The 115,343-nt window shown below is 57.2% G+C and carries 104 protein-coding genes, 1 pseudogene and 2 CRISPR repeat arrays (2 of these 107 only partly in view); of the genes and pseudogenes, 60 read left to right on the top strand and 45 right to left on the bottom strand.

The window, feature by feature from the left end:
- The 3 genes in view from BFG58_RS07580 to BFG58_RS07570 are tightly spaced (at most 51 nt apart) and all read left to right on the top strand, a layout consistent with a single transcriptional unit that may run on beyond the window.
- Window positions 1–1,340, top strand: the 3' portion of a protein-coding gene (locus tag BFG58_RS07580) for a glycoside hydrolase family 1 protein (protein ID WP_069719562.1). The gene continues 37 nt to the left of window position 1, outside the view; 1,340 of the gene's 1,377 nt are visible here — the last part of the coding sequence; the start codon falls outside the window, past its left edge; it ends in the stop codon at window positions 1,338–1,340.
- 51 nt (window positions 1,341–1,391) lie between these two features.
- Window positions 1,392–2,714: a PTS sugar transporter subunit IIC gene (locus BFG58_RS07575; protein ID WP_069719561.1), complete on the top strand. Its 1,323-nt coding sequence runs from the start codon at window positions 1,392–1,394 to the stop codon at window positions 2,712–2,714.
- Window positions 2,715–2,729: 15 nt separating this feature from the next.
- Window positions 2,730–3,446, top strand: a complete 717-nt coding sequence (locus BFG58_RS07570; RefSeq protein WP_045909415.1) for a GntR family transcriptional regulator — start codon at window positions 2,730–2,732, stop codon at window positions 3,444–3,446.
- 46 nt (window positions 3,447–3,492) lie between these two features.
- Here BFG58_RS07570 and ldtB read toward each other — a convergent pair whose 3' ends face one another.
- Window positions 3,493–4,413 (bottom strand): L,D-transpeptidase, encoded by a 921-nt coding sequence (gene ldtB, locus BFG58_RS07565; protein WP_032649383.1) that lies wholly within the window; start codon window positions 4,411–4,413, stop codon window positions 3,493–3,495.
- Window positions 4,414–4,635: 222 nt separating this feature from the next.
- On the opposite strand from ldtB, the gene BFG58_RS07560 reads away from it, so the two are divergent.
- Window positions 4,636–6,231, top strand: coding sequence for an ABC-F family ATPase (locus BFG58_RS07560; protein ID WP_032656351.1), 1,596 nt, complete (start codon window positions 4,636–4,638; stop codon window positions 6,229–6,231).
- Window positions 6,232–6,314: 83 nt separating this feature from the next.
- Here the strand turns inward: BFG58_RS07560 and BFG58_RS07555 are convergent, their stop codons facing one another.
- Both BFG58_RS07555 and BFG58_RS07550 read right to left on the bottom strand, forming a co-directional pair.
- The gene (locus BFG58_RS07555) at window positions 6,315–8,678 is read right to left on the bottom strand and encodes a TIM-barrel domain-containing protein (protein WP_069719560.1); all 2,364 of its coding nucleotides are present in this window, start codon (window positions 8,676–8,678) and stop codon (window positions 6,315–6,317) included.
- Between the two features lie 17 nt (window positions 8,679–8,695).
- On the bottom strand, window positions 8,696–9,997 hold the full coding sequence (locus tag BFG58_RS07550) for an MFS transporter (RefSeq protein ID WP_045909413.1): 1,302 nt from the start codon (window positions 9,995–9,997) through the stop codon (window positions 8,696–8,698).
- Between the two features lie 288 nt (window positions 9,998–10,285).
- On the opposite strand from BFG58_RS07550, the gene BFG58_RS07545 reads away from it, so the two are divergent.
- Entirely contained in the window at window positions 10,286–11,359 is a 1,074-nt protein-coding gene (locus tag BFG58_RS07545; protein ID WP_045909412.1) for a LacI family DNA-binding transcriptional regulator, read from the top strand.
- Here BFG58_RS07545 and BFG58_RS07540 read toward each other — a convergent pair.
- From BFG58_RS07540 to BFG58_RS07525, 4 genes are all read right to left on the bottom strand, one after another.
- The gene (locus tag BFG58_RS07540) at window positions 11,356–12,612 is read right to left on the bottom strand and encodes a DUF1479 domain-containing protein (RefSeq protein ID WP_045909411.1); all 1,257 of its coding nucleotides are present in this window, start codon (window positions 12,610–12,612) and stop codon (window positions 11,356–11,358) included. The genes BFG58_RS07545 and BFG58_RS07540 overlap by 4 nt on opposite strands.
- A gap of 149 nt (window positions 12,613–12,761) precedes the next feature.
- Window positions 12,762–13,577: a Cof-type HAD-IIB family hydrolase gene (locus BFG58_RS07535; protein WP_069719559.1), complete on the bottom strand. Its 816-nt coding sequence runs from the start codon at window positions 13,575–13,577 to the stop codon at window positions 12,762–12,764.
- A gap of 166 nt (window positions 13,578–13,743) precedes the next feature.
- Entirely contained in the window at window positions 13,744–16,176 is a 2,433-nt protein-coding gene (locus BFG58_RS07530) for a formate C-acetyltransferase/glycerol dehydratase family glycyl radical enzyme (protein ID WP_069719558.1), read from the bottom strand.
- A gap of 4 nt (window positions 16,177–16,180) precedes the next feature.
- Window positions 16,181–17,080 (bottom strand): glycyl-radical enzyme activating protein, encoded by a 900-nt coding sequence (locus tag BFG58_RS07525; protein ID WP_069719557.1) that lies wholly within the window; start codon window positions 17,078–17,080, stop codon window positions 16,181–16,183.
- A 128-nt stretch (window positions 17,081–17,208) separates the two neighbouring features.
- Between BFG58_RS07525 and fsa the strand changes: the two genes are divergently transcribed.
- Window positions 17,209–17,871, top strand: a complete 663-nt coding sequence (fsa, locus tag BFG58_RS07520) for a fructose-6-phosphate aldolase (protein WP_069719556.1) — start codon at window positions 17,209–17,211, stop codon at window positions 17,869–17,871.
- An 86-nt stretch (window positions 17,872–17,957) separates the two neighbouring features.
- On the opposite strand, the gene moeB is transcribed toward fsa, so the two are convergent.
- A complete protein-coding gene (gene moeB, locus BFG58_RS07515; protein WP_069719555.1) occupies window positions 17,958–18,710 on the bottom strand; it encodes a molybdopterin-synthase adenylyltransferase MoeB in 753 nt (250 codons plus the stop codon).
- 1 nt (window position 18,711) lies between these two features.
- Entirely contained in the window at window positions 18,712–19,944 is a 1,233-nt protein-coding gene (moeA, locus tag BFG58_RS07510) for a molybdopterin molybdotransferase MoeA (RefSeq protein ID WP_069719554.1), read from the bottom strand.
- A gap of 187 nt (window positions 19,945–20,131) precedes the next feature.
- Here moeA and iaaA point away from each other — a divergent pair, with 187 nt between their 5' ends.
- From iaaA to gsiD, 5 genes are read left to right on the top strand one after another with little or no spacing between them, the layout of a single operon-like run.
- Window positions 20,132–21,070, top strand: a complete 939-nt coding sequence (iaaA, locus tag BFG58_RS07505) for a beta-aspartyl-peptidase (RefSeq protein WP_048027619.1) — start codon at window positions 20,132–20,134, stop codon at window positions 21,068–21,070.
- A gap of 11 nt (window positions 21,071–21,081) precedes the next feature.
- Complete coding sequence (gene gsiA / locus BFG58_RS07500) at window positions 21,082–22,953, top strand: glutathione ABC transporter ATP-binding protein GsiA (protein WP_069719553.1); 1,872 nt, start codon at window positions 21,082–21,084, stop codon at window positions 22,951–22,953.
- 23 nt (window positions 22,954–22,976) lie between these two features.
- Window positions 22,977–24,515 carry a glutathione ABC transporter substrate-binding protein GsiB gene (gene gsiB / locus BFG58_RS07495; protein WP_023292928.1) on the top strand — a complete coding sequence of 513 codons (1,539 nt, stop codon included), beginning with the start codon at window positions 22,977–22,979 and terminating at the stop codon, window positions 24,513–24,515.
- A 5-nt stretch (window positions 24,516–24,520) separates the two neighbouring features.
- Window positions 24,521–25,441, top strand: coding sequence for a glutathione ABC transporter permease GsiC (gene gsiC / locus BFG58_RS07490; RefSeq protein WP_008501201.1), 921 nt, complete (start codon window positions 24,521–24,523; stop codon window positions 25,439–25,441).
- 1 nt (window position 25,442) lies between these two features.
- Complete coding sequence (gsiD, locus tag BFG58_RS07485; protein WP_021240948.1) at window positions 25,443–26,354, top strand: glutathione ABC transporter permease GsiD; 912 nt, start codon at window positions 25,443–25,445, stop codon at window positions 26,352–26,354.
- A gap of 63 nt (window positions 26,355–26,417) precedes the next feature.
- Here the strand turns inward: gsiD and rimO are convergent, their stop codons facing one another.
- A complete protein-coding gene (gene rimO, locus BFG58_RS07480; RefSeq protein WP_008501203.1) occupies window positions 26,418–27,743 on the bottom strand; it encodes a 30S ribosomal protein S12 methylthiotransferase RimO in 1,326 nt (441 codons plus the stop codon).
- A gap of 216 nt (window positions 27,744–27,959) precedes the next feature.
- Here rimO and bssR point away from each other — a divergent pair, with 216 nt between their 5' ends.
- On the top strand, window positions 27,960–28,343 hold the full coding sequence (bssR, locus tag BFG58_RS07475; RefSeq protein ID WP_024908680.1) for a biofilm formation regulator BssR: 384 nt from the start codon (window positions 27,960–27,962) through the stop codon (window positions 28,341–28,343).
- Between the two features lie 106 nt (window positions 28,344–28,449).
- Window positions 28,450–29,568, top strand: a complete 1,119-nt coding sequence (locus BFG58_RS07470; protein ID WP_069719552.1) for a PQQ-dependent sugar dehydrogenase — start codon at window positions 28,450–28,452, stop codon at window positions 29,566–29,568.
- On the opposite strand, the gene BFG58_RS07465 is transcribed toward BFG58_RS07470, so the two are convergent.
- Window positions 29,569–30,195, bottom strand: a complete 627-nt coding sequence (locus BFG58_RS07465) for a glutathione S-transferase family protein (RefSeq protein ID WP_023326978.1) — start codon at window positions 30,193–30,195, stop codon at window positions 29,569–29,571.
- A gap of 241 nt (window positions 30,196–30,436) precedes the next feature.
- Between BFG58_RS07465 and dacC the strand changes: the two genes are divergently transcribed.
- Window positions 30,437–31,642, top strand: coding sequence for a serine-type D-Ala-D-Ala carboxypeptidase (dacC, locus tag BFG58_RS07460; RefSeq protein ID WP_008501207.1), 1,206 nt, complete (start codon window positions 30,437–30,439; stop codon window positions 31,640–31,642).
- A 97-nt stretch (window positions 31,643–31,739) separates the two neighbouring features.
- On the opposite strand, the gene deoR is transcribed toward dacC, so the two are convergent.
- From deoR to BFG58_RS07445, 3 genes are all read right to left on the bottom strand, one after another.
- Window positions 31,740–32,498 (bottom strand): DNA-binding transcriptional repressor DeoR, encoded by a 759-nt coding sequence (gene deoR, locus BFG58_RS07455; RefSeq protein ID WP_023292922.1) that lies wholly within the window; start codon window positions 32,496–32,498, stop codon window positions 31,740–31,742.
- 67 nt (window positions 32,499–32,565) lie between these two features.
- Complete coding sequence (gene ybjG / locus BFG58_RS07450) at window positions 32,566–33,174, bottom strand: undecaprenyl-diphosphate phosphatase (RefSeq protein ID WP_069719551.1); 609 nt, start codon at window positions 33,172–33,174, stop codon at window positions 32,566–32,568.
- Between the two features lie 7 nt (window positions 33,175–33,181).
- Complete coding sequence (locus BFG58_RS07445; protein WP_069719550.1) at window positions 33,182–33,910, bottom strand: phosphatase PAP2 family protein; 729 nt, start codon at window positions 33,908–33,910, stop codon at window positions 33,182–33,184.
- 168 nt (window positions 33,911–34,078) lie between these two features.
- Between BFG58_RS07445 and BFG58_RS07440 the strand changes: the two genes are divergently transcribed.
- On the top strand, window positions 34,079–35,311 hold the full coding sequence (locus BFG58_RS07440) for an MFS transporter (protein ID WP_069719549.1): 1,233 nt from the start codon (window positions 34,079–34,081) through the stop codon (window positions 35,309–35,311).
- A 59-nt stretch (window positions 35,312–35,370) separates the two neighbouring features.
- Here BFG58_RS07440 and BFG58_RS07435 read toward each other — a convergent pair whose 3' ends face one another.
- Both BFG58_RS07435 and BFG58_RS07430 read right to left on the bottom strand, forming a co-directional pair.
- On the bottom strand, window positions 35,371–36,183 hold the full coding sequence (locus tag BFG58_RS07435) for a Cof-type HAD-IIB family hydrolase (protein ID WP_069719548.1): 813 nt from the start codon (window positions 36,181–36,183) through the stop codon (window positions 35,371–35,373).
- Window positions 36,173–37,387 (bottom strand): MFS transporter, encoded by a 1,215-nt coding sequence (locus BFG58_RS07430; protein WP_048222198.1) that lies wholly within the window; start codon window positions 37,385–37,387, stop codon window positions 36,173–36,175. The genes BFG58_RS07435 and BFG58_RS07430 overlap by 11 nt, the downstream gene beginning before the upstream one ends.
- Window positions 37,388–37,468: 81 nt before the next feature.
- Between BFG58_RS07430 and BFG58_RS07425 the strand changes: the two genes are divergently transcribed.
- Window positions 37,469–38,014: a TetR/AcrR family transcriptional regulator gene (locus tag BFG58_RS07425; protein ID WP_045908446.1), complete on the top strand. Its 546-nt coding sequence runs from the start codon at window positions 37,469–37,471 to the stop codon at window positions 38,012–38,014.
- On the opposite strand, the gene BFG58_RS07420 is transcribed toward BFG58_RS07425, so the two are convergent.
- The 7 genes and pseudogenes from BFG58_RS07420 to BFG58_RS07390 all read right to left on the bottom strand — a co-directional run bounded on the left by BFG58_RS07420 (window position 38,011) and on the right by BFG58_RS07390 (window position 44,573).
- Window positions 38,011–38,781: an SDR family NAD(P)-dependent oxidoreductase gene (locus tag BFG58_RS07420; RefSeq protein WP_069719547.1), complete on the bottom strand. Its 771-nt coding sequence runs from the start codon at window positions 38,779–38,781 to the stop codon at window positions 38,011–38,013. The genes BFG58_RS07425 and BFG58_RS07420 overlap by 4 nt on opposite strands.
- 118 nt (window positions 38,782–38,899) lie before the next feature.
- Entirely contained in the window at window positions 38,900–39,331 is a 432-nt protein-coding gene (gene arsC / locus BFG58_RS07415) for a glutaredoxin-dependent arsenate reductase (protein WP_069719546.1), read from the bottom strand.
- A 12-nt stretch (window positions 39,332–39,343) separates the two neighbouring features.
- The gene (locus BFG58_RS07410; protein ID WP_069719545.1) at window positions 39,344–40,633 is read right to left on the bottom strand and encodes an arsenic transporter; all 1,290 of its coding nucleotides are present in this window, start codon (window positions 40,631–40,633) and stop codon (window positions 39,344–39,346) included.
- Between the two features lie 40 nt (window positions 40,634–40,673).
- Window positions 40,674–40,994: a metalloregulator ArsR/SmtB family transcription factor gene (locus tag BFG58_RS07405; protein ID WP_048222207.1), complete on the bottom strand. Its 321-nt coding sequence runs from the start codon at window positions 40,992–40,994 to the stop codon at window positions 40,674–40,676.
- A 223-nt stretch (window positions 40,995–41,217) separates the two neighbouring features.
- A pseudogene (locus BFG58_RS23755) lies at window positions 41,218–41,295 on the bottom strand (type VI secretion system tube protein Hcp); the annotation flags it as partial.
- A 278-nt stretch (window positions 41,296–41,573) separates the two neighbouring features.
- Entirely contained in the window at window positions 41,574–42,281 is a 708-nt protein-coding gene (locus BFG58_RS07395) for a hypothetical protein (RefSeq protein WP_069719544.1), read from the bottom strand.
- A gap of 606 nt (window positions 42,282–42,887) precedes the next feature.
- Window positions 42,888–44,573, bottom strand: a complete 1,686-nt coding sequence (locus BFG58_RS07390; RefSeq protein ID WP_069719543.1) for an aspartate:alanine antiporter — start codon at window positions 44,571–44,573, stop codon at window positions 42,888–42,890.
- 273 nt (window positions 44,574–44,846) lie between these two features.
- On the opposite strand from BFG58_RS07390, the gene BFG58_RS07385 reads away from it, so the two are divergent.
- Entirely contained in the window at window positions 44,847–45,221 is a 375-nt protein-coding gene (locus BFG58_RS07385; RefSeq protein WP_024907859.1) for an inner membrane protein YbjM, read from the top strand.
- Window positions 45,222–45,251: 30 nt separating this feature from the next.
- On the opposite strand, the gene BFG58_RS07380 is transcribed toward BFG58_RS07385, so the two are convergent.
- Entirely contained in the window at window positions 45,252–45,521 is a 270-nt protein-coding gene (locus tag BFG58_RS07380) for a GrxA family glutaredoxin (protein WP_006809455.1), read from the bottom strand.
- Window positions 45,522–45,705: 184 nt separating this feature from the next.
- Between BFG58_RS07380 and nfsA the strand changes: the two genes are divergently transcribed.
- The 9 genes from nfsA (at window position 45,706) to rlmC (ending at window position 54,322) form a co-directional block, all read left to right on the top strand.
- The gene (nfsA, locus tag BFG58_RS07375; RefSeq protein ID WP_063621274.1) at window positions 45,706–46,428 is read left to right on the top strand and encodes a nitroreductase NfsA; all 723 of its coding nucleotides are present in this window, start codon (window positions 45,706–45,708) and stop codon (window positions 46,426–46,428) included.
- 69 nt (window positions 46,429–46,497) lie between these two features.
- Window positions 46,498–47,400 (top strand): 30S ribosomal protein S6--L-glutamate ligase, encoded by a 903-nt coding sequence (gene rimK, locus BFG58_RS07370; protein WP_045908436.1) that lies wholly within the window; start codon window positions 46,498–46,500, stop codon window positions 47,398–47,400.
- Between the two features lie 63 nt (window positions 47,401–47,463).
- Window positions 47,464–47,940: a YbjN domain-containing protein gene (locus BFG58_RS07365; protein ID WP_003858385.1), complete on the top strand. Its 477-nt coding sequence runs from the start codon at window positions 47,464–47,466 to the stop codon at window positions 47,938–47,940.
- Window positions 47,941–48,291: 351 nt separating this feature from the next.
- A complete protein-coding gene (gene potF, locus BFG58_RS07360) occupies window positions 48,292–49,404 on the top strand; it encodes a spermidine/putrescine ABC transporter substrate-binding protein PotF (protein ID WP_045908435.1) in 1,113 nt (370 codons plus the stop codon).
- Between the two features lie 143 nt (window positions 49,405–49,547).
- Window positions 49,548–50,681, top strand: coding sequence for a putrescine ABC transporter ATP-binding subunit PotG (gene potG / locus BFG58_RS07355; protein ID WP_021240929.1), 1,134 nt, complete (start codon window positions 49,548–49,550; stop codon window positions 50,679–50,681).
- A 10-nt stretch (window positions 50,682–50,691) separates the two neighbouring features.
- On the top strand, window positions 50,692–51,645 hold the full coding sequence (potH, locus tag BFG58_RS07350) for a putrescine ABC transporter permease PotH (RefSeq protein ID WP_024907854.1): 954 nt from the start codon (window positions 50,692–50,694) through the stop codon (window positions 51,643–51,645).
- The gene (gene potI / locus BFG58_RS07345) at window positions 51,642–52,487 is read left to right on the top strand and encodes a putrescine ABC transporter permease PotI (RefSeq protein WP_008503447.1); all 846 of its coding nucleotides are present in this window, start codon (window positions 51,642–51,644) and stop codon (window positions 52,485–52,487) included. Before potH ends, potI begins: the two co-directional genes overlap by 4 nt.
- A gap of 65 nt (window positions 52,488–52,552) precedes the next feature.
- Window positions 52,553–53,026 (top strand): YbjO family protein, encoded by a 474-nt coding sequence (locus BFG58_RS07340; protein ID WP_045908434.1) that lies wholly within the window; start codon window positions 52,553–52,555, stop codon window positions 53,024–53,026.
- A 165-nt stretch (window positions 53,027–53,191) separates the two neighbouring features.
- On the top strand, window positions 53,192–54,322 hold the full coding sequence (gene rlmC / locus BFG58_RS07335; RefSeq protein ID WP_069719542.1) for a 23S rRNA (uracil(747)-C(5))-methyltransferase RlmC: 1,131 nt from the start codon (window positions 53,192–53,194) through the stop codon (window positions 54,320–54,322).
- Window positions 54,323–54,412: 90 nt separating this feature from the next.
- Here rlmC and BFG58_RS07330 read toward each other — a convergent pair whose 3' ends face one another.
- Window positions 54,413–54,862, bottom strand: a complete 450-nt coding sequence (locus BFG58_RS07330; protein WP_069719541.1) for a hypothetical protein — start codon at window positions 54,860–54,862, stop codon at window positions 54,413–54,415.
- 116 nt (window positions 54,863–54,978) lie between these two features.
- Between BFG58_RS07330 and BFG58_RS07325 the strand changes: the two genes are divergently transcribed.
- Together BFG58_RS07325 and BFG58_RS07320 are read left to right on the top strand one after the other, a co-directional pair.
- Window positions 54,979–55,686: a response regulator transcription factor gene (locus BFG58_RS07325; protein ID WP_025912904.1), complete on the top strand. Its 708-nt coding sequence runs from the start codon at window positions 54,979–54,981 to the stop codon at window positions 55,684–55,686.
- On the top strand, window positions 55,670–57,139 hold the full coding sequence (locus BFG58_RS07320; protein WP_045908431.1) for an ATP-binding protein: 1,470 nt from the start codon (window positions 55,670–55,672) through the stop codon (window positions 57,137–57,139). Before BFG58_RS07325 ends, BFG58_RS07320 begins: the two co-directional genes overlap by 17 nt.
- A gap of 86 nt (window positions 57,140–57,225) precedes the next feature.
- Here the strand turns inward: BFG58_RS07320 and artJ are convergent, their stop codons facing one another.
- From artJ to BFG58_RS07290, 6 genes are all read right to left on the bottom strand, one after another.
- Window positions 57,226–57,957 carry an arginine ABC transporter substrate-binding protein ArtJ gene (gene artJ / locus BFG58_RS07315; RefSeq protein WP_069719540.1) on the bottom strand — a complete coding sequence of 244 codons (732 nt, stop codon included), beginning with the start codon at window positions 57,955–57,957 and terminating at the stop codon, window positions 57,226–57,228.
- A 173-nt stretch (window positions 57,958–58,130) separates the two neighbouring features.
- Window positions 58,131–58,799 (bottom strand): arginine ABC transporter permease ArtM, encoded by a 669-nt coding sequence (gene artM / locus BFG58_RS07310; RefSeq protein ID WP_048222241.1) that lies wholly within the window; start codon window positions 58,797–58,799, stop codon window positions 58,131–58,133.
- Window positions 58,799–59,515 (bottom strand): arginine ABC transporter permease ArtQ, encoded by a 717-nt coding sequence (gene artQ / locus BFG58_RS07305; protein ID WP_023310941.1) that lies wholly within the window; start codon window positions 59,513–59,515, stop codon window positions 58,799–58,801. The genes artM and artQ overlap by 1 nt, the downstream gene beginning before the upstream one ends.
- 6 nt (window positions 59,516–59,521) lie before the next feature.
- Complete coding sequence (gene artI, locus BFG58_RS07300) at window positions 59,522–60,253, bottom strand: arginine ABC transporter substrate-binding protein ArtI (protein ID WP_008500032.1); 732 nt, start codon at window positions 60,251–60,253, stop codon at window positions 59,522–59,524.
- 19 nt (window positions 60,254–60,272) lie between these two features.
- A complete protein-coding gene (gene artP, locus BFG58_RS07295) occupies window positions 60,273–61,001 on the bottom strand; it encodes an arginine ABC transporter ATP-binding protein ArtP (RefSeq protein WP_008500030.1) in 729 nt (242 codons plus the stop codon).
- 226 nt (window positions 61,002–61,227) lie between these two features.
- Window positions 61,228–61,746, bottom strand: coding sequence for a lipoprotein (locus BFG58_RS07290; protein WP_023335076.1), 519 nt, complete (start codon window positions 61,744–61,746; stop codon window positions 61,228–61,230).
- Between the two features lie 97 nt (window positions 61,747–61,843).
- On the opposite strand from BFG58_RS07290, the gene BFG58_RS07285 reads away from it, so the two are divergent.
- From BFG58_RS07285 to BFG58_RS07275, 3 genes are all read left to right on the top strand, one after another.
- Window positions 61,844–62,167 (top strand): heavy metal-binding domain-containing protein, encoded by a 324-nt coding sequence (locus BFG58_RS07285; protein ID WP_023310944.1) that lies wholly within the window; start codon window positions 61,844–61,846, stop codon window positions 62,165–62,167.
- On the top strand, window positions 62,164–62,994 hold the full coding sequence (locus BFG58_RS07280; RefSeq protein ID WP_069719539.1) for an N-acetylmuramoyl-L-alanine amidase: 831 nt from the start codon (window positions 62,164–62,166) through the stop codon (window positions 62,992–62,994). Before BFG58_RS07285 ends, BFG58_RS07280 begins: the two co-directional genes overlap by 4 nt.
- A gap of 273 nt (window positions 62,995–63,267) precedes the next feature.
- Window positions 63,268–63,891 carry a helix-turn-helix domain-containing protein gene (locus tag BFG58_RS07275; protein WP_045908427.1) on the top strand — a complete coding sequence of 208 codons (624 nt, stop codon included), beginning with the start codon at window positions 63,268–63,270 and terminating at the stop codon, window positions 63,889–63,891.
- Here BFG58_RS07275 and BFG58_RS07270 read toward each other — a convergent pair whose 3' ends face one another.
- Both BFG58_RS07270 and BFG58_RS07265 read right to left on the bottom strand, forming a co-directional pair.
- Window positions 63,892–64,524, bottom strand: coding sequence for a hypothetical protein (locus tag BFG58_RS07270; protein ID WP_069719538.1), 633 nt, complete (start codon window positions 64,522–64,524; stop codon window positions 63,892–63,894).
- Entirely contained in the window at window positions 64,524–66,089 is a 1,566-nt protein-coding gene (locus BFG58_RS07265) for an ExeA family protein (RefSeq protein ID WP_069719537.1), read from the bottom strand. The genes BFG58_RS07270 and BFG58_RS07265 overlap by 1 nt, the downstream gene beginning before the upstream one ends.
- Window positions 66,090–66,110: 21 nt before the next feature.
- Here BFG58_RS07265 and BFG58_RS23750 point away from each other — a divergent pair, with 21 nt between their 5' ends.
- From BFG58_RS23750 to BFG58_RS07190, 16 genes are all read left to right on the top strand, one after another.
- Window positions 66,111–66,440, top strand: coding sequence for a hypothetical protein (locus BFG58_RS23750; RefSeq protein WP_126534830.1), 330 nt, complete (start codon window positions 66,111–66,113; stop codon window positions 66,438–66,440).
- Window positions 66,391–67,122 (top strand): type II secretion system protein GspC, encoded by a 732-nt coding sequence (gene gspC / locus BFG58_RS07260; RefSeq protein WP_069719536.1) that lies wholly within the window; start codon window positions 66,391–66,393, stop codon window positions 67,120–67,122. The genes BFG58_RS23750 and gspC overlap by 50 nt, the downstream gene beginning before the upstream one ends.
- Window positions 67,123–67,135: 13 nt before the next feature.
- On the top strand, window positions 67,136–69,040 hold the full coding sequence (gene gspD, locus BFG58_RS07255; protein ID WP_069719535.1) for a type II secretion system secretin GspD: 1,905 nt from the start codon (window positions 67,136–67,138) through the stop codon (window positions 69,038–69,040).
- Window positions 69,041–69,055: 15 nt separating this feature from the next.
- Window positions 69,056–70,534, top strand: coding sequence for a type II secretion system ATPase GspE (gene gspE, locus BFG58_RS07250; protein ID WP_048222252.1), 1,479 nt, complete (start codon window positions 69,056–69,058; stop codon window positions 70,532–70,534).
- Window positions 70,534–71,739, top strand: coding sequence for a type II secretion system inner membrane protein GspF (gspF, locus tag BFG58_RS07245; RefSeq protein WP_069719534.1), 1,206 nt, complete (start codon window positions 70,534–70,536; stop codon window positions 71,737–71,739). The genes gspE and gspF overlap by 1 nt, the downstream gene beginning before the upstream one ends.
- 3 nt (window positions 71,740–71,742) lie before the next feature.
- A complete protein-coding gene (gene gspG, locus BFG58_RS07240; protein ID WP_069719533.1) occupies window positions 71,743–72,192 on the top strand; it encodes a type II secretion system major pseudopilin GspG in 450 nt (149 codons plus the stop codon).
- Window positions 72,192–72,677 (top strand): type II secretion system minor pseudopilin GspH, encoded by a 486-nt coding sequence (gene gspH, locus BFG58_RS07235; protein WP_069719532.1) that lies wholly within the window; start codon window positions 72,192–72,194, stop codon window positions 72,675–72,677. The genes gspG and gspH overlap by 1 nt, the downstream gene beginning before the upstream one ends.
- Window positions 72,670–73,053, top strand: coding sequence for a type II secretion system minor pseudopilin GspI (gspI, locus tag BFG58_RS07230; RefSeq protein ID WP_069719531.1), 384 nt, complete (start codon window positions 72,670–72,672; stop codon window positions 73,051–73,053). The genes gspH and gspI overlap by 8 nt, the downstream gene beginning before the upstream one ends.
- The gene (gene gspJ, locus BFG58_RS07225; RefSeq protein ID WP_069719530.1) at window positions 73,050–73,679 is read left to right on the top strand and encodes a type II secretion system minor pseudopilin GspJ; all 630 of its coding nucleotides are present in this window, start codon (window positions 73,050–73,052) and stop codon (window positions 73,677–73,679) included. Before gspI ends, gspJ begins: the two co-directional genes overlap by 4 nt.
- The gene (gspK, locus tag BFG58_RS07220; RefSeq protein ID WP_069719529.1) at window positions 73,676–74,686 is read left to right on the top strand and encodes a type II secretion system minor pseudopilin GspK; all 1,011 of its coding nucleotides are present in this window, start codon (window positions 73,676–73,678) and stop codon (window positions 74,684–74,686) included. Before gspJ ends, gspK begins: the two co-directional genes overlap by 4 nt.
- Window positions 74,687–74,701: 15 nt before the next feature.
- Complete coding sequence (gene gspL, locus BFG58_RS07215) at window positions 74,702–75,844, top strand: type II secretion system protein GspL (protein WP_069719528.1); 1,143 nt, start codon at window positions 74,702–74,704, stop codon at window positions 75,842–75,844.
- Window positions 75,841–76,326, top strand: a complete 486-nt coding sequence (gspM, locus tag BFG58_RS07210; protein ID WP_045908415.1) for a type II secretion system protein GspM — start codon at window positions 75,841–75,843, stop codon at window positions 76,324–76,326. Before gspL ends, gspM begins: the two co-directional genes overlap by 4 nt.
- Entirely contained in the window at window positions 76,323–77,120 is a 798-nt protein-coding gene (locus tag BFG58_RS07205; protein WP_069719527.1) for an A24 family peptidase, read from the top strand. Before gspM ends, BFG58_RS07205 begins: the two co-directional genes overlap by 4 nt.
- Window positions 77,121–77,378: 258 nt before the next feature.
- Window positions 77,379–80,093, top strand: a complete 2,715-nt coding sequence (locus tag BFG58_RS07200; protein WP_069719526.1) for a glycosyl hydrolase family 18 protein — start codon at window positions 77,379–77,381, stop codon at window positions 80,091–80,093.
- A gap of 135 nt (window positions 80,094–80,228) precedes the next feature.
- Complete coding sequence (iagB, locus tag BFG58_RS07195) at window positions 80,229–80,663, top strand: type III secretion system invasion protein IagB (protein ID WP_048027141.1); 435 nt, start codon at window positions 80,229–80,231, stop codon at window positions 80,661–80,663.
- Window positions 80,664–80,813: 150 nt separating this feature from the next.
- Window positions 80,814–82,625, top strand: coding sequence for a chitinase (locus tag BFG58_RS07190; protein WP_045908411.1), 1,812 nt, complete (start codon window positions 80,814–80,816; stop codon window positions 82,623–82,625).
- Window positions 82,626–82,738: 113 nt separating this feature from the next.
- Here BFG58_RS07190 and BFG58_RS07185 read toward each other — a convergent pair whose 3' ends face one another.
- The 4 genes from BFG58_RS07185 to poxB form a co-directional block, all read right to left on the bottom strand.
- The gene (locus tag BFG58_RS07185; RefSeq protein ID WP_032649241.1) at window positions 82,739–83,752 is read right to left on the bottom strand and encodes an NAD(P)-dependent oxidoreductase; all 1,014 of its coding nucleotides are present in this window, start codon (window positions 83,750–83,752) and stop codon (window positions 82,739–82,741) included.
- A 92-nt stretch (window positions 83,753–83,844) separates the two neighbouring features.
- A complete protein-coding gene (locus BFG58_RS07180) occupies window positions 83,845–85,281 on the bottom strand; it encodes an SDR family oxidoreductase (protein WP_048027145.1) in 1,437 nt (478 codons plus the stop codon).
- 10 nt (window positions 85,282–85,291) lie between these two features.
- A complete protein-coding gene (ltaE, locus tag BFG58_RS07175) occupies window positions 85,292–86,293 on the bottom strand; it encodes a low-specificity L-threonine aldolase (protein ID WP_045908408.1) in 1,002 nt (333 codons plus the stop codon).
- Window positions 86,294–86,331: 38 nt separating this feature from the next.
- A complete protein-coding gene (gene poxB / locus BFG58_RS07170) occupies window positions 86,332–88,050 on the bottom strand; it encodes a ubiquinone-dependent pyruvate dehydrogenase (RefSeq protein WP_069719525.1) in 1,719 nt (572 codons plus the stop codon).
- Between the two features lie 151 nt (window positions 88,051–88,201).
- Here poxB and BFG58_RS07165 point away from each other — a divergent pair, with 151 nt between their 5' ends.
- Complete coding sequence (locus tag BFG58_RS07165) at window positions 88,202–88,636, top strand: DoxX family protein (RefSeq protein WP_045908406.1); 435 nt, start codon at window positions 88,202–88,204, stop codon at window positions 88,634–88,636.
- 91 nt (window positions 88,637–88,727) lie between these two features.
- Here BFG58_RS07165 and hcr read toward each other — a convergent pair whose 3' ends face one another.
- From hcr to aqpZ, 4 genes are all read right to left on the bottom strand, one after another.
- Window positions 88,728–89,696 carry an NADH oxidoreductase gene (hcr, locus tag BFG58_RS07160; protein WP_063621298.1) on the bottom strand — a complete coding sequence of 323 codons (969 nt, stop codon included), beginning with the start codon at window positions 89,694–89,696 and terminating at the stop codon, window positions 88,728–88,730.
- Window positions 89,697–89,706: 10 nt separating this feature from the next.
- Window positions 89,707–91,359 carry a hydroxylamine reductase gene (hcp, locus tag BFG58_RS07155; protein WP_069719524.1) on the bottom strand — a complete coding sequence of 551 codons (1,653 nt, stop codon included), beginning with the start codon at window positions 91,357–91,359 and terminating at the stop codon, window positions 89,707–89,709.
- 144 nt (window positions 91,360–91,503) lie between these two features.
- Window positions 91,504–92,403, bottom strand: a complete 900-nt coding sequence (locus tag BFG58_RS07150) for a lysine exporter LysO family protein (RefSeq protein WP_069719523.1) — start codon at window positions 92,401–92,403, stop codon at window positions 91,504–91,506.
- 169 nt (window positions 92,404–92,572) lie between these two features.
- Window positions 92,573–93,268, bottom strand: coding sequence for an aquaporin Z (gene aqpZ, locus BFG58_RS07145; RefSeq protein WP_008499998.1), 696 nt, complete (start codon window positions 93,266–93,268; stop codon window positions 92,573–92,575).
- Between the two features lie 290 nt (window positions 93,269–93,558).
- Between aqpZ and BFG58_RS07140 the strand changes: the two genes are divergently transcribed.
- Entirely contained in the window at window positions 93,559–95,217 is a 1,659-nt protein-coding gene (locus tag BFG58_RS07140; RefSeq protein ID WP_048027155.1) for an ATP-dependent endonuclease, read from the top strand.
- Here BFG58_RS07140 and BFG58_RS07135 read toward each other — a convergent pair.
- A complete protein-coding gene (locus BFG58_RS07135; protein WP_048027158.1) occupies window positions 95,214–96,170 on the bottom strand; it encodes a VirK/YbjX family protein in 957 nt (318 codons plus the stop codon). The two genes, BFG58_RS07140 and BFG58_RS07135, sit on opposite strands and share 4 nt — an antisense overlap.
- A 159-nt stretch (window positions 96,171–96,329) precedes the next feature.
- On the opposite strand from BFG58_RS07135, the gene macA reads away from it, so the two are divergent.
- Complete coding sequence (gene macA / locus BFG58_RS07130) at window positions 96,330–97,445, top strand: macrolide transporter subunit MacA (RefSeq protein ID WP_069719522.1); 1,116 nt, start codon at window positions 96,330–96,332, stop codon at window positions 97,443–97,445.
- Window positions 97,442–99,382: a macrolide ABC transporter ATP-binding protein/permease MacB gene (macB, locus tag BFG58_RS07125; RefSeq protein ID WP_045908399.1), complete on the top strand. Its 1,941-nt coding sequence runs from the start codon at window positions 97,442–97,444 to the stop codon at window positions 99,380–99,382. Before macA ends, macB begins: the two co-directional genes overlap by 4 nt.
- 70 nt (window positions 99,383–99,452) lie before the next feature.
- Here macB and cspD read toward each other — a convergent pair whose 3' ends face one another.
- Window positions 99,453–99,674, bottom strand: coding sequence for a cold shock-like protein CspD (cspD, locus tag BFG58_RS07120; RefSeq protein ID WP_008499993.1), 222 nt, complete (start codon window positions 99,672–99,674; stop codon window positions 99,453–99,455).
- A 267-nt stretch (window positions 99,675–99,941) separates the two neighbouring features.
- Here cspD and clpS point away from each other — a divergent pair, with 267 nt between their 5' ends.
- From clpS to cas6f, 9 genes are all read left to right on the top strand, one after another.
- The gene (gene clpS / locus BFG58_RS07115) at window positions 99,942–100,262 is read left to right on the top strand and encodes an ATP-dependent Clp protease adapter ClpS (RefSeq protein ID WP_006174393.1); all 321 of its coding nucleotides are present in this window, start codon (window positions 99,942–99,944) and stop codon (window positions 100,260–100,262) included.
- Between the two features lie 27 nt (window positions 100,263–100,289).
- Window positions 100,290–102,569: an ATP-dependent Clp protease ATP-binding subunit ClpA gene (gene clpA, locus BFG58_RS07110; protein WP_014831269.1), complete on the top strand. Its 2,280-nt coding sequence runs from the start codon at window positions 100,290–100,292 to the stop codon at window positions 102,567–102,569.
- A gap of 443 nt (window positions 102,570–103,012) precedes the next feature.
- The gene (locus BFG58_RS07105; protein WP_069719521.1) at window positions 103,013–103,450 is read left to right on the top strand and encodes a hypothetical protein; all 438 of its coding nucleotides are present in this window, start codon (window positions 103,013–103,015) and stop codon (window positions 103,448–103,450) included.
- Between the two features lie 174 nt (window positions 103,451–103,624).
- Window positions 103,625–104,737: a CRISPR direct-repeat array (repeat unit 28 nt; unit sequence GTTCACTGCCGTACAGGCAGCTTAGAAA).
- A gap of 273 nt (window positions 104,738–105,010) precedes the next feature.
- Window positions 105,011–105,994 (top strand): type I-F CRISPR-associated endonuclease Cas1f, encoded by a 984-nt coding sequence (gene cas1f, locus BFG58_RS07100; RefSeq protein ID WP_069719520.1) that lies wholly within the window; start codon window positions 105,011–105,013, stop codon window positions 105,992–105,994.
- Window positions 105,991–109,224, top strand: a complete 3,234-nt coding sequence (cas3f, locus tag BFG58_RS07095; protein WP_069719519.1) for a type I-F CRISPR-associated helicase Cas3f — start codon at window positions 105,991–105,993, stop codon at window positions 109,222–109,224. The genes cas1f and cas3f overlap by 4 nt, the downstream gene beginning before the upstream one ends.
- Before the next feature lie 16 nt (window positions 109,225–109,240).
- Window positions 109,241–110,551, top strand: a complete 1,311-nt coding sequence (gene csy1 / locus BFG58_RS07090) for a type I-F CRISPR-associated protein Csy1 (RefSeq protein ID WP_069719518.1) — start codon at window positions 109,241–109,243, stop codon at window positions 110,549–110,551.
- Window positions 110,548–111,483: a type I-F CRISPR-associated protein Csy2 gene (csy2, locus tag BFG58_RS07085; RefSeq protein ID WP_069719517.1), complete on the top strand. Its 936-nt coding sequence runs from the start codon at window positions 110,548–110,550 to the stop codon at window positions 111,481–111,483. Before csy1 ends, csy2 begins: the two co-directional genes overlap by 4 nt.
- Before the next feature lie 13 nt (window positions 111,484–111,496).
- Window positions 111,497–112,495 (top strand): type I-F CRISPR-associated protein Csy3, encoded by a 999-nt coding sequence (gene csy3, locus BFG58_RS07080; RefSeq protein WP_069719516.1) that lies wholly within the window; start codon window positions 111,497–111,499, stop codon window positions 112,493–112,495.
- Between the two features lie 9 nt (window positions 112,496–112,504).
- Window positions 112,505–113,059: a type I-F CRISPR-associated endoribonuclease Cas6/Csy4 gene (cas6f, locus tag BFG58_RS07075; RefSeq protein WP_069719515.1), complete on the top strand. Its 555-nt coding sequence runs from the start codon at window positions 112,505–112,507 to the stop codon at window positions 113,057–113,059.
- Window positions 113,060–113,080: 21 nt separating this feature from the next.
- On the opposite strand, the gene BFG58_RS07070 is transcribed toward cas6f, so the two are convergent.
- Both BFG58_RS07070 and BFG58_RS07065 read right to left on the bottom strand, forming a co-directional pair.
- On the bottom strand, window positions 113,081–113,554 hold the full coding sequence (locus BFG58_RS07070) for an RES family NAD+ phosphorylase (RefSeq protein WP_069719514.1): 474 nt from the start codon (window positions 113,552–113,554) through the stop codon (window positions 113,081–113,083).
- On the bottom strand, window positions 113,551–113,994 hold the full coding sequence (locus BFG58_RS07065; RefSeq protein WP_023327017.1) for an antitoxin Xre/MbcA/ParS toxin-binding domain-containing protein: 444 nt from the start codon (window positions 113,992–113,994) through the stop codon (window positions 113,551–113,553). Before BFG58_RS07065 ends, BFG58_RS07070 begins: the two co-directional genes overlap by 4 nt.
- Before the next feature lie 239 nt (window positions 113,995–114,233).
- A CRISPR array of direct repeats spans window positions 114,234–115,343; the repeat unit is 28 nt; unit sequence GTGCACTGCCGTACAGGCAGCTTAGAAA (it continues 238 nt past the right edge of the window).

The following is a 115,343-nucleotide window of genomic DNA, read 5'->3' as shown; positions in this document are numbered from 1 at the left end:
ACTCGGTCTCCAGCATGCAGACGGAAGGGGCCTGGAACGAGGGCGGGAAGGGGATGTCGGTATATGACATTCGTGAAGCCGGGGAGAACGTCTCCGACTGGAAAGTGGCGACCGACTCCTACCACCGCTACCGGGAAGATTTCGACCTGATGCAGGATTTGGGCATGAACTGCTACCGCTTCCAGATCTCCTGGAGCCGCGTCTGCCCGCAGGGCGACGGCCCATTCAACGACGAAGGCATCGCATTTTACGACCGCTTTATTGACGATCTGATCGCCCGCGGCATCGAGCCGATGATCTGCCTGTACCATTTCGACATGCCGCTCGCGCTGGCGCAGGAGTACAACGGCTTTATCGATCGCCGCGTGATGGACGCCTTTGTCCGCTACGGCAAAAAGATGATCGACTGCTTTGGCGACCGCGTGAAGTACTGGCTGACCTTCAACGAGCAGAATATTTTCCATATGCCGGAAGCCTTCCGCATTTCCGGCTATATGAAAGGCGAGAAAACCCTGCGCGAGCTGTATCTGCTCCAGCACCATACGATGGTGGCGCACATGGCGCTGACCGAATACCTGCACCAGACGAAACCGGGCCAGCTGATGGGCGGCATGCTGGCGCACCAGCTGATCTACCCGGCTACCTGCAAACCGCGCGATATCTTCTGCGCCCAGCAGTATGACGAATTCCTCAACCAGAACCTGCTGCGCGTCTTTGCCGGGCAGGGCTACAGCCCGGCGGTGATGGCGGTGGTGGAGCAGGAGGGCTTTGGCGATATCTACCGTGCAGACGATCTCGCGCTGCTGGCGCGCACCCAAAACGACTTTATGGCCTTCAGCTACTACGCCAGCAAAACGCTGGACAGCGATGCGATCCCGGAAGGCACGCCGGTGAACTATTACCTGCTTCACGGCGAGAAAAATAACCCCTACCTGAAAGCCACTGAGTGGAACTGGCAGATCGATCCGCTGGGCTTCCGCACCATCATCACCCGCTACGCCAACGACTGGCGCCTGCCGGTGTTCCCGATTGAAAACGGCATCGGCGTGATTGAGTCCTGGGACGGGGTGAACCCGATTGAGGACACCTACCGCATCGACTACCACCGGGCGCACATCGAGGCGATGAAAGCGGCGATGTTCGAGGACGGGGCAGAGGTCATTGGCTACCTCGGCTGGGGGTTAATCGACATTCTCAGCTCCCAGGGCGACATGCGTAAGCGCTACGGCGTGGTCTATGTCAACCGGGAAAACCACGACCTGAAAGACCTGAAGCGCGTGCCGAAGAAGAGCTACGCGTGGTTAAAACAGGTTATCCATACCAACGGACGCGAGATGTAAGCCGTACGCTGCCGGGCCGTTTTTGTGACTGATTGATGGGAACACGCCGCTATGTCTGAAACAAAAATCACACCGCACATGCAGTCCTTTGTCGATAAGTTTGTCGAGTTCTCGGCGCGCCTGGCAAACCAGGTGCACCTGCGCTCCCTGCGCGACGCCTTCGCCACGGTAATGCCCATTTTCATCCTCGCCGGTCTGGCGGTGCTGGTGAACAACGTGGTGTTTCCGTGGATTTTTCACGGCGATACGCTGGCACACTTCAAAGTGTGGGGCGAGGCGATTATCAACGGCACGCTGAACATCGCCGCGCTGCTGCTGGCCCCGATGATTGCCTGGTCGCTGGCACGCAACAAAGATTTCGACAATCCGGTCTCGGCAGTGGTTATCGCCGTCAGCAGTTTTATCATTATGATGCCGATGCGCTTACAGATTACGCCCGTCGGCAGCGACGCTGCGGTCAGCGTGACGCAGGTGCTGACCTTCGCCAATATCGGCTCCACCGGGATTTTCGCCGGGGTGCTGATTGGGCTGCTCTCAACGGAAGTGTTTATCGCTATTTCGCGGCTGAAGGCGCTGCACATTTCCCTCGGGGAAAACGTTCCCCCGGCGGTGAGCAAATCCTTTACCGCGCTGATCCCAACCATTCTCACGCTTTCGCTGTTTGCGGTGCTCGCGGCGGTGCTGGCAAACGTGCTGCACACGGACCTGATCCATCTCATTACGACCTTTATCCAGCAGCCGCTGCGGCTGATCAACACCAGCCTGCCGGGGACGATTTTCATCTACAGCTTCGGCAACTTCCTGTTCACGCTCGGCATTCATCAGTCAGTGGTCAACAGCGTGGTACTGGAGCCGTTCCTGCTGATCAATACCAACGAGAACATGCTGGCCTTCGCCAACGGCCAGCCCATTCCGCACATCATCAACAACATCTTCGTGCCGACCTTTGGCATGGTGGGTGGGACGGGCAGCACCATCTCGCTGCTGATCGCCATCTTTATCTTCTCCCGACAACAGTCGGCGAAGCAGGTGGCGCGTCTCTCGCTGGCGCCGGGCCTGTTTAATATCAACGAGCCGGTGATTTTTGGCCTGCCGATCGTGTTTAACCTGCCGCTGATGATCCCATTCGTGCTGCTGCCCGCGATAGGCATTTACTTTGCCTGGCTCTGTACCACGCTGGGATTCATGTCGCGCTGCGTGGTGATGATCCCGTGGACCACGCCGCCGATTCTCAGCGCCTGGCTGGCCACGGCGGGAGACTGGCGGGCGGTGGTGGTGCAGTTGGCAATCATCGTATTTGGTGTATTCTTCTACCTGCCTTTCCTCAAAATTGCCGAGCGAGTGGCCTTGAAAAACAGCGGGATAGAAAACTAACAGAAAGGAAGGACGATGGCGGCGAAGTACATCACCATAGCGCGGGAAATCAAGAAACGCATTATCAGCCAGCAGTACGCCGCCCATGAACCGCTGCCGGACCAGTTTGCGCTGGCGGCGGAGTTCAGTACCAGCCGGATGACCATCCAGCAGGCGATGCGCCAGCTGATCGTCGAAGGGCTGGTCTATACCCGCCAGGGGCAGGGGACGTTCATCCGCAAAAATTTCCTCCAGCTTTCGCAGTGGGATCTCTCCGGCAGCGACTACTTTGGCGCGACCAAAACCTGGGCGCATCTGGGGACGGTTACGAGCCAGGTGGTGCATTTCGAGCTGCGCTTCCCGAACGAAAAAGAGCAGGCGTCGTTGATGATTAACGCCGATGCGCCGATCTACGACTTCATTCGCCTGCGTTTGCTGAACGGCGAACCGATGTCGCTGGATTCCACGGTGATGCCGATGAATCTGGTGCCGGGCCTGACGAAAAACCATCTTGAAGGTTCGGTGTTTCAGTACGTTCAGGAGACCCTGGGGCTGAAAATTATGGGCTCGTATCGGGTGGTGCGGGCGCTTAAGCCCAGCGCGCTGGACAGAGAGCATCTGGTCTGCGAGGAAACCGATCCGGTGCTGGAGGTGGAGCAGGTCATTTATCTGGAAGATGGCACGCCGCTGGAGTATGCCCACTGTCACTATCGGTACGACCACGGCGGGATTGTGATCGTGAATAACGGGTAAAAAAAAGCGGGCCTCGAAGCCCACTTTTTTAATGCGCGTGACGTGATTAGTTCAGACGTACCGGCATACCGGAACGGTTCTGAACGGCCTGGTCAACAATCGCTGTTTCAACGTCTGGCTGAGACGTTACCGCCTGTACCGCGCTGTTCAGCGTAACAGGAACGACTTCGTTGTTGTTGATCTGGTCTTCGCTGGTGGATAGCGGGTTGTGCACTTCGATGTAGCGGCTGCCGTCTGGCTCAGACGTCGCTTTCACCGGTTCGTTGATGAACTGCACGCGCGTACCGACCGGCACGTTTTCGAACAGGAACTTGATGTCGTCGTTACGCAGGCGCACGCAGCCGTGGCTCACGCGCAGGCCGATACCGAAGTTGGCGTTGGTGCCGTGAATCGCATACAGACGACCAATGTACAGGGCATACAGACCCATCGGGTTATCCGGGCCGGCTGGCACAACGGCTGGCAGCGGTTCGCCCGCAGCGATGTATTCCGCGTGCATTTTAGCCGTCGGCGTCCAGGTTGGGCCCGCTTTCTTACGTTCAACTTTGGTGGTCCAGTTCAGCGGGGTGTCTTTACCCAACTGGCCGATACCGATTGGCAGCACGATGACGGTATTGGTGCCTTTCGGGTAGTAATACAGACGCATTTCGGCGCTGTTAATTACGATACCTTCATGAACGGTATCCGGCAGGATCAGCTGCTGAGGGATATTCAGCACGGTACCTGCTTTCGGCAGGTACGGGTCAACGCCCGGGTTCGCTTCCAGCATGTTAGACAGACCCAACTGGTACTGCGCCGCGAAATACTCCAGCGGCTGAGAGTTACCTTCAGGAACCGTCACCACCTGGTTTTGACCCACCAGACGGCTTCCGTCGGTCGGCAGGGGATACGTCACCGCAGACGCGGTCTTACAAAAACCTACTACGGCTAACGCCGCCGCAAAAAGCGCTGTTAATTTCATGTTCATGTTGTGCGAGGTATCTAAGCCATTCTGGCGATGAGTTGATAAGTCTGAATCTGTGATGGGAGCGCATTATATGTGCATTCCCGCTCACTGGGAATTCAGATGTGTACGAAATCACATTTTTTTCGATTTTGTTAAAGTTTAGTGGATGGTTGCAACGCGGGATCTCAATTCGGAATTGTGGCATAATGCCGTGTTTATCACACTTTTCGCAGGAATCTCCCCGTGTTAGTTACCAGCAACGTCACTATGCAGTTTGGCAGTAAGCCGCTGTTCGAAAACATTTCCGTCAAATTTGGCGGCGGCAACCGTTACGGCCTGATTGGTGCCAACGGTAGCGGTAAATCCACCTTTATGAAGATCCTCGGCGGCGATCTGGAGCCGACCCTCGGCAACGTGTCGCTCGATCCGAACGAGCGCATCGGTAAGCTGCGTCAGGATCAGTTCGCCTTCGAAGAGTTCACCGTGCTCGACACCGTGATCATGGGGCACGCGGAGCTGTGGGAAGTGAAGCAGGAGCGCGATCGCATCTATGCGCTGGCCGAGATGAGCGAAGAAGACGGCTATAAAGTGGCCGAGCTGGAAACGCAGTACGGCGAGATGGACGGTTACTCTGCGGAAGCGCGCGCGGGCGAGCTGCTGTTGGGCGTCGGCATTCCGGTTGAACAGCATTACGGCCCGATGAGCGAAGTCGCGCCAGGCTGGAAGCTGCGTGTGCTGCTGGCTCAGGCGCTGTTCTCTAACCCGGACATCCTGCTGCTCGACGAACCGACGAACAACCTGGACATCGACACCATCCGCTGGCTGGAGCAGACGCTTAACGATCGCGACAGCACCATGATCATCATTTCGCACGACCGTCACTTCCTGAACATGGTCTGTACGCACATGGCGGATCTGGACTACGGCGAGCTGCGCGTCTATCCGGGCAACTATGACGAGTACATGACGGCAGCCACCCAGGCGCGCGAGCGTCTGCTGGCGGACAACGCCAAGAAAAAAGCGCAGATTGCCGACCTGCAGTCCTTCGTCAGCCGCTTCAGCGCTAACGCCTCTAAATCGCGTCAGGCAACCTCGCGTGCGCGTCAGATTGATAAAATCAAGCTGGAAGAGGTTAAAGCCTCCAGCCGTCAGAACCCGTTCATCCGCTTCGAGCAGGACAAGAAGCTGTTCCGTAACGCGCTGGAAGTGGAAGCCCTTACCAAAGGCTTCGATGAAGGCCCGCTGTTTAAAAACTTCAACCTGCTGCTGGAGGTGGGCGAGAAGATTGCCATTCTGGGCGCCAACGGCGTGGGTAAATCTACCATGCTGAAAACCCTGGTCGGCGAACTGCAGCCGGACAACGGCACCGTGAAATGGTCCGAAAACGCGCAAATTGGTTACTACGCGCAGGACCATGAGTACGAGTTCGAAAATGACCTGACCGTCTTTGACTGGATGAGCCAGTGGAAGCAGGAAGGCGACGACGAGCAGGCGGTGCGCAGCATCCTGGGTCGTCTGCTGTTCAGCCAGGACGACATCAAAAAGCCAGCTAAAGTGCTCTCCGGTGGTGAGAAAGGCCGCATGCTGTTCGGCAAACTGATGATGGAAAAACCAAATATCCTGGTGATGGACGAACCGACTAACCACCTGGACATGGAATCGATCGAATCCCTGAACATGGCGCTGGAGATGTATCAGGGCACCCTGATCTTCGTCTCTCATGACCGTGAGTTCGTCAGCTCGCTGGCGACCCGCGTGATCGAAATTACGCCAGAGCGCGTGGTGGACTTCACCGGTAACTACGAAGATTACCTGCGCAGCAAAGGTATCGACGGCTAATAAAAAGCCCGGTGGCGCTTCGCTTACCGGGCCTACGGGTGTCTTTGTAGGCCGGGTAAGGCGAAGCCGCCACCCGGCAATGTTCAGAGCACCCACTCACTCCTTTCAACCCCGTTCACCCGCAGCGTACGTTTTTCCCCCGCCGGTAATGACACCTTCAGCGCTTTCCACGCCGGACGATAATCTCCCCGCGCGTTCACCTTCAGGTTGATGGTTGCGCCGTCGCACACCATTTCCCATTCCACCCACAGCGCATTGCCGTTCTGATAGCCCCAGCTTTCACCGTCGTCTTCAAACAGCAGCCCGGAGGTCGTGCCTACGCCTTTCACCGGGAACAGCTTCAGCTCGCGGGCCGTATCTTTTTCGGCACTCACATGCGTGATGCGTTCGCTCAGCGGCAGACCGGCTCCGGCGCGCACCAGCAGCGGCAGTTTTTCCAGCGGCGCATCGAGGACGATGGATTGCCCGCCTGCATACCACGCGTGGGTGTAAAAATCATACCAGCCCGTTTCGTTATCCGGCAGCCAGACCCGGCGCTCGCGCTGCCCGGCTTCGACGACGCTGGCGACCAGCAGGTCGCGGCCCAGCAGGAAGTCGTCGCACTCTTCGAAGGTCTTTGCATCGTGCTCGTGGTCGAGGAAGGTCGGGCGCAGCATCGGCTCGTCGTCGGCGTGCGCCTGCCAGAGCAGAGTATAGAGATACGGCAGCAGGCGGTAGCGCAGCTCAATTGCGCCGCGAATGGCAGGCGTGACGCCCGGATACATCCACGGCTCGTTCACCGTGTGGTCATCGTTCCACGAGTGAATGGTAAAGCGCGGGTGCATCACGCCGTTCTGCACCCAGCGCACGAACAGCTCGGCGTCCGGCTTGTCGCCGGAGAAACCGCCCACGTCATGGCCGACGTTGAACAGCCCGGACAGGCTCATGCCCAGCCCCATGCGGATGTTATAGCGCAGCGTGTCCCAGTTGGTGCGGTTGTCACCGCTCCAGGTCTGAACGTAGCGCTGCATCCCGGCGCAGCCGGAGCGGGAGATGAGATACGGGCGTTTTTCCGGCGCAAAGCGCTGCTGCGCTTCCAGCGAGGCGCGCATCATCAGCAGCGGCATCACCGGGCGAATATGCTTGATGGCGATCTCCTTGCCGAAGCCAAAGCAGCGGGCTTCCCCGTCCCACACTTCATACTCGTTGTTGTCGTTCCAGGTGGAATCGATGCCCATCTCCAGCAGCTGCGTGGTGACGCCGTTCTGCCACCACTGCACCGTCTGCGGGTTGGTAAAGTCGAGGTGCGAGCCTTCGTCATCCCAGAAGCTGGAGCGTTCGGGTGCATCGGTTTCTGAATCGCGAATGAACAGGCCGCTCTCCGCCACTTCGCTGTAGCGCGGATGATCCTGCAGCAGGCACGGCTTGATGTTTGCGGCCAACTTCAACCCCGCGTCGTGGAACGCCTGGCTCATCACCTTCGGCTGCGGCACCTTGTCATAGTTCCAGTTGAAGACGTAGCGCTTGCCGTTGATGGAGGTATAGCCGGACGAGAGCTGGAACGAATCGCACGGAATGGCGTGCTCTTCGCACAGGCGGATGAAGTTCATCAGCTGATTCTGCGCGTCCGGCGCGTCGGTGTAGTGCATGGTCGAGCCGCTGTAGCCCAGGCTCCATTTCGGTCCGAACAGCGTTTTCCCGGTCAGGCGCACAAAGGCTTTGGTGACGTCCAGCACGCGCCTGCCGGTAAAAATGTAGTAGTCGATATCGCCCGCTTCCGCCTGCCAGCGGCGATAGGCGGTGTGGTAGTTGTCGATTTCGTTACCCAGATCCAGCCAGCAGCTGCTCAGGTTGTCGTAGAACAGGCCGTAGCTCACGTCGTCGCGGCGGGTAAGGGTGAACGGAATGTGCTTGTACAGCGGGTCGGTGCTGGCGGCGTTGTAGCCCATGGCGTCGAGGTTGCGCATCTCGTAGCGTTTACCGTTGCGCTGCAGATCGCCCGCTTTCTCACCCAAGCCGTAGAAACGCTCGTCCTTGCGGCGGCTCAGGTAGTGCGCCACGCCGTCGCCATGGGCGTTCAGCAGGTAGGCGCTGGTGGGGCGGTCGTTGACCAGCGGCTGCCACTCGCCCGCCTCATTGCGGTAGTGCCACTCCAGCCACAGCGGCTGGTGCACGGTGACGCGCAGCTGTTCGGTTTCCACGGTTAACGTGTCGTCCTGCTGCGTCAGCGTCCAGGCCGGGCAGGTGAAGCCGCTGACATCGTCACGACGGCGACCTTCCCACGGCACGTCTTGTTCCGGGGCGATGCTCCAGGTGCGGTCCAGCGCCAGCTCGCCTTTGCGTTTGATCAGCACGCGGAACAGGTTCTCTTCCAGCACATACAGGCACAGACGGTGCTGGTTATCGACCAGCAGTTCCAGATGGTTTGCCGACTGCGTATCAACGGTCCAGTTTTTCAGGGTTTTCATATGCAATACATCCACTATCAGGCGCGCTTGGCGCGACGTTCAGCAATAAATGCTACCAGGAAGAGAGCGCCAATCAGGTCAAAGAAGCCCATGGCGATAAAGAGCGGGTTAAAGCCGATTTTGTCGGCGGTCACACCGATTAACAGCGAGAACAGGAAGCTGGCGATCCACGCCGCTGAGCCGCGCATGCCGTTGACGGTCGCCATCTGGCCTTTGTCGAACGACTCCACGACCAGGGCGCTGAGCATGCAGGAGATGATCTGGTGCCCGAAGCCGCCGATGGAGATCAGCACGATGGTGATGTACGGGTCGCGAGTAATGGCCACGATGGCCAGCGAGATCATCAGGAACGCGCCCGTCACGGAGCTGGCGACGACAGAGTTCACGCGGGAGCAGCCGAACAGACGGGTGTACAGACGCGTCAGGTAACCGCTCGCCACGCTGCCGAGGTCAGCGGCGAGGAACGGCAGCCAGGCAAACATCGCAATCTGCTTCAGGTCCATGCCGTGCTCTTTGGCAAGGTACAGCGGCACCCAGAAGCTCAGCACCGCCCAGGCCGGTTCCGCCATAAAGGCCGGGATGGCGATACCGTAGAAGCGTTTGTTCTTCGAGACGGTTTTCAGCGCGGTCAGGAAGGGCAGTTTGACGGCAGGCGGTTCGTTATCCTGCTTGATAAACGCCAGCTCGTCCTTGCTCAGGTTCGGGTGCTGCTCCGGGTTATGGTAGAACGCCCACCACAGGATCACCCACAGCAGCGCCAGCACGCCGGTAAACATGAACGCCCCCTGCCAGCCGAACGACGCGTGAGCAAAGTAAATGATAGGCGGAGCCAGCATCGCGCCGATAGAAAAGCCCACGCCCGCCCAGCCGGCAGCAACGGGACGCTCTGATTTCGGGAACCATTCACCGATGGTTTTGGCGTTCGCCGGGGTAGCGGCGGCTTCGGAAGCTCCCATAAAGAAGCGCAGAATCGCCAGGTGCAGCCAGCTTCCGGCGCCCGCATGGAAAATACACATCAGCGCCCAGATCCCGGCGCAGACCATAAAACCAATCTTCAGGCCGATCACGTCAATCAGCCAGCCGCACAGGGGCTGGAAAATGGTGTAGGCAATCTGGAACGCACCGACGATCCAGGAGTATTGCTCGGTGGTGATCCCAAGGCTCTCTTTCAGTTCCGGGGCGAGGATCCCGAGCGAGTTTCGGGTGATGTAGTTAACGGTGACGCCAAGTAAGAACAGCACCAGCACGTACCAGCGCAGGTTCTTGATGACGCGACGGGTTTTGCTTGTCGCAACGGTGTTATTGATGTCCTGACTCATTTTACTCTCCACAAGACGGACGGTAAGGGGACGGAGGTTCAGGTGTCACACAGATTTTTATGCCTTTGATTTCTATCCGTTTAAACTGCTTAAGTTGGTATACAACTAGTATGGAAGTTGTGTGACAGGTTCACCTTAAGGGAGAAAATGAGCGGGCAATAGTCTATTTTGTGCAAAATTTCTCATAACTGACGTAAACACTCTGGCAGGATGGTATTGATGTCAGTTATTGCCTGACAAACACGCTATGAAAATTTTTTCATTTCGCAAATGGAGCCAGATCACAAAATGGACAAAAGGCTAAAAATTACCGAAATCGCTGCCCGCACGCAGCTCTCGATCAGCACCGTGTCACGCGTGCTGGCGGGGAAAGCGAATACCAGTGAAAAAGCGCGCGCAAAGGTGCTGGCGTGCGCGCGGGAGCTGGGCGTGATGGAGGGCATGGCGGCGGGACGGTTGCTGCTCAATAGCCTGGTGGTTTTTGCTCCTCAGCGCGCCTTCGACGAGCGGTCCGACATCTTTTACTACCGCGTGATCCAGAGCGTGAGTAAAGGCCTGGCATCCCACGATGTGCGCCTGCGCTACTGCGCGCTGGAAGAGAACGACAGCGACGCCCAGCTGTTTCTGGCGCGGATGAACGAGTCGGACACGCAGGCCGCCATTCTTCTCGGTATCGACGACCCGCATATCCACGATCTGGCGGTGGACGTGGGTAAGCCCTGCATGTTGATTAACTGCCGCGACCGGCACATGCGTCTGCCTGCCGTTGCGCCGGATCACCGCGCCATTGGCGAGCGGGCGGCGGAATACCTGTTCGAGATGGGGCACCGTGAGGTGATGAACGTGCTGTGCCTGCGTCGCTACACCATGGAGCTGCGTCTGTCAGGGATCCGTGACGCGTGGCAGTCTCACAACCTGGCGTTCAACGACAGGCGCGATCTGCTGGTGGTGCCCAGCTTCAGCGCGCGCGAAACGGAACAGGTGGTCAGCGCCTGGCTCAGCGAAATGCAGGGCAAGGATTTGCCAACCGCGTTTCTGGTCGGCGGCGACTTTATGGCGGCGGGCACCATTAGCGCATTACAAAACCACGGATTGCGCGTGCCGCAGGACGTCTCGGTGATGAGCATTGACGGGTTTAACCTGGCGGCGATCCAGGATGTGCCGCTGACGGCCGTGCATGTTCCCCGCGACGAGCTGGGGACGGAAGCGGTACACATGCTCCAGCAGCGGCTGATGCGCCCGGACGCGCCGGTGGGGACGTTACTGCTTAACGGCACGCTGACCGTGCGAGAATCGGTACGGCGGATACGTCAGGGAAAACGACGCACCGCCGTTGAGCGGGAAGGGCTGTATGACAGTTAGACCATGCCCAGCGCGCGCTTGCCGTGGATGTTGAGATCGTTCACGGTAAAGCGGTCCTGCCAGCTCTTTTCATAATCTTCGCGTGGGAAATCCCCCGGCGATGCGCCGGTCTCCAGCGCTTCCTTGACCTTCTTCGCATAGGCGAGGTTTTTCTCGCACATCGGTGCGGCGGGGATATACATCACGTTGCCCCAGCCCTGCTGATTGTCCACCGGCGCGACGGAGTGGATCACATCGCAGTGCCACCACACCGAATCGCCCGCGTCCAGCGCCGGAATGCTGGTCAGCGCCTCGATGAGCAGCGGGTGCCACTTCTCGGAAACCGGCAGCACGCGGCCCGGCGCCACGCCGCACAGCTCGTCTTCCGGCACGTCGTCCAGCAGCGGACGCAGCAGAATGTACGCCATCGCTTCCGGGATCGGCACCACGTGCAGCAGCCCCTGGCCAGGGATCATGTCCGACAGCGCGGTCCAGCCCTGGAAGGTGCGGAACACCGAGCATTTGGTGGTATTATCGACGGTATACTCTTCCACTTCGGTACGGTGCGCGGCGTTCCACGGATCGTATTTCTCGACATTGCCGTCAAACACGCGGGCAAAGACCTGCTGGTAAGCCGGCAGCAGCCAGCGCTCCAGCGCGCCGGAGTCGGTATGCGCGCCCAGCCCTTTCGAGGTGGTTCCCGGCGGACGGCGGCGGATACGATCCGGGTAAATCACGCTCACGTCCGGGTCGAACCACTGCTTGCCGTTGCTCTCGAACGTCCATAAACGGTTCAGGAACGACTGCACCTGCGCCATCTCTTCGCTCTGGCGCGCCTGCATTTGCGCCTGCGACCAGTAGATCGGGTAAATCTCCGGACGGGAAGCGGTCAGGGTGCCAAAGAAGTTATCGCCTGGCCCTTTGTACACCTCGTCAAACTTGTTCAGATCGAGGTAGTCGAGCATCGACTGATCCCACGCCAGTGCCTGCTCGCGCGGGAAGTGACCTTTAATCACCGCACAGCCGCGGCGTTTAACGGCGTCGCGCTGCGCGTCGGTAATCGTGCCGTTTTTTACATCGGTAAACGGGATCACCGGCCAGACGGATTCACCTTTATTTTTAAGCGCGTTAATTTCCGCCACGCGGGTGGCAATTTTGTCGCTGAGCTTGTTAAACACCGCCTGCACGTCGCCGATCTGCGCGCGTAACTCACGTTTCAACTGACGGATTGCCGCTTTGTGATCCGCCGGCAAGGTTTCACTGGTAAAGGTCATAACTGCCTCGCATCTTTCATTCGAAAGTAAAAATGTCTACAAGTGATACTTTAAGTTAAAAATAAGTTAATGCAAGTTTAAAAACTTGACGTGCGCCACAGGACGGAAAAAGAGTGAGAGGCCGGAGCCAGGCTCCGGCGAAGAAAGGATCAGGCGTCGAACGGGGAATGGTTGTCGAGCACGGCCTGAATGACGTTCAGCGCGCCCTGATGGTTGTTGTCATCGGTGCTGTAGCGGCTGATTTCTTTGATGCTTTCCGCCGCGTTGCCCATCGCAAAAGAATATTTCACCAGCTTCAGCATCTCGGCATCGTTGCCGCTGTCGCCGATGGCCACGCACGCCTGCGGGGAGATTTTCCAGCGCTTCAGCAGACGGCTGATGCCGTTAGCTTTGTGCAGGCCGGGGATAATTAAATCCACAAAGCCAAAGCCGCTGGTGACCGGCTTCATGATGCCGTCCAGCGAGACGTGCAGCTTATCCACCAGATTGGGGATATCGCTGTCCGGCAGGTTCAGGGAGAACTTAAACAGCACGTCGTCAATTTCACGGTAATCGCTAATGCGCTTTAAGCGGTGGTAGTGCTTTGACATCAGCGCCACGAACGCGTCCGGGGCTTTATCGCTGACGTACGCGCTCTCCAGCCCGCAGGCCACGAAGTTCAGCCCTTTATCTTTCAGCAGTTCGCCAATCACGATCTGCGATTCATGGCGGGTCAGCTCGCCGTGAAAAATCTGCTCCCCGCGATCGAACACCAGCGCGCCGTTTTCCGCCACGAAGGAGATCCGATCTTTGAGCTCCGGAAAGAAGGAGATGAGCTGGTAATACTGGTTGCCGCTGGCGACAACGAATTCAATGTCGCGGGCTTTAAGCTGTTCAAACTGTGCCTGGAAGCGGTCACGATCGTACTGCTTGGCATCATCAAGAAAAGTTCCGTCCATATCGGTGACGATAACTTTAACGGTCATACTGTGCTCCTGGGTCACTGCGTTTTGAAACATTCTAATAACAAGGTGACGGGGAGCACAAATTTAATTTCGAATGAAAGTCAGAAAGCCGGGTGGCGGCTTCGCCTTACCCGGCCTACGAGGAGACTCTGTAGGCCCGGTAAGCGCAGCGCCACCGGGCGTTTTTTTACAGCGTATGTTCAGTACGGGCGATAATATCGTCCTGCGCATCCGGCGACAGGGCGGTGAAGAACGCCGAGTAACCCGCCACGCGTACCACCAGGTCACGATACTGGTCAGGGTGTTTCTTCGCCTCCAGCAGCGTGTCGCGGGAGACAATGTTGTACTGAATATGCCAGCCCTTATGCACCTCGAAGAAGGTGCGCAGCAGCACCATCAGCTTCTGGCGATCGCTGTCGTTTTCCAGCGTTGACGGGTTCAGCTTCTGGTTCAGCAGCACGCCGCCGAGAATCGCCTCGGTAGGCAGTTTACCCACGGAACCGATGACCGCCGTTGGACCCAGGTGGTCGGTACCGGAAGCCGGGCTTGCCCCTTCCGCCAGCGGCGTGTGCGCCTTACGTCCGTCCGGTGTCGCCATCGTCGCCGCGCCAAACGGCACGTTCGCGGAAATCGAGGAGGTGCCCGCGTAGTAGTTACCGCCAATCGGGCCGCGGCCGTGGCGTGGGTTGTGGTACTGCTTCAGCTCTTCAATATAGGTCTGATAGGCGCGGGTCAGCAGCATGTCCACGCTGTCGTCGTCGTTGCCGTACTTCGGTGCGCCGTTGATCAGGCGCTGACGCAGCTGCTCGTGGGTCAGCCCGTCGAAGTCATCCGCCAGCGCCGCCGCCAGCTGCTGCTGGCCAATGACGCCCTGTTCGAACACCAGCTTCTTCACCGCCGCCAGGCTGTTGCCGAGGTTGGCGATCCCCACCTGCAGGCCGGAGACCCAGTCATACTTCGCGCCGCCCTGCTTGATGCTTTTCGCGCGCTCGATGCAGTCGTCCACCAGCGCCGAGCAGAGAATATCGTGAACGTTCTCTTCCAGCATGGTGTCCACCACATACTCAATTTCGATGGATTTGCGGGTGTAGTAGCGGATCTGGCTATCCCACGCCGCCATCACCTCGTCGAAGTTGTCGAAGTTACCGGCAGAGAGGGCTTTCTCCTGCGGCAGGAACACCTTGCCGCTGGTGGCATCGCGGCCACCTTCCAGCGCGGCCAGCATCACGCGGGCAAAGTTGATAAAGCTCATGCCGGTGCAGCGATAGCCCCACTTGCCGCCCACCGCGGTTTCGATACAGCCAATCGCCGCGTAGTCGTAGGCGTCGTCGCGTTCAACGCCGAGCTTGATGAATTCCGGGATCACGATTTCATCGTTGTTAAAGGCAGGCATCCCGAAGCCGCAGCGGATCACCTGCACGCAGGCGTCGAGGAAGTCGTTGCTCATGCCCGCGTGGTAACGCACGCTCAGGTTCGGCTGGGTGGAGCGCAGACGGCCGCAGGATTCCAGAATCGCGTAGGAGAGCGGGTTCACCGCGTCCATCGGCTCACCGTTGACCATCTTCTGGCCGCCGATGGTGACGTTCTGGTACAGCGGGCTGCCGGCGGAGGCTTTGGAGTGCGAGCCGGAGCGGATCTTATTCACTTCAAGCAATTTCAGCCAGCAGCTGTGCAGCAGCTCGATGGCGTGTTCGCGATCCAGGCTCTGGTTCAGCTCCACGTCGCGGCGGTAGTACGGATAGAGATACTGGTCCATACGCGCGAAGGAGACGGAGTGGCCGTTGGACTCAATCTGCAGGATCAACTGAATGAAGTAGCACAGCTGCAGCGCCTGCCAGAAGGTTTTTGGCGGCTCGTGAGCAATCACGTCGCAGTTTTCTGCCATCGCCAGCAGCTCGTGTCGGCGGCTTTCGCGGGTTTCGGTGGAGGCCATCTCGCGCGCCAGATCGGCGAAGCGTTTGATGTGCAGGCTCACCGCTTCCAGCACGATATCAATTGCCTTCAGGAACTGATCGCCGTGCAGGTCTTCCAGCACCGTCAGGTTGATGCGCGAGCGGCGCTCGGCCACTTTGGCGCGCAGGCCGTCGAGACCTTTCTCCAGCACCAGGGGGAAGTTCACCGCCAGGTGCGCGTCGCCGGAGGTCATGTTACCTTCGGCTTTGATGATGCCGGTTTCCAGCAGGCCTTTCTGCTCGTCGGTGAACATGCCGTAGCAGCGGTCCTGCACCGTCTGGCCGCGCCACCACGGGCAGATCTCATGCAGCACGCGCTTGTTCTCTTCGCTCACCGCAAAGCCCGCGCCCGGGCGGTCCGCCAGGTCGTCAATCTCTTTCTCAATCCAGGAAACGGTGTATTCCGGGAAGATCGGCGCGGCGCGCACTTCGCTGGCCTGGTTACCGATAATCAGCTCGTCGTGTTTGATCCAGATGGTACGCTCGGCCAGGTGATGCGCCAGCGCCAGGGCGCGACGGACCGGGATCGGCTTGTCCATGTGCTGCTGATACATTTCGGTGTAATGCTGGGCGCGCTCGGTACAGACCGGCGGCTTAACGATATGCACCAGCGCCGTTTTGTGGGCCTTAATGCGCTCGCTGAGGGTATTGAGATTCAGGGTTGTCATAAGTTTATCCTCGTAAGGTCGCGGTTAACCCTTTCTGGCAGGCGTACTGCTGCGCGAAGTCCAGCAGGGCAGGGTTATCCAGCGGTTTGTCAGGGGCAGAGTAGGGTTGGCCGAGCAGGGTGTATTTGTTCATGCCCAGCGTGTGATACGGCAGAAAATGAATATCGTCGACGCCGAGCTCATCGGCAGCGAAGTTGGTGATGGCGGTGATGGAGGCTTCATCCGCGTTAAAGCCCTGGATCAGCGGCACGCGGATGGTGATCGTTTTCCCGGCGGCGGCCAGGCGTTTCAGGTTGTCCAGGATGCGCTTAGCCGAACCGTCCGTCCACTGCTTGAACAGGTCACCGTCGACGTGCTTCAGGTCGGCGAGGAACAAATCGACGTACGGTAATGACGGCTCGATATAGTGCCACGGCACGTGAAGGCAGGTTTCGACGGCGGTGTGGATCCCCTGGTCATGGCTGGCTTTAAACAGGGCCTGCGCCAGCTCGGGGTTCATAAACGGTTCGCCGCCGGAGAGGGTGATCCCGCCGCCGCTGCGGTCGTAGAAGGGTTTGTCGCGCAGTACGGTCGCCATGATCTCCTCGACCTGCCATTCTTCACCGCAGATGGTCAGCGCCTGCGTCGGGCAGCAGTCGGTGAGGGCATTAAGCGTCTCTTCACTTAATTTCTCACGATGAATGACCATCTCGTTCAGCGCACGTTCGATACAGCCCGGTGCCGCCTGCTGACACAGGTCGCAGCCGTCCAGGCACAGACGCGCATCAAACAGCACGTCCCGCGTGCGGGAGCGGCTTTCCGGGTTCTGGCACCAGCGACAGCCCAGCGAGCAGCCTTTCAGGAACACCACGGTACGGATACCGGGGCCATCGTGGGTAGAGTAACGCTGAATATTGAAGATCATGTTTTCGCCTCTCATCTTGCATACGAAGATTAAATTACTTTCGAATGAAAGTTATCTTGATGCAGGTCAACTCTTGAGCAGGTTTTGTCGTGATAGGGTAAGTGCAGGCTAATTTTGAGGGTGACATCATGGAACTTTATCTCGACACATCTGACGTTGCGGCAGTCAAAAAGCTGGCGCGTATCTTCCCGCTGGCGGGCGTGACCACCAACCCAAGCATCGTTGCGGCCGGTAAAACGCCGCTCGACGAACTGCTGCCCGCGCTGCACGACGCGCTGGGCGGTAAAGGCCGTCTGTTTGCGCAGGTGATGGCGACCACCGCCGAAGGGATGGTGGAAGACGCGCGTAAGCTGCGCGCCATCATTAACGATCTGGTGGTGAAAGTGCCGGTGACCGCAGAAGGGCTGGCGGCGATCAAGATGCTCAAAGCGGAAGGGATCCCTACGCTGGGTACGGCGGTATACGGTGCCGCGCAGGGGATGCTGTCCGCGCTGGCGGGGGCGGAGTATGTGGCGCCTTACGTTAACCGCGTGGACGCGCAGGGCGGGGACGGGATCCAGACCGTGGTGGAATTACAGCAGCTGCTGACGCTGCATGCCCCGCAGTCAAAAGTGCTGGCCGCGAGCTTTAAAACCCCGCGTCAGGCGCTGGACTGCCTGCTGGCAGGGTGCGAGTCCATCACGCTGCCGCTGGACGTGGCGCAGCAGTTTATTACCTCTCCGGCTGTGGATGCGGCGATCGTAAAGTTTGAGCAGGACTGGTTGGGGGCGTTTGGACGGACGTCTATCTGACGCGGTTGCCGGGTGGCGCTAACGCTTACCCGGCCTACGTTCGCGCCGTTGTAGGTCGGGTAAGGCGAAGCCGCCACCCGACTTTTTTACTGGCTACACACCTCACACCCCGGGTTACGCATCAGCTTCATCTCGCGGAACTGGCAGGTCATCGCGTCGTACATCACGATTTTACCCGCTGCGGGCGTGCCGTAATTCGCCAGCACTTTGATCGCTTCCATTGCCTGCAATGAACCAATCACGCCGACGAGTGGCGCCATCACGCCCGCCTCAACGCAGGTCAGCGCATTCTCGCCAAACAGACGGCTCAGGCAGCGGTAGCAGGGTTCACCCTCGGCGTACGTGAAGACGCTGATTTGCCCCTCCATGCGGATCGCCGCGCCGGAGACCAGCGGGGTTTTGTGAGCAAAACAGCCCGCGTTGAGCTGGTTGCGGATGGCGACGTTATCGGTGCAGTCCAGCACCAGGTCGTGCCGGGCAATCTGTGCGAACAGCGCGTCGTCATCCAGCATTGCGTCAATCAGCGTGAACTGAACGTGGGGGTTGATGCGCGCCAGCGCAGCCCTGGCGGATTCCACTTTCGGCTGGCCCACCGTCGCGTTGCTGTGCAGCGTCTGGCGCTGCAGGTTGGAGACCGACACGGTATCGAAATCCAGCAGCGTCATGCTTCCCACGCCCGCCGCGGCAAGGTACTGCGCGGCGGCGCAGCCCAGCCCGCCCAGCCCGACGACCAGCACGCTGGCCGCCTTGAGCGCTTCCTGACCCTCGAAGTCAAACCCGCGCAGCACGATCTGGCGGTTGTAGCGCATCATCTCCTGGTCGCTCAGCTCCACCGTCATGTCAGCCTCCAAACAGGTGGTTAAAGCGCTCGACCTCAACCCATTCGCCGGCTTCCACGTTGCCGCGCTCGCGCTCCAGCACGATGAAGCAGTTGCCCAGACTGAAGGAGCTGAAAATGTGCGAGCCCTGATGTCCGGTGGTGCTCACTTCGAGCTCGCCGTCCGCACCGCGGGTCAGAATGCCGCGCTGGAAATCGAGACGGCCCGGTGATTTTTTCAACCGCGTGGCGGCACGCACGCGCACGCGTTCCGGCAGCGGGCTGGCCTTGTTGCCGGAAAGCTTCGCCAGCAGCGGGATCGCCAGCTGGTAGAAGGTGAGTGCCGCCGAGACCGGGTTACCCGGCAGGCCGCAGAACCAGCTGTGTGAAAGCTTGCCAAACGCGAACGGCTTGCCCGGCTTGATCGCCAGCTTCCAGAAGGCGATTTCACCCAGCTCTTCAAGAAGGGTTTTGGTGTAATCCGCTTCGCCCACGGAGACGCCGCCGGAGCTGATGACCACGTCGGCGGATTTATCCGCCTCGATAAACGCCGCGCGCAGTTTTTCCGGATCGTCAGGAATGATGCCGAGGTTAATCACCTCGCAGCCCAGCTGCTCCAGCATCAGGTGTACCGCCAGGCGGTTGGTGTCGTAAATCTGGCCGTCCTGCAGCGGCTGGCCCGGAAGCTGCAGCTCGTCGCCGGTGGAGAAAACGGCGACGCGCACTTTACGGATCACGTCGATATCCGCGATGCCGAGCGAGGCCAGCACCGGCAGCTCCGCCACCGTCAGCTTTTGCCCGGCGGCAAAGACCGTCGCGCCGAGGGTAATGTCTTCGCCCGTGCGACGGATGTTCTGGCCCGCTTTGACGCTCGCGGTAAAACGCACGCCGTCGTCGGTCTGTTCGGTCTCTTCCTGCATCACCACGGCGTCGCAGCCTGGCGGAACCGGTGCGCCGGTCATGATGCGCACGCAGGTGCCTGCAGGCCATTCGCCGCTAAACGGCTGACCCGCAAAGGCTTTACCCGCCACCGGCAGGGCGTTACCCGTCTGGAGATCCGCCAGGCGTACCGCGTAACCGTCCATCGCGGAGTTATCAAACCCCGGCACGTTAAGCGGAGAGACGATATCGCGTGCGGCAATACGGCCAAAACAGCGCACGAGGGGCAGCGTCTCAACGTCATGCAGCGGGGAAACTCGGTCAAGCATCTGCGTGAGTGCCGTCTCAAGCGGCATCAGTCCGGCGGTAAAATCCATGGTGGGCTCCTGCGGAGTAACAACGAAAGCGTCCATTATGGCAGAAAAGTGCGGCTAACTGTATGACCGGAGGGTGCACGCTTTACATCACTGTTACGTCTTTCTATATTCAAAATTCATCTGAAGTTTCGTCGACGATAATGATATTTATAGAAAAAGCCGCAAAACAGGCTAACGGGTGATGCGAATGGTTAAGGCGGTAATCGCAATTCATGGCGGGGCCGGGGCAATCACCCGTGCACAGCTCACTTCTGAGCAGGAAAAACGCTACATCGACGCGTTGTACGCCATTGTCGAAACGGGCCAGAAAATGCTGGAAGCGGGCGAGAGTGCGCTGGATGTAGTCACCGAGGCGGTGCGTCTGCTGGAAGAGTGCCCGTTATTTAATGCGGGGATCGGTTCGGTCTTTACCCGGGATGAAACGCACGAGCTGGATGCCTGCGTCATGGACGGTATCACCCTGAAAGCGGGGGCCGTGGCAGGCGTCAGCCACCTGCGTAACCCGGTGCTGGCCGCGCGTCTGGTGATGGAAGAGAGCCCGCACGTGCTGCTGACGGGCGCGGGGGCGGAGAGGTTTGCCTTCGAACACGGAATGGAGCCGGTATCGCCCGACCTGTTTTCCACGGAAGCCCGCTATCAGCAGCTGCTGGACGCCCGTTCGGCGGGCATGACGCAGCTTGACCATACTGCGCCGCTGGATGAGCGCAGCAAAATGGGCACGGTGGGCGCGGTGGCGCTGGATAAAGCCGGCAACCTCGCGGCGGCAACCTCCACGGGCGGGATGACCAACAAGCTGCCCGGACGCGTGGGTGATAGCCCGCTGCCTGGCGCGGGTTGCTATGCCAATAACGCGACGGCGGCGGTGTCGTGTACCGGCACCGGAGAAGTGTTTATCCGCGCTCTCGCGGCCTATGACATTACCGCGCTGATGGATTACGGCGGCTTAAGCCTGAGCGAGGCCTGCGAGCGTGTGGTGATGGAAAAATTACCTGCCCTGGGCGGCATCGGCGGACTCATTGCGGTGGATCGTGAGGGCAACGTGGCCCTGCCGTTCAACAGTGAAGGCATGTACCGCGCCTGGGGCTATGCCGGCGATGAGCCGAGCACGGGGATCTATCGTGAATAAGGGGGCAGCGCGTGCCGCACAGTGAAGAGCTGGACAACCGCGAAGTGCTGGCTGTCCATCAGCTGAATATTGCGTTTCAGGAAGAGCGGCAGTTCATCCCCGCAGTACAGAATTTATCGTTCACGCTCAGGCGCGGCGAGACGCTGGCGATTGTTGGCGAGTCCGGTTCCGGGAAATCGGTCACCGCGCTGGCGCTGATGCGCCTGCTGGAACAGACGGGCGGTCAAATCACCAGCGAGAAAATGCTGCTGCGCCGCCGTAACCGCCAGGTCATTGATTTAAACGAGCTGAGCGGCGCGCAGATGCAGGGCGTGCGCGGGGCAGATATTGCGATGATCTTCCAGGAGCCGATGACCTCCCTGAACCCGGTGTTCCCGGTCGGGGAACAAATTGCCGAGTCCATTCGCCTGCATCAGGGGCTGAGCGGCGATGAGGCGCTCAGGGAAGCCAGACGCATGCTGGAGCTGGTACGCATTCCGGAGGCTCAGGCCATTCTCGGCCGCTACCCGCATCAGCTTTCCGGCGGCATGCGCCAGCGGGTGATGATCGCCATGGCGCTCTCGTGCCGTCCGGCGGTGCTGATTGCCGATGAGCCGACGACGGCGCTGGACGTGACGATTCAGGCGCAGATCCTGCAGCTCATCAACGTGCTGCAGCAGGAGATGGAGATGGGGGTGATCTTTATCACCCACGATATGGGCGTGGTCGCCGATATCGCCGATCGGGTACTGGTGATGCACAAGGGCAGCGCGGTCGAAACCGGCACGGTTGAGCAGATTTTTCACGCGCCCGCGCATCCCTACACCAAAGCGCTGCTGGCGGCGGTTCCGCGCCTGGGAGCGATGAACGGCAGCGATCTGCCGCGTCGTTTTCCGCTGATTTCCCTGGCGGCGTCTGAGCCGCAGGAGGAGGAACGCGAGCAGGACACCGTGGTGCCGGGCAAGCCCATTCTGGAAGTGCGCAATCTGGTCACCCGGTTTCCGCTGCGCAGCGGTGTACTGAACCGGGTGAAGCGCGAAGTGCACGCGGTGGAAAACGTCAGCTTCGATCTCTGGCCGGGCGAAACGCTGGCGCTGGTGGGGGAGTCCGGCTGCGGTAAATCCACGACCGGGCGCGCGTTGCTCCGTCTGGTGGCCTCTCAGGAGGGCAGCATTACCTTTAACGGCGAGCGCATTGATACCCTTCCGGACAGCAGGCTGCAGGCGGTGCGGCGGGATATTCAGTTTATTTTCCAGGATCCGTATGCCTCCCTCGATCCGCGCCATACGGTGGGGTATTCGATCATGGAGCCGCTGCGGGTGCATAACCTGCTCGACGGCGAGGCGGCGCAGCGTCGCGTCGCCTGGCTGCTGGAGCGCGTTGGCCTGAAGCCGGAACACGCCTGGCGTTATCCGCACGAGTTTTCCGGCGGGCAGCGGCAGCGTATCTGCATCGCCCGTGCGCTGGCGCTGAACCCGAAAGTGGTGATTGCGGATGAGTCCGTCTCGGCGCTGGATGTCTCTATCCGGGCGCAAATCATCAATCTGCTGCTGGATTTACAGCGGGATATGGGGATCGCCTTCTTGTTTATCTCGCACGACATGGCGGTGGTTGAGCGCATCAGCCATCGCGTGGCGGTGATGTTTATGGGGCAAATTGTGGAAATCGGTCCGCGAAGAGCGGTATTCGAGAACCCACAGCACTCGTATACCCGCAAGCTCATCGCGGCGGTCCCGGTCGCCGACCCGGCGCATCGTCACGGCCAGCGCGTGCTGCTGCAGGATGAAATGCCGAGCAATATTCGTAAACGCGGCGAGGCCGTAGAGCGCGTGGCGTTGCGTGAGGTCGGGCCGGGTCATTTCGTGGCTCCCCCGCGTCAGGACAATGCTTTTTCGCGGTTATAACTTTCAACAGGCAGGAGAACATAATGGTTACATTTGTAGCGCGTAGATGGTTGTTAGCCGCGAGCGTGACGGCAGCCCTGGCCGCTGCCCCCGCGTTCGCTGCCAAAGATGTGGTGGTCGCTGTCGGCTCTAACTTCACGACGTTGGATCCGTATGACGCTAACGACACGCTCTCCCAGGCGGTGGCGAAATCGTTCTACCAGGGCCTGTTTGGCCTGGATAAAGAGATGAAGCTCAAAAACGTGCTGGCGGAGGGGTACACCGTTTCGGATGACGGGCTGGTGTACACCATTAAGCTCAAAACCGGGGTGAAGTTCCAGGACGGCACCGACTTTAATGCCGACGCGGTGAAGGTAAACCTCGATCGCGCCAGCAATCCTGAAAACAGCCTTAAGCGTTATAACCTCTATAAAAACATCGCCAAAACCGAGGTGGTCGACCCGGCGACGGTAAAAATCACCCTGAAAGAGCCGTTCTCAGCGTTTATCAATATTCTGGCGCATCCGGCGACGGCGATGATTTCCCCTGCAGCGCTGAAGAAATACGGCAAGGAGATCGGCTTCCACCCGGTCGGTACCGGCCCGTATGAGCTGGTCACCTGGAATCAGACCGATTTTGTGAAGGTGAAAAAATACGCGGGATACTGGCAAAAAGGGCTGCCGAAGCTGGACACCATCACCTGGCGCCCGGTGGTGGACAACAACACCCGTGCGGCGATGCTGCAAACCGGCGAGGCGCAGTTTGCCTTCCCTGTGCCGTATGAGCAGGCCGCCATTCTGGAGAAAAACAGCAAGCTGGAGCTGGTCGCCAGCCCGTCGATCATGCAGCGCTACATCAGCATGAACGTTACGCAAAAGCCGTTCGATAACCCGAAGGTGCGCGAAGCCATTAACTATGCCATTAACCGTCAGGCGCTGGTGAAGGTCGCTTTTGCGGGCTATGCCACCCCGGCCACCGGCGTGCTGCCGCCGGCTATCGCGTATGCGCAAAGCTATCAGCCGTGGCCGTACGATCCGGCTAAAGCGCGCGAGCTGCTGAAAGAGGCGGGCTATCCGAACGGGTTCAGCACCACGCTGTGGTCGTCGCATAATCACAGTACCGCCCAGAAGGTGCTGCAGTTCACCCAGCAGCAGCTGGCGCAGGTGGGTATCAAAGCTCAGGTGACCGCCATGGATGCCGGGCAGCGTGCGGCCGAGGTTGAGGGGAAAGGGCAGAAAGAGAGCGGCGTGCGGATGTTCTACACCGGCTGGTCGGCCTCGACCGGTGAAGCCGACTGGGCGCTGTCGCCACTGTTTGCCTCACAGAACTGGCCGCCAACCCTGTTCAATACCGCGTTCTACAGCAACCCGCAGGTGGACAAAGACCTTGCCGATGCGCTGAAAACCACCAAACCGGAGGAGAAAGCACGCCTCTACAAGGACGCGCAGGACATCATCTGGAAAGAGTCGCCGTGGGTGCCGCTGGTGGTGGAGAAACTGGTGTCAGCCCATAACAAAGCGTTGACCGGGTTCTACATCATGCCGGATACGGGCTTTAGCTTTGACGATGCGGATTTAAAATAACGCCCATGCTGAACTATGTTTGTAAACGCCTGCTGGGGCTTATCCCGACGCTGTTGATTGTGGCAGTGCTGGTGTTTTTGTTTGTCCATATGCTGCCGGGGGATCCGGCGCGTCTGGTTGCCGGGCCCGAAGCGGATGCCACGGTCATTGAGCTGGTGCGTAAACAGCTGGGTCTTGACCAGCCGCTTTATATGCAGTTTCTGCACTATATTGGCAACGTTCTGCAGGGTGACTTTGGTATCTCGATGGTCTCGCGTCGTCCGGTGTCGGAGGAGATCGCCACCCGCTTTATGCCCACGTTCTGGTTAACGATAGCCAGCATGAGCTGGGCCGTGGTGTTCGGACTTGGCGCCGGGATTGTGGCGTCCGTCTGGCGTAACCGCTGGCCGGACAAGCTCGGCATGGCGCTGGCAGTGACCGGCATCTCCTTCCCGGCGTTCGCGCTGGGGATGCTGCTGATGCAAATCTTCTCCGTCGAGCTGGGCTGGCTGCCCACCGTCGGGGCCGATACCTGGAAGCATTACATCCTGCCCTCAATGACGCTGGGGGCTGCCGTGTCGGCGGTGATGGCCCGCTTTACCCGCGCCTCGTTCGTTGACGTGCTGAGCGAAGATTATATTCGCACCGCGCGGGCGAAAGGGGTCAGCGAGAAGTGGGTCATCCTCAAGCACGGGTTCCGCAATGCGATGATCCCGGTGGTGACGATGATGGGGCTTCAGTTTGGCTTCCTGCTGGGCGGCTCTATCGTGGTGGAAAAGGTCTTCAACTGGCCGGGGCTGGGACGTCTGCTGGTCGATTCCGTCGAGATGCGCGACTACCCGGTGATCCAGGCGGAAGTGCTGCTTTTCTCGCTGGAGTTTATTCTTATCAACTTAGTGGTGGACGTGCTCTACGCCGCCATTAACCCGGCCATCAGGTATAAGTAAGATGCGATTGTTGAACTGGCGACGTCAGGCCGTTTTAAACGCCATGCCGGGGCTAAAACCGGACCACATCCGCACCCCGTGGTCTGAATTCTGGCGGCGTTTCCGCCGTCAGCCGGTCGCGATGACGGCGGGGCTGTTCGTGCTGCTGCTGATTGTGGTGGCGATCGTGGCGCCGTGGGTGGCGCCGTTTGATGCGGAAAATTATTTTGACTACGACCGCCTGAACGACGGGCCCTCGATGCTCCACTGGTTCGGCGTGGATTCCCTCGGGCGGGATATCTTTAGCCGGGTACTGGTAGGGGCGCAGATCTCGCTCGCCGCCGGGGTGTTCGCGGTGCTGATCGGCGCGGCCATCGGGATCGTGCTGGGGTTGGTTGCCGGGTATTACGAAGGCTGGTGGGACCGCATCATCATGCGCATCTGCGACGTGCTGTTTGCCTTCCCCGGCATTCTACTGGCGATTGCCGTGGTGGCGATCATGGGCAGCGGCATGGCCAACGTCATCATCGCGGTCGCGGTGTTTTCGATTCCGGCCTTTGCCCGCCTGGTGCGCGGCAACACGCTGGTGTTAAAACAGCAGACCTTTATCGAGTCGGCCCGCAGTATGGGGGCCAGCGATGCGACCATCCTCTTCAGCCATATTCTGCCGGGGACGGTGTCGTCCATCGTGGTCTATTTCACCATGCGTATCGGCGTGTCGATTATCTCGGCGGCCAGCCTGTCGTTTCTGGGGTTAGGGGCACAGCCTCCGACGCCGGAGTGGGGCGCGATGCTGAACGAGGCGAGGGCCGATATGGTGATTGCGCCGCACGTGGCGATTTTCCCGAGCCTGGCGATTTTCCTGACCGTGCTGGCGTTTAACCTGTTAGGTGATGGGCTGCGCGACGCGCTGGATCCGAGGATAAAGGGGTAGTGCAGTGAAATGTGCCGGGGGGCGGCTACGCCTTACCCGGCCTACAAAAGCGGAGTGGGGCGATTAAACCCGGCTACCCCACAGGTCATACTCGTCGGCGTTTTCAACCTTCACGCGAATAATATCACCCGGCTTAACGTTGGTTTCGCCATTCAGGTACACCGCACCGTCGATTTCAGGGGCGTCCGCCATGCTGCGGCCAATCGCACCTTCTTCGTCAACCTCGTCGATGATAACCATGATCTCGCGGCCCACTTTCTCCTGCAGACGCTCGGCAGAGATCTGCTGCTGCAGCTGCATGAAGCGGTTCCAGCGCTCTTCCTTAACCTCTTCCGGCACCTGATCCGCCAGCTCGTTGGCGGTTGCGCCTTCCACCGGGCTGTATTTGAAGCAGCCGACACGGTCCAGACGCGCTTCTTTCAGGAAGTCGAGCAGCATCTGGAAGTCTTCTTCGGTTTCACCCGGGAAGCCGACGATAAAGGTGGAGCGCAGGGTCAGGTCCGGGCAGATCTCACGCCACTGCTTGATGCGCGCCAGCTGGCGGTCAACGGAGCCAGGGCGCTTCATCAGCTTCAGGATACGCGGGCTCGCGTGCTGCAGTGGGATGTCCAGGTACGGCAGAATCTTGCCTTCCGCCATCAGCGGGATGACGTCGTCAACGTGCGGGTACGGGTAGACGTAGTGCAGACGCGTCCAGATACCGAGTTTGGACAGTTGCTCGCACAGGCCGACCATGCTGGTTTTCACCGGCTCGCCGTTGTGGAAACCGGAGCGGTGCTTCACGTCCACGCCGTAGGCAGAGGTATCCTGGGAGATGACCAGCAGCTCCTTCACGCCCGCGTCGGCCAAGCGCTTAGCTTCTGCCAGCACTTCGCCGATTGGACGGCTCACCAGATCGCCACGCATGGACGGGATGATGCAGAAGGTGCAGCGATGGTTACAGCCTTCGGAAATCTTCAGGTACGCGTAGTGGCGCGGCGTCAGCTTCACGCCCTGCTCTGGCACCAGGCTCAGGAACGGGTTGTGTTTTGGTTTTGGCACGTAGTGATGAACATGTTGCAGCACCTGCTCGTAGCTATGCGGGCCGGTGATCTCCAGCACCTTAGGGTGCACTTCGCGGATCTGGTCTTCTTTCGCGCCCAGACAGCCGGTCACGATCACTTTGCCGTTTTCGGTCAGCGCTTCACCGATGGCTTCCAGTGACTCCTGGACCGCGCTGTCGATAAACCCGCAGGTGTTAACAATCACCATATCGGCGTTGTCGTAGCTTGGCACCACGTCATAGCCCTCGGTGCGCAGTTCGGTCAGGATGCGTTCTGAATCCACCAGGTTTTTCGGGCAGCCCAGGGAGACGAAGCCGATTTTCGGCTGGTGCGTAACATTGCTCATAGGTTAAAAATTCATCAATTATGGAGTTATCAGGGCGGGATTTTACAGCGTATCGCGGGGGATTTATACACTCTTTGCAAGGCGGATGCGTCGGGCCGAGGTTGTAACATTGTAAATAATGTTAATCAGTTAATAAAAATTGATCCCAGGCATTAAACTGTACAAAAAATGTACTTATCCTGACTATGCACCATGGCTGACAGAGGAGGAAAGAGCATGACCGTTGACAGACTAAAACGCGATCTGCTGAACAAGCTGATCAACGCCCGAATCGACCTGGCCGCGTACCTGCAGTTGAGGAAGGCAAAAGGGTATATGTCAGTCAGCGAAAGCGAACATCTGCGTGATAACCTGTTTGAACTGTGTAATTTCATGCGTGAAAAAGCACCGACCCTGAAGGCGAACGGCGGCGAAAGTGAAGAGATCGCGCTGCGCCGTGCCGCCGAGGTGCTCTCCATTGCAGGGGTGTGTCTGATGAACGGACGCCACGACTGCCCGAACTTTATCGCCGTAAACGCGGAGAAGCTTGAAAACTGCCTGACAACGCTCTCTCTATGCATCATGTGTCTGAACGAGCACAAACAGCTCGAACAACACTGATCCCGGGGGAGGCAACTCCCCCTTCAGCTTAAGCTTTTGTAAAAGTGATAACGCGCCCGGACGCAGTGGCTAATCTTTATGCCATATGCCGATAAAGGAGCGCGTTATGCCTCGATCCTCGCTGATTTCCCTGCCTGCGTTATTTATTTCGTTTTCACTTCTTGCTGCGCCAGAGGCAGTGAAGGTCGAGGTGCTGCAAAACAGACTCGATCACCCCTGGTCCCTGGCGTTCCTGCCGGATAATGACGGGTTGCTGGTGACCCTGAAGGGCGGTCAGCTCAAACGCTGGCAGGCCGGAAAAGGGCTCTCCGATCCGATTGTCGGCGTACCGAAGGTCTGGGCAAACGGTCAGGGAGGATTGCTGGATGTGGTATTGGCGCCGGATTTTGAGAAGTCGCGCCGCGTCTGGCTGAGCTACGCCGAGGCCGGGCATGACGGCAAAGCCGGAACGGCGGTGGGCTATGGCCGCCTGAGCGACGACTATTCCCGCATCGAGGGATTCCAGGTGGCGTTCCGCCAGATGCCGAAACTCTCAACCGGTAACCATTTTGGCGGGCGGCTGGTGTTCGACGGCAAAGGCTCTCTCTTTATTGGACTCGGCGAAAACAATCAGCGTCCGACGGCGCAGGATCTGGATAAATTGCAGGGCAAAGTGGTGCGCCTCACCGAAGACGGGAAAGTCCCGTCGGATAACCCCTTTGTGAATACCCCCGGTGCGCGACCCGAAATCTGGTCTTACGGCATTCGCAACCCGCAGGGGATGGCGATGAACCCCTGGAGCGACACGCTGTGGCTGAACGAGCACGGCCCGCGCGGCGGGGATGAGATCAACATTCCGGAGAAAGGAAAGAACTACGGCTGGCCGCTGGCGACGCACGGCATTAACTACAGCGGCCTGAAAATCCCGGAAGCCAAAGGCGAGCACGTTGAGGGCACCGAGAAGCCGCTGTTCGTCTGGAAAGTCTCACCCGCGGTGAGCGGCATGGCGTTCTACAACAGCGACGTTTTCCCGCAGTGGAAAAACAAGCTGTTTATCGGCGCGCTGAAGGAGAAGGACGTGATCGTGCTGAGCGTGGAGGGAAACAAGGTGACGGAGGACGGGCGCATTCTGGGCGACCGGGACCAGCGTATTCGCGACGTGCGGGTGGGGCCGGATGGGTATCTGTATGTCCTGACCGACGAGACGGACGGGCAACTGTTGAAAGTCCGCCCGTCCGGCGCGTAATCAGGTGACCGGGATCATCACGACGTTACGATACGCAGGGCGATCGCTCAGCTGTTTAAGCCAGCGCTCAAGGTGAGGGCGTGGCGTCCACTTCAGACCCATATTGGTCAGGTTCCAGACGAAGGGTGCCACGGCGATATCGCCTGTGCCGAACGCCTCGCCGGAGAACCAGGCGTGCTTCGCCAGCTCGTCATCCATCATCGCAAACAGATTTTCGCAGGCATCCTGCGCGGCGTGAATCGCGGGATAGTCGCGTTCAGCTTCCGGCGTGCGGATAAGCCCCATCAGGATCACGCGGTGGGTCGGGGACAGCGTCTGGTTTGCCCAGTCCATCCACTTTTCGCCCTGGGCGCGCCGGGCCGGGTTTTCAACCCACAGGCGGCCCTGACCGTACTGGGCGGCGAGGTAACGGACAATGGTGTTGGACTCCCAAAGCGTCGCGTCTGTTTCATCATCGCGCAGCAGCGGCACCAGGCCGTTCGGGTTCATGGCCAGATAGTCGGCCTCTTTGTTCACGCCGAACGCCATGCCAGCCATGATTTGATTGAACGGTAAATCCAGCTCTTCCAGCGTCCAGAGCACTTTCTTAACGTTGGTCGAATTATTCCTGCCCCACAGCGTAATCATATTTACTCCCGATGAGATGTGAATCCGAGTCAGCCTTTCGCCATGGTGAGATAAACCTAACAATTACGCAACAGAAGACAAAAAAATCGTCTTAATCAAAGCGTATCTGAATGTTATTGCATAAACTTTAATAACTTTACCCTCGTTGGGTTTCTTTAACGGTTTTAGTGCGCTATTACTCATCGCTTCTTGCGACACGGTGATGTGACGTAATTTTTGAATGGACACTCGGGTGGCATTTATGACGCGTAAAATGACTTCTCTGCGCAGCCTGGCGGCAGGCTCTGCGCTTCTTTTCCTGTTTGCACCAACGCTCTACGCAGCTGAACAGGCTGCGCCCGAAGCGCCGCCAGTGGATGCGCGCGCCTGGATCCTGATGGACTACGCCAGCGGTAAAGTGCTGGCGGAAGGGAATGCGGATGAGAAACTCGATCCGGCAAGCCTGACCAAAATCATGACCAGCTATGTGGTGGGCCAGGCGCTGAAAGCGGGCAAGATCAAGCTGGACGATATGGTGACCATCGGGAAGGACGCGTGGGCGACCGGCAACCCGGCGCTGCGGGGTTCTTCCGTGATGTTCCTGAAGCCAGGCGATCAGGTTTCCGTTTCCGATCTGAATAAAGGGGTGATTATTCAGTCGGGAAATGATGCGTGCATCGCGCTGGCCGATTACGTTGCCGGCAGCCAGGATTCTTTCATTGGTTTGATGAATGGCTACGCGCAAAAGCTGGGCCTGACCAATACAACCTTTAAAACCGTTCACGGTCTGGATGCGCCGGGCCAGTTCAGCACCGCACGCGACATGGCGCTGCTGGGGAAAGCGCTGATCCACGACGTGCCGGATGAATACGCCATCCACAAAGAGAAAGAGTTTACCTTCAACAAAATCCGCCAGCCGAACCGCAACCGCCTGCTGTGGAGCAGCAACGTCAATGTGGACGGGATGAAAACCGGCACCACGGCGGGGGCAGGCTACAATCTGGTGGCCTCCGCGACGCAGGGCGACATGCGCCTGATTTCGGTGGTGCTGGGCACCAAAACCGACCGCATTCGCTTTAACGAATCCGAAAAACTGCTGACCTGGGGCTTCCGCTTCTATGAAACCGTGACGCCGATTAAACCCGATGCCACGTTCGTCAGCCAGCGCGTCTGGTTTGGTGACAAGAGCGAAGTGAACCTGGGCGCAGGTGAGGCGGGTTCGGTGACAATTCCGCGCGGCCAGCTGAAAAACCTGAAGGCTAGCTACACCCTGACTGACCCGCAGCTTACGGCTCCGCTGAAAAAGGGCCAGGTGGTCGGGACGATTGATTTCCAGCTTAACGGTAAGTCGATTGAACAGCGTCCGCTGATTGTGATGGAAGCGGTGGAAGAGGGCGGCTTCTTCAGCCGGATGTGGGATTTCGTGATGATGAAATTCCACGGGTGGTTTGGCAGCTGGTTTAGCTAAGTTTTTTGCCGGGTGGCGCTGCGCTTACCCGGCCTACGTTTTTTCTCCCTCTCCATGTGGGAGAGGGCCGGGGTGAGGGCATCAGACCGCACCCCGTTTAATACATCAACTTCACCTGCTGCGCCTTCGCGTGGGCCACAATCTCGTCGTCCGGGCGGCAATCGCTGACGATGGCATCGAACTGCGCCAGCTCGCCCATTCTTGCCGGACGCACCTTACCAAACTTACTGTGATCGACTACCAGCACATGATACTGCGCGGCGCTTAACGCCCAGTGTTTTACTGGCAGCTCTTCCAGATTAAAGCAGGTCGCGCCCTGGCGCACATTAACGCCGGCGGCGGAATAAAACGCGATATCCGGGCAGAGATTGCTGAGCGTGTCCTGCAGGTTGAGCGGCTTAAAGATCGCGTTGCTGGCGTGAAACTCACCGCCGCAGAGGATCACCCGGCACTCGGGTTTCTCCTGAAGCGCCAGAAAGGTGTTCAGGGAGTAGCACACGGCAGTGAAAGGGATGCTGCTGTCGATGGCTTCGATAATCCACGGCGTGGTGGTACCGCAGTCAAAAAACAGCGTCTGGTGCGGCTGTACCAGTGAGGCCGCAAGCCGCGCGGCTTTGCGTTTCTCCTCCACCAGGCGTGTCTTCTGGTCGCTGATCAGATAATGGCTGGCGCTGCGTGGCTCAAGCACAATATATCCGCCCAGCAGCACGACGGGCGCGCTCTCGCTGTTCAGATCCCGACGAATGGTCATCTCTGAGACGCCGAGGAGGTTGGCGGCTTCCTTAAGATGCAGCTTATCGCTGCGCTTCAGCGCCTGAAGCAGCTGAGCAATGCGGTCATCGCGACGTGTTTCCATAGTTCCTCGGGATAAAAAAGTGAACCCCCGCAGGGCGGGGGTTCAAGTGTAACCTGTCAGGTCGGGGTTAGTCACGTATCCAGCCTTTGCGGATCGGGATAGCAAAAATGGCGCGATAGAGGGTAGAGAGCCCGCTATAGAGCGCCTCACCAATGAGGCTCCACAGGATAGCCGCGCTCACGCAGCCAATCAGCCCCACCAGGAATCCACCCACCATATCCAGCGGCCAGTGGACGCCCAGATAAACGCGAGACCAGGCGATGGCCACCGCGACCACCATCAGCACCGCACCTGACCACAGGCGATGCCAGAACAGGAAGGCCAGCGCAAAGGTGAAGATCACCGTCCCGTGATCGCTCGGGAAAGAGTCATCCGGCGCATGGTGCAGGAAGGTATAGCCCACGTGGGCAACAAAAGGGCGGGCGTGCGGGAACACATGACCCAGTACGAAGCTCACCAGAACGCTCACGCCCAGCGCCATCGCCACTTTGATCACCAGTTGGCGCTGCGCTTTCACCTGGCTACGAGGTCCCCACAGCCAGAGGATGGCGGCCAGCGCGGGCACGATGCTGATCAGATCTTTTGCCAGAAAGGTGGCAAAGTCGATCATCCACTCGGGCGAGGCCGGGGTGGCATTGATCAGATAGAACAGCTGATAATTCAGATTCTCTAGCATAGCGTTATCACTCTTTAGCAAACCGGGTGGAAACAAGGCCGTAGACCACCACCTGAGAAAACCAGACCCACCACCCAGCCCACAGGTTGTGAGAGAAAAAATGTGCCCCGCGCATGATCTGGCCATAACCCATCACCAGACCTAACACCACGCCCAGCGCAACGAAGCTCCAGGCGAGACGCGGACGCTCGCGCCAGAAGGCAAAAAACAGCCCCATCACCATAAAGCCGCTGGAGGCATGACCGCCGGGGAAACAGCGCCCCGGACCGCTGTCTGCAGGGACGGCGCTGAACAGGGGATAAGAGACAGCCTTACCGCCATATTCCACCAGGTCCCACGGGCAGCTGTGATGGCTCATGCTTTTCAGCAGGCCCACCACCAGTGCGCCAACGCCCATCAGCAGCGCCGCCGTCACCAGCCTTGCGTTACGCTTGTAAGCGCCGTAAAACAGCGCCACGGCGCCTAAGGCGATGGCGATGTACTTCGCCAGACGATGGTTGAGCAGATCCAGCAGGTGGTCTTTCTGCAGCGGGAAGCTCTGCGTCGCCGCGTTATACCAGAAGCCGGTTACCCATCTGTCGAGCGCTTCATTGCGCGATAGCCACGTAAACACCACGGCAAGGGCTATCAGTATGAAAAGCTGATAACCATAAAAGCGTGCCGGTAAGCGGTAAAGACGTTTTGTCTTATTTGTCTGTAACTTAGACAATTCTGAACGGCTGGAGGTGAGTGCCATAATTTGGGGTCGTTGACGAGTAATGGGGCTATCATAAATCTGTCAAATTAAGGAAACCTTAAACGAAGACGATATGTGCTTTATTTCTGTTTATCCTCGATAAATCACTATCTCGGGCTGCGGCATTTCATTACACTCGTCGCGATTTTGTCATTATAAAGAGATTGCATGTTAAACCGTTCTTCTTCAGGTTCACGTCTGGGTCGTCAGGCGTTGCTTTTCCCTCTGTGTCTGGTGCTCTACGAATTTTCTACCTATATCGGTAACGATATGATCCAGCCCGGGATGCTGGCCGTGGTGGCGCAGTACAACGCCGGAATCGAGTGGGTACCGACCTCCATGACCGCCTATCTGGCCGGCGGCATGTTTTTGCAGTGGCTGTTAGGCCCGCTGTCGGATCGTATTGGCCGTCGTCCGGTGATGCTGACGGGCGTGGTGTGGTTTATCGTCACCTGCCTTGCCACGCTGCTGGCGCAAAACATTGAACAATTTACCCTGCTGCGTTTCCTGCAGGGGGTGAGCCTGTGCTTTATCGGCGCCGTGGGGTATGCCGCCATTCAGGAGTCGTTTGAAGAGGCGGTGTGTATCAAAATTACCGCGCTGATGGCGAACGTGGCGCTGATCGCTCCCTTGCTCGGGCCGCTGGTAGGCGCCGCATGGGTGCATATGGCGCCGTGGGAAGGGATGTTTGTGCTCTTTGCGGTTCTCGCCGCCATCGCGTTCTTTGGTCTGCACCGGGCAATGCCGGAAACCGCCACCCGCATCGGCGAGAAACTCTCGCTGAAAGAGCTGGGGCGGGATTACAAAGAAGTGCTGAAGAATGGCCGCTTTGTGGCGGGCGCGCTGGCGACCGGGTTCGTTAGCCTGCCGCTGCTGGCGTGGATTGCTCAGTCACCGGTCATTATCATCAGCGGTGAAAAGCTGAGCAGCTACGAGTACGGCCTGTTGCAGGTGCCGATCTTTGGCGCGCTGATTATCGGTAACCTGGTGCTGGCGCGTCTGACGTCACGCCGCACCGTGCGTTCACTGATTATCATGGGCGGCTGGCCGATTGCGGCCGGGCTGATTCTGGCGGCGGTGGCGACCGTTGCGTTATCACACGCTTATCTGTGGATGACGGCAGGACTCAGCATTTACGCCTTCGGGATTGGAGTGGCGAACGCCGGGCTGGTGCGCCTGACGCTGTTTGCCAGCGAGATGAGTAAAGGCACGGTCTCCGCGGCGATGGGGATGCTGCAGATGCTGATTTTTACCGTCGGTATCGAGGTGAGCAAGCATGCCTACGCGATGGGCGGTAACGGGCTGTTCAGTCTGTTTAACCTCGCCAACGGTGTGTTATGGGTTGGCCTGATGGTGGTGTTCCTGAAAGACAAGCGCGTCGGAAACGCCCTGCAACCTTAACTGTTTATTCCCTCTCCCTGTGGGAGAGGGTCAGGGTGAGGGCACCAGACCGCACGCGATCAATTAAACGGATCTTCCCCATCCAGCACCTTCTCAATCACATCCAGCACGCCTTCCTCGTTATTATGCGGCGCTTCAAAACGCGCCGCCGCTTTGATATGCGGTCTGGCATTCGCCATCGCAAAGCTGAACCCGGACTGGCGCAGCATCTCCACGTCGTTGCCGCTGTCGCCGAAGGCCACCACGTCGCTGTTCTCTATCCCCCAGCGCTGTTGCAGGATCCGCAGGCCGTTGGCTTTATGCACGCCGGGGATAATCAGGTCGATACTGCCGTGACCAGTGGTGACGGGCACCATGATGTCGCTGAGTTTTTCATGCAGCAGCGCCTGAATACGCGGAATTTCATCATCAGACACGTTAAGCCCGAACTTGAAGAAAATATCGTTCAGGTTGTCGAAATCGCTGACCATTTCCAGACGGTGATAGTACTTTGCCGCGATGGCCTTAAAGCCCTCGTCATAGCACTTGAGCGTGTAGGCGCTGCTCTTCCCGCAGGCGATAATCTCAATGCCCGGCACGTCGTTTAACACGTTCGCGACGGTCTCGAAATGGGCTTTCGACAGTTCACCGTTGAAGACGTCTTCACCCTCACTCACGACCCAGCCGCCGTTTTCGGCGACGAATGAAATTTCATGCGCAATCTCCGGGAAAAAGGAGATCAGCTGGTAGTACTGGTTGCCGCTGGCGACCACGAAGCGAATGCCTTGCGCCTTCATGCGCGCGTACTGCGCCAGAAAGCGCGGGCGATTGTAGGTCTTGGCATCATTCAGGAATGTGCCATCCATGTCGACGGCGATCAGTTTAACGCTCATATCCCTTCTCCAGTGTCGTGTGTTTCGTTTCCGGCTTTGCCACCGCGCGCGCCACCAGCGCCGCGACGATCACCAACCCTAATACCACCAGCATGGCGCTGCGCAGCCCGTAGTGCTCACCGAGGAAGCCGAGCAGCGGCGGCCCGACCAGGAAAGCGAGATAGCCGGTTGTCGCCACCACGCTGACGCGCGTCGGGGCATCCGGGCCGGTGTCGCTGGCGGCGGAGATGGTCAGCGGGAAACCGAGGGACGCGCCCAGCCCCCAGAGGATCACCGAGACGCCGGCAATCCAGTCCACATCCACAAAGATAATCATCGCGATACCCAGCCCGCCGAGCAGGGCGCTGGCGCGCACCACCGCCACGCGGCTGTAGCGGTCGATAAACCAGCCGCCGGTGAAGCGCCCGACGGTCATCCCCAGCGTAAACCCGGCGTAGATCAGCGAGCCGGAGGTGGGGCTAAAGCCGTGACCGTCCACCATCAGTAGCGGCAGCCAGTCGTTGGCGGACCCTTCCGCGAACGCCATCGCCAGCACCACCACGCCAATCAGCATCAGCTGATAATCGCGGTAGAAGGGCAGTCCTTTTTCAGCCGAATGCTGTTCATCTGAGGCGTTCTTGCCGGTGCCGTCCGGGATCGCCCGGATGCCGGTCAGAATCGGAATAATGCACACCAGCGCCGCCAGCAGGATATGCAGATTCGCGGTCATGCCGAAGGCCGTCAGCGCCATCCCCACGCCCGCACCGGCTAGCGTGCCGAGGCTGTAAAAGCCGTGCATCATCGGCAGCACGGTTTTGTTCATCTCGCGCTCGACCGCCGCCCCTTCAACGTTTATCGCCACTTCCGCCGAGCCGAAGCTGCCGCCAAACACCGTCAACCCCAGCGCAAACAGCACCGGTGAGGCAAACCACAGCGCCACGCTCAGCACCATCATCCCGAACACCGCGAAGCACATGGTGGTGCGGATCACCGCCCGCGTACCGAAGCGCTTCACCAGCCAGGCGGAGCAGAGGATGCCGCTCATGGAGCCTATCGACAGGCCGAACAGCACGATGCCCATTTCCGCGGTAGAAACGGACAAAATGTCGCGAATGGCGGGGGTGCGCGTGGCCCAGGAGGCCATCAGCAGACCGGGAATAAAGAAGAACATAAACAGCGCCCACATGCGGAGCTGCAGGGCTTTACGGGGAGAGGTCAGCGTCATTGGGGTAGCACCAGAAGTACAACAATAGCGACAACACTAGCAAGTTTGTGTACATTTGTACACAAACCAGGTGAGGAATTGATGAGCAGACCACCCAACGATCCGCATCGCCGGGAGAAAATCCTGCAGGCGACGCTCGACACCATTGCTGAACACGGTATTCACGCCGTCACACACCGTAAAATCGCCACCTGCGCGGGCGTGCCGCTGGGGTCGATGACTTACTATTTCGACGGTATGGAACCGCTGCTGGAGGAGGCCTTCACGTGGTTTACCCGCCAGATGTCGCAGCAGTACCGGGATTTCTTTGCGGGCGTCACCGGGCCGGAAATGGCGTGCGAATCCATCACTACCCTGATCCACAGCTCGCAGGTGACCACGCCGCACAACATGGCGCTGATGTATCAGCTTTACGCCTTTATGCACCGTAGCGCGGCGCTCAAAACGGTGATGCAGGACTGGATGAAGATGAGCCAGACCACGCTGGAGCAGTGGTTCGACCCGGTTACCACCCGCGCGCTGGATGCGTTTATCGAAGGGATGACGCTGCACTATGTCACTGACCGGACGCCCTTAACCCGCGAAGAGATCCGGGCCATGGTGGGCAGGATTGCGGGCGAGAGCTAGGTTGCGCCGGCGGTCATATTGACTGTGGTTCCCGTCATTGCGCTTGCCGCATCTGAAGCCAGAAACGCAATCGTGTCTGCTACCTGCGCCAGCGTCGGCAGGCGATGCGTCAGGGTGCTTTGCGCGGCGCCGCCGAGAAACTGCCCGACCGTAATACCCATCGCCTGCGCCTTGGCGGCGAAAATGGCGCCCACATACGAACCCGCCTGCACCGCGTCGGCTATTGCGTGCGAGCGCAGACACAGCACACGAATATTTTGAGTCCCCAGCTCAGCCGCAAGCGCCCGGGTAAAGGCTTCCGTTCCCGCGCAGCCGACGATATGTCCGAGGTGGCCCGCCATCGCCATGTTTGCGGCGGGGGCGACGACGGTAATTATGGTCCCGCCATGCTCGCCGCCCATGCGGGATGACACGGCTTTCGCAATGTTAAAGTACGCGGCCAGGAAAGGGTCGAAGCCCTGACGGAATTCGCCGAGCGTTAATGCCTCAAGACGTTTGCCCTGATCGTGCATAAAGCCCGTGGCGTTGACGACGATATCAATGCGGGCAAGGTCGGGGAGCAGCGAGGACTCCTCGAGCGCATCGAAAACAAACGTGCTGGCAGAACCGCCCGCGGCGCGAATGCTGCTGGCGGCCTGCTCCAGCCTGGCGTGGGTGCGTGCGGCGAGATACACATCTGCCCCTTCACGCGCCAGAGCGCGCGCAGTTGCGCTGCCGATAGCGCCGCTGCCGCCGAAGATGACGGCGGTTTTGTTTTTAAGACCCATGCCTGCTTACCCTCACCAGAGTTAACCCTCAAAAGTATGTGCCGGGTTTCGGCGGATGCAACTCAGCCGTTGGGCGGGGTATGCGGTTGGCAGATCTTACCGTGCCATTATCAATGGGTTACTTTGGCGAGATTTTTTTCCCGCTGGCGTCTACGACGGCTTCGCCATCCTCTTTTGTAAATGCCCCTTTCTGTGCATCCGGCAGAATGTCGAGGACGACTTCAGACGGGCGGCACAGGCGGGTGCCCAGCGGCGTGACCACGATCGGACGGTTAATCAGAATCGGGTATTGCAGCATAAACTCGATTAGCTGGTTGTCGGTGAAGCTATCGTCGGCAAGGCCGAGCTGTTCATAGGGATCCACGTTTTTACGCAGCAGATCCCGCACCGAAATGCCCATATCGGCAATCAGGGTGGTCAGCATATCGCGCGACGGCGGGGTTTCCAGATAGAGGATAATCTCTGGCTCCGTGCCGCTGTTGCGGATCATCTCCAGCGTGTTGCGCGAGGTGCCGCAGGCGGGGTTGTGGTAAATGGTGATGTGGGTCATATCAGTGACTCATTACAGTGTGAAGGAGAGACGTAGCGCCAGCGCGGCGAGCGTCACAAACAGGACCGGCAGCGTCATGATGATGCCCGTCCGGAAATAGTAACCCCAGGTGATCGTCATGTTTTTCTGCGCCAGCACGTGGAGCCAGAGCAGGGTGGCGAGGCTGCCGATAGGCGTGATTTTCGGGCCCAGATCGCAGCCAATCACGTTGGCGTAAATCATCGCCTCCTTAATCAACCCCGTTGCCGTGCTGCCCTCAATGGAGAGCGCGCCAATCAGCACCGTGGGCATATTGTTCATTATGGATGACAGGAACGCGGTGATGAACCCGGTACCCAGCGTGGTGGCCCACAATCCGTTCCCGGCCAGGCTATTTAACACGCCTGAGAGATACTCAGTCAGCCCGGCATTGCGCAGGCCATACACCACCAGATACATCCCCAACGAGAAGATGACGATCTGCCACGGTGCGCCGCGCAGCACTTTTCCGGTATTTATCGCATGTCCGCGTTTTGCAACGGCAAACAAAACCAGCGCGCCCGCAGTCGCAATGGCGCTGACCGGAATACCCAGCGGCTCCAGCACAAAGAAACCGAGGAGAAGAAGGAGCAGCACGATCCAGCCGGTTCTGAACGTCGGAAGATCGTTTATCGCGCGTGCAGGCTCACGCAGTTTCGCCAGGTCATATTCCGGCGGAATTTCCTTGCGGAAGAACAGATGGAGCATGACCAGCGTTGCGGCAATTGCAGCGGCATCAACGGGAATCATCACCGAAGCATATTCACTGAACCCCAGCGTGAAGAAGTCTGCCGAGACGATGTTGACCAGGTTCGACACAATCAGCGGCAGGCTGGCGGTATCGGCGATAAAACCTGCCGCCATCACAAATGCCAGCGTAGCCTGCTTGCTGAACCCCAGCGCCAGCAGCATGGCGATAACGATAGGCGTCAGGATCAGCGCTGCGCCGTCATTGGCAAACAGCGCCGCGACGGCTGCGCCCAGAAGGATAATCCAGGTAAACAGCAATCGCCCGCCACCGTTCCCCCAGCGGGCGACGTGCAGCGCCGCCCACTCGAAAAAGCCGGACTCATCCAGCAGCAGGCTGATGATGATGACGGCGATGAATGTTGCCGTAGCGTTCCAGACGATATTCCAGACTACCGGTATATCGTTAATGTGAATCACGCCGCTGACCAGCGCCAGCACCGCGCCGATGGTCGCGCTCCAGCCAATACTCAGTCCTTTGGGCTGCCAGATGACCAGCACCAGCGTAAACAGAAAAATTGCCCCTGCCAGAAACATCGCTTACTCCGTTATATCTGTTTTTGTGAATGTGTCTTGATTAGCACGAACCAGGAAGTCGGTTTTTCAGCTTCAGACGCGTCTCTTCCCGCAGGCAGTTCCAGCTGGTGTCGATGACGGCTGCCGCCCATGCAGGCATGTTGGGAGAGAGACGGTAATGGACCCACTTACCCTCGCGACGGTCGATCACCAGCCCGGACTCGCGCAGCAGGGCCATGTGGCGTGAGACCTTCGGCTGAGATTCGGCGGTCGCGGAGCAGAGATCGCAGACGCATAGTTCGCCCGCTTCGCGGAGCAGCATGACGATGGCGAGCCGCGTTTCGTCGGAGAGGGTTTTGAAGAGGTGGAGTGGGTGGAGCATTCGGTCATCCTGAATGTCTTTTATCATATGCATTAAATCATATATGTTTGTGGCTGGCGAGAGAAGAGGAAAAAGTAGCAAGGATAGAAAAACTCAGGAAGGGCTTGTAGAAGGTCAAAATAGTCTTTATGGCTTGCCCGGAGCAATCCTGACAGTCATGGGAAAGAAACCGTCCCCTGGAACGGTTTCTTTTTATCTGCTCACTTTCAACACTCTTCTGCGCTCAGGCGCAACAGCGATCGTTCCAGATGTCACGGTAAATGATATTCCCCTCCGTGTACTTCCATGAGATGGCTTCATAATGCAATTCGGGCGAGCCGTTCTCGTCCTCAATCCAGAGATGTGCGGGTGTAGACATGTCATTTCCTTATTAGCAAACGTGAAGCTTTTATGGTCCTCAATGCCATATCCAGTAAGCCAGCCCCAGTGTGACCAGGTAAAACAGGAGGATGAATCCCTGGCTAACCTCAGGGAAGTAAACGTCAAGGACATAGCCAAAAATGAACGCGAGGATGATGGGTATATAAGTCCAGAAGAAAAACTGGGCCTGAGATTTGAGCCAGCGTCTTAGAAAGCCCATTAGTGCCTGCCCATGAGCTTCAGGATAGTGTCAGCAGCATCATAAGGGCTTTGACTGTCAGTCCATTGCTGCGTTAGCACGCCCGCGCGCATAAAAGCAGGTTCCACCAGGAAATACATCATTTCCAGTTCTCGCAGGTACAACGCTTGATAGTAGGCAGGATGCATCACTTGCAAGCGATGAGCGCTGTCAGCGGCCTGTTGCACAATCCCATATATCCCCAGCCCGCCAATAGCCGCGCCCGTTAATCCTGAAACGACCTTTAACCCTGAAGATGGAAGGGTTACATAAAGGCAAACAGTCGATGTGACACCTGCAGAGAATGAATATGAGGTTAGCGTGCTGGTGGATATATAAACGTTAGCGCGCATTAGAGCATGCTGTATCGCTGATAATTCTGCCGGGGAATAATTCTTAACCAGCTCCTCAACGTATGTGTTGATTAGGTCAAAGACGATGTTCCAGCGAGAAACGAGATGGAATATGCCCTTTCGGAAGCGAGCGTCCTCCAGGTTTTGTCGGGTGCATACATCGTAATATTCATCAGTAAAGCAGGAGGTGTAGTACAGCAGGCGTTGGGCACCGGCACCTATATTACTCAACTGGCTCTTTACTTCTTCACCTACCGCGCGTACCGCCTGGTCCAGCTTCATGGCCAGTATCTTTTGGCTCTGAAGCTGGCGGATGATCTCTTCAGAATGGTACATGCTTACTGACCTCGCACTTCAGTTCAATTGTGCGATCTTTTGCTGCATTCCCTAAGACCGGTATTGCTATTACTGAACTTGAAAACTGCATTCCTGTCCCCTCCATAGTGTTTCTATCCGCTCCAGCGTATGCCTGTAACTAATATGGAAGTTCAAAGCAGATCATGTTTATGAAAAGCACGGGATTTTTAGGATAATGACCTGATTTTTTTTAATCAAAATACGATTTATCGGGAGCTTTAAGTGCGAATCGATGAGTTCAATACTGAGTGGCGCGTTCCAAAATCCGGAAGAATTGCAGGAACAATTAGCTGACTGATACAGACCCGCCGCTGGCTGGTTTTTTATTATCTGTTACAGCTATATAAAAGTTCTGCCGCGACGATGTCGCTATGCAGGGGAACCTGGAGGCATAAAGCATTAATTTACAGAGTGGTAGTTTTCAGACAACAAAAAACCCATCAACCTTGAACCAAAACGGCGGGGTTGATGGGCTCCACAAATTGGGGACATCAAAGAAAAGCAGTGGCACTAGTTATGACTGCCCCCTGATAAAAAAGTTCTGCGCGTAACAAAAATATTTTCCGCCACGCGCATTCTTAGGAGTTATCCGAGTCCTGGCCAGATGATGATGATCAGCGTACCCGCCAGCGTCAGCAGCACGTTAGCGATAGCGTACGTGCCCGCATAGCCCAGCGCCGGAATGTTGCTGCGCGCGGTGTCGCTGATGATTTCCATAGCAGGTGCACAGGTACGCGCCCCCATCATCGCCCCGAAGAGCAGGGCGCGGTTCATGCGCAGCACGTAGGCACCGAACAGGAAGCAGATCACCACCGGCACCAGGCTGACGATAAGTCCGGAAACCAACATCTGCCAGCCGACGGCGCCGAGGCTGTGACCAATCCCGCTGCCCGCGCTTAAGCCCACGCCCGCCATAAAGACCATCAGACCGAACTCTTTCACCATGTTCAGCGCGCCCTGCGGAATGTAGCCGAAGGTCGGGTGGTTCGCTCGCAGGAAGCCCAGCATGATCCCGGCGAACAGCAGACCGGCGGCATTACCGATGCCAAAGCTGAAGTTGCTGAACTGGAAGGTGATCATCCCGATCATCAGGCCAACGATAAAGAAGGCGCAGAAGGCCAGCAGGTCGGTGACCTGGCTGTGAATGGAGATAAAGCCGATGCGGTCGGCTACGGTTTTCACACGGCGGGCGTCGCCGCTGACCTGCAACACGTCGCCTTTGTTGAGCACGACGTTGTCGTCGATAGGCATCTCAATCTGGCTGCGGATCACGCGGTTGAGGAAGCAGCCGTGGTCGGTCAGCTTCAGCTGCGCCAGGCGGCGGCCCACGGCGTTATGGTTTTTCACCACGATCTCTTCGGTGACGATGCGCATGTCGAGCAGGTCGCGGTCGAACACCTCTTTGCCGTTACGGAAGCTCGGGTCGAGACGGGCGTGGGCGTCCGGGTAACCTACCAGCGCGATGTCATCGCCCATCTGCAGCACCGCGTCGCCGTCCGGGTTCGCCAGAATGCCGTTGCGTCGGATACGTTCGATGTAGCAACCCGTCTGGCGGTAAATCCCCAGCTCACGCAGATTTTTGCCGTCAGCCCAGGCAACCAGCTCTGGCCCGACGCGATAGGCGCGGATCACCGGGAGATAGACTTTACGTTTGGAGTCGGTATCGAGACCGCGCTCGCGGGCGATTTGCTGGGCGCTGGTCTGTAAATCCTGGTGCTGCAGTTTTGGCAGGTAGCGTGCGCCGACAATCAGGCTCACCAGACCAATCAGATAGGTCAGGGCATAGCCCAGGCTCAGGTGGTCGAGTGCGGTAGAAAGCTGCGCGCCGGCCATGCTGGAATGGCGCAGGGTATCGCCAGCGCCCACGAGCACAGGGGTGGACGTCATGGAGCCTGCCAGCATACCGGCCGTTAACCCGATATCCCAGCCAAACAATTTACCCAGCCCTAAGGCGATCAGCAGCGCGCTGCCGACCATTACCAGCGCCAGCATCAGATAATTTTTGCCGTCGCGGAAGAAAATTGAAAAAAAGTTCGGTCCTGCTTCCACGCCAACACAAAAAATAAACAGCATAAAACCTAAGTTGAGCGCGTCCGTGTTAATGCTGAAGTGCTGCTGGCCTAATAATAAGGAGACGACTAAAACGCCAATGGAATTACCAAGTTGAACTGAACCCAGGCGCAATTTACCCAGGCAAAGGCCCAGCGCCAGTACCACAAATAATAACAGGATGTAATTCCCATTTAACAAGTCTGCGACGTTTATATTCACGGAGGCTAACTTCTTGTTTACCAGTAAGTTGTTGAATGAAAGGACTTTTTGGGCTACTGTTTTCTGGGTCAGGGAAAGGCGTTAACGCTCCCTGTTTCCTGCTTTATTCCCTAAAACATTAGCTGGCGTGTAGTTTAATCGTATTAGCTACTGACAGCTACTGATTATCGCATCACCCTGTGCGTACTTTGGCAAGGATTGCCGCATTGCTTTATCTGACTGGGCGTCTACCCGACGAAAGTGTATTTGATAGAGATAAGTCAGGAGGATAGTTTGAACATTAAACGAAACTGGGCGGGGGTGATCAGCTGCTTTTTGCTGTTCACGGTCGTATGCATGTCGCTTGCTTTTAACGTGAAAGGGGCATTCAGGGCATCGGGTCATCCGGAGCTGGGGCTGCTCTTTTTTACGCTGCCGGGGGCTGCTGCCAGTTTTCTCTCCCGTAAAGGGGAGGTGGTGAAGCCGCTGCTGGGCGCCATGCTGGCCGCGCCGCTCTGTTTGCTGCTGATGCGCTTGCTCTATATCTCAACGCGGAGTTTCTGGCAGGAGCTGGCATGGTTGATGAGCGCTGTATTCTGGTGCGCCCTTGGCGCGCTCTGCTACTTATTTGTGCGCAGTCTGCTTCGGCACCGACGGCACCACAAATAAAAACGCCCTCTCGGTGAGGGCGTCTTCACATTACTGGGCAGCAAACAGGCCCAGATGCTCTTTGGCGTAAGCTTCAAAGTCAGTACAGCCGCCGATGTGTTTCTGATCGAGGAAGATCTGCGGTACGGTTTCAACCGGCTTACCGACGGTTTTCTCGAGATCCGCTTTCGTGATACCTTCCGCGTGGATATCCACGTAGCGGAAGTTGAAGTCATCGCGCTCTTCGGTCAGTTTCTCAGCCAGCTCTTTCGCGCGTACACAGTATGGGCACCCTGGACGACCAAAAATTACTGCAAACATTTCTCTCTCCTCAAAAAACAAGCCTGACGGCGAATAAGACATATAGTGCCCGATAACCTGCCGCCATTAAAGAAGGTTTCGCCTGTCGCTTTGATACAGTCAGGCTATGTTTCGCCAATTACATCGCGCAAATCATTGCCTATACTGGCTGCAATACGTATTAAGCAAGACAAAGAGAGACAAGATGACACCCACGATTGACCTGCTCCGTTCCCACCGTTCCATTCGCCACTTCACCGATGAGCCGATTACCGAGGCGCAGCGTGCCGCGATTATTGACAGCGCAAGGGCGACCTCCAGCTCCAGCTTCCTGCAGTGCAGCTCCATTATCCGCATCACCGACCCGGCCATGCGCGAGCAGCTGGTGACGCTGACCGGCGGGCAGAAGCATGTGGCTCAGGCGGCCGAGTTCTGGGTGTTCTGCGCCGACTTCAACCGTCATCTGCAGATCTGCCCTGAGGCCGAGCTCGGGCTGGCCGAACAGTTGCTGCTGGGCGTGGTGGATACCGCGCTGATGGCGCAAAACGCCTTCACGGCGGCGGAGTCGCTGGGGTTAGGCGGTGTCTACATCGGCGGCCTGCGTAACAACATCGAAAGCGTGACCGAGCTGCTGAATCTGCCAAAACACGTGCTGCCGCTGTTTGGCCTGTGCCTCGGCTGGCCTGCGGATAACCCGGATCTGAAGCCGCGCATTCCTGCGGCGATGCTGGTGCATGAAAACCACTACCAGCCGGTCGATCAGGACGTCCTGAATCAATACGATGAAGAGCTGGCAAACTACTACCTGACGCGCGGTAGCAATAACCGTCGCGATACCTGGACTGACCATATTCGTCGCACCATCATTAAAGAAAATCGCCCGTTTATTCTTGATTATCTGCACAAACAGGGCTGGGCGACGCGATAGTCCATTTATCCTGCGCCTGCCTGCGTATATGATACGCAGGCTTTTTCCATGTCTTCAGAGAGGTGCAGGGTGAAAATTGCCATATTGTCCCGGGATGGAACGCTCTATTCATGTAAGCGCCTGAGAGAAGCGGCGGCGAAACGCGGGCATCAGGTTGAGATCCTCGACCCGATGTCCTGCTATATGAACATCGACCCGGCCGCCTCGTCGATTCACTACAAAGGTCGCAAGCTGCCGCATTTTGATGCGGTCATCCCCCGCATCGGCTCCCAGATTACCTACTACGGCACCGCCGCGCTGCGCCAGTTCGAGATGCTGGGCAGCTATCCGCTCAACGAATCCGTCGCCATTTCCCGCGCCCGCGACAAGCTGCGCTCGCTGCAGCTCCTTGCCCGTCAGGGGATCGATCTCCCCGTCACGGGGATTGCCCATTCACCGGACGACACCAGCGATCTGATCGACATGGTGGGCGGCGCCCCTTTGGTGATCAAGCTGGTGGAAGGCACCCAGGGCATTGGCGTGGTCCTGGCGGAGACGCGTCAGGCGGCGGAGAGCGTGATTGATGCCTTCCGCGGGCTGAATGCCCACATTCTGGTGCAGGAGTATATCGAAGAGGCCAAAGGGCGCGACATCCGCTGCTTCGTCGTGGGAAACGAGGTGGTAGCGGCCATTGAGCGCCAGGCCAAAGAGGGTGATTTCCGCTCTAACCTTCACCGCGGCGGCGTCGCGCGTGTAGCCGATATCAGCGACCGGGAGCGGGAAATTGCCGTGAAAGCGGCGCAAACCCTGGGGCTGGACGTGGCGGGTGTAGATCTTCTGCGCGCGACGCGCGGGCCGCTGGTCATGGAGGTGAACGCCTCGCCGGGGCTGGAAGGCGTGGAAAAAACCACAGGGGTCGATATTGCAGGTAAAATGATCTTATGGATCGAGCGTCATGCGACGCCGGGCTACTGTCTGAAAACGGGTGGTTAAATGGATTACCGCGCGCTTTTTGAGTACCCTATGCGAAGTTTTTATTAAAGAGGCTGCATCGCGATGGATTTACAGGTCGTACCTACACTGGATACGTTACGTCAATGGCTTGATGATGCCGGAATTACGTTCTTCGAATGCGATTCCTGCCAGGCGCTGCATCTGCCTCATATGCAGAATTTCGACGGCATTTTCGATGCCAAAATCGATCTGATTAACGACGTGATCCTTTTCTCCGCGCTGGCCGAAGTGAAGCCGTCCGCGCTGCTGGCGCTGGCCTCCGACCTGTCGGCCATCAATGCCAGTTCTTTGACGGTGAAGGCATTTCTCGACATACAGGATGATAATCTGCCAAAACTGGTCGTTTGCCAGTCTTTATTCTCCGGGGCAGGGCTATCGTTCAAGCAGTTCGCCTGGTTTATGCGCCTGAGCGAAGAGCAAATTTCGATGGTCATGATGGAAGCCAATGCACATCATCTGCTGTATAGCGCGGAAGATGATGCAGAGAATAATGATGCATCTCCCAATTTTCTTCACTAAGCCTGTCTGACTTTTGCGCAGTCGCTGCCACGGCGGCTGCAGAAGGCCATTTTTTCTGCTGCTTTTAACCTTCCTTTAAAGAATTATTCACCTCCCTGAAGGCCGTTTCGGCTTATCACGTAGACTTAACTTGCATAAAAAATTGATAAAAGGCGTTTTTTCGTCTGGGCTATAGCCGGAGACACGGGCTACAGTTATTCTTGCGATGCTTCAAAAAGCGAGCGGAAGCTGCCGGGTAAAGAGGTTTCTTTTTATTTTGAGCAGAGCGACAAACTATGCATGATTTTTGCATATATCCAGATTGCACAGTTTTAGTTCGTTTGTTAACGAGCTTTCAGAAGGAATAACACTATGATCGCCTTGAATAAAAAATGGTTATCGGGTCTGGTTGCGGGTGCTCTGATGGCCGTCTCTGCCGGCACGCTCGCTGCGGAACAAAAAACGCTGCACGTTTATAACTGGTCTGACTATATTGCGCCGGACACGGTCGCAAATTTTGAAAAAGAGACCGGCATTAAAGTGGTCTACGACGTGTTCGATTCCAACGAAGTGCTGGAAGGAAAACTGATGGCGGGCAGCACCGGGTTTGACCTTGTGGTGCCTTCCGCAAGCTTCCTCGAGCGCCAGCTGACGGCAGGCGTCTTCCAGCCGCTGGATAAGAGCAAATTACCCAACTGGAAAAATCTCGATCCGGAAGTGCTGAAGCTGGTGGCCAAGCATGACCCGGACAACAAATACGCGATGCCGTATCTCTGGGCGACCACCGGTATCGGCTTTAACGTCGATAAAGTGAAGGCGGCGCTGGGCCCGGACGTGAAGCTGGACAGCTGGGACGTGGTGCTGAAGCCGGAAAACCTTGAGAAGCTGAAAAGCTGCGGCGTCTCCTTCCTCGATGCGCCGGAAGAGATTTTCGCGACCGTGCTGAACTACCTGGGTAAAGACCCGAACAGCAATAAGGCGGATGATTACACCGGCCCGGCGACCGATCTGCTGCTGAAGCTGCGTCCAAACATTCGTTACTTCCACTCGTCTCAGTACATTAACGACCTGGCAAACGGCGACATCTGCGTCGCGATTGGCTGGGCAGGGGACGTATGGCAGGCGGCTAACCGCGCGAAAGAGGCGAAAAACGGCGTGAACGTCTCTTACTTCATTCCGAAGGAGGGGGCGCTGGCCTTCTTTGACGTCTTCGCGATGCCGGCTGACGCGAAAAACAAAGACGAAGCGTATCAGTTCCTCAACTACCTGATGCGTCCTGAGGTTATCGCCCACATCAGCGACCACGTTTACTATGCGAACGGTAACAAGGCCTCCGTGCCGCTGGTGAGCGAAGAAATCCGTAATAACCCGGCTATCTATCCGCCAGCGGATGTGTTCGCCAAGCTCTTCACCCTGAAAGTTCAGGATCCAAAAATTGACCGCGTGCGTACCCGCGCGTGGACCAAAGTGAAAAGCGGTAAATAACGGCGTTTGGTATTGCTGCCCGGTGGCGCTATCGCTTACCGGGCCTCTACAACCCGTAGGCCGGGCAAGCGTTAGCGCCGCCCGGCGATGCGCACCCTGACGGTGCGTTTGCACCAGTTTTGATCTCTACCGGAGAACACCCCGTGAATGACGCGATCCCCCGCCCGCAGGCGAAAGTCCGTAAAGCGCTGACCCCGCTGCTTGAAATTCGTAACCTCACTAAATCTTTCGATGGCCAGCATGCCGTGGACGACGTCAGCCTGACGATCTATAAAGGCGAAATTTTTGCCCTTCTGGGGGCCTCTGGCTGCGGTAAATCGACCCTGCTGCGCATGCTGGCCGGTTTTGAACAGCCCACCGCCGGGCAGATCGTGCTCGACGGCGTGGATCTCTCCAGCGTGCCGCCGTATCAGCGCCCGATCAACATGATGTTCCAGTCCTACGCGCTGTTTCCGCATATGACGGTGGAGCAGAACATCGCCTTCGGCCTGAAGCAGGACAAGCTGCCGAAAGCCGAAATTACCGCGCGCGTGGCCGAGATGCTGAGCCTCGTGCACATGCAGGAGTTCGCGAAGCGTAAGCCGCACCAGCTCTCCGGCGGCCAGCGTCAGCGCGTGGCCCTGGCCCGCAGCCTGGCAAAACGCCCGAAACTGCTGCTGCTCGACGAACCAATGGGCGCGCTGGATAAAAAGCTGCGCGACCGTATGCAGCTCGAAGTGGTCGATATCCTTGAGCGCGTGGGGGTGACCTGCGTGATGGTGACCCACGACCAGGAAGAGGCCATGACTATGGCCGGACGTATTGCGATCATGAACCGCGGCAAGTTCGTGCAGATTGGCGAGCCGGAAGAGATTTATGAGCATCCGACCACCCGCTACAGCGCGGAGTTTATCGGCTCGGTTAACGTCTTCGAAGGGCTGCTGAAAGATCGTCAGGAAGACGGTCTGGTCATCGAATCGCCGGGGTTGCAGCATCCGCTTAAGGTCGATCCGGATAACTCGGTAGTGGATAACGTACCGGTCTACGTCGCGCTACGTCCGGAAAAGATCATGCTCTGTGAAGACCCGCCTGCTGATGGCTATAACTTTGCCGTCGGGGAAGTGGTGCACATTGCTTATCTGGGCGATCTCTCTATCTATCACGTGCGCCTGAAAAGCGGGCAGATGCTCAGCGCGCAGTTACAGAACGAACATCGCTATCGCAAGGGACAGCCGACCTGGGGCGACGAAGTGCGCCTGTGTTGGGATGCAGACAGTTGCGTTGTGCTGACGGTATAAGGAGCGGCCAATGAGTACACTTGAACCTCCAGCCCGCGTCGAAAAGCCGGGCGGCTTTGCCCACTGGCTGACGCGCATGCAGATGAAGCACGGCCGCAAGCTGGTGATCGCCATGCCGTACGTGTGGCTGATCCTGCTGTTCCTGCTACCGTTCCTGATTGTTTTCAAGATAAGCCTGGCGGAAATGGCGCGGGCGATCCCGCCTTACACCAACCTGCTGGACTGGGCCGACGGGCAGCTGACGCTGACCTTAAACCTGGGTAACTTCCTGCAGCTCACCGACGACCCGCTCTATTTCGAAGCCTATCTGCAGTCGCTGCAGGTGGCGGCGATCTCGACGCTCTGCTGTCTGGTGATGGGCTACCCGCTGGCGTGGGCGGTGGCGCACAGCAAGCCGTCGACGCGAAATATCCTGCTGCTGCTGGTGATCCTGCCGTCGTGGACCTCGTTCCTGATCCGCGTTTACGCGTGGATGGGGATCCTGAAAAACAACGGCGTGCTGAATAACTTCCTGATGTGGCTGGGAGTGATCGATCAGCCGCTGACGATCCTGCACACCAACCTCGCGGTCTATATCGGCATTGTGTACGCCTATCTGCCGTTTATGGTGCTGCCGATCTACACGGCGCTGACGCGTATCGACTACTCGTTGGTAGAAGCGTCGCTCGATCTCGGTGCCCGTCCGTTAAAAACATTCTTCAGCGTCATTGTCCCACTGACCAAAGGCGGCATTATCGCCGGGTCGATGCTGGTCTTTATCCCGGCGGTGGGGGAGTTTGTTATTCCGGAACTGCTCGGCGGGCCTGACAGCATCATGATTGGCCGCGTGCTGTGGCAGGAGTTCTTCAATAACCGCGACTGGCCGGTGGCGTCGGCGGTGGCGATCGTGATGTTACTGCTGCTGATCGTGCCGATCATGTGGTTCCACAAGCATCAGCAGAAACAGATGGGAGATCACGGATGAACAACTTACCGGTAGTGCGCTCCCCGTGGCGAATTGCGATCCTGGTCATCGGCTTTACCTTCCTGTATGCGCCGATGCTGATGCTGGTGATCTACTCGTTTAACAGCTCCAAGCTGGTGACGGTATGGGCAGGCTGGTCGACGCGCTGGTACAGCGAGCTGTTCCACGATGATGCGATGATGAGCGCGGTGGGGCTGAGCCTGACCATTGCGGCGCTGGCGGCGACCATGGCGTCCGTGCTGGGCACGATCGCCGCGCTGGTGATGGTGCGCTTCGGGCGTTTTCGCGGTTCAAACGGCTTCGCCTTTATGATCACCGCTCCGCTGGTTATGCCAGACGTGATCACCGGTCTCGCGTTGTTGCTGCTGTTCGTAGCCCTGGCGCACGCCATCGGCTGGCCGGCGGACCGCGGGATGCTCACCATCTGGCTGGCGCACGTCACCTTCTGTACCGCCTATGTCGCGGTGGTGATCGCCTCGCGCCTGCGCGAGCTGGATCGCTCCATTGAAGAGGCGGCGATGGATCTCGGCGCGACGCCGCTGAAGGTCTTTTTCATCATCACCCTGCCGATGATTATGCCGGCGGTGATCTCCGGCTGGCTGCTGGCGTTTACCCTGTCGCTCGACGATCTGGTTATCGCCAGCTTTGTCTCCGGCCCGGGGGCGACGACGCTGCCGATGCTGGTCTTCTCAAGCGTGCGCATGGGGGTCAACCCGGAGATCAACGCCCTGGCCTCTATCATCCTCGGTGTGGTCGGAATTGTCGGATTTATCGCCTGGTATTTGATGGCGCGCGCGGAAAAACAGCGCGTGCGCGATATCCAGCGTGCAAGACGCGGCTGAAGGATTTAAAATTTCCAGTGATGTGCCGCGCATGACGCGGCACTGTTTTTCAGGGAAGTAAAACATTGGGATTATTAAAAAAATCACGTATTACGCACGCACGTCCTAACGTACCTGCACTGGTTCAGGTGGCGGCGCTCGCCATTATTATGATCCGCTGCCTGGACGTGCTGATGATTCTGAATACCCTGGGCGTGCGCGGCATCGGTGAATTCATTCACCGCAGCGTGCAGACGTGGAATCTGACGCTGGTCTTTTTGAGCAGTCTGGTGCTGGTGTTTATCGAGATCTACTGCGCGTTTTCGCTGGTTAAAGGGCGCAACTGGGCGCGCTGGGTCTATATGCTGACGCAGATTACCGCGGCGAGCTATCTGTGGGCCGCCTCGCTGGGGTATGGCTACCCGGAGCTGTTCAGTATTGCCGGTGAGTCCAAACGCGAGATCCTGCGCGCGCTGTTTATGCAAAAACTCCCGGACATGCTGGTGCTCTTTCTTCTCTTCGTTCCGGCCTCCAGTCGGAGATTCTTCCGCCTGCAATAATGTGTATACACGTCATCCTTCAAGCCGTCTCTGCGTTGGCCGCGTCTGTTCACCCCAGTCACTTACTTGAGTAAGCTCCTGGGGATTCTCAGACTTGCCGCCTTGATACAACTTGAATGATTTTGTGTATATAATCGCAGCCCTCGTGATTTTTAAGGTTTTCATATGCAGTGCGCACTCTATGACGCCGGACGCTGCCGCTCCTGTCAGTGGATAGAACAGCCGGTCTCTCAACAACTCACCGCCAAAATGGCCGACCTGCAACAGCTGCTGGCAGAACACGCGGTGGGCGAGTGGTGCGCAGCCGTCAGCGGCCCTGAGCAGGGCTTTCGCAATAAAGCCAAAATGGTGGTCAGCGGCAGCGTAGAAAAACCGCTGCTGGGGATGCTGCACCGCGACGGCACGCCGGAAGACTTAACCGACTGCCCGCTCTATCCCGCTTCCTTTGCGCCGGTCTTTGCCGCACTCAAGCCGTTTATTGCCCGGGCGGGGTTAACGCCCTATAACGTGGCCCGTAAGCGTGGCGAGCTGAAATACCTTCTGCTGACCGAAAGCCAGAAAGACGGCGGCATGATGCTGCGCTTCGTGCTGCGCTCTGAAACCAAGCTGGCGCAGCTGCGCGCGGCGCTGCCGTGGCTGCAGGCGCAGCTTCCGCAGCTTAAGGTCATTACGGCGAACATTCAGCCGGTGCATATGGCGATCATGGAAGGGGAGAAAGAGGTTTTCTTCACCGACCAGCACGCGCTGGCGGAGAGCTTTAACGGCGTGCCGCTGTGGATCCGCCCGCAAAGCTTCTTCCAGACCAACCCGACCGTGGCAAGCAGCCTGTACGCTACCGCCCGCGACTGGGTGCGTGCGTTGAACGTTCACCACATGTGGGATCTGTTCTGCGGCGTGGGCGGGTTTGGTCTGCACTGCGCCACGCCGGAGATGCAGCTCACCGGGATTGAGATCTCTGCCGAAGCGATTGCCTGCGCGAAGCAGTCCGCCGCCGAACTGGGGTTAACGAATCTGCACTTCCAGGCGCTCGACTCCACGCAGTTCGCGACCGGCCAGGGCAACGTGCCGGAGCTGGTGCTGGTCAACCCGCCGCGGCGCGGCATCGGCAATGTGCTGTGCGACTACCTGAGCCAGATGGCGCCGGAATACATCATCTATTCCAGCTGCAACGCGCAGACCATGGCGAAAGACATTGCGCAACTACCGGGCTATCGCGTTGAACGCATTCAGCTTTTTGATATGTTCCCGCATACCGCGCATTATGAAGTGCTGACGTTGCTGGTGAAAACGCACTAATCCTCAACATCGCCCGGTGGCGCTGCGCTTACCGGGCCTACGATCCGGAGTAGGCCGGGTAAGGCGCAGCCGCCACCCGGCTTTGTTTGCTCAACCCAGGAATGCGACTCCCGCCTCTGTTTTAAGCCAGCGTGGCGCTTTCAACTGGTCGGCAAAATAGCCTGTCAGCTCAAAGAGCAGATCACCCATCACGCGGGCTGACTCCGGCGCAAGTACCCCCCCTATTAAGAGTTGCGTAATCTCCTCACAATAACGGCACAGTTGATCAGGCTCCGCGTTGAATGCAGGTTCTCTTTCTGGGAAAACGTCCACCGTTAATCGTTCATACAAATGCTGCGGCACAGGTTCCAGCAGCATCGGGCGGAGCAAGGCAAGACAGGTGGCGAGGCGGCCACAGAGCGCGATTTTTCTGGCAGGATCGGTTTCTTCAACCAGCGCTTCGCAGTAGCGCTGGCAGTTGTCGGCCAGATCGGTGAAATCGGTATTGTGATTAACAGGAAGTGTGAGAAGTGTGTCTGAAAAAGACGAGACGATCGACATATAAACATCCTCAGTATGTTGGTTTGTTACCTTCCAAATCTTCAACAAAATGTGAACTCTTCATCCCGGCGAAATCAGGTAAGCTTACGTCATAAGAAATGAATGAAGGCTTACCCATGAAGCAGATCCTGCTGGTGGAAGACGACCACGATATCGCGGCGCTTCTGCGACTCAATTTAGAAGACGAAGGCTACGCCATCACCCACGAGCCCGACGGGGGCAACGCCCTGCAGCGTCTTGAAGCCCAGACGTGGGATGCGGTGATCCTCGACCTGATGCTGCCCAACGTGGACGGTCTGGAGATTTGCCGCCGCATCCGTCAGATGACGCGCTACCTGCCGGTGATCATCATCAGCGCCCGCAGCAGCGAAACCGACCGCATCACCGGGCTGGAAACCGGCGCCGACGACTATCTGGCAAAACCGTTCTCCGTGCAGGAGCTGATTGCGCGTATCAAAGCACTGTTTCGTCGCCAGCAGGCGATGGGGCAGGCGCAAACCGACGGACACATTCAGGCGCACGGACTGACCATCGATCCGCTGGCGCGCAGCGTGCTGCTTCACGGCCAGGTGGTGGACCTCACCCCGCGCGAGTTCGAGCTGCTCTACTTCTTTGCCCGTCATCCCGGCGAGGTGTTCTCCCGTCTGGCGCTGCTGGAGCAGGTCTGGGGCTACCAGCACGAAGGCTACGAGCACACCGTCAACACCCATATCAACCGCCTGCGCATCAAGATAGAGAAGGACGCCGCCGAGCCGGAGATCATTCGCACCGTCTGGGGCAAGGGCTACAAATTTGCGGAGCCGCAGCATGATGCGTCGCTTTAGCCTGAGCCAGCGTCTGACGCTGCTCTTCATCCTGCTGATGATGCTCTGCGCCGCCGTCGCCTGCGCGGTACAGCTCTACAGCAGCATGCAGTACGGTAATGCAATGGTGCAGCGTTTGTCGGGTGGGCTGGCGCAGCAGATCGTCCAGCGCGAACCGATTCTTGACGCGCAGGGCCGGGTCGACCGCAGCGCGCTGAAACCGCTGTTTGGCCGGCTGATGACCTTCAATCCGAGCGTTGAGCTGTACGTCATCTCTCCTGACGGCGATATCCTCGCCGACGCCGCACCGCCGGGCCATATTCAGCGGCAAAAAATCGACCTGGCGCCGGTGCAGAGCTTCCTGAGCGGCACCGCCATGCCGGTACTGGGCGACGATCCGCGCAGTCAAAATCAAAAAGTCTTCAGCGCCACGCCGCTGCGGCAGGACGGCGAGCTAAAAGGCTATCTGTACATCATCTTGCAGGGCGAGGAGTCAAACGCTCTGGCGGAAATGGCCTGGCACAAGGCGCTGTGGAGTACCGTCCTGTGGTCACTGCTGTGGGTCGCGCTGTTTGGGCTGCTGGCAGGGCTGCTGGTCTGGTACTGGGTCACGCGTCCGGTCAAACAGCTGACGGTGGAGGTCGCCGGGCTGGAGCAGGACAGCATGAGCGCAATCAGGCTGCTGGCGGCACAGACGCCGGACGCGGCGGCAAAAGATGAAGTGGCGATCCTGCGCAACAGCTTTATCGAGCTGGCGCGCAAAATCACCCAACAGTGGGATCGGCTGGCCGACAGCGATCGCCAGCGTCGGGAGTTTATCGCTAATATTTCGCACGATCTCCGCACGCCGCTGACATCACTGCTGGGCTATCTCGAAACTCTGTCGCTCAAATCCGCCACCCTGACGCCGCAGGAACACCAGCAGTATCTCGCCACCGCGCTGCGTCAGGGGCAAAAAGTCCGGCATCTTTCGCAGCAGCTGTTTGAGCTGGCGCGCCTGGAGCACGGCGGCATTAAACCCCAGCGCGAGCGGTTCGCGATGGCGGAGCTGATTTCCGACGTGGCGCAGAAGTTTGAGCTCACGGCCCGCACGCGAGAGGTCAATCTCCATATTGACGTACCGGGGCCGCTGCCGATGGTAAACGCCGATGTGTCGATGATTGAACGCGTGGTGACCAACCTGCTGGATAACGCGATGCGCCATACGCCGGGCGGCGGAGAAATTCGCCTGGCGGTGTGGCAGGAAAATGAACAGCTGCAGGTCGAAGTGTCCGACAGCGGAACGGGCGTGGATGCCTCGCTGCGCGACGATCTGTTCCAGCGGCCGTCGGCGCTCAATACCCAGGCCTCGCGGGAGAATCGCGGCGGGTTGGGGCTATTAATCGTGAAACGGATGCTGGAGCTGCACGGGGGCGGGATCAGGCTAATGGAGTCGGTGAGCGGGGCACGGTTCAGGTTCTTTGTGCCGTTATGAGAGAGTGCCGGGCGGCGCTGCGCTTACCCGGCCTACAAATCCCCCCGTAGGCCGGGTAAGGCGAAGCCGTCACCCGGCAAAAGACATTACTGCGGGAACCACTGATCGCTGATTTTCTGGTACGTACCGTCCGCTTTAATCGCTTTCAGCGCACCGTTCAGTTTTTCCAGCAGGGCTTTGTTATCCGGACGTACCGCGATGCCGAGGCCCGTGCCGAAGTACTGCGGATCGGTCACTTTTTCCGTTGCGGTGCCCAACTGCGGGTTGGTATTGAGCCACTCGTTCACCACGGCGGTGTCGCCGAAGACGCCGTCGATACGGCCATTTTTCAGGTCGATAATCGCGTTCTGGTAGCTGTCATAGGCCACGGTCTTCACTTCAGGATGTTTGTCCTGCAGGTATTTCTGGTGCGTGGTGCCGTTTTCCATCCCGATGCGTTTGCCTTTCAGCTGATCGAAAGAGGTATACGCGCCTTTCTTCGCAATCACCACCGCCGAGTTGGCGTAGTACGGGTCGGTGAACGCCACCTGCTTGCTGCGCTCAGGCGTGATGTCCATCCCGGAGATCACCGCGTCGTATTTTTTGAACTTCAGCGACGGGATCAGGCTGTCAAAAGCATGGTTAGTAAAGGTGCAGTCGGCCTGCATCTGTTTGCACAGCGCTTTCGCCAGATCGATATCGAAACCGACGATCTGGTTGCTGGCATCCAGCGACTCAAACGGCGGATAGGTGGCGGACACGCCGAAATTGATTTTATCCGCAGCGGATGCGCCAGCGGCGAAGGTGGCGAGTAATGCGGCCAGAACTAACTTTTTCATTGTAATGCTCCCGTCTGTCTTATTGATGCGCCGTGTCTGCGGCCTGGATGTACAATGCCAGTTAATGAATTTATATGCAATAAAAATGATTAAGTATTATTTTAATCACAAAAAAAAGCGGATAACCCATCAGGTTACCCGCTCTATGAATACCGTTTTATGCATTCGCGTGGTTAATTTCTGCGCTCAAACGCCAGCGCTTTACGCTCAATCAGGCGCATCATCAGCGTCAGCAGACCGTTCACCACCAGATACACCACGCCCGCCGCGCCGAACACCATCACGTCATAGGTGCGTCCATACAGCAGCTGTCCGTGTCCCATCACTTCCATCAGGGTGATGGTGTAGGCCAGCGAGGTGCTTTTGAACACCAGCACCACTTCGTTGGAATAGGAGGAGAGCGCGCGCTTAAAGGCGTACGGCAGCAGGATTGCCAGCGTGTCTTTCTTGCTCATGCCCAGCGCCCCGCAGGACTGCCACTGGCCTTCCGGGATGGCGCGGATCGCCCCGTAGAACAGCTGGGTGGTATAGGCCGCGCTGTTCAGCGAAAGGGCAATCAGGGCACACAGCCACGGCTCAGAAAGCAGATGCCAGATAACCGGATACGCCTGCAGCGACGGGAACTGGCCCGGGCCGTAGTAAATCAGGAAGATCTGCACCAGCAGCGGCGTACCGGTAAACAGGGTGATGTACCCGCGCACAATCCACACCAGCACCGGCGTTTTCAGCGTCAGGATGATGGTGAAGATGAGCGCCAGGAGCAGCGCCACGATAATGGACGCCACGGTCAGCGTCAGGCTGGTGTGCAGCCCTTTCATCAACTCGGGAAAGTATTCAAGCATCAGCCTGGTCTCCGTTCAAAGCGCGTCGCTCGCAGGTCAATACGCTTGAGGATGTACTGACTGAGCAACGTGATCACCAGGTAGATCGCCGCCGCCACAATGTACCAGGTAAACGGCTCCTGGGTACGGGTGGCGATGCTTTTGGTTTGCAGCATTAAATCGTTAACGCTAATCAGGCTCACCAGCGCGGTATCTTTCAGCAGCACCAGCCACTGGTTGCCGAGCCCCGGCAGGGCATGACGCCACATCTGCGGCATCACCAGACGGAAAAAGATGGCGGATTTCGACAACCCTAACGCCTGACCCGACTCCCATTGTCCCTGCGGCACGGCTTTCAGCGCACCGCGCAGGGTTTGCGACGCGTACGCGGAGTAGAGCAGGGAGAGGGCAATCACGCCGCACAGGAACGGGCTGACGTCGAAGTTTTCAATCTGCATCTGCACAGGGATCTGCGCAAAGCCAAGATTGATCGTGAAGCCGTCAGACAGCGTCAGCAGCAGCTGTGAGGAGCCGAAATAGATAAACAGGACCACCAGAATTTCCGGTAGCCCACGCAGCACGGTGACCAGCGCGGAGCCTGTCCAGGCGACGGGGAACCATTTCGCGGATTCCCACACCGCAAAGAACATCGCCAGCACGAGGCCGATAATCAGTGCGCAAACGGCAAGGCCGACGGTCATCCCGGCGGCGCTTGCTAAAGGAAAAATTTCATTCATCAGGAATTACTTCTGGAACCATTTTTTGTAGATGGTTTCGTAGGTGCCGTCTTTCTTCACTTTTTCCAGCGCAGCGTTGAATTTCTGCTGCAGCTCAGTGTTGCCCTGACGAACGGCAATCCCCAGACCGGTACCGAAGTAATCCTTATCGGTCACTTTGTCGCCCACTGGCGCCAGCTTGTCGTTGGCTTTCAGCCACTCGGTCACCACCGCGGTATCACCAAATACGCCGTCGATACGGCCATTTTGCAGATCCAGCTTCGCGTTCTGGTAGCTGTCATACGGAACGGTGGTGATTTCCGGATGCTTATCCATGATGAATTTCTGGTGCGTGGTGCCGTTCTGCACGCCCACTTTCTTGCCTTTCAGCTGATCGACAGAGGTGAATTTACCTTTCTGACCAATGAACAGGGCGGAGTTGTCGTAGTAAGGGGTGGTGAACAGCACCTGCTTTTCACGCTCGGGGGTGATGTCCATACCGGCCATCACGGCGTCGATACGGCGGAACTTCAGGCTTGGGATCAGGCTGTCGAACGCCTGGTTGCTGAAGGTACAGGTTGCATCGATCTCTTTACACAGGGCGTTAGCCAGGTCCACGTCGAAGCCCACAATTTTGTTGTTCGCATCAATGGACTCAAACGGAGGGTAAGAGGCTTCCGTCGCGAAACGAATGGTCTGGGCTGCGGTAGCGGAAAGGGTAACGCCAGCAAGCAGCACGGCAAGTAATACTTTTTTCATTATATTTCCCCTGACACAATCAATGAGATAAATAGTTTTTGAAGGCATCGGTTTGCGGGTTAGCGAAGCAGCTCGCATCACCTTGCTCAACGATATACCCATTTTCCATGTAGACCACACGGCTGGCGGTTTTGCGCGCCACTTCCACTTCGTGGGTGACGATAACCTGCGTAATATTGGTTTCCGCCAGCTCGCGAATGATGCTCACGATCTGGGCGGTGATTTCCGGATCCAGCGCCGCCGTCGGTTCATCAAACAGCAGCACCGCAGGCTCCATCATCAGCGCACGGGCAATGGCCACGCGCTGTTGCTGACCACCGGACAGGTGCAGCGGGTAGCGGTCGCTGTAGGGCTTAAGGCGCAGACGCTCCAGCAGCTTTTCGGCACGCGCAATCGCCTGATCCTTGCTTAACCCCAGCACGCGGCACGGGGCTTCAATCAGGTTCTGCAGCACGGTCAGGTGCGGCCAGAGATTGTATTGCTGGAAGACCATGCCGACGTTTTGACGCAGTTCGCGAATCGCCTTATCAGACGGCGTCTTAGCGAAATCAAAATGGTTACCGGCAATCGCGAGCGTACCTGAACGGGGCATCTCAAGCAGATTAAGAACACGCAGAAGGGAGCTTTTACCTGCACCGCTTGGGCCAAGCAAAACCAGCGTTTCGCCTTCCGGGCAGTTTAGCGTGATGTCAAACAGCGCCTGGTGTGCGCCGTAGAAGCAGTTAATGCCGTTTAGTTTAATACTCATCGGGGCAGTCTTTACTCATCCAGGCAATCTATAGCAATTGAGGCCGCAGATAGTACCGTTGACAGAATAGTTATGCAATATTTCTGCGTTAAAAGTTAAATATAACCCGTATTTCCTCTTAAACATAGCACAAAATAGCGAACGGCAAGGTCGGCGAGTATAAATGTCGGCATTCCGCAAGAAATGCCGGACATTTTACGGGGGTAACATTTTTATCATTGATGAATCAGCGGTTCTCAATCGACTGGCGAAGCGTGCCTGCCGGGGCATGAACGCTGCCGCCCACGTAGCGTACGTCGTCCACCGCCCAACACTGTCCTTCACGGATCATCAGCACTTCGTCCTGCCAGGTTTGGGTGCCCTGCGTCAGCTTCACGCGCAGTGGAATATTACGGGCATCCGTGTTCGGGATGGTTGACGCGCTGGCCACTTCTGCGCTGTCCGGTAGCGTGGTGCGGCTGGAGAACGGATCGGATTTCAGCAGCGCGTTGTGCTGCGGATCGCGGGTGGCATCGTTAAGCAGTTTTGCCAGGCCATCGCTCAGATACGGGCGCAGGCCGGTAAGATCGTTGCTGCGGTGCTGGATGCGATAATCATAGAACTGCTGCGCCACGGTGTCCGGGCCGCCCTCAATGCAGGGGCCGCTGCGGGTACCAATATCCTTAAAGGCAGGCGTGACCGTGGTGGTACAGGCGCTGAGCACCAGCGCGCAGGGCACCAAAAGTGTTAAAGCTGAATAGCGCATGTTGATTTCCTTATTTATTAACTATCCTTTCAATCATAGCGTAACGAACCGATAATGCTGTGCCTAAGGCATTGAACGCTAAAGAAGGAGAGAAACCATGCAGTTTTCAACAACGCCAACCCTGGAAGGGCAGACAATTACCGAGTACTGCGGCGTGGTCACCGGCGAAGCGATTCTCGGTGCCAATATCTTCCGTGACTTTTTTGCCGGTATCCGCGATATCGTGGGTGGCCGCTCGGGTGCATACGAAAAAGAGCTGCGCAAAGCCCGCGAAATCGCCTTCAAAGAGCTCGGCGAGCAGGCGGAAGCCCTCGGCGCGGATGCGGTCGTGGGGATTGATATCGACTACGAAACGGTCGGTAAAGATGCCAGCATGCTGATGGTGAGCGTGAGCGGTACGGCGGTGAAAACCCTGCGATGACGCGTTTGTTTGCCACCTTCCTGCTGGCGCTGCTGCTGGCAGGATGCGTCACGGAAAAGGGGATCGTTGATAAAGGCGCCTACGAGCTGGATACGCGTCATCAGGCGCAGGCGGCTTACCCGCGCATCAAGGTGCTGGTGATCCACTACACCGCGGATGATTTTGACAGCTCGCTGGCCACGCTGACGGATAAAAACGTCAGCTCTCACTATTTGATCCCTGCCAGCCCCCCGGCGGCGGACGGCAAGCCGCGCATCTGGCAGCTGGTTCCCGAGAGCGAGCTGGCCTGGCATGCGGGCATCAGCTTCTGGCGCGGTACAAACCGCATCAACGATACCTCTGTCGGCATTGAGCTCGAGAACCGCGGCTGGCAAATGCGCGACGGCGTGAAAACGTTTACTCCGTTTGCCCCTGCGCAGATTGCGGCGCTGGTGCCGCTCGCCAAAGACATTATTACCCGCTACAACATAAGACCTGAAAATGTGGTGGCCCATTCGGATATCGCCCCGCAGCGTAAAGACGATCCCGGTCCGCTGTTTCCGTGGCAGCAGCTGGCTCAGCAGGGGATAGGTGCCTGGCCCGATCCTGCCCGCGTGGCGTTCTATATCAATGGACGGCCGCGCTATCAGGAGGTCGAACGAGAGGCGCTGCTCGATGTGCTGAAGCGCTATGGCTATGAGGTGCCGGACAACGCCACGGAACAGCAGCAGAAGAGGGTGATCTGCGCGTTTCAGATGCACTTCCGCCCCGCGCTGTGGAACGGTGTGGCTGACGTAGAAACCCTGGCCATCGCCGAGGCGCTTTTAGAGAAATACGGGCAGGGGTAGTCCTTCAGGACTGCCCCCTGACCAGGTCATATTACCTTATTTTCTATGAGATTAATCTTAAGTACATTCTCAATTCATTTTTAGTTAATTGACTTAAAAATACCCTCATTTAAGATAGACGTATAGCTTGCTAAGTAATAACAAAAAATAACACCTGCTTATTGCTCTTATTTCACTTCTTCCAGAAGTTTTTATCAGGATTATACGAATAGTTTGGTGGTTCCACCGTGGCCCCTTTTTATCTAAAATTAACATCTTAATTCGGGTATAACAATGTTAAGCATTTACGGCAGAAAATTGCGTCCGCATCATGAAATGGAAAACATTATTTCCGCAACAGAAGGATATGAAGAAAAAACGTTAAAGAAATGGCAAAAAATTACCACCGTCGACAATGAATTTATTCATGTTATCGTCAGCGGTGAAGTGGAATTTCGCCGCGAATCCGACGAGCTCTGCATGTTCACCCTGCAGGGGCAGTGCGTCTTTGGACTCTCTTCCATTTTTTATCATTCATCCCATATGTATGGCCTGGTCCGCTCGAATACCGTGGTGCGTTCGATTCCTAAAGACGCCTTTTCTCAGCTTATGACGGAGAAAGGCTTATGGCCTGAGCTTACCAAAGTGCTGGCCTGGTATATCTGCATGCTGAGCAAGCGTGATGACGTGCTGGTCGCCCGCAGCGCCTATTCTGTTGTGCGCGAGTTTTTGCTGGAGATTAATGAACTGATTGTCCATCATCAACGCGATATCAACGTTTATGATTATATTCAGGAATACACCAACCTGGCACGCAGCACCATTATCAAAATTCTCTCCGACCTGAAAAAAGGTCAATATATTGTGGTGGAAAAGGGTCGACTCCTTAACATCACCAACCTGCCTGAAAAATATTAACTATTCCAGCCGGTCTCCTTTTTCACTTAACGGAGACCGGGCATTTTCTTTATGTAATGTGCTGGCCTGAGCATTATCCTGCGTTTCGTCAACCGGCGGCGCGGGTATTTTTCCTTGCGAATAATCCTGCTCCTGTTCTTTTAACGCCTGCTTAAACAGCTCGGTTAATGAACCGTCATCACCGTCCGTGCGGGCGGGGGCTGCATCGTCGTGCGCTTGCGTGCCGGGGAGGGTATCCCGCGAGGTATCATGCGGCACCGTGCCGTCCGGCGCCTGCTGCCAGTCGGCGTCGTCGCTGTTAATCGGCAGATCCTGCATGGCAGGGACGTCGGCCTGCACCGGCGCGGGTTTCGGGTGCGGATGCGGGAACGGCTTACTCACATACACGTAGTGCATGTCGGAAAGCTGCGTTTCAGGCTTCGCCACGTGCACTTTTTTTACCGGCTCCGGCGCAGGGTGGCGCAGTTGCCAGTAAACGTGGGCGTACAGCCCCGCCATTAGCATGACGCAGAGGCTTACTATTCCTAACAAGGCGTTAGAAACGATCTTTCTCAGGCTGGGCATGCGGTACGAAAACCAGACCGCTTCCCCGGAAACGTAGCTGCGCTGAGCCGCAAGACAGATGGTAGACATTAGGAATGCTTCTCCTGCGTTTTCGCGTCCGGCGCGGCGTGGGTGGTCTGAAGCAGCACGCTCGGCGTGGTGTTGGTGTCACGCATTAACTGCATCAGCGTATCTTCCCCGGGAATGCCGTCGACGCGCAGATGCATTTTTTGCTGGAACTCGCGGGTGCGTTTCATCATCTCTGCCGTCCAGGTTTGCGCGTGGGTTACCGGTTCGGCAAGGGCCTGGCTCAGTTGCTGGTCAAGCCAGGCCAGCTCTTTACCGTCGCTGGCGGCGCTGATGGCGTCTTTGCCTTCCGGCGTCAGGCGGTGGAGCTGGGTATAGTTGCCGGTGGCATGCTGGTTAAACCAGTGACGGCTTACCTGCCAGGTGCGGTTGTTCATCAGCAGGTCAAGCGAGTTATCCCCGACGCGGGCGACCACGGCATAGTTAAGGTGGTTGCCGGTTTTCAGTTCACTCACCCACGGATACCCTTCCTGTGCCAGCGCATCCGGGGAAGCATTCCCCTGCTTACACATCAGGTTCACCTTCGCGGCGTTCTGGCACAGGGCATCCTCCGCCGAGGCGTCATACCCCCACATCAGATAGAGCTGATGCATCGCATCCGGCTGATTAACCACCTCGTTGTCGATAACCGGCACCACCGGCGCCTGGACTTTTGGCGTCTTCTGTTTCCAGCTGGCAGGCACCGGCAGTTGAATCGGAAGTCTTGCACCGATCGAAGAGGTCAAATACCAGCCGCAGGCGGCGAACAGCACGGAGGCGAATAGGCTCACGGTAGCCAGGCGCTTACCGTGTTTTTTCGCAGGCAGGATTTCACCTGCCGCCAGGCGCAAATGACGCGGGCTGACCTGGGCTGCACGTTCGGTCCAGGCGGCAAGCATCGACAGGTGCACCAGCTCGTTCAGCTTGCTGATATTCCCTTTAGTCAGGGCATGCATTTTACGCACCCGCGCCGGGGTTAACGGCGCGTGCTCACACCCGAGCGCTTCACACTGCGCCTGAACGTAGCTGAGAAACTCCCGGCAGGTAAGGGGACGCAGGGTGTGACAGGTATGCGCATATTCACGCAGTTCAGGCTGCTGCATCAGCGCGGTATCCCGATCCGCTGGCCCCATCAGCACGACGGACAGGCGAAACTCCAGCTCCTGCGCACGCGTCAGCAGCAGAGCCAGCACCTCCCGACAGGTTTCTTTCATGGCATCGGTATGGCTAATCACCAGCACTTTCGTCCTGCTTTTCCCTCCCTGCCACTGATGCAGGATGGTATCCACCGCCTGAAGGCGGTTTTTGCTCTCTTTCGTTCCCGGGTTGAGTTTATACAGCAGGCTACTGGCACTCAGTTTTGGAAACGCATTGATAGCAATAACGCCAGGGGAAGTGGATTTCAGGGCGTCGCTGAACTGGCCCAGCAGCGGGGCATCGTCAGCAAAGAGCCCAATAATCCCCGCCTGTTGGGTTTTCTCTTTCAGCAGGTTGAAAATATCCTGATGATACGGCACGAAGAAATCGCCCGAGGCGCGGGTGATTTTTCGAAAAGGCGGGTGATTAAATTTAAAATGACTCTGATACATAGCGACTTACCGTCTCTGGACATGAATAGCAATGGTCCGGAAAAGTACGGCAAGGCTGCATCATGGTCAATTTACGGACAGGGTAAAAATAACCTGTTAGCTACCTCTAACACCGCTCTTTTTGACGGTCAATCTTTTTCTTTATCAAAGTTAACGGCGAAGCAGGTGGTCGATTATCTGGCCGCTAATTACTATTTATGCCACATATTGGCGCAGCATGATGCTGCTTATTTTCGCTTTGCTAAAGGCCAGATGAATAATGAGGTTCTCACTTCTTTCACGGTGGATAACGCCCTGTATTATGTTTGTATTGCTGATTTTTTGCGGTCAGCAAGGCTACGTCATTTTTAAAGATTATAAAAAAGTGACGAATAAGCTGGCGAACGCAGCGGCGAAACCGCAAAAAAGACGTCAGGAAGAAAAGGATTTTTCACTTTTCACCGCCGCCGTGCGTCAGGATAGCCTGCCTGCGGCCGCGAAAGCCCCGCTCGCCGCCGAAATTGAGGGGATCGTCCGCAGCGACGATGCCTGGCTCTCCTTCGCCGTGATCAAAACGCCGGGGGGACAGAAGAGCTATCGCGAAGGCGAGGCGCTGACCGGTTTTAACGATGCCTTTATTCAGGAAATTAACAAAGACAATGTGGTGGTTAATTACGAAGGTGCTACGCAGGTACTGGCGTTAAATAAACCTGATTATTTTAAGGGCGGCGTAGACAGCGGTCCGGTAACCAAATCGACGAAAGATGCAGGTGCGGAAAGCGTGCATCTGGATGATTATCTGGTGTTAAAACCACTTATCGAAAAGGGCCAACTGGAAGGCTACAACATTAATCCAAGGAATGCCTCTGCCTTCTACAGCCATTCCGGGCTGGAAAAAGGCGATGTGGCGGTAAAAGTCAATTCTGTCGATATGACCGATGCAGCAAAGGCAAAAAATATTATTGCCAACTGGTCGAAAATGAAAGAAGCGGAGGTCGTCGTCAGACGTCACGCTCACCTTGAAAATATTCGGGTCAATGTTCTAAACAATTAACAAGTGTACAGACATGAAGAAATTTCCTTGGGCGTGCGTGGCGCTGACCGCATTGTCGTTATATTCCAGTTCGCTGCTTGCAGCTAACTTTAGCGCCAGCTTTAAAAATACCGATATCCGCGAGTTTATTGATACGGTAGGCCGCAATCTGAACAAAACCATTCTGGTCGATCCGTCCGTTCAGGGCACGGTGTCGGTCAGAACCTATAACGTGCTGACGGAAGATGAGTATTACCAGTTCTTTCTGAGCGTGCTGGACCTGTACGGCCTGTCGGTGATCCCGATGGATAACGGCATGGTCAAGGTGGTGCGCTCAAGCATTGCCCGCACCGCCGGTGCGCCGCTGGCCGACGGTAAAAATCCGGGCAAAGGCGACGAAATCATCACCCGCGTCGTGCGCATGGAAAACGTGCCGGTGCGCGAGCTGGCCCCGCTGCTGCGCCAGCTCAACGATGCCACTGGCATCGGGAACGTGGTGCACTTCGAGCCGTCCAACGTGCTGCTGTTGACCGGTAAAGCCTCGGTGGTCAATCGCCTGGTGGATCTGGTTCAGCGCGTGGACAAAGACGGTATTCAGCGCCGCGAGATTGTGCCGCTGCGCTTTGCGTCCGCTAAAGAGCTCTCCGACATGTTGAATAACCTCAACAATGAAGAGCAGAAGGGGCAGAACGCGCCGCAGCTGGCCACCAAAGTGGTGGCAGATGACGAAACCAACAGCCTGGTGATCAGCGGCTCGGAAGACGCGCGCATGCGTACCCGCTCCCTGATCCATCAGCTGGATCGCGAGCAAAATAACGAGGGGAATACCCGCGTCTTCTATCTCAAGTATGCCAGCGCCACCAAGGTGGTTCCGGTCCTGACCGGCATTGGCGAGCAGCTGAAGGATAAGGCGGGCGCGCCGAAGTCGAAAGCCGCGCCTGCGTCCAGCGATCTGAACATTACCGCCGACGAGGCAACCAACTCGCTGGTGATTACCGCCCAGCCTAACGTGATGAACTCTCTGGAGAAGGTGATCGACAAGCTCGACATCCGTCGTCCACAGGTGCTGGTGGAAGCCATCATCGCGGAAGTGCAGGACGGTAACGGCCTGGATCTCGGCGTGCAGTGGACCAGCAAGCACGGCGGCGTACAGTTCGGCTCAACCGGCCTGCCTATCAGCCAGATTAAAAACGGCACCATGAAGGGGGCGAGCTTCACTGGCCTGGCGACCGGCTTCTTTAACGGCGATTTCGGTGCCCTGATGACCGCGCTCTCCACCGACGGCAAGAACGACATTCTCTCCACCCCAAGCGTGGTCACGCTGGATAACAAAGAAGCGTCGTTCAACGTCGGGCAGGATGTGCCGGTGCTCTCCGGCTCGCAGACCACCAGCGGCGACAACGTCTTTAACTCCGTTGAGCGTAAGACGGTCGGTACCAAGCTGAAAATTGTGCCGCAGATCAACGATGGCGACATGATCCACCTGAAGATTGAGCAGGAAGTTTCCAGCGTCGACAACAGCGCGACGGAGGACGCCAGCCTCGGCCCAACCTTCAACACCCGCACCATCAACAACGAAGTGATGGTACACAGCGGCCAGACGGTGGTGCTTGGCGGCCTGATGGAAAACGTCACCAAGCAGTCGGTTTCCAAAGTGCCGCTGCTCGGCCAGCTGTTCCGCTACACCTCGCAGGATACCTCGAAGCGCAATCTGATGGTGTTTATCCATACCACCGTCCTGCGCGACGACGATAACTTCAGCGCGGCGTCGAAAGAGAAATATGACCAGATCCGCGCCCGCCAGCAGCAGCGCGTGGAGGAGAAGAAGCTCGGTATTATTGAACCGTCCGACAGCGCGGTGCTGCCAGCCTTCCCGTCGGCCAGCGCCGCGCCGGCCACAACCCGCGCCAGCACGTCGCGCAATCCGTTTAAAAACTAAGGCGGAGGGCGCAACGTGGATGAACTGAGTAAAACGCTCTGCAGCAGCAGTTACGCAAAGGATAACGGCGTCCTGTTTTACAACAACGACGTCTACATTCGCGAGGATGCTCCCGCGTTTGCCCTGCTGGAGATGCGCCGGGTACTGGGACGCCCCTTCGAGCCGACGATCCTCGCCCCTGAGGCCTTTGAGGAGATGCTGGCCAAAATCTGGCAGCAGAGCAGCGGCGTCTCCCAGCAACTGGTGGACGATATGGACGCGGATATCGACCTGATGGCGTTAACCGAGGAGATCCCGGATAACGAAGATCTGCTCGATAACGACGAAAACTCGCCGGTGATCCGCCTGATCAACGCCATTCTCGGCGAGGCGGTGAAGGACGGCGCGTCGGATATTCACATTGAAACGTTCGAACGCACGCTGAGCATTCGCTTCCGCGTTGACGGCGTGCTGCGCCCGGTTCTCCAGCCCGCGCGCAAGCTCGCGCCGCTGTTGGTATCGCGCATCAAAGTCATGTCAAAACTCGACATCGCCGAAAAACGTCTGCCGCAGGATGGCCGTATCTCCCTGCGCATTGGCCGCAAGGCGATCGACGTGCGCGTCTCGACCATTCCGTCCCAGTACGGCGAGCGCGTGGTGATGCGCCTGCTCGATAAAAGTAACCTCAAGCCCGACATCAACAAGCTGGGCCTGATTGATGAAGAGCTGGAGAAGTTAAAAGGGCTGATTGACCGCCCGCACGGCATCATCCTGGTCACCGGGCCCACGGGCTCCGGGAAAAGTACCACCCTGTACGCCATTCTCTCGGCGCTGAACGGCCATGAACGCAACATTCTGACCGTCGAAGACCCAATTGAATACGAGCTGGAAGGGGTGGGGCAGACCCAGGTGAACCCGCGCGTGGACATGACCTTTGCCCGCGGGCTGCGCGCCATCCTGCGTCAGGACCCGGACGTGGTGATGATCGGGGAGATTCGCGACGGCGAAACCGCGCAAATTGCGGTGCAGGCCTCGCTCACCGGTCACCTGGTCATGTCTACGCTGCACACCAACAGCGCCGCCGGGGCTATCACCCGTCTGCGGGATATGGGGCTGGAGTCGTTTTTAATCGGTTCATCGTTGCTCGGTGTCATTGCCCAGCGTCTGGTGCGTCGGCTGTGTACGCACTGCCGCACCACCAGTCCGCTGGACGCCAATGAAAAAGCGCTGTTCAGCTTCATGGCGACGCCGCCGAAAGCGATCTATCGCGCGGTGGGCTGCGAGCATTGCCGCCAGAGCGGCTATCAGGGGCGTGCGGGCATTCATGAATTCCTGGTGGTGGACACCGCCATGCGTCGCGCCATCCATGAAGATAAAGATGAGATGTCCATCGAAACGCAGCTCTTTAAGCAGGCCTACAGCCTGCGCGAAAACGGGCTGCTGAAGGTGATTAGCGGCGTCACCTCTCTGGAAGAGGTGATGCGCGTCACCGCCGAGCGTGGAGGGGATGAGTAATGGCCCTCTACGCATGGACGGCAACGGATGCGGCGGGCAAAACCCGACGCGGCACGCTGCAGGCCGAAGGGCAAAAGCAGGTTCGCCAGACGTTACGTGAGCAAAAGCTGATGCCCGTCAGCATCTCCGAAACGAGCGAGGCGGCGTCCGGGAAAGCGAAAACCGGGGCGAAGCTCTCCACGCCGGTGCTGTCGATGTTTACCCGTCAGCTCTCCACGCTGGTCAACGCCGCTCTGCCGCTGGAGAGCGCGCTGAAGGCGATCTCGAAGCAGACGGAGGACAAAAAGCTGGCGGCGATGGTGGTGGAGATCCGCGAGAAGGTGGTGGAAGGGCATACGCTGTTCGACGCCTTCAGCCAGTTCCCGCGCACCTTCGACAAGCTGTACTGCACGCTGGTGATGGCCGGTGAAAAAACCGGCCACCTCGGCGACGTGCTGGAGAAGCTGGCGGAGTACAACGAGCAGCGCCAGAAGATGAAGAGCAAGCTGACGCAGGCGATGGTCTACCCGATCACCCTGACGGTGGTGGCCATCGCGGTCATTAGCATTCTGCTGGTGGCGGTGGTGCCGCAGGTGATCGAGCAGTTCACCCACATGAAGCAGCAGCTGCCGATCACCACCCGCACGCTGATTGCGGTGAGCGATTTCCTGCAGGCGTACGGCATCTATATTGTCGGGATCCTGGCCGGTGGGGTTATCGGCTTTAAGACCTGGCTCAGAAACGCTAAAAACCGCTTTCGCTGGCACAGCTGGCTGGTGAACGGCTCGCCGATTAAAAAGCTGGTGTGCGCCATCAACAGCGCCCGCTATATCCGCACGCTCAGCATCCTGCAGGCGAGCAGCGTGCCGCTGCTCGAAGGGATGTATATCGCGATGGACGGTATCGAAAACCTCTACGCCCGGCAGGTGCTGGAGCAGGCGGCGGATACCGTGCGCCAGGGGGCATCGCTCTATGCCGCGCTGGAGCAGGCGAAATTATTCCCGCCCACCATGCTGTACATGATTGCCTCCGGTGAAGAGAGCGGCGAATTAGGCAACTTAATGGACCGCGCGGCGGAAAACCAGGAGTCGGCGCTACAGCATCGTATTACGTTAACGCTGTCGGTATTTGAACCGGCGCTGGTGGTCTCCATGGCGACGATTGTTTTATTCATCGTGCTGTCAATATTACAGCCGCTTCTGCAACTTAATAATATGGTAGGTTAAATCATGGCTATAAAAACAAAACATCTGGCTCGCCAGGCGGGGTTCACCTTGCTCGAATTAATGGTGGTGATCGTTATTCTCGGCGTTTTAGCGAGTATGGTGGTGCCAAATTTAATGGGTAATAAAGAAAAAGCGGACGCGCAAAAGGCGACCAGCGATATTGTTGCGCTCGAAGGCTCGCTGGATATGTATAAGCTCGATAACCACCGCTACCCGACCACCGAGCAGGGCCTTCAGGCGCTGGTGACCAAACCTGAGATCGCGCCCATTCCCAACGGCTACCGCGCCGACGGCTATATTCGCCGCCTGCCGCAGGACCCGTGGGGTAACGATTATCTGCTCGTCAGCCCGGGTGAACACGGCGCCGTAGACGTCTTCTCTGCCGGTCCTGATGGCGAAGCCAATACCGCAGACGATATTACGAACTGGTCTCTGGATAAGAAAGAGAAATAATGAAAAGTCAACGCGGCTTTACGTTGCTGGAAATTATTCTGGCGCTGGTGATATTTGCCAGTTGCGCCATGATGGTTGTATCAACAATACCCTCACGCAGCGGTGCGGATATATTTGGTCAGCAATTAAAAGCCCTCGTTGATTATGGTTCAGACCGCGCGGTAATGGACGGAAATATTGTCGGGCTGGTCATCACTACCGATAACTATCAGCTGGTCACGCTCGACGATAAAAACGGCGAACGTCGCTGGGTGCCATTATCCGCAGGCCGTATTACCACGAAGGGCGATTTCCCGGAAGAGATGCACGTATCGCTTTCGCCTCAGCGTCTGGCGGCGACCGTCGAGGCCGACCCCCAGATCCTCTTTCTGCCGGACGGCGAGATTGGCCGTTTTACGCTGACGCTGCAAAGTTACGACAAACAGCATCACTTCCGCGTGGTGTCGCAGGGCGCTGCCCCGGTATCGGTAGAAAACGATGACTAAAGGCAAGGTTAAGCAAAAGGGGATGACGCTCCTGGAGGTGATGGTGGCGCTGGTCATTTTCTCCACCGCCGCGCTGGCGCTGATGAATTCCGTCTCCCTGAACGTGCGCTTCACCCACGGGCTGGCCGACACGCTGCAGGCCAGCTGGGTTGCGGAAAATCAGCTGGCAGAAGCCCAGCTTGGTAAAGCCGATTTTCCCGATGCCGAGGAGCAGGGGACGGAAATTATGGGGGGACGCAGCTGGTACTGGCACAAGCAGCGGGTGAAAACCGCCAATAGCGGCTGGGCCAATGCCATCCGCGTTTACGCCGAAGGCGATGAAAGCCAGCCGGTCATTTCGCTTCAGATTATCGGGCCGGGAGAAGAGAGCAAGTGAAGACGATCCGACGCCAGCGCGGTTTTACCCTGCTGGAGATCATGATTGCGCTGACCATCTTCGCGGTCATCAGCACCCTGGCCTGGCAAATTCTGGACGGCGCGATGCGCACCAGTTCAGCCACGGATGCCAGTGCGGCAAAGCTCAACCAGCTTCAGCGTGCCTGGAGCCTGATGGAGCGCGATTTTTTCCAGCTGCAGGCGCGGGCGCCGCGCAACGAGCCGGATCTGTTTTTGCAGGATGGCGATGCGGTTGAATTCACCACGCTGAACGGCGTGAGCGGCACGGTCCAGCTGGAGCGCGTGCGCTGGCGGCTGGAAGAGGGGCGCCTGTATCGCGACGTCTGGCCGGTGATTGACAGCCCGGCAGACGTCAAACCCGATGAAGTGCCGATTGTCAGCGAGGTGAAATCGATGCAGTGGCGGTTTTATCGCCAGGGCTGGCAAAAAAGCTGGGGTGAGTCCGCCCATCTGCCAGACGGCGTGGAGCTCACGCTGACCATGGAAAATGGTGAGACCTGGCGCTGGGTGTTTACCACGCCGGGAGACATGCCGGAAGCGGCGGCACCAGCGGCTGAAAATGCACCCGCCCCGCAACCTGCGCCTGCGCCGGACGTGAAGCCATGAGCCGGATACATCAACAACGCGGCGTTGCCCTGCTGGTTGTGCTGATCCTGTTGGTCATGATGTCGGCCCTGGCGGCCAAAATCAGCCAGCAGTTCTGCCGTAATTTGCAGAAAACCCACTATCAGATGAGCCAGCAGCAGCTGCGCTGGGCAATGCAGGCGCAGGAAAAGGTGGTGAAAGATCGCCTGCAGAGCGACGCCAGCGGCGAGAGCAAACCGCTCGACCCGGAGGGCGACTGGCACCAGCCGCTGGAGACTCAGGGTGAAGACTATACGGTGGTCAGTCAGGTCGAGGACGCGCAGGACTGCTTCAACGTCAATAACCTGCTGGCCGCAGACAAAGTGGCTCAGGATCAAACTGCGTCAGCCGTGCCGGAAAAGCCGCGAAAAGAGAAGATTGTCGAGCAGATCCTGACGGACGGCGGCGTCAGCCAGACGACGGCGGAAGAGGTCTATCAGCAACTGATGGATTATCTCGACGGCGACACCACAACGGTGAAAGAGGGCGCGGAGACGGACGCCTGGGCTGGCGTGGTGCCGGCGCGTCAGCCAGCGAATCAGATGATGCGCACCCTTGCCGAGATAAAGCTGCTGCCGGCGTTTCCTGCTGCGGCGTACCCGAAGGTGAGCAAGCTGTTATGCGCGCTGCCGGACTCCGCCAGCAAGGTGGATGTCAATACCCTGACGCCGGAGCAGGCTCCCTTACTGGCAGCCCTGTTCCCGGGAAAACTGACCGCGGACGATGCCGTTCGCCTGATTGCGTCGCGGCCGGAGACCGGCTGGGAAAGTATGGAAGTCTTCAGCAAAGCGCTGGAACAGGCCTTCCCGCAGCTGAAGGACGATCTCCCGCAGGTGGCTGAGGTTCTCTCCATCAACAGCCGGTATTTCCGCGTCAACTATACCGGCAATACCGATGAGTTAACGCTTCGCGTGGTGAGCCAGCTTCAGGTGAATAACGAAGCCGGTGAAATTGTGACGTGGCAACGTCGTTACCGAATGATTGAATAAGAAAAGTAGAACGTTATGAAACAGGTCCTTTTTGTTCGTCCCGACAGCCGTGAGGACGGGAAAATCATGTGGTGTGAGTCGGGAAGCGAACAGGTTACAACCCTGGACACCCCGCAGGCGCTGCATACCCTTGCCGATCATCCGCTGGCCGCGCGCGTCTGTCTGCTGCTGCCCGCCAGCGAGATGATCTTCCGCCACTTTACGCTGCCGAAGAAAGTCGCGTCGCAGGCGACCGCCTTCTCGTGGATGGCGGAGGAGACCCTGATCGGCGAGGTGGACGATCTCCACTGGACGGTGCTGAACAAAAAAGGCGCCGAGGTGGACGCGGTGGCGATAGATACCGCCCGCCTGCAGCAGTGGCTGACCCGCTTTCACGAGGCGGGTCTGAAGGTGATTCAGGCCCTGCCGGACGCCTGGCTGCTGCCGGTGACGGCGGGCGGAAGCACGCTGGTCGCGCAGGAGGAGAACTACTGGCTGCGCTTATCCCCGCATACCGCCTGTAACGTTGAGGCGGGTCTCTTGCCGCTGCTGATGCAAAAAGCCGGAGACGGCGAGGTGCGTTGCTACGGGGAGATCCCGCCAGGCGTTGAGGTTGACGACCAGCTGGCGGGCGAACATCCGCTGGTGCTGATCCAGCCCCAGTGGCAGGCGTGCCGCGTCAACCTGCTGCACGGTGCGTTCAGCGCGAAGGCGACCAGCGCGAGGGCGGCGAAAGGGATGAAGGCCGCCGTCGCGGCGATGGGGCTTCTCTCTCTGGGCCTGCTGCTCGGCCCCCGCATCGCCCTGGCGTGGATGCTGGTCGATCAGGAAAATCAGGTCCAGCAGGAGATGGTCCAGCTCTATCAGCACCATTTTCCTAGCATGCGCCAGCAGACCAACATCAAGTACCACTTCGGGCAGAACATCAAGAAGCAGCCTAAGGGCATTTTTTTGCAGATGGACGAGCTGGAAAAAATCCGTCAGTCCGTTCCGTCAATGGAAATTACGCTGCTTGAATATGACGACACGCAGGGGGGCCTGACGTTAAGCGTGAGTGCGCAAAACGAGCAGGCGTTACAGGACTTCATTCATCAGGCCAGCGCGAATTTTGATTTTACGTTACAGCCTATTTCAAAGGACGCGCCGTATACGGCCATGATTACAGGGAAATATAAATGAAAGGGCGAATTGCACAGCTTAAATCTCGTTATCAACAATACAGCGTCAGAGAACAACGCATTTTAAAAATAGCGGCGGGAGCCTTATTCGGCGCCGTCATCTATTACGCGGGGGTAATACCTCTGGATAACATGATAAAAAATAGCCAGGCGACGCTGGCGCGACAAACTGAAACGGTAAACTGGATGAAAACAGAAATTGATAAAAACCATCTGCCGGTGCTACAGGTGAAAACTGATAATCCACGCAGCGTGGTGGAGAATAGTGCGCATGAAATTAACCTGACATTGACCGATATTCGCCAGGACGGTCAGACCCTGGCCTTTGTGGTGAACCGGGTCAACGTCTATGAATTAAAAAACTGGCTGCGTGAGATGAACCTCGCCTCCGGCGTCAGGCTGGAGAAAATAAACCTCACGCCGGTGGATCACCTGAGCGACGTGAAGGCCGAAATCCAGCTGACCTGGAAAAAAGTGGCATGAACGGGCTGATGCTCATCAGGGAGAGTTATCCCGTCGGGTTTGCCGCGATGAGCGGCGTGCTCGGCGCGATCCTGGGGAGCTTTCTCGGCGTCGTGGTGGACCGCGTGCCAGGGATGGTGATGGAGGAGGCGTGCCGCAGCAACCTGCTTTTCCCGGCATCGCACTGTCCCGTCTGCCAGCATGCGCTGCGCGCCTGGGAGAATATCCCGCTGCTGAGCTGGCTGGCGCTGCGGGGACGCTGCCGCTGCTGTCAGTCGGCGATTCCGCTGCGGTTATTTTTACTCGAACTGGTGATGGCGCTGTTCTTTGGCGTCACCGCCTGGTGGATACCGGGCTTAGCATCCCTTTTCTCTCTGTGGGTGCTGGCGGCCTTTCTGCTGCCGCTGGCGATGATTGATAGACAGCACCAGCTGCTGCCCGACTGCCTGACGCAGCCGCTGCTGTGGGCCGGGCTGCTGTTCCACGCCTTCAGCCACGGACTGCCCCTGCGCGATGCGCTGCTGGGCGCGGTGGCGGGCTATCTTTCGCTCTGGCTAGTGTACTGGGCGTTTCGTCTGCTCACCCGCCGGGAAGGGCTGGGCTACGGCGATTTTAAGCTGCTGGCGGCGCTGGGCGCCTGGTGCGGCTGGCAGGCGCTGCCTGAGATTGAATTAATTGCCGCATTAAGCGGCATCGTGGGTTATTTGCTTTTAAATAAATTAAATAAAAATAACCTCACCATCGCTTTCGGACCTTATCTGGCTTTTGCTGGAATAGCGATCTATACCAGCCAGTTATTTGCGCTCACATATTAAATAACCGGGTCAAGTTTTTTTATCAATTTTTTCGACGGGGAAAGAGAAGGACGACCTTTTATCCTCAGTGTATCGTAAAAGGCATAAGCTACACGGAGTTTTAGCTTGTATCTTTTAATGGAGGAATACAACGCGTCTTTAAGGTTTGGGTAACGGCTGTCTGCGTATTTAAAAAACGCACTATGTGAATAATATTCCATGTTTTAAAGGAAGACATGGGTCAATTACGTTTACGAATAAATTTATCAGGAAATAAAAATGAAATTTATTAAGCCTAAATATCTGGCGCTCTTTATTGCAGCGGCAACCGGTTCTGCATTCGCAGCTGCGCCAGGTGCACCGACCATCGGCTACGGCAATGACAAATTTGCGCTGGTGGAAGTGGATCAGGCCGCGCAGGATTACAACAGCCTCGTCAAGGTGCATAACGACGGCGTGGATGTGAAAGTCGAGTGGAACGTGTGGAGCGGCGACGCGCCAACCTCTGCAAAAGTGCTGCTCGATGGTCAAACCGTGTGGACCGGTGCAGCCGGTGCAAGCGGCTCAGCCACTTTTAAGGTGAAAAAAGGCGGACGTTATCAGGAACAGGTGGAAGCCTGTAACGCCAGCGGCTGTACCAAAAGCGCCAGCAAGCTGATCATCGTGGCGGATACCGACGGCAGCCATCTGCTGCCGCTGAACGCACCGCTGCAGGAGAACAACAAAACGTTCGCCAAACATCCTGATAAAGTGGTTGCGGCGTACTTCCCTGAATGGGGCGTTTACGATCGTAACTTCCCGGTTGATAAAATCCCGGCAGCAAACCTTAACCACATCCTCTATGGCTTCATTCCAATCTGTGGCGGCGACGGCATTAACGACGGCCTGAAAACCGTTGAGGGCGGCAACAGCTTCTCCGTGCTGCAGCGCGACTGCGCCGGACGTCCGGACTTTACCGTGGCCATCCATGACCCGTGGGCTGCTCTGCAAAAACCGCAGGCGGGCGTCGCCGACTGGGACGACCCGTACAAAGGGAACTTTGGCCAGCTGATGGCGCTGAAAAAAGCGCATCCTGACCTGAAAGTGCTGCCATCCATCGGCGGCTGGACCCTGTCCGACCCGTTCTACCACATGGGCGACCCGGCAATCCGCTCTCGCTTCGTGGCCTCCGTGAAGGAGTTCCTGCAGACCTGGAAATTCTTTGACGGCGTGGACATCGACTGGGAATTCCCGGGTGGCGGCGGCGTGACTGAAACCAAAGGCAACCCGCAGCAGGATAAAGCTACCTACACGGCGCTGATTCACGATCTGCGTACCATGCTGAACGAGCTCTCCGCACAGACGGGTCGTACCTATGAGCTGACCAGCGCCGTGGGTGCAGGCCGCGACAAGATCGAAGACGTGGATTACACCACCGCTCAGCGCGATCTCGACCATATCTTCCTGATGAGCTACGACTTCTACGGCGGCTGGAGCAACACCGAGCTGGGCCACCAGGCCGCGCTGCGCGCGCCGTCATGGCGTCCGGACACGAACTACACCACCGAGAACGGCGTGGACGCGCTGCTTGCTCAGGGCGTACAGCCAGGCAAGATCGTGGTGGGTGCGGGCATGTATGGCCGCGGTTGGACTGGCGTGCATGGCTACACCGGCGACAATCCGTTCACCGGTACTGCAACCGGCATGGTGAAAGGCACCTGGGAACCGGGCGTAGTGGACTATCGTCAGATTATGAACGAGTACAAAGGCAAGCCAGGCTGGGAATCCGGCTACGATGCGACTGCCGAAGCGCCGTACGTCTTCAATAAGGCAACGGGGGATCTGATCTCCTATGAAGATGCACGCTCTACCACGGCAAAAGGGAAGTACGTGCTGTCGAAAAACCTGGGCGGCCTCTTCGCCTGGTCTATCGACTCCGATACCGGCGACATCCTGAACGCGATGAACGAAAGCCTGATGGGCGGCTCTGCGCCAGTTGATCCGGTCGTGACCAACCATGCGCCGGTTGCCACCGCGGTTGACCAGACGGTAACCGGTCCGGCTACCGTGACCCTGGACGGTTCGGCTTCAACCGATCCAGACGGTGATGCCATTACCTACAAATGGACCCAGATCTCTGGCCCATCGGTGACCCTCACCAACAGCACCAAAGCGAAGGCTTCCTTCAACGTGGCGGCCGTCACCAGCAACCAGACGCTGGCGTTCCGACTGACCGTGACCGACGCGAAGGGGCTGAGCAACTCCGCTGATGTTCAGGTCGTTAACAAAGCGCCAAAAGCGAACCAGGCGCCGGTGATTAACCCAATGCAGAACGTCACCCTGCAGGCAGGCGAAACTTATGCCCTGCACGCGCAGGCGGCGGATCCAGACGGTGATGCGCTGACCTACGCCTGGAGCGTACCGGCTGATATGCACGCGACCGGTACCGATAGCGCGAACGTGAACATCACCGCGCCTGAGGTGAGCTCTGAGTCGTCCTATACCCTGAGCGTGGTGGTGAGCGATGGCAAGACCAGCGTTCAGTCCAACGTCCAGGTCGTGGTCACGCCAAAACCGGCTGACGAAGTGACGCCTCCGGCAGAAGACGTCACCCCGCCTGCGGATGAAGTGACGCCACCGTCAGACGAGGTGACCCCGCCGTCTGATGAAGGTACGGCGACCGGCAGCTGCGATAAGCCTGTTGACGCCAACGCCAGCAAATATCCGGCGTGGGAATCCAGCAAAATCTACAACACGGGCGATACCGTCAGCTTCGACCATCTGGTGTGGAAAGCGAAATACTGGACGCAGGGCAACCAGCCTGACTTCGGCGTGGACGCATGGGAAATGGTAAGCAACGTGAAGATGAACTGGCGCTCTGACCTGGCATACAACGGCGGCGAAACCACGACCTACCAGGGTAACGTTTACCGCGCGAAATGGTGGACGCAGGGTGATAACCCGGCCAACAGCGACGTATGGGTGAAAGAAGGCGCATCAACCGATTGCAAATAACCTTCTGAACCGTGAATTGCGGGAATGATATCAACCCGCAATGGTTGGTCACACCCCACTTCGGGTGTGACCAACACTTCAGAATGATCGCTAATTATGAGCAGGAAGAGGTTCAGTATTTAAGAGCAGGTGCTCATGAAACGCGTGATTTTATTTTTACTGCTGTTTAGTCAAAGCGTATTTGCGAACTGTTGGGATAACGCCGGACATTATTATCACGTCGATCCGTGGCTGTTATATGCGATTGCCAAAGTGGAATCCGGAATGAATCCCTACGCGGTAGGCTGGAACCACGACGGCACGCGTGACGTCGGGTTGATGCAGATTAATAGCTCGCACTTCAGCGAGTTAGAGCGTCAGGGGATTGATGAGAACCAGCTTATGACTGAGCCCTGTACCTCCATTATGGTCGGCGCGTCCATCCTGTCCGGGATGATAAAAGTGTATGGCTATAACTGGGAAGCGGTAGGCGCCTATAACGCCGGGTTGAAAAAAGAAAATTATCCGCAGCGCATGCGTTATGCCCATAAAGTGTGGGCGAAGTATCAGCAAATAAAGTCGGGTAAATAACGATAGCGTCATTTTTGTTTTTTGAAGAATTCCTTTTGGTGTTCTTCAGAAAATGAAAAAGAACCACACTCTCAGGCTTATTTATTAAGGGAGTAATACATAAGCCGGGAATGTACTCACCCTAGTTGCTTAAATACAGGATTATTTGAAATGACGAAAAGGACATTACTGAGCGTTCTCGTGGCGGGAGCATGCATTGCACCCTTTATGGCGCAGGCTGCATCACTGCAGGCGGCCAGCAGCGAGCCGTACACCATGAAAGCCAGCGATCTGGCGAAAAAGGAAAAAGAGCTGACCAATTTCCCGCTGATGGTTTCGGTGAAAGACACCATTGCGACTCTGGACAACAGCCTCGTTGAGCAGATTGAGCCAGGTCGTGCGTCGAACCCTGACAACGTCAAGCGCGTGGAAGGGATCGTGAAGGCCAGCGACTGGGAATATCTCTTCCCGCTGCGCGCTCAGTCTTACACCTACAGTAACTTCCTGAAGGCTGTTGGTAAATTCCCGGCACTGTGTAAGACCTATAACGATGGTCGCGACAGCGACGCCATTTGCCGCAAAGAGCTGGCGACCATGTTTGCCCACTTTGCGCAGGAAACCGGCGGTCATGAAAGCTGGCGTCCGGAAGCCGAATGGCGTCAGGCCCTGGTTCACGTTCGTGAAATGGGCTGGACTGAAGGCCAGAAAGGCGGCTATAACGGCGAATGTAACCCTGACATCTGGCAGGGGCAGACCTGGCCATGCGGTAAGGACAAAGACGGCGACTTCGTAAGCTACTTTGGCCGCGGCGCGAAGCAGCTGTCTTACAACTACAACTACGGTCCGTTCTCGGAAGCGATGTTTGGCACCGTCCGCACCCTGCTCGACAAACCTGAGCTGGTGGCGGATACCTGGCTGAACCTGGCGAGTGCGATCTTCTTCTTCGCCTATCCGCAGCCGCCAAAACCAAGCATGCTGCAGGTTATCGATGGCACCTGGCAGCCAAACGATCACGATAAAGCCAACGGCCTGGTTCCGGGCTTCGGCGTGACCACCCAGATCATCAACGGTGGCGTAGAGTGCGGCGGTCCGACCGAGATTGCCCAGTCTGAAAACCGCATCAAGTACTACAAAGAGTTCGCGAACTACCTGAAAGTGCCAGTTCCGGCGAATGAAGTGCTGGGCTGCGCCAACATGAAGCAGTTCGATGAAGGCGGCTCCGGCGCGCTGAAGATCTACTGGGAGCAGGACTGGGGATGGAGTCCGGATACGCCGGACGGTAAGACCTACTCCTGCCAGCTGGTGGGTTACCAGACGCCGTTCAGCGCGTTCAAAGAGGGTGACTACACCAACTGCGTTAAGAAGTTCTATAACGTGAACATTATTAACGATGATGGCTCGGCAGTGACCCCAGGCGAAGACAAAACTCCGGCAGACACCACGCCGCCAGCGGATACCACGCCAGCGGAAGATACCACCCCTGTTGAACCGGCAACCGTGAATCACGCCCCTGTGGCGCAGATTGCGGGCCCAATCGGGGCAGTTGAAGCGGGTGCGCAGGTTTCCCTGAGCGCGGAAGGCTCCACAGACGCCGACGGTAACAAGCTGACCTACACCTGGCGTTCCCAGGATGGCCAGACCGTGACCGGTCAGGACAAGGCGGTGGTGACCTTTAAGGCACCAGAGTCTGCAACGGCTCAGCAGTACGAAATCGGCCTGACCGTCAGCGATGGCGAACTGACCAGCACCACGTCCTACCTGCTGAACGTGAAAGCGAAAGCCACGTCTAAGGACGAAGGCACTTCCGGCTCTTACGCCGCGTGGAGCGCGAACAGCAAGTACAACGCAGGTGATATCGTGAACAACCACGGTAAACTGTTCCAGTGCAAACCGTTCCCGTACAGCGGCTGGTGTAACAACTCTCCGGCATACTACGAACCCGGCGCTGGCCTGGCGTGGGCAGATGCCTGGACAGCTCTGTAAAAGCAAACGGCAACCCTCGGGTTGCCGTTTTCGTACATGAGGCTAATGGGGCGATGGGGCAGTACGGAGCAGTTGTAGGCCCGGTCAGGCGAAGCCGCCACCGGGCAAAAAGGCTAGCGATGAAGCTTCCCGTGATCCCGTAACCACGCCGCCGTGCGCATAATCCCTTCATCCAGCGTCACAACCGGTTTATACCCCAACTCATTCTCCGCCCGCGAAATATCCAGCGTGAAGTCAAAGTTGAGTTTAGAGACGCCGTAATGCGTCAGCGCAGGCTCTTTGGCTGTTTTACTGCCAAAGCGCTCCATGCTGCGGGCAATCATATCCAGCATGGGATAGGGAACAGAACGGATACGGCAGTCGATCTGCAGCTCGTCGATCAGCCGCTGCACAATACTGCGCAGCGTGCAGGGTTCGCCATTAGTGATGTTATAGGCACGACCGGAGATCAGCTTATCGCAGTCCGGCTGGCTGGCCAGCCACATGGCGTGAACGGCATTTTCGTAATAGGTCATATCCACCAGCGCATCGCCGCCGCGCGGCAGCAGCACGCTGCCGTAGTGGTGCATCATCTGCGCCAGACGGGGAATAAATACCTTGTCGTGCGGCCCGAACAGGCTCTGCGGACGCAGGACCGTAAAGCGGGTATGCGGGTTTGACTGCGCCAGCAGGTCAATGACCTCTTCGCTGGCCGCCTTGCTGCGGGCAAATTCACAGGCAAAGCGGGCAGGGCGGAAATCCTCCTGCACATCGCGATGGTGGTGATAGTCGAAATAGAGTGACGGTGACGAGATATGAATAAAGTTACGCACGCCCCAGGCAACGGCCCATTCACCCAGACGGCGGGTGGCCCGCACGTTGGCGAGATCGAAGGCTTCCTGGGTCCCCCACGGGGAGGTAAAACTGGAACAGTGCCATAGCGTGTCGATACCGGCGAGCATCACCTTCGCCTGCGAGGAGACGAGCTCCGTCAGGTCGGCATGGACGAACTCTGCGCCCATTTTTTGCAGCAGTTTACCCATCGCTTCGTTGCGACCGGTGGCCCTGACGCTGATGCCTTTATTGCGCAGAAATTCGACCGCATTTCGGCCTAAGCCGCTGGTCGCCCCGGTAACCAGTACCTTCATAGCTATCCACTGTGTTGAAAAGAATTTCGTGCGCATTCTTTCGTGAATTACGGCGCTATGCAATGGGAAAGGTGAAAGAAAGAGAGTTTTATTTAGATCTTTTCCGTCTTTTGTTCTGCCCGTTGCGCAATGCGTTTCGCCATGCCCCGGAAGATAAACAGGTGGGCAGGGATCATCAACAGCCAGTAGAACAGACCCGGCATTCCGTGCGGATGCCACCATGCGCGGACGTCCAGTTCACGATGATCGCCTTTGTCTTTCAGGGTAAAGCAGAGTCGGCCCAGCCCCGGGGCTTTCATGCCGAACAGCAGCGCCAGCTGTTTTTCCGGCTCGACAATAATCACCTTCCAGCTGTCAACCGCGTCACCCACCTCAAGATACGGGCGTGCCGGGCGGCCTTTTGCCAGTCGGTGGCCCACCAGCAGGTCCAGTGCCCCGCGCGTTTGCCAGAGGAGATTACCGAAGAAATACCGTTCTTTGCCGCCAATCTGGTTCACCACCTCCCACAGTGCGGCCAGGCTGGCGCGGGTTTTCACCGTACAGCCCGCCTGTTTCGGGTAATAACCATACTCCGGCCGCCAGCGGGCAAAGGCCTGGGCGTCGTAACCCCAGTCGCTGGAGTTCACCAGCTTTTCTTCTTCCTTGAGCGTATTGCGCACGGCATCGTCAAAGCGGATCAGGTCCTGGGGAATTAAGGCGCGCAGAGCGCGATCGTCGGCCAGTAAATCATGCTTCAGCCCCTGAATAAGCGCTTTGGCGGTCGTCGGCGGCACCGAGGTGATCACATTCAAAAACCACACCGAAATCCAGCGGGTCGGGAAGGGAATGGGGATCAGCCAGCGGCGGCGTCCGCTGACGCGCATGAAATGTTCGAACTGCTCCTGATAGCTCAGTACGTCTGGGCCTGCCGCCTCGAGCACGCGGTGTTGCTCCGCCGGATGATCCAGCAGGGCCACCAGATAATGCAGCAGGTTCTCCAGCGCAATCGGCGTGGTGCGCGAACGGACCCAGCGCGGCGGCGTGAGCACCGGCAGGTTGTAGACCATATCGCGCATCACTTCGAAGGCGGCAGAGCCTGCGCCGACGATGATCCCGGCGCGCAGTTCGGTGACGGGGATATTTGCCCCCCGCAGGATGTCCGCCGTCAGCTGGCGGGCGCGCAGGTGATCGGACTGCTCGTGTTCAGGCGCCTGGAGTGAACTGAGAAAAATCACCTGCTTCACCGGGGTTTGCAGCAGGGCATCGCGGACGTTCATCGCCACCTGACGCTCGTGGGCGATAAAATCCCCGCCTTCGCCCATGCTGTGCACCAGGTAGTAAAGGGTGTCGACCCCGTCCAGCAGCGCGGGAAGTGACTTCGGCCAGTTGAGGTCAACGTTGTGACAGGTAACGCCCGCTAAACTGAGTTTTTGCAGGCGTTCGGTGTTACGTGCCGCAGCCAGCACCTGGTGCCCCTGCTGGCTTAACGCCGCGGTGAGATGCTGACCGATATACCCGCTGGCGCCGAGCACCAGAATGCGTTGCGGCACGTGCTGCTCCTTATCGCTGTAAAAACGCCTGCCAGTGTTTCACCACGTCGGTCAGCTGCTCGCGGCTGACGTCGAGATGCGTGACCAGACGCACGACAGGCGAGGCGTTGATCAGCACGCCACGTGCTTTCATGAACTCGCCAAGCGCGGCGGCGTGGTCATCGCCCACGCGGACGAACAGCATGTTAGTGTCGTGGCGCATCACGTCGGCGCCAATTTCACGCAGCTGCGCCGCCATCCACGCGGCGTTGTCGTGATCGTCCTTCAGGCGCGCCACGTTATTTTTCAGAGCATACAGCCCCGCAGCTGCCAGAATACCCGCCTGACGCATGCCGCCGCCGGTCATTTTGCGCCAGCGGTTGGCACGCTTGATGTAGTCGGCATTGCCGACGAGCAGGGAACCCACTGGGGTGCCCAGCCCTTTAGAGAGGCAGATGGTGAATGAGTCGCAGTATTGCGTAATCTCTTTCAGCTCGCAGCCGTACGCCACCACGGCGTTGAAGATGCGCGCGCCGTCCACGTGCAGGCCCAGCCTGCGTTCGCGGGTAAACTCCCATGCGGCTTTCAGGTATTCGCGCGGCAGCACTTTGCCGTTGTGGGTGTTTTCGAGGCTGAGCAGCCTGGTGCGGGCAAAGTGAATATCGTCGGCTTTGATTTTCGCCGCGACTTTATCAAGGGGCAGGGTGCCGTCCGGCGCGGCGTCAATCGGCTGCGGCTGAATGCTGCCGAGCACCGCAGCACCGCCGGCTTCGTAGAGGTAGTTATGCGCGCCCTGGCCGACAATGTACTCTTCACCGCGCTCGCAGTGGCTGAGCAGCGCCACCAGGTTGGCCTGCGTGCCGGTGGGCAGGAACAGGGCGGCCTCTTTTCCGCTCAGCTCTGCGGCATAGCGCTGCAGTTCGTTTACCGTCGGGTCGTCGCCGTAGACGTCGTCCCCGACCGGGGCGGCCATCATCTCTTCGAGCATGGCGCGACTCGGGCGGGTAACGGTATCACTGCGTAAATCAATCATGGCATGTCCTTATATTTAAAAAGGCGATGCCAGATGTTTTACCTGAGCCAGTTGGTTTTTGCCAGTTCGATCACCTCGTCACCGCGCCCGCTGATGATTGCGCGCAGCATGTACAGGCTAAAGCCTTTGGCCTGCTCCAGCTTGATCTGTGGCGGGATGGCCAGCTCCTCTTTGGCGACGACCACATCCACCAGTACCGGGCCGTCGATGGAGAAGGCGCGCTGCAGGGCTTCATCCACCTCGGACGCTTTCTCCACGCGGATGCCGGTGATGCCGCAGGCCTCGGCGATGCGGGCAAAGTTGGTGTCGTGTAGCTCGGTGCCGTCCGTCAGATAGCCGCCGGCCTTCATCTCCATCGCCACGAAGCCCAGCACGCTGTTGTTAAAGACCACGATTTTCAGCGGAAGCTTCATCTGCACCACCGACAGGAAATCGCCCATCAGCATGCTGAACCCGCCGTCGCCGCACATCGCCACCACCTGGCGCTCCGGCGCTGTCGCTTTTGCGCCCAGCGCCTGCGGCATGGCGTTGGCCATCGAGCCGTGGTTGAACGAGCCGAGCAGACGGCGCTTGCCGTTCATTTTCAGGTAGCGTGCCGCCCAGACGGTTGGCGTGCCTACGTCGCAGGTGAAAATGGCATCGTCGTCCGCGAAATGGCTGATCTGCTGCGCCAGATACTGCGGGTGAATGGCTTTGTCGCTCGGTTTGGCGAGATCGTTCAGACCCTTGCGGGCATCGCGATAGTCGCTTAGCGCTTTATCGAGGAACTTGCGATCGGTTTTCTCTTCCAGCAGCGGCAGCAGGGCGGCAAGGGTGGATTTGATGTCGCCCACCAGCGCCATATCGACCTTGCTGTGCGCGCCGATGCTGGCCGGGTTGATATCAATCTGAATGATTTTGGCGTCCGTCGGGTAGAACGCGCGATACGGGAACTGGGTGCCGAGCAGGATCAGCGTGTCGGCGTTCATCATGGTGTGGAAGCCGGAAGAAAAACCGATCAGTCCGGTCATGCCCACGTCGTACGGGTTATCGTATTCGACGTGCTCTTTGCCGCGCAGGGCGTGGACGATCGGCGCTTTCAGCTTACCGGCAAATTCCAGCAGCTCCTTGTGCGCGCCCGCGCAGCCGCTGCCGCACATCAGGGCGATATTGCTGGCGTAACGCAGCAGTTGCGCCAGCTTTTTCAGCTCCTCCTCGGCTGGCGTCACCACCGGCTGCGGCGCGTGATACCAGTGGGTGCTGGCCCCTTCCGGCGCGGCCTTGAGGGCTACATCGCCCGGAATAACGACCACCGAAACGCCGCGATTCAGCACGGCCTTGCGCATGGCGATCGCCAGAACCTGCGGGATCTGCTCCGGGGATGAAACCAGTTCGCAATAGTGGCTGCATTCACGGAACAGCTCCTGCGGATGCGTCTCCTGAAAATAACCGCTGCCGATTTCGGACGAGGGGATGTGGGCGGCAATCGCCAGCACCGGCACGTGATTGCGGTGGCAGTCGAAGAGGCCGTTGATCAGGTGCAGGTTACCTGGACCGCAGGATCCGGCGCAGACGGCCAGTTCACCGGTAAGCTGCGCTTCAGCACCTGCGGCGAACGCGGCAACCTCTTCATGGCGGGTCGGCATCCATTCGATGGTCTTCATCTTGTTGAGGCTGTCGCTGAGTCCGTTCAGGGAATCGCCGGTGACGCCCCAGATACGTTTTACGCCAGCCTGTTCGAGCGTTTTCGCTATATATGCAGCCACGGTTTGTTTCATGGTTGTCCGTCTCCTTTTTGTGATAACGCTTACAAGCTTAGAAGAAAGTCTCCGTATTGCCCGTCAAATCCCCCCAATTAAAAGGTGCTTTTCACGCGCAATTATTCGGCATAATCTGGTGATACTTCAGTGAAAACAGGAATCATTTCAAATGGTTAAATCATTGTTAATTGCTGTTAATGAAAAGCTATCGTGCGACGATCTTGGCAAACTCTTGTTACGACTTGCCGTCGGCGGGCTGATGCTCTTTCACGGTTTGCATAAGCTGTTTGGTGGGGTGGGCTTTATCAGCGGCATGCTGGTGGAGAAAGGGCTGCCGGGGTTTATTGCCTACGGCGTGTTGATTGGCGAAGTGGTGGCACCGATCCTGATTATTGTCGGGCTCTTTACGCGCCCGGCCGCGCTGGTGCTGGCGTTTACGATGATCGTGGCATGGCTGATGGTGGGAATGGGGGAAACGCTCGCCCTTGATAAGGTTGGCGCATGGGCGATTGAAAGCCTGGTGTACTTCTTTATCGGCTCGCTGGCGGTGGCGTTTTTAGGCGCAGGGCGGTTTGCGCTGGGGAAAGCGCCTGCGTGGCGGTAGGGCGGTAGTAGGCCGGGTAAACGCAGTGCCACCCGGCAAAAAAGCCCGGTGGCGCTGACGCTTACCGGGCCTACGATCGAAAGCATAACCTTTATGCGAGGACGAGATCACCCTGTGGATGGCAAGAGCAAGCCAGCACGTAACCCTCGGCAATTTCCGCGTCGGACAGCGTCATGGTGCTGGTCACGGTGTACTCCCCGGAAACCACCTTCGTTTTACAGCAGCCGCACACCCCGGCGCGGCAGGCCGCCGTCACCGGCACGTGGTTGCTTTCCAGCGCCTCCAGCAGCGTGGTCCCCACGCGGCCAAAGAAGGTCTGCGCAGGCTGCAGTTTGGTGAACTGAATCCCGCTGGTTGCTGCTTCCGCCACCGGCGTGAAGAACTGCTCTTTGAAGAAGCGGGTCACGCCGAGCGCTTTCACATCTTCTTCCACGATAGCCATGTACGGCGCCGGGCCGCAGGTCATCACGGTGCGGTTCGCGATATCCGGCACGCTTTGCAGCAGCTCGCGGCTCAGGCGACCGGGCACAAAACCGTGCGTCGCGTTGTGCTCAGCCACCAGCGTCACCGGATAATCACGCCACTCCTCGGCAAAAATCACATCCTCCGGAGAGCGCACGCTGAAGATCACCTGCACGTCGGCCTGCGGGCGGTGTTTGGCCAGCCAGCGGCGCATTGACATAATCGGCGTTACGCCACAGCCCGCCGCCAGCAGCAGGAATTTCTCTTCCGCTTTGTCGTCACAGGTGAATTCACCCTGCGCATCGGACAGCCAGATATAATCCCCGCGCTTCACGTCCCGGGTCAGCCATTCTGAACCGGCTCCGCCTTCAATGCGACGGACGGTAAGCGTGATGTACTCGCTCACGCCCGGCGTGGAAGAAAGGGTGTAGGCGCGCAGGGTGTCTGCCGAATGGCGAACGCTAACCAGCGCATACTGACCCGCACGGTACGGGTAGTAGTCGTGGCACAGCAGCGACAGCGTCCACACATCCGGCGTCTCCTGATGGATGTGATGAACCTGCATGCGCCACGGGCAGTGTGAGGTTGGCATGGTCATGAGTTACTCCTTACGCGCTCAGCAGTTGCTTCATATCGTCTTCAACGTTGGTCACGGAGCGCAGACCGAATTTTTCATTGAGCACCGCCAGCAGGTCCGGCGTCAGGAAGCCTGGCGCGGTCGGGCCAGTCACGATGTTAGTCACGCCCAGAGAGAGCAGGGTCAGCAGGATGACAATCGCTTTCTGCTCAAACCACGAGAGCACCAGCGACAGCGGCAGGTCGTTCACGCCGCAGCCCAGTTTCTCTGCCAGGGTAACGGCCAGAATGATGGCCGAATAAGCATCGTTACACTGGCCCGCATCGATCAGGCGCGGCAGACCTTCGATGTCGCCGAAGTCCAGCTTGTTGAAACGGTATTTGCCGCACGCCAGGGTCAGGATCAGGCAGTCTTCCGGCACGCGGGTGGCGAAATCGGTGAAGTAGTTACGCTCGCCTCGCGCGCCGTCGCAGCCGCCGACGAGGAAGATGTGGCGCAGCTTTTCACGGCTGACGAGGTCAATCAGCGAATCGGCGGCACCGAGCAGGGTTTCACGACCGAAGCCGACGGTGATCAGATGCGGGATCTCACTGTACGGGAAGCCTGCCATCTGCTGCGCCTGGGCGATAACCGGACCGAAATCGTCACCTTCAAGATGACTCACGCCCGGCCAGCCGACGATGCTGCGGGTCCAGATGCGGTCGTCATACGCGCCCACGGTCGGGTCGATGATGCAGTTAGAGGTCATCACGATAGGGCCAGGGAAGCGGGCAAATTCCACCTGCTGGTTCTGCCAGCCGCTGCCGTAGTTACCGATCAGGTGCTTAAACTTACGCAGCTCCGGATAGCCGTGCGCCGGCAGCATTTCACCGTGGGTATAGACGTTAACGCCGGTGCCTTCGGTCTGCTTCAGCAGGTTGTAGAGATCTTTCAGGTCATGACCGGAGATCAGGATACATTTACCCTCGGTCGCTTTGACGTTGACCTGCGTTGGGGTCGGATGGCCGTAGGTGCTGGTTTCACCGGCGTCCAGAATGCTCATCACCCTGAAGTTCATCTGCCCGATTTCCATCGAGCATGCCAGCAGCGCGTTCATATCGGCAGGCCAGGTGCCCAGCCACGCCATGATTTTATGGTATTGCGCGTAAATGTCGTTGTCGTATTGACCGAGCACGTGCGCGTGCTCCATATAGGCTGCCGCGCCTTTCAGGCCGTACAGGCACAGCAGGCGAAGGCCGAGAATGTTCTCGCCAATCGCCGCTTTGTCTTTATTCGGCGTGAATTCTGCCGCCTGACGCTGCAGCTCGCCCAGATCGTCACTCACCAGCTGAAGGTCTGACATCGGGTTTTCCACGCGGGCGCTGGCGTCCGCCTTCAGACACTGCGCCTTCAGCGCTTCACGCAGGGCAATGGCTTCGCGGGCATAGCCAACAATGCGCGGAGAGTCGAAGTTAACGTTGGTTAGCGTGGAGAAGAAGGCGCGCGGGGCGAAGCTGTCGACGTAGTGGTCGATGATGCCATATTCGCGGGCTTTAAACGCCCATGCGGAAAGGCCTTGCAGGGCCGCAATCAGCAGGTCCTGAAGGTCAGATGTTTCTGCGGTTTTGCCGCACATACCCTGTGCGTAAGAGCAGCCATTGCCTGCCGGGGTACGGATGGTTTGTTCACATTGCACACAAAACATAATCACACCTGTTAAAGTTATATTTAATATACATGTTTAAGGTTATGCCTGTGCCAGAACGGTGAAAAGGGCTTTTTGCTACAAAATAGAGGGAGATTGATTTAGCGCAATTTTGGCGGCAGGAACCCTACCGCCAAAGAAGTATCAGGCCGAGAAGACGGCCATCAGAACCGGAACCAGCAGGCTTAAAATAAAGCCGTGAACGATGGCGGCGGGCACCATCTCCAGCCCGCCAGAGCGTTGTAACACTGGCAGGGTAAAGTCCATCGACGTCGCGCCGCACAGGCCCAGCGCGGTAGAGCGGCTGCGGCGAACCAGTCCCGGGATCAGCATTATGGCGATCAGTTCACGCGCCAGATCGTTAAAGAAGGCGGCGCTGCCGATCACCGGACCGAATGATTCGGTCAGCAAAATACCGGAGAGGGAATACCAGCCAAAACCTGACGCCATCGCGAGGCCGGTTTTCAGCGGCAGGTCGAGAATAAAAGCGTTAATCACGCCCGCCACCATGGAGCTGGCGATAACAATGACCGCGACCATCATTCCCCGACGGTTCAGAACAATTTGCTTCAGCGTCATGCCATTATTTCGCAGCTGGATACCGATCAGGAACAGCAGGAAGATCAGCGTATATTCACTGGCCTCTGTTGCGTGCTGTAAAAACGCCCAGCCGGTCAGCCCAAGCAGAAAACCGAGCACCACGACGCCGCACAGTTTTAATGATTCCAGCGCCATCGCAATTCGGGAAGGCAGCTTTTCCTGATGATGATGGTTTTTCCACGGAACGGTGCGCTCAAGCCAGAATAATGCGGCGATATTACACAGCAAAATAACCACCACGGTGACCACAGAATAATGCAGGATGGAAAGCAGATTCGTCGCCAGATTATCCAGGAAGGCCAGGCTTATCCCCATAAAGAAAAGAATGACGTAAACAATCCAGCTGAGAAAACGGTTGATGAGCCGTAATGCGGATTCTCTGTGCAGCGGAATAAGGTAGCCCAAAATCAGGGGCAGCAGAATAATGAGGAGTCCTGAAAACATGAACAGCCGGTCCTTTTGAGTATCTGTTGAGCGCCAGAGACACTACCCAATAAAGGCTGTCAGGTAAAGGAGCAATAAAAAAGCCGGGTGGCGGCTGCGCCTTACCCGGCCTACAAGTGCACTCTCACGTAGGTCGGGTAAGCGTTAGCGCCGCCCGACACGCGCGCAATTAATCGCGTTTTTCCAGCAGGGTGCGGTACAGCACGCCACCCAGAATACCGCCAATAATCGGCATGACCCAGAACAGCCACAGCTGCTCAAGCGCCCAGCCGCCCTGGAAGATGGCGACGGCGGTACTGCGTGCCGGGTTAACGGAGGTGTTGGTGACCGGAATCGAAATCAGGTGAATAAGGGTCAGCGCCAGACCAATCGCAATAGGGGCAAAGCCTGCTGGCGCGTGTTTGTCGGTTGCGCCGTGGATCACCAGCAGGAAGCCTGCGGTCAGCACAATTTCAATCACGATAGCAGACAGCATGGAATAACCGCCCGGAGAATGCTCGCCGAAGCCGTTAGAGGCGAAGCCGCTGGCCGCCGCGTCGAACCCGGCTTTACCGCTGGCAATCACGTACAGAACGCCCGCTGCGATAATACCGCCAACCACCTGGGCGACAATATAACCAATCACCTCTTTCGCCGGAAAACGACCGCCGGCCCATAAACCTAACGTTACTGCCGGGTTAAAATGACCGCCGGAAATATGCCCCACGGCAAAGGCCATGGTTAATACGGTCAAACCAAATGCCAGCGCGACGCCGACAAAACCGATACCTAATTCCGGGAATGCTGCTGCCAGAACGGCGCTACCGCAGCCACCAAATACCAGCCAGAATGTACCAAAGCATTCTGCAGCCAATTTTCTAAACATAACCACCTCAAATAATTTTCCGCACGCTTTCCCGCGCACGGGATATATCGCCATAAAGGGATGACGACTCAAAGAGTCCGTATTTTAAAAACCAACAACACCCCTTCGCCACTTAAATAAATTCGATTAATTTGATTTAAGGCAATGTGATGTCAATCCTTGTTCAAATCAGCGGTAAATAGAGCATAGACCAATTCTCGCCACGGTGAATGTTGTGCTGTCGTGACAGGGCGCCTCCCGCTATACTGCTGATAACTTAAAGGAAAAAGTGTTCATTGCGCGGGGGATTTATGCTTCTCGAACGTGTGGAAATTGTCGGGTTTCGCGGTATTAACCGCCTGTCGCTGCAGCTGGAACAGAACAACGTCCTGATCGGCGAGAACGCGTGGGGTAAGTCCAGCCTGCTGGATGCGCTGACGTTACTGCTTTCGCCCGAAGACGATCTGTATCACTTCGTTCGCGACGATTTCTGGTTCCCGCCCGGCGACGTGACGGGGCGCGAGAAGCATCTGCATATCATCCTGACGTTCCGCGAATCCGAGCCCGGACGGCATCGGGTGCGTCGCTTCCGCCCGCTGTCACCCTGCTGGGTGCCGTGCGATGACGGCTTCCACCGGATTTTCTATCGGCTGGAGGGTGAAATGGCGGAAAACGAGGGCGTGTTGACCCTGCGTGATTTTCTTGATGAGAAAGCCAGTCCGATCCCGCTGGACAATATCGACGATCTGGCCCGCCACCTGATCCGCCTGACGCCGGTGTTGCGCCTGCGCGACGCGCGTTTTATGCGGCGCATACGTAACGGTACCGTCCCGAATATGCCGGAAGTGGAAGTTACCGCCCGCGAGCTGGATTTTCTGGCAAGAGAGCTGGTGTCGCGTCCGCAAAATCTGACCGATGGTCAAATTCGTCAGGGGCTGTCTGCCATGGTACAGCTTCTGGAGCACTATTTTTCCGAGCAGGGGACGTCGGAGTCGCGCCATCGCCTGATGCGCCGCCGCTCTCATGACGAGCAGCGCAGCTGGCGTTACCTCGATATCATTAACCGGATGATCGACCGGCCCGGCGGTCGTACCCATCGGGTGATTTTGCTGGGGCTGTTTTCAACGCTTCTGCAGGCCAAAGGCACCGTTCGTCTTGACCGGGACGCCCGGCCGCTGCTGCTGGTGGAAGACCCGGAAACGCGCCTGCATCCCATCATGCTCTCCGTGGCATGGCATCTGCTGAACCTGCTGCCGCTCCAGCGCATTACGACCACCAATTCCGGTGAATTATTATCGCTGACGCCGGTAGAGCACGTCTGTCGTCTGGTGCGTGAATCTTCCCGCGTCTCCGCCTACCGCTTAGGGCCTGGAGGATTGAACGCGGAAGACGGGCGGCGCATCGCGTTTCATATTCGCTTTAACCGCGCGTCGTCGCTCTTTGCCCGCTGCTGGCTGCTGGTGGAAGGCGAGACGGAAACCTGGGTCATCAACGAACTGGCGCGCCAGTGCGGCCACCATTTTGATGCGGAGGGCATTAAGGTGATTGAATTCGCCCAGTCGGGATTAAAGCCGCTGATAAAATTTGCCCGCCGGATGGGGATCGAGTGGCACGTTCTGGTCGACGGTGATGAGGCGGGCAAAAAATATGCCTCGACCGTACGTAGCCTGCTGAATAACGAGCGAGAAGAAGAGCGCGACCATTTAACCATGCTGCCCGCCATGGACATGGAGCACTTTATGTATCGTCAGGGGTTCGACGACGTATTCCACCGAATTGCCATGGTGCCGGTCGATGTCCCGATGAACATGCGGCGCGTGATCGCCAAAGCTATTCATCGTTCTTCAAAACCGGATTTAGCCATTGAAGTGGCGACGGAAGCGGGGAGGCGGGGCGTGGAGGCGGTGCCGACCCTGCTGCGGAAGATGTTCTCCCGCGTGCTGTGGCTGGCACGCGGGAGAGCGGATTAACGTTGTGTCGCCTGGTTCACCTGCTGAATCAGGCTATCCAGCAGCGCGTAGCGGCGGCGATATTCGGAACGCTTTTTGCTCGCGATCTCTTCCATCGGTTTGCGCGGCATGACGAGGGGCAGCATAAAGTTGCCGCTATCCTGCTTTTCACCGCCGATGGAGATCCAGAAACTGTCGTAATCGGCCAACAGTTTCCCCTCTTTTTTCTTGCGGTAGCGCCAGCTGCGATAAATATGGGTGTCGTTACTGACGGCGACAATCTGTTCTACCGGGAAGGCGGTGCCGAGCGTCATGGCGGCTTCGACCAGCAGACGTTTCGGGAACAGACCATGGCAGGCCTTCGTCGCGCCCTGGATCAGCTCATGGGGAACGTGGGCTTTTGCGCCCTGCAGGCCGCCGATAAACAGCGTCGATTTTCCCTCAAACTGGCACAGGGTGAAGGTCATCTCGGCCAGCACCGTATTCTGATGGTCGCAGAAGGCGAGGGTGGCTTCCCCTTCTTTATCCAGAAACGCATCGGCGCACAGGCGGACGGTAAATTGCTCTTCATCTTTACCGGTTAAGGTGAGCAGCGTGAAGCCCTTTTTCGACAGATAGCCCGAGAGCAGCGATGCCGGCATATGGCGGCTCATCGTTTGATAGTGCCAGTTAAGGGACTCAAGGGCCTGCTGGCGATTCATATTCACCGTCAGCCAGGGGCGATGCAGACGGCACGGCAGTCCTGGCTGTACCTGCAGCATTTGCATCAGGCTCGGCTGTTTTGCAAGGCTCGTCAACAGGCGAGCGGTACTTACAGGCGTCGCCAGCGAACGTAGCATGAATTTACGTCGATAGGCGGGGTTTTGCCACGCCAGCCCTGGCGTGAGCTTACCGGAAGCCAGATGACTGAAGAGCTGCCAACCCGATGCAGGCTGTGGCAGGTTTGAAAAAGGTGTATCGACGATGGAAGACATGTTAGATCCTGCTTCTTGATGAAGATTTCTATTTCAGCAGGCGAACGTTCAACGTCTCGTAAACAAATTGTGACGATTTCGGAGAACAGGGGTTTCGTTGAGGAGTCGTTTAGATAGAATCAGCATTTATCATTGCCAGAACATTTATTTGGAATATTTATGAACCTCAAGGGAAAACGCAGAACGCTGTTTCTGCTGCTGGCGGTCGTGGTGTTAGCCGGTGGATACTGGCTATGGCAGGTGCTGAATGCGCCGGTGCCGCAGTATCAGACGCTGATTGTTCGCCCGGGCGAACTGCAGCAAAACGTCCTCGCGACGGGTAAGCTTGATGCCCTGCGCAAGGTTGACGTCGGCGCGCAGGTCAGCGGTCAGCTGAAAACGCTGTCGGTTGAGATTGGCGATAAGGTGAAAAAAGGCCAGCTGCTCGGCGTGATCGATCCTGAACAGGCTGAGAACCAGATCCGCGAGGTGGAAGCCACGCTGATGGAGCTGCGCGCGCAGCGTGCGCAGGCGCAGGCAGAGCGTAACCTGGCCCAGGTGACGCTGACCCGTCAGCAGGCGCTGGCCAAAACCCAGGCGATCTCGAAGCAGGATTTAGACACGGCCACCACGGAACTGGCGGTGAAGCAGGCGCAGATTGGCACGATTGACGCGCAAATCAAACGCAACCAGGCCTCGCTGGATACGGCGAAAACCAACCTCGACTACACCCAGATCGTGGCGCCGATGGCCGGTGAAGTCACTCAGATCACTACGCTGCAGGGGCAGACGGTGATTGCCGCGCAGCAGGCGCCAAACATTCTGACGCTGGCGGACATGAGCACCATGCTGGTCAAAGCCCAGGTCTCCGAGGCGGATGTGATCCATCTGAAGCCGGGGCAGAACGCCTGGTTTACGGTGCTGGGCGACCCGCAGACGCGCTACGAAGGCGTGCTGAAGGACATTCTGCCGACGCCGGAAAAAGTGAACGACGCCATCTTCTACTATGCCCGTTTTGAAGTGCCGAACCCGAAGGGCGTGCTGCGTCTCGACATGACCGCGCAGGTGCATATCCAGCTGACCGGTCTGAAGAACGTGCTGACCATTCCGCTCTCTGCGCTGGGTGAACCCGCCGGGGAGAGCCGCTATAAAGTGAAAGTGCTGCGCAACGGCGAAACGCGCGAGCGCGAAGTGGTGATTGGTGCGCGCAACGACACCGACGTGGTGGTGGTGAAAGGGCTGGAAGAGGGCGAGGAGGTTGTTGTCAGTGAAAGCCTGCCCGGAGCCGCGAAATGACGGCATTGCTTGAGCTGAAGGACATTCGCCGCAGCTATCCGTCGGGCGATGGGCCGGTGGAGGTGCTAAAAGGCATCTCCCTTCGGGTAGAAGCGGGCGAGATGGTGGCGATTGTCGGGGCATCGGGTTCCGGTAAATCGACGCTGATGAACATTCTCGGCTGTCTGGATAAGCCGACCAGCGGGACCTATCGCGTGGCTGGAACGGATATCTCCACGCTGGATGGCGACGCGCTGGCGAAGCTGCGTCGGGAGCACTTCGGCTTTATCTTCCAGCGTTACCATCTGCTTTCTCACCTCAATGCCGCGCAGAACGTGGAAGTTCCGGCGGTCTATGCGGGCGTCGAGCGGAAAAAACGGCTCGAACGCGCGCAGATGCTGCTGACGCGTCTGGGGCTGGCGGAGCGGGTGGAGTACCAGCCTTCGCAGCTGTCCGGCGGCCAGCAGCAGCGCGTGAGTATTGCCCGCGCCCTGATGAACGGCGGGCAGGTGATCCTCGCGGATGAGCCAACCGGGGCCCTCGACAGCCATTCCGGCGAAGAGGTGATGGCGATCCTGCACCAGCTGCGCGATCAGGGGCACACCGTCATCATCGTGACCCACGATCCGCAGGTGGCGGCGCAGGCGGAACGGATCATTGAGATCCACGACGGCGAGCTGGTCAGCAACCCGCCGCCGCGTGAGTCCAGAGCTGCGGCGCCGAAAGAAGTGCTTCCGGCATCAACCGGCTGGGGACAATTTTCCAGCGGCTTTCGTGAAGCGCTGACCATGGCCTGGCTGGCGATGGCGGCCAATAAAATGCGTACCCTGCTGACCATGCTCGGCATCATCATCGGTATTGCCTCGGTGGTGTCGATTGTGGTGGTGGGCGACGCGGCCAAGCAACTGGTGCTGGCCGATATCCGCGCAATCGGCACCAATACAATTGACGTCTATCCCGGCAAAGACTTCGGGGACGACGAGCCGCAGTATCAGCAGGCGCTGAAATACGACGATCTGGCGGCCATTCAGAAGCAGCCGTGGGTCAACTCCGCCACGCCTGCGGTGTCGCAGAATCTGCGCCTGCGGGTGGGCAATGTTGACGTGGCTGCCAGCGCGAACGGCGTCAGCGGGGATTATTTCAACGTCTACGGCATGACCTTCAGCGAAGGTGCCACCTTCAACGCCGAGCAACTGGCGGGCAGGGCGCAGGTGGTGGTGCTGGACGCGAATTCGCGCAGACAGCTCTTCCCCAATAAAGCCAACGTGGTGGGCGAAGTGATCCTGGTCGGCAACATGCCTGCCACGGTCATCGGCGTGGCGGAAGAGAAACAGTCGATGTTTGGCAGCAGCAAGATCCTGCGCGTCTGGCTGCCCTATACCACCATCTCCGGGCGGATTATGGGGCAGTCCTGGCTCAACTCCATCACCGTGCGCGTGAAGGAGGGCTACGACAGCGCGCTGGCCGAACAGCAGCTTGAGCGGCTGTTAACCCTGCGCCACGGGAAGAAGGATTTCTTCACCTGGAATATGGACGGCCTCTTGAAAACGGCGGAAAAGACCACACGTACTCTTCAGCTGTTCCTCACGCTGGTGGCGGTGATTTCGCTGGTCGTCGGCGGTATCGGGGTGATGAACATCATGCTGGTGTCGGTAACCGAGCGAACCCGGGAGATTGGCATCCGCATGGCGGTCGGGGCCAGAGCCAGCGACGTGCTGCAGCAGTTTTTGATTGAAGCCGTGCTGGTGTGTCTGGTCGGCGGTGCGATGGGGATTGCGCTCTCGATGATGATCGCCTTCGCGCTCCAGCTCTTTTTACCCGGCTGGGAGATTGGCTTCTCGCCGGTGGCCATTATTACCGCATTCTTGTGTTCAACCTTTACCGGCATTTTGTTTGGCTGGTTGCCCGCCCGCAACGCGGCGCGGCTGGATCCGGTGGATGCGCTGGCTCGGGAATAACCCGAAAATAAAAATGCCAGCCGATCGGGCTGGCATTTTGACTGCGGGATGTACACAATAAAACAGAGAGCTATGCAACCGTCTCTGCTTCAATGGGGACGATAAGGCTTGCATGATTGCCTTTTGGTCCCTGGTGTACATCGAACCGGACGGACTGCCCGGCTTTGAGCGTTCTGTAACCATCCATCTGAATGGTGGAATAGTGAGCGAAGATATCCTCGCCGCCGCCTTCGGGGCAGATGAAGCCAAACCCTTTGGCGTTGTTGAACCACTTAACAGTACCCATTTCCATGCTTCGACATCCTTCGTAAATCTTATAAGTTAAGATGGAATGAACCGGTGGTGGAGTGGGGGCTGTTCAAAACCTCGCCATCTCACGCTTGTACAATTTAGAGAAACGAAAGAAGTCGTCAAGCGTTTGGCGCTGGAGATGGGACAATAATCAACCAAAGTTTGAAGCAGTTAACGCTATTGCAACAGTTTGTGACAGACATCGCGGATGACAGTAATAGATGATTGTTATCTAACATCTGAGGTAGATTCAAAGTGGTTATGCAAAATGGGTAAGACCAACGACTGGCTGGATTTTGACCAGCTGGCGGAAGACAAAGTGCGTGACGCGCTAAAACCGCCATCTATGTATAAAGTTATGTTAATGAACGATGATTACACGCCGATGGAATTTGTTATTGACGTGCTACAAAAGTTCTTTTCTTATGATGTAGAACGTGCAACGCAACTGATGCTTACCGTTCATTATCGTGGCAAAGCTATCTGCGGCATCTTCACTGCCGAAGTGGCGGAAACCAAAGTGGCGATGGTGAACGACTATGCGAGGGAGAACGAGCATCCGTTGCTGTGTACGCTGGAAAAGGCCTGATAAGGCATAAAATTGGGGGAGGTGCCTATGCTCAATCAAGAACTGGAACTCAGTTTAAACATGGCTTTCGCCAGAGCGCGTGAGCACCGACATGAGTTTATGACCGTCGAGCATTTACTGCTCGCACTGCTTAGCAACCCATCTGCCCGCGAAGCGCTGGAAGCCTGCTCCGTGGATCTGGTGGCGCTACGTCAGGAACTCGAAGCCTTCATCGAACAAACCACACCGGTGCTGCCAGCCAGTGAAGAGGAGCGCGACACGCAGCCGACGCTCAGCTTCCAGCGTGTGCTGCAGCGCGCGGTATTCCACGTCCAGTCTTCCGGACGTAGCGAAGTGACTGGCGCAAACGTCTTAGTCGCCATCTTCAGCGAGCAGGAGTCACAGGCTGCCTATCTGCTGCGCAAACACGAAGTCAGCCGCCTCGATGTGGTTAACTTTATCTCTCACGGAACGCGCAAAGACGAGCCTAACCAGGCCTCGGATTCCAGCAATCAGGTCAATAACAATGAAGAGCAAGCAGGCGGGGAGGATCGTATGGAAAACTTCACCACCAACCTTAATCAGCTTGCTCGCGTTGGCGGTATCGACCCGCTGATTGGTCGCGATAAAGAGCTGGAGCGCGCGATTCAGGTGCTGTGCCGTCGCCGCAAGAACAACCCGCTGCTGGTGGGGGAATCTGGCGTGGGTAAAACCGCGATTGCCGAAGGGCTTGCCTGGCGCATTGTGCAGGGCGACGTGCCGGAAGTGATTGCCGACTGCACCATCTACTCGCTGGATATCGGCTCGCTGCTGGCGGGCACGAAATACCGCGGTGATTTTGAAAAACGCTTCAAGGCACTGTTAAAACAGCTGGAGCAGGACACCAACAGCATCCTGTTTATCGATGAGATCCACACCATCATCGGCGCGGGTGCGGCCTCCGGTGGCCAGGTGGATGCGGCTAACCTGATCAAACCGCTGCTCTCCAGCGGCAAGATCCGCGTGATTGGCTCCACCACCTACCAGGAGTTCAGTAACATCTTTGAGAAAGACCGTGCGCTGGCGCGCCGCTTCCAGAAAATCGACGTGACCGAACCGTCCGTCGAGGAAACGGTGCAGATCATCAACGGACTGAAGCCGAAGTACGAAGCGCACCACGACGTGCGTTACACCGCGAAAGCGGTACGTGCGGCGGTGGAGCTGGCGGTGAAATACATCAACGACCGTCATCTGCCGGATAAGGCGATTGACGTGATTGATGAGGCAGGGGCGCGTGCGCGCCTGATGCCGGCCAGCAAGCGTAAGAAAACCGTTAACGTGGCGGATATTGAGTCCGTGGTGGCCCGCATCGCGCGTATCCCTGAGAAAAGCGTCTCTCAGAGCGACCGCGACACGCTGCGCACCCTCGGCAATCGCCTGAAAATGCTGGTCTTTGGTCAGGATAAAGCCATTGAGGCCTTAACCGAAGCCATTAAGATGGCCCGTGCCGGGCTGGGGCATGAGCACAAGCCTGTCGGTTCCTTCCTGTTTGCCGGCCCAACCGGCGTGGGGAAAACCGAGGTAACGGTTCAGCTCTCCAAAGCGCTGGGCATTGAGCTGCTGCGCTTTGATATGTCCGAGTATATGGAGCGTCACACCGTCAGCCGTTTGATTGGTGCGCCTCCGGGATACGTGGGCTTTGACCAGGGCGGCCTGCTCACCGACGCGGTGATCAAGCATCCGCACGCGGTACTGCTGCTCGATGAAATCGAGAAAGCGCACCCGGACGTGTTCAACATACTGCTGCAGGTGATGGACAACGGGACGCTGACCGACAACAATGGGCGCAAGGCGGACTTCCGTAATGTGGTGCTGGTGATGACCACCAACGCCGGGGTACGTGAAACCGAGCGTAAATCTATCGGCCTGATCCACCAGGATAACAGCACCGATGCGATGGAGGAGATCAAGAAGATCTTCACGCCGGAGTTCCGTAACCGTCTGGACAACATTATCTGGTTCGATCACCTGTCTACTGAGGTGATCCATCAGGTCGTGGACAAGTTCATTGTCGAGCTGCAGGTTCAGCTGGATCAGAAAGGCGTGTCGCTGGAAGTGAGCCAGGAGGCCCGCAACTGGCTGGCCGAGAAAGGCTACGACCGTGCGATGGGCGCCCGTCCGATGGCGCGTGTGATTCAGGACAACCTGAAGAAACCGCTGGCGAACGAGCTGCTGTTTGGCTCGCTGGTGGACGGCGGCCAGGTGACCGTGGCGCTGGACCAGGCGAAGAACGAACTGACGTACGATTTCCAGAGTGCGGCGAAGCACAAGCCGGAAGCGGCTCACTGAGTGAGTTGAACGTTAATGTTAAAAACCGGGCGAATGCCCGGTTTTTTTATGCCTGCTTTTCTCCCTCTCCCTGTGGGAGAGGGTTGGGGTGAGGGCAACAGACCGCAGAGGAATTTTGCGAGGCGCTTTCCAGTTTCTTTCGAAGTCAGTTGCTGGATAAATCCACAGTAATAAAATGGCGGCGCACCTGCAAAATCAGGTACTGGGATTGGCGTCCTGATTACACACGAGAAATGATGTTGATACGTCAACTATCATCAGGTTCGTTCACACTTTTGAAAGCTAGCGATATAATCCGCAGACTCAATTATGGTGGGCTGAACCGGGGCTTCTTTTGAAGCGCCGATTTTCCCGTGTGGGTCGGTACGCCAAACCGGTTCAGTCTGCCACCTGAGTTGGCGTTCGGGGGGAGATCTCATCATTTCACACGGAGTCATAACCAAATGGAACATAACAATTTTTCACAGCTCTACACCGAACTCTCCCTCAACCCCGATCTTCCAACCCTTGCCGAGCGCTGCAAACTGCTCACCGAAATCCTTCTCGACTGCAAATCACTCCCCCAAACGCAGCCCGTTTGCCGTTGCCTCGGAGCTTACCTGGAAGAGGTGAAATCCGGCCTCACAGAATCCATGCGTGATTTTCAGGTGGTGGAATTTGAGGACGAAGCGGAACAACCGCGACAAAAAGAGTGGTTGCTGGAAGATACCGAAACGAAATGTGACTACAGCCGGGCGTTAAACCATGTGCTGCTGGTGTCGCATTTTGACCGCGATATGTTGCCGCACCTCACGGGGCTTCTTCATGACATTGCGCATTCGATGGTCGCAGATGTCGTTGCGCCTCAAAGTGCAGAAACGGTAATTCACATTATTTCCTGAGTGCTATCCGAGGCGTCGGGAGGGCCTCTGACGCCATTGGTTTAAACCCTTTTTTCTGATGTTTACGTAACATATTGATTTATATGGTAATAATTTACGTCCAAGAAAAAGGGTTTTATGCGTAAAAGTTGATTATTTTGTTTGCTAACAATAAGATGGCGTTGTTTCCTTTCAGTTCACTGCCGTACAGGCAGCTTAGAAAGAACGGCCGCCGACCATGCTGACCGGCTGGCCGTTCACTGCCGTACAGGCAGCTTAGAAATGGGTGCAGCCGCCGAAACCAGCGTATCAAGCGTTCACTGCCGTACAGGCAGCTTAGAAAGGTGCCGCTACGTTCGCGAGCTCTGTTGCGCTGGTTCACTGCCGTACAGGCAGCTTAGAAATTAAACCCTGATGCGCTTGCCACCGGCCAACTGTTCACTGCCGTACAGGCAGCTTAGAAACCGCCGCATCCGGCTGTCTTCGTTTTGGGTTAAGTTCACTGCCGTACAGGCAGCTTAGAAATTAACAGGTTTCGACCTAGCCCCGACTAATCATGTTCACTGCCGTACAGGCAGCTTAGAAAGTAGCCACGGAGCGACGGAGCTGGAGCGTAATGTTCACTGCCGTACAGGCAGCTTAGAAATTGTAGCCCATCTTGCGCTTAATCTGATCGCTGTTCACTGCCGTACAGGCAGCTTAGAAACTGATGCTGCCTCGAATAAAGCGGCATCATTATGTTCACTGCCGTACAGGCAGCTTAGAAAACTGTAGCCAGCCGGATTGATGTTCACCGCCGGTTCACTGCCGTACAGGCAGCTTAGAAACTGGGATGATGAAAACGCCGCGGACGCTATCGGTTCACTGCCGTACAGGCAGCTTAGAAATGAAACAGCGTGAATATGCCCTCGTCCTCATACGTTCACTGCCGTACAGGCAGCTTAGAAAATTAAATTTGGGTCGGTATGTTCTGGCATTGAGTTCACTGCCGTACAGGCAGCTTAGAAAAGGCAGGTCACCGGCATGCGACAGAACAGCTTGTTCACTGCCGTACAGGCAGCTTAGAAACAATTCACTTTGAATCAACAATGTTTCATTTTGTTCACTGCCGTACAGGCAGCTTAGAAAGCACTCCACCAACCGCCGGAACTCCGGCAGCGGTTCACTGCCGTACAGGCAGCTTAGAAAGATTGTCATTATGTCCGAATCCGAGGATGTACGTTCACTGCCGTACAGGCAGCTTAGAAATTCACCCAAAGGCAACCAACACACAGGACGCTGTTCACTGCCGCACAGGCAGCACAACCAAAAACAACTCTCTAAAACATTCAGCTTACCTATTTAAAACTTAATACTATCAAACCCACATTCTTTATTTTTCACAATGAATAAAAAATTCATTCACGCACTAATTATATTCTAGCCAATATATTATCTGTAAAAATAATGCATTAAATTGAATGGTGATCTTCAGTTTTATTATCACGATAATTACTATTCATTTGATACCCGTCACATTTGTTTTCATCTTATCTCCGATAACATACCCGCATTCAACACCTTGAAATAAAAGCCGTTGCTATGCCTGCAAACAGCATTACCCCAACAGATTTAAAAACTATCCTGCATTCGAAACGCGCCAACATTTATTATCTGGAGAAATGTCGCATCCAGGTAAATGGTGGGCGTGTTGAATATGTCACCCAGGAAGGCAGGGAGTCGTTTTACTGGAATATTCCCATCGCGAATACCACGGCAGTGATGCTGGGAATGGGAACATCCGTTACGCAAATGGCAATGCGGGAGTTTGCCCGGGCTGGCGTGATGGTCGGTTTCTGTGGAACGGATGGCACGCCGCTTTATTCTGCGAACGAGGTGGACATTGACGTCTCATGGCTCAGCCCGCAAAGCGAATACCGCCCGACCGCATATTTACAAAACTGGGTCTCATTCTGGTTTGATGAAGAAAAACGTCTGCAGGCGGCAAAGCATTTTCAGTTTGTCCGTTTACAGCAAATTGAAAAACAGTGGGAGAGGCTGCGGATGCATCGGGTCACGTCTTTTCAGCCTGATAAGGTCGCGCTGGAGACTATTCTGGATCGGGCCAGAACGGGCATGGAAAACGCACAGGATCACACCTCACTGATGCTCCAGGAAGCGCAGCTTACAAAATCGCTCTACAAACTGACCAGTCAGACGGTGGGTTATGGCAGCTTTACCCGCGCCAAACGCGGTGGTGGGGCGGATGTGGCCAACCGTTTTCTCGATCAGGGTAACTATCTGGCCTACGGGCTGGCGGCCGTCGCGGCCTGGGTCACGGGCATTCCTCACGGTCTGGCAGTCATGCACGGTAAAACGCGGCGCGGCGGGCTGGTTTTTGATATTGCCGATCTAATCAAAGACGCCCTCATTATGCCGCAGGCGTTTATTGCGGCTATGGAGGGTGAGGATAGTCAACAGTTTCGTCAGCGCTGCATCAACGCGTTTCAACAGTCTGATGCGCTGGATGTGATGATCACCACCTTGCAGGACACCTCGCAATTACTGGCTGGCGTCGCAAAATGAATGTGCTGATTATCTCCCGGTGCACCAAACGCGCGCGCGAGCAAAGCTGTCAGATTATCGATCAGTTTGCTGAACGTACTGGGGATGCCGCGTGGCAGACGACGATAACGATGGAAGGCGTTAACACGCTGCGCAACCTGCTGCGTAAAACGGCACGCCGTAATACCGCTGTGGCCTGCCACTGGCTGAAAAAAAACGGTCAAAGCGAGCTGTTGTGGATAGTCGGGAATTTGCGTCGCTTTAACGCGCAAGGGCGCGTGCCTACGAATCGCACGACGATGCAAATTATCCGCAATGACGGGGAACACCGCTGGCAAAGTGCGGAAAGTATCGCCTTGCTGGCGGCTATCGCCGGGCTTTTTCATGATTTTGGCAAAGCGGGGATGTGCTTCCAGCAAACGCTTAAGGGGGAAAGCCAGCACGTTTGCCAGCCGTATCGACATGAGTGGATTTCGGTTCGTCTGTTCGAGGCGTTTGTGGGAGAGCAAACGGATGCGCAGTGGCTGGCATCGTTGACACAGCTTAAAGCCGCTGATGAAAAGTGCATGCTGAAAGTGTTGAAGATGGACAGGGTAGAGTGGAGCAATAGCCCGCTCGAAAAATTGCCCCCTGTCGCCAGGGTGGTGGCGTGGCTAATACTATCGCACCATCGTTTACCTCAACCGTACCCGGCAAAATCCTCGTTACTGTACAGCGAAGGCTGGCTTGAGCGGCAGCTAAATGCAGACTGGAACGCGCTTAATCATAAATCCAATGAAAAACATCAGTGGAAAGAGCGTGATTTTAAAAATGTCTGGAAATTCCCCCACGGCACACCGCTAAGAAGTCAAACCTGGCGCGAGAAGGCCCGCCAGATTGGTAAACGCATCCGGAACCTGCCCGCGCTACTTCAGGCGGGATCGCTGGATAATCTTTTTATCCTCCATCTCGCCCGCCTGTCGCTGATGCTGGCCGATCACGTTTACTCCTCGCAACCCGCTTATTCCGGATGGCAGGATAATGCCGTCCCGTGCTGGGCCAACAGCGACCGCCAGTCCGGACTGCTTAAGCAAAAACTTGATGAGCACAATGTCGGTGTCGCCCATCAGGCGCTGTTGATGGGACGTTCTCTTCCGGCGTTGCGCCGTTCATTGCCCGCCATCGCCCGGCATAAAACGTTTCGGGAGAGGGCGAAAGATCCGCGTTTTCACTGGCAAAACAAGGCGTGGGACGTGGCGTCTTCTCTGCGCGAGAAGAGTGCCGGGCAAGGCTTCTTCGGCCTCAATATGGCCTCGACCGGATGCGGTAAAACCTTTGCCAATGCCCGAATTATGTACGCTCTGGCGGATGAGCAGGAAGGGTGCCGTTTCAGCGTCGCGCTGGGGTTACGCACGCTGACGCTGCAGACGGGTCAGGCTCTGCAGTCGCGCCTGGGGCTGGATGACGACACGCTGGCCGTGGTGACCGGTGCTGCGGCAGTGAAGGAACTGTATCAGGGCAATGATGCTGAAGATACCAACAGCGCCAGCGACGAAACATTCTTCGCCAGCCACCATTACGTGCATTACGAAGGTGCCACCAGTAGCGGTATCGCGCAGCAGTGGCTGGCGAAAGAACCGATGCTCAATCGTCAGGTCAGTGCCCCGGTGCTGGTGACAACTATCGATCATCTGATGCCGGCAACGGAAGGCGTGCGCGGCGGCAGGCAGATCCCTGCCATGCTGCGCCTGCTGACCAGCGATCTGGTGCTTGATGAGCCTGACGATTTTGACGTTGATGATTTGCACGCCCTTTGTAGGCTGGTGAACTGGGCGGGAATGCTCGGCTCGCGCGTGCTGCTTTCCTCTGCAACATTACCCCCCGCCTTAACGGAAGCGCTGTTTGAAGCCTATCGGGAAGGGCGCAAAGCCTGGCAGACGGCGTCCGGCCAGTCGGACAGACTGACGAGTATCTGCTGCGCCTGGTTTGATGAGTATGGCGCGCAGTCGCAGGATGTGGCCGACGATGCTCAATTTCGTCAGGCACATGACGATTTTGTCAGGCAGCGGATTAAACGTCTGCCAGACCAACCCCGGCTTCGTCTGGGTAAGTTGGCCGCAGTAATACCGCAATCTTGCCGTAATGCCGATGTTGTCTCTGCGCTGGCACAGACGTTGCACCAGCAAATGATCGCGCTGCACGGCGATCATCGCAGCACGCACAAAAGCGGCAAAACCGTGTCGTTTGGTCTGGTGAGGATGGCCAATATCAATCCGCTGGTTGCCGTCGCGCAGGCGCTGATGGCATTACCATCCCCGGACAACCATCGTATTCATTATTGTGTGTACCACAGCCAGCACCCGCTGGCGGTGCGGGCGGCCATTGAAAAACGTCTCGACGCGGCGTTCACGCGACACGAACCGGAGCAGGTCTGGCAGTTGCCTGACGTTAAGCAGGCGCTGATGTCACCGGAACAACATCACCTCTTTGTCGTGCTGGGAACTTCTGTTCTGGAGGTCGGGCGCGATTTTGATGCCGACTGGGGGATTATTGAGCCGAGTTCAATGCGTTCGCTTATTCAGTTTGCGGGGCGTATTCAGCGCCATCGTCAGATCGTTCCTGACAACGAAAATCTGGTGATTCTGGAACGTAACGTTCGCGCGCTTCGCGGAGAAAAGATCGCTTACTGCCGACCCGGTTTTGAAACCGAGCATCATCTTCTGCCTCACCACGATCTCCGGGAACTGCTCAGCGAAGAGAGCTATCGCACGCTGAATGCGATCCCGCGCATCGTTGAAAATTTTCCCGGCAATGCACTGGCGGCGCTGGAGCATGCTCGCTTGCGCGCCGCGTTGTTGGGCGCAGAGCTGGGCACAGATGCAGTTGCCGCCTCGTGGTGGCGGCTGCCGCTGACGTGGAACGGCGAGCTTCAGAGACGTACACCGTTTCGCCGCTCGTCGCCGCAGGACACTTTCTTTTTGAGTATGGAAGAGGAAGGTGATCAACCTGAGTTTTGCCTGATGCAGGAAAACGGAGTGTTAAAGCCTGCGGGACGGTTTTGCGAGAAGACCTTATCGATGGCTCGTGGCGTAGAACCGTGGATGGCGATTGAGTATGGCGAGGTATTACAGGCGCTGGCCGAGGCAAGACAGATGGAGCTGGCCGCGGTATCGCGACGGTATGGCGAAATTACGTTAAGAGTCAGCAGGGAGGAGGAGACGGAACAATGGCTGTATCACCCGGTGTTGGGTGTGTTCAGGGAATATCGATAAAGAGCCAGGAGCGAGTATGTCAGTTGAAGCACTAAGCGCTTTCATCGCTGAGTACATTGCCGGACGACGGCAAACAAAGCTGGAAGCATTTGATAAAGAAGCCGCAAAGCGTAGCGCTGAAGAGAGCGCGACGATTGCGGCAGAACGGCGGGATCTGGAGCTTCGCTATGAACCGAAAGCCTGGCTGACGGATGCCGCGAAGCGAGCCGGACAAATTAACCTCGTGACGCATGCGGCGAAATTTACCCACGGGGATTCAAAAAGTAGCAGTATTTACAGCGAGGCAGTGGCGCAGGAAGGGTATCTCTGCACCGCTGCGTTGTCAGGTCTGGAACCGGATGCCGTGGGAAACGCTGCTGCGCTGGACGTTGCGAAATTGCTGCAAACACGGGTTAACGGTGGTGATTCTCTACTGGCGAGCCTGAAACGTGGTGATCACGCTGCGCTGGCCGCTTTTACCGATGAGGCGAACCAACGGCGTGAATGGATTGCGGGTTTTTCCCGTGCGTTAACGCCCGGCGAACCCGCTTCGCACAAGTTGGCTAAACAGGGGTATTTCCCGGTAGGTGAAAATTACCATCTGTTGAGCCCGTTATTTGCCACCTCGCTTGTTCACGCCATGCATCAGAAAATGATTGCCTTCCGTTTTGGCGACGATGTTAAAGCTATCTGGAAAGCACGCCGGGAAAAAACCTGGCATCCCACTCCGCTGACGCTTTTCCCGGATTCAGCGGAAATACACTTTGGTGGCACCAAACCGCAAAACATTTCCTATCTCAACAGCGTGCGCGGGGGGCGTAGCTGGCTGCTTTCCTGTCAGCCTCCGCAGTGGAAAAAAACAGAAAAGCCGCCGACGACGTTACGTTCTATTTTCACTTCAGGTGGTCAGTTTGATCGGCGTGCAAACAGCACTGTTCAATTGCTTGTGTCTTTATTGACCAGAACCGGTGATTACACCAACGTCCGTATTCGCGAAGCGCGTGATGAATACATTGATGCGCTTATCGATCTGCTCTTTGTGGTCGCATCGGAACTACAGCGTGATACGTGGCAAAACTGGACGCTCTCGTGCGAACGACTAGTCAGTCATCAACAACTCTGGCTCGATCCCTGGCGCACCAAAACCGATGAGGCTTTTCGTCTCGAGCGGGATAAAGACGACTGGCAGGTAAGCGTCGCGACAGATTTTGCCCTGTGGCTTAACGGGCGCCTGAGCAAGGCATTGAAGGATGTGGGGTATGTGGAACAGCGTGAATGGCAAACCCGTGAACGTTTACGCAGCAACTTACGTGAGATGGAAAAAATTATCCGGGAGGCGCTGAAATGAGTTCCTTGATCCTGCTTCGCCATATCAGCGTCGAAAACGCCAACGCAATTGCTGGCCTGACTTACGGTTTCCCCGCCATTACCCATTTCCTGGGATTTACCCATGTGCTGTCCCGCAGGTTGAAGGAAACGCACGGGCTGCGCATTGATGGCTGTGCTGTCGTCAGTCACGAACACCAGATCCACGCGCATACCTCTGGCCGCGATTATCAATTTGCCCTGACCCGCAACCCGCTCACACGGGAAGCGAAAACGGCCTCCTTTAATGAAGAGGGGCGCATGCACATGACGGTTTCACTGCTGCTGGAGTGTCACGGGGAAATTCCAAATGGCGAATACGGTCAGCGCGACCTTGTCGAGCATCTCAGACAGGTATGTCCGACGCTCCGACTGGCGGGGGGAATCATCGTCAATATCCAGGACATTTCGGTTATGGCGATGCCTGCCAGCGGTCAGGAGATGGGGCGATTAAAGTGGCAACTGATGCCGGGCTTTGCCTTGCGGGATCGCAGCAGCTGGCTGGGCGAGCATCATAAGACTCTGCTTGAACATAACCCGGATGCAACGCTTCTCGACGCCTGGCTGGATTTTGCCGCACTAAAAATACAGGCAAAAACGCCAGAGGATAGCAATATCCAGGAAGGCGAACCGGCCAACTGGCACGTTGTTCCTAAACCCCACCCCGGTTATCTGGTGCCGTTGATGACGGGCTATCAGCGCATCTCTGAACTCTACGCGCCGGGCATCGTTGCAAACGCACGCGATGCAGAAACGCCCTTTGCATTTACCGAAGCGGTGTATGGCGTGGGCGAGTGGTGCGGTCTGCACCGGATTCGGTCACTGGAAGAGATTTTCTGGCGTTATCGCACGACAGAAACAGGCTACTACTGTCAGGGCGCGGGCGCGCCGGTGACAACTGAACATCTTAATTAAAAAGGACTTATCTATGGCAAAGGCTCCAACTGCCGTTAAAACGGCATCCGTACTGGCATTTGAACGTAAGCTGGCAATCTCGGATGCGGTGATGTATTCCGGAAGCTGGGAGGGTAAGCAGTGGCAACCGATCCGCATCCAGGAAAAAGCGGTGCGTGGCACCATTTCTAACCGTCTGAAAAACGCGCTAACCAACGATCCGGCAAAACTGGATGCTGAGATCCAGAAAGCGAACCTGCAGCGTGTGGATGTGGCGGCGCTGCCTGCCGATGCAGATACCCTGAAGGTGAAATTTACCCTGCGCGTGCTGGGAAACCTGTCGACGCCTTCTGTCTGTAATGACCGCGCGTATCAGGATGAACTTCAGCAGGTTATCGATGGCTACATCAATGAACACGGTTTTGCCGAACTGGCGCGCCGTTACGCAACTAACCTGGCGAACGGCCGTTTTTTATGGCGCAACCGCGTCGGTGCTGAAAAAATCATCGTGAACGTGACGGGCAGTAAGTCGTGGACGTTTGATGCATACAATTATGCACTGCGAGATTTTACAGCCAGCGACGAGAGCCTAAACGCGCTGGCGAAGGAAATCGAAAAAGGACTTTGCGGTGAAGGTTTTGTGCTGTTGAACGTCGAAGCGCAGGTACTGCTCGGTGCCGGGCAGGAGATCTTCCCGTCGCAGGAACTGGTTCTGGACAGCAACAGCAGCAAGAGCCGTCTGTTGTATCAGGTAGACAGTGTTGCGGGCATGCATTCGCAGAAAATCGGGAATGCCATTCGAACTATCGATACCTGGCATCCTCAGGTAGATGCGCTGGGCGCTATCGCCATTGAGCCGTACGGCTCAGTCACCAGCCGCGGTGTGGCTTGTCGTCAACCGAAAGAGAAAATGGACTTCTACACCTTGCTGGATAACTGGGTGACGAAAGGACTGAAACCTGAGGTTGAGCAGCAGCATTACGTCATGGCCGTTCTGATCCGCGGTGGCGTTTTCGGTGAGAAGGGCGACTAAGGAGTGGCTATGGATCACTATCTTGAGATCCGCGTTCTGCCCGATCCGGAGTTCAGCGAGGAGATGCTGATGGCTGCGCTGGTGGCCAAACTGCACCGCGCGCTGGGACAACGAGGGCAGGGGGATATTGGGATCAGCTTCCCGGCATATGGCCTTAAGCCTGGGCCCGTATTACGCGTACACGGTCATCATCTGGCATTAAGCGATCTTGAAGCATTGTCCTGGCGAAAAGGATTAAGTGACTATTGCTTGTCCTCGGGAATACAGCCTGTACCTGCCGTCAATCAATGGCGCTGCGTGAGTCGCGTTCAGGTTAAAAGCAGCGCGCATCGGCTTATGCGGCGTTCAGTGAAAAAAGGATGGTTGACAGAGGAGGAGGCGCAACAACGTCTTCTGACGATGCAGGAGGCGAGGACGGATTTACCCTGGCTAAACTTGCGCAGCCTTTCTACGGGCCAGACGTTTAAGCTCTTTATTTGTCATGGAGAATTGCTCTCCTCGCCTGTCGCGGGGACGTTTACGACCTACGGTCTTAGCGCGACGGCGACGGTTCCCTGGTTCTGATATGCATCACCGCATCCGCGTTCAGGGTGCGGTTTTTTCTGTCAGGCGGGTATCAAAAACAAAGGGGAGTTGCTGAACTGAATTGAGTGCCGAGTGGAACGCCGGATGTAAGGGGTTAAGAATGGCATTGTTTTCATAAGGGATGATACAGGAAGGTAAGATGAGCGCGACGGCACTGTTAGCCTGCAACCAACCGGTTCCCAGATCCATTGTCGATACCGGCGCCGGATTTTCCTGCCAGTCCTCAGGGAGCCACGCTTTATCCAGGTAATCTATCTGGTCATCCGGGATATCAATGCTGAAAAGCTGGTACTGATTCAGTACGGTATCTTTTCTGACATGTACCAAAATCTCCAGCGAGGCCAGCGAGATGGAGGTGGAGACATACACAGCTGGATGGCCTTTATGATTCCACCGTCCGCCGTACTGATTTGCGCCACTTCCACTCCACGCTTCGCTGGCATAGCGACCTGTCACCAGACGATAAAAAATCATGCGAACACTCCGTGTTCCAGGCGGCCAATTAAATCGGTGACTTCCAGCGCACCGGTTTCCGTCGCTATTAAGTCGACGGGCGCCACGTTCCCCAGTCCGCGCACCGGTGCCTGCAACCAGGTCCATGCTTCTTCTTTACTGCCAAAATAGTCAACGGCAGCATCCAGCACCCGAACGAAACGGGCCACGCGTTCGCTCTCGTCGGGCGTTAACGTCCGTCCCGCGCTTTTGCGGCGGGCCACGTTACGTTCGTTGATACCCGTGACACGCAAAATGTCCGCTTTCGACATGGACGTCCACTCGTGGATGTTGTCGAGCACGCTGACGGGTAATCCCTGATTGAGAAATTCAATCAACCGCATACCTCGGTTGGCAGGTAAACCGGCGTAACGCCAAAGCGCGTTATCAGCAGGTTTCTGTGCGGGGATCCATGTTCTCATGTAACCTCCTGAGTAATGTCATTTGTCATAGACAAGTATAGTCATTTGTCAGAGGGAGTGGAATGGGCGTTTTTTGTGCGGGTGGTTAATGCGAAGAAAAGTGTTTTGACCCTAATTTTTAGCGGTTGTGCAATGGATTGATTTTAAATGATTATTTTTGGTGAGTGAAAAAGAGGGTGAGAGAAGGGTTTTTAGCTTTTTTTGTATGAAAATCATAAGGGTGTGGAGATATTATTTCAGTGCACTGCCGTACAGGCAGCTTAGAAAGTCTGCAATTCCATCCATCCCCAACAAGTCGCGTGCACTGCCGTACAGGCAGCTTAGAAAGACACAGGCCGACGTCGATGCGATGTTTAACTGTGCACTGCCGTACAGGCAGCTTAGAAACTGCAAAAACTTACAGGTTTTTGAAAAAATAAGTGCACTGCCGTACAGGCAGCTTAGAAAAGTCCGTCGCGGTAGTTCTGGTGAGTGACTGCGTGCACTGCCGTACAGGCAGCTTAGAAAGACAGTGCGAACGCCGAACAGGCAGCGAAAGAGTGCACTGCCGTACAGGCAGCTTAGAAAACAACCAGGCGGCCGGCTGGCTTGCGGCTTTTGTGCACTGCCGTACAGGCAGCTTAGAAAGTACCATCGATACCGAAGTTATCCGCCTCATCGTGCACTGCCGTACAGGCAGCTTAGAAAAGCAAGGAGGACTACATTGATAAGCTGAAAGTGTGCACTGCCGTACAGGCAGCTTAGAAATGCAGCTGCGACCAGCGAGGTTGAAATTCAACGTGCACTGCCGTACAGGCAGCTTAGAAACGCGCCGAAGATAAACGCCACGGCCCCCGAAGGTGCACTGCCGTACAGGCAGCTTAGAAATGGACGCGTCGAATATCAGAGAACGGCAGGACGTGCACTGCCGTACAGGCAGCTTAGAAATACCCGCTGGATCACCGTCTGATATGTTCACTGTGCACTGCCGTACAGGCAGCTTAGAAAGGAGTGCGCTGACGCTGACACGTCGTTTGAAGGTGCACTGCCGTACAGGCAGCTTAGAAAATCGTGGCGAAAAAGACAAAAAGGGAAATGATGTGCACTGCCGTACAGGCAGCTTAGAAAAGTAACGAGGCAGAACCTAACCAACCCGCACCGTGCACTGCCGTACAGGCAGCTTAGAAAAAGCTGACCAGTACGAAACGAACCTTCAGCATGTGCACTGCCGTACAGGCAGCTTAGAAAGGATACGAGCAACTTGCCGCGCAGATTCAGGGGGGCACTGCCGTACAGGCAGCTTAGAAATACGGGCCGCACATTTCGAATTTGAGCACATCGTGCACTGCCGTACAGGCAGCTTAGAAAGG

Source organism: Enterobacter sp. ku-bf2, assembly GCF_001742765.1.
GTDB lineage: Bacteria > Pseudomonadota > Gammaproteobacteria > Enterobacterales > Enterobacteriaceae > Enterobacter > Enterobacter quasiroggenkampii.
This window is presented reverse-complemented; position numbering and strand designations above follow the sequence as displayed.

Bases quoted from the DNA above. Each gene is read 5' to 3' on its own strand.
- BFG58_RS07325 (WP_025912904.1), top strand. From the start codon at position 54,979: ATGAAGCAGATCCTGCTGGTGGAAGACGACCACGATATCGCGGCGCTT.
- BFG58_RS07430 (WP_048222198.1), bottom strand. From the start codon at position 37,387: ATGACGCTGACCTCTCCCCGTAAAGCCCTGCAGCTCCGCATGTGGGCG.
- deoR (WP_023292922.1), bottom strand. From the start codon at position 32,498: ATGGAAACACGTCGCGATGACCGCATTGCTCAGCTGCTTCAGGCGCTG.
- macB (WP_045908399.1), top strand. From the start codon at position 97,442: ATGACGGCATTGCTTGAGCTGAAGGACATTCGCCGCAGCTATCCGTCG.
- macA (WP_069719522.1), top strand. From the start codon at position 96,330: ATGAACCTCAAGGGAAAACGCAGAACGCTGTTTCTGCTGCTGGCGGTC.
- BFG58_RS07270 (WP_069719538.1), bottom strand. From the start codon at position 64,524: ATGTCTACCATCTGTCTTGCGGCTCAGCGCAGCTACGTTTCCGGGGAA.
- arsC (WP_069719546.1), bottom strand. From the start codon at position 39,331: ATGACCCACATCACCATTTACCACAACCCCGCCTGCGGCACCTCGCGC.
- BFG58_RS23750 (WP_126534830.1), top strand. From the start codon at position 66,111: ATGAATAGCAATGGTCCGGAAAAGTACGGCAAGGCTGCATCATGGTCA.
- BFG58_RS07410 (WP_069719545.1), bottom strand. From the start codon at position 40,633: ATGTTTCTGGCAGGGGCAATTTTTCTGTTTACGCTGGTGCTGGTCATC.
- artM (WP_048222241.1), bottom strand. From the start codon at position 58,799: ATGCTTGAATACTTTCCCGAGTTGATGAAAGGGCTGCACACCAGCCTG.
- iaaA (WP_048027619.1), top strand. From the start codon at position 20,132: ATGGTTAAGGCGGTAATCGCAATTCATGGCGGGGCCGGGGCAATCACC.
- BFG58_RS07265 (WP_069719537.1), bottom strand. From the start codon at position 66,089: ATGTATCAGAGTCATTTTAAATTTAATCACCCGCCTTTTCGAAAAATC.
- gsiD (WP_021240948.1), top strand. From the start codon at position 25,443: ATGCGATTGTTGAACTGGCGACGTCAGGCCGTTTTAAACGCCATGCCG.
- BFG58_RS07425 (WP_045908446.1), top strand. From the start codon at position 37,469: ATGAGCAGACCACCCAACGATCCGCATCGCCGGGAGAAAATCCTGCAG.
- gsiB (WP_023292928.1), top strand. From the start codon at position 22,977: ATGGTTACATTTGTAGCGCGTAGATGGTTGTTAGCCGCGAGCGTGACG.
- BFG58_RS07540 (WP_045909411.1), bottom strand. From the start codon at position 12,612: ATGACCTTTACCAGTGAAACCTTGCCGGCGGATCACAAAGCGGCAATC.
- gspF (WP_069719534.1), top strand. From the start codon at position 70,534: ATGGCCCTCTACGCATGGACGGCAACGGATGCGGCGGGCAAAACCCGA.
- poxB (WP_069719525.1), bottom strand. From the start codon at position 88,050: ATGAAACAAACCGTGGCTGCATATATAGCGAAAACGCTCGAACAGGCT.
- BFG58_RS07435 (WP_069719548.1), bottom strand. From the start codon at position 36,183: ATGAGCGTTAAACTGATCGCCGTCGACATGGATGGCACATTCCTGAAT.
- BFG58_RS07570 (WP_045909415.1), top strand. From the start codon at position 2,730: ATGGCGGCGAAGTACATCACCATAGCGCGGGAAATCAAGAAACGCATT.
- BFG58_RS07405 (WP_048222207.1), bottom strand. From the start codon at position 40,994: ATGCTCCACCCACTCCACCTCTTCAAAACCCTCTCCGACGAAACGCGG.
- BFG58_RS07185 (WP_032649241.1), bottom strand. From the start codon at position 83,752: ATGAAGGTACTGGTTACCGGGGCGACCAGCGGCTTAGGCCGAAATGCG.
- BFG58_RS07065 (WP_023327017.1), bottom strand. From the start codon at position 113,994: ATGAGAACATGGATCCCCGCACAGAAACCTGCTGATAACGCGCTTTGG.
- BFG58_RS07420 (WP_069719547.1), bottom strand. From the start codon at position 38,781: ATGGGTCTTAAAAACAAAACCGCCGTCATCTTCGGCGGCAGCGGCGCT.
- gspK (WP_069719529.1), top strand. From the start codon at position 73,676: ATGAGCCGGATACATCAACAACGCGGCGTTGCCCTGCTGGTTGTGCTG.
- BFG58_RS07105 (WP_069719521.1), top strand. From the start codon at position 103,013: ATGGAACATAACAATTTTTCACAGCTCTACACCGAACTCTCCCTCAAC.
- moeA (WP_069719554.1), bottom strand. From the start codon at position 19,944: ATGGATTTTACCGCCGGACTGATGCCGCTTGAGACGGCACTCACGCAG.
- iagB (WP_048027141.1), top strand. From the start codon at position 80,229: ATGAAACGCGTGATTTTATTTTTACTGCTGTTTAGTCAAAGCGTATTT.
- gspL (WP_069719528.1), top strand. From the start codon at position 74,702: ATGAAACAGGTCCTTTTTGTTCGTCCCGACAGCCGTGAGGACGGGAAA.
- BFG58_RS07545 (WP_045909412.1), top strand. From the start codon at position 10,286: ATGGACAAAAGGCTAAAAATTACCGAAATCGCTGCCCGCACGCAGCTC.
- cas3f (WP_069719519.1), top strand. From the start codon at position 105,991: ATGAATGTGCTGATTATCTCCCGGTGCACCAAACGCGCGCGCGAGCAA.
- potF (WP_045908435.1), top strand. From the start codon at position 48,292: ATGATCGCCTTGAATAAAAAATGGTTATCGGGTCTGGTTGCGGGTGCT.
- artP (WP_008500030.1), bottom strand. From the start codon at position 61,001: ATGAGTATTAAACTAAACGGCATTAACTGCTTCTACGGCGCACACCAG.
- BFG58_RS07150 (WP_069719523.1), bottom strand. From the start codon at position 92,403: ATGTTTTCAGGACTCCTCATTATTCTGCTGCCCCTGATTTTGGGCTAC.
- BFG58_RS07205 (WP_069719527.1), top strand. From the start codon at position 76,323: ATGAACGGGCTGATGCTCATCAGGGAGAGTTATCCCGTCGGGTTTGCC.
- ldtB (WP_032649383.1), bottom strand. From the start codon at position 4,413: ATGAACATGAAATTAACAGCGCTTTTTGCGGCGGCGTTAGCCGTAGTA.
- fsa (WP_069719556.1), top strand. From the start codon at position 17,209: ATGGAACTTTATCTCGACACATCTGACGTTGCGGCAGTCAAAAAGCTG.
- gspG (WP_069719533.1), top strand. From the start codon at position 71,743: ATGGCTATAAAAACAAAACATCTGGCTCGCCAGGCGGGGTTCACCTTG.
- BFG58_RS07470 (WP_069719552.1), top strand. From the start codon at position 28,450: ATGCCTCGATCCTCGCTGATTTCCCTGCCTGCGTTATTTATTTCGTTT.
- artQ (WP_023310941.1), bottom strand. From the start codon at position 59,515: ATGAATGAAATTTTTCCTTTAGCAAGCGCCGCCGGGATGACCGTCGGC.
- csy2 (WP_069719517.1), top strand. From the start codon at position 110,548: ATGAGTTCCTTGATCCTGCTTCGCCATATCAGCGTCGAAAACGCCAAC.
- cas1f (WP_069719520.1), top strand. From the start codon at position 105,011: ATGCCTGCAAACAGCATTACCCCAACAGATTTAAAAACTATCCTGCAT.
- BFG58_RS07330 (WP_069719541.1), bottom strand. From the start codon at position 54,862: ATGTCGATCGTCTCGTCTTTTTCAGACACACTTCTCACACTTCCTGTT.
- BFG58_RS07165 (WP_045908406.1), top strand. From the start codon at position 88,202: ATGGTTAAATCATTGTTAATTGCTGTTAATGAAAAGCTATCGTGCGAC.
- gspI (WP_069719531.1), top strand. From the start codon at position 72,670: ATGACTAAAGGCAAGGTTAAGCAAAAGGGGATGACGCTCCTGGAGGTG.
- BFG58_RS07365 (WP_003858385.1), top strand. From the start codon at position 47,464: ATGGATTTACAGGTCGTACCTACACTGGATACGTTACGTCAATGGCTT.
- ltaE (WP_045908408.1), bottom strand. From the start codon at position 86,293: ATGATTGATTTACGCAGTGATACCGTTACCCGCCCGAGTCGCGCCATG.
- BFG58_RS07575 (WP_069719561.1), top strand. From the start codon at position 1,392: ATGTCTGAAACAAAAATCACACCGCACATGCAGTCCTTTGTCGATAAG.
- BFG58_RS07290 (WP_023335076.1), bottom strand. From the start codon at position 61,746: ATGCGCTATTCAGCTTTAACACTTTTGGTGCCCTGCGCGCTGGTGCTC.
- artJ (WP_069719540.1), bottom strand. From the start codon at position 57,957: ATGAAAAAGTTAGTTCTGGCCGCATTACTCGCCACCTTCGCCGCTGGC.
- cspD (WP_008499993.1), bottom strand. From the start codon at position 99,674: ATGGAAATGGGTACTGTTAAGTGGTTCAACAACGCCAAAGGGTTTGGC.
- BFG58_RS07440 (WP_069719549.1), top strand. From the start codon at position 34,079: ATGTTAAACCGTTCTTCTTCAGGTTCACGTCTGGGTCGTCAGGCGTTG.
- gspM (WP_045908415.1), top strand. From the start codon at position 75,841: ATGAAAGGGCGAATTGCACAGCTTAAATCTCGTTATCAACAATACAGC.
- dacC (WP_008501207.1), top strand. From the start codon at position 30,437: ATGACGCGTAAAATGACTTCTCTGCGCAGCCTGGCGGCAGGCTCTGCG.
- BFG58_RS07380 (WP_006809455.1), bottom strand. From the start codon at position 45,521: ATGTTTGCAGTAATTTTTGGTCGTCCAGGGTGCCCATACTGTGTACGC.
- rimO (WP_008501203.1), bottom strand. From the start codon at position 27,743: ATGAGCAATGTTACGCACCAGCCGAAAATCGGCTTCGTCTCCCTGGGC.
- csy3 (WP_069719516.1), top strand. From the start codon at position 111,497: ATGGCAAAGGCTCCAACTGCCGTTAAAACGGCATCCGTACTGGCATTT.
- potH (WP_024907854.1), top strand. From the start codon at position 50,692: ATGAGTACACTTGAACCTCCAGCCCGCGTCGAAAAGCCGGGCGGCTTT.
- BFG58_RS07285 (WP_023310944.1), top strand. From the start codon at position 61,844: ATGCAGTTTTCAACAACGCCAACCCTGGAAGGGCAGACAATTACCGAG.
- BFG58_RS07070 (WP_069719514.1), bottom strand. From the start codon at position 113,554: ATGATTTTTTATCGTCTGGTGACAGGTCGCTATGCCAGCGAAGCGTGG.
- hcr (WP_063621298.1), bottom strand. From the start codon at position 89,696: ATGACCATGCCAACCTCACACTGCCCGTGGCGCATGCAGGTTCATCAC.
- rlmC (WP_069719542.1), top strand. From the start codon at position 53,192: ATGCAGTGCGCACTCTATGACGCCGGACGCTGCCGCTCCTGTCAGTGG.
- BFG58_RS07200 (WP_069719526.1), top strand. From the start codon at position 77,379: ATGAAATTTATTAAGCCTAAATATCTGGCGCTCTTTATTGCAGCGGCA.
- csy1 (WP_069719518.1), top strand. From the start codon at position 109,241: ATGTCAGTTGAAGCACTAAGCGCTTTCATCGCTGAGTACATTGCCGGA.
- hcp (WP_069719524.1), bottom strand. From the start codon at position 91,359: ATGTTTTGTGTGCAATGTGAACAAACCATCCGTACCCCGGCAGGCAAT.
- nfsA (WP_063621274.1), top strand. From the start codon at position 45,706: ATGACACCCACGATTGACCTGCTCCGTTCCCACCGTTCCATTCGCCAC.
- BFG58_RS07320 (WP_045908431.1), top strand. From the start codon at position 55,670: ATGATGCGTCGCTTTAGCCTGAGCCAGCGTCTGACGCTGCTCTTCATC.
- cas6f (WP_069719515.1), top strand. From the start codon at position 112,505: ATGGATCACTATCTTGAGATCCGCGTTCTGCCCGATCCGGAGTTCAGC.
- BFG58_RS07135 (WP_048027158.1), bottom strand. From the start codon at position 96,170: ATGTCTTCCATCGTCGATACACCTTTTTCAAACCTGCCACAGCCTGCA.
- BFG58_RS07555 (WP_069719560.1), bottom strand. From the start codon at position 8,678: ATGAAAACCCTGAAAAACTGGACCGTTGATACGCAGTCGGCAAACCAT.
- BFG58_RS07465 (WP_023326978.1), bottom strand. From the start codon at position 30,195: ATGATTACGCTGTGGGGCAGGAATAATTCGACCAACGTTAAGAAAGTG.
- potI (WP_008503447.1), top strand. From the start codon at position 51,642: ATGAACAACTTACCGGTAGTGCGCTCCCCGTGGCGAATTGCGATCCTG.
- gspD (WP_069719535.1), top strand. From the start codon at position 67,136: ATGAAGAAATTTCCTTGGGCGTGCGTGGCGCTGACCGCATTGTCGTTA.
- BFG58_RS07140 (WP_048027155.1), top strand. From the start codon at position 93,559: ATGCTTCTCGAACGTGTGGAAATTGTCGGGTTTCGCGGTATTAACCGC.
- artI (WP_008500032.1), bottom strand. From the start codon at position 60,253: ATGAAAAAAGTATTACTTGCCGTGCTGCTTGCTGGCGTTACCCTTTCC.
- BFG58_RS07525 (WP_069719557.1), bottom strand. From the start codon at position 17,080: ATGATCTTCAATATTCAGCGTTACTCTACCCACGATGGCCCCGGTATC.
- BFG58_RS07190 (WP_045908411.1), top strand. From the start codon at position 80,814: ATGACGAAAAGGACATTACTGAGCGTTCTCGTGGCGGGAGCATGCATT.
- gspH (WP_069719532.1), top strand. From the start codon at position 72,192: ATGAAAAGTCAACGCGGCTTTACGTTGCTGGAAATTATTCTGGCGCTG.
- BFG58_RS07530 (WP_069719558.1), bottom strand. From the start codon at position 16,176: ATGACAACCCTGAATCTCAATACCCTCAGCGAGCGCATTAAGGCCCAC.
- aqpZ (WP_008499998.1), bottom strand. From the start codon at position 93,268: ATGTTTAGAAAATTGGCTGCAGAATGCTTTGGTACATTCTGGCTGGTA.
- gspC (WP_069719536.1), top strand. From the start codon at position 66,391: ATGTTTGTATTGCTGATTTTTTGCGGTCAGCAAGGCTACGTCATTTTT.
- BFG58_RS07275 (WP_045908427.1), top strand. From the start codon at position 63,268: ATGTTAAGCATTTACGGCAGAAAATTGCGTCCGCATCATGAAATGGAA.
- BFG58_RS07445 (WP_069719550.1), bottom strand. From the start codon at position 33,910: ATGGCACTCACCTCCAGCCGTTCAGAATTGTCTAAGTTACAGACAAAT.
- moeB (WP_069719555.1), bottom strand. From the start codon at position 18,710: ATGACGGTGGAGCTGAGCGACCAGGAGATGATGCGCTACAACCGCCAG.
- BFG58_RS07535 (WP_069719559.1), bottom strand. From the start codon at position 13,577: ATGACCGTTAAAGTTATCGTCACCGATATGGACGGAACTTTTCTTGAT.
- gsiC (WP_008501201.1), top strand. From the start codon at position 24,521: ATGCTGAACTATGTTTGTAAACGCCTGCTGGGGCTTATCCCGACGCTG.
- BFG58_RS07395 (WP_069719544.1), bottom strand. From the start codon at position 42,281: ATGTACCATTCTGAAGAGATCATCCGCCAGCTTCAGAGCCAAAAGATA.
- clpS (WP_006174393.1), top strand. From the start codon at position 99,942: ATGGGTAAGACCAACGACTGGCTGGATTTTGACCAGCTGGCGGAAGAC.
- clpA (WP_014831269.1), top strand. From the start codon at position 100,290: ATGCTCAATCAAGAACTGGAACTCAGTTTAAACATGGCTTTCGCCAGA.
- bssR (WP_024908680.1), top strand. From the start codon at position 27,960: ATGACCGTTGACAGACTAAAACGCGATCTGCTGAACAAGCTGATCAAC.
- ybjG (WP_069719551.1), bottom strand. From the start codon at position 33,174: ATGCTAGAGAATCTGAATTATCAGCTGTTCTATCTGATCAATGCCACC.
- BFG58_RS07550 (WP_045909413.1), bottom strand. From the start codon at position 9,997: ATGAGTCAGGACATCAATAACACCGTTGCGACAAGCAAAACCCGTCGC.
- BFG58_RS07280 (WP_069719539.1), top strand. From the start codon at position 62,164: ATGACGCGTTTGTTTGCCACCTTCCTGCTGGCGCTGCTGCTGGCAGGA.